94 protein-coding genes, 1 tRNA gene and 2 pseudogenes (1 of these 97 running past the window's edge) are annotated in these 115,343 nt (G+C 55.1%); 41 read left to right on the top strand and 56 right to left on the bottom strand.

The window, feature by feature from the left end:
* Together FCL49_RS21685 and FCL49_RS21680 are read left to right on the top strand one after the other, a co-directional pair.
* Positions 1-367: the end of a sugar porter family MFS transporter gene (locus tag FCL49_RS21685; RefSeq protein WP_174355102.1), read on the top strand. 1,061 nt of this gene lie to the left of the window's left edge; the window shows 367 of its 1,428 coding nt (coding positions 1,062-1,428); its start codon lies off the left edge, out of view; its stop codon occupies positions 365-367.
* Between the two features lie 46 nt (positions 368-413).
* Positions 414-1,250: a TIM barrel protein gene (locus FCL49_RS21680; protein WP_174355101.1), complete on the top strand. Its 837-nt coding sequence runs from the start codon at positions 414-416 to the stop codon at positions 1,248-1,250.
* A 53-nt stretch (positions 1,251-1,303) separates the two neighbouring features.
* Here FCL49_RS21680 and fetB read toward each other — a convergent pair whose 3' ends face one another.
* From fetB to FCL49_RS21655, 5 genes are all read right to left on the bottom strand, one after another.
* Positions 1,304-2,077, bottom strand: a complete 774-nt coding sequence (fetB, locus tag FCL49_RS21675) for an iron efflux ABC transporter permease subunit FetB (protein ID WP_153858400.1) — start codon at positions 2,075-2,077, stop codon at positions 1,304-1,306.
* Positions 2,064-2,741, bottom strand: coding sequence for an iron efflux ABC transporter ATP-binding subunit FetA (gene fetA, locus FCL49_RS21670; protein ID WP_174355100.1), 678 nt, complete (start codon positions 2,739-2,741; stop codon positions 2,064-2,066). The genes fetB and fetA overlap by 14 nt, the downstream gene beginning before the upstream one ends.
* Positions 2,742-2,925: 184 nt before the next feature.
* Entirely contained in the window at positions 2,926-3,207 is a 282-nt protein-coding gene (locus FCL49_RS21665) for a FaeA/PapI family transcriptional regulator (protein ID WP_174355099.1), read from the bottom strand.
* A gap of 15 nt (positions 3,208-3,222) precedes the next feature.
* Entirely contained in the window at positions 3,223-4,383 is a 1,161-nt protein-coding gene (locus FCL49_RS21660; RefSeq protein ID WP_174355098.1) for an FKBP-type peptidyl-prolyl cis-trans isomerase N-terminal domain-containing protein, read from the bottom strand.
* Positions 4,384-4,385: 2 nt separating this feature from the next.
* Entirely contained in the window at positions 4,386-4,799 is a 414-nt protein-coding gene (locus tag FCL49_RS21655; protein ID WP_174355097.1) for a hypothetical protein, read from the bottom strand.
* 762 nt (positions 4,800-5,561) lie between these two features.
* Between FCL49_RS21655 and FCL49_RS21650 the strand changes: the two genes are divergently transcribed.
* The 9 genes from FCL49_RS21650 (at position 5,562) to FCL49_RS21610 (ending at position 14,582) form a co-directional block, all read left to right on the top strand.
* A complete protein-coding gene (locus tag FCL49_RS21650) occupies positions 5,562-6,092 on the top strand; it encodes a fimbrial protein (protein WP_006317526.1) in 531 nt (176 codons plus the stop codon).
* An 87-nt stretch (positions 6,093-6,179) separates the two neighbouring features.
* The gene (locus FCL49_RS21645) at positions 6,180-6,731 is read left to right on the top strand and encodes a fimbrial protein (RefSeq protein ID WP_174355096.1); all 552 of its coding nucleotides are present in this window, start codon (positions 6,180-6,182) and stop codon (positions 6,729-6,731) included.
* A gap of 98 nt (positions 6,732-6,829) precedes the next feature.
* Positions 6,830-9,331 carry a fimbria/pilus outer membrane usher protein gene (locus tag FCL49_RS21640; protein WP_174355095.1) on the top strand — a complete coding sequence of 834 codons (2,502 nt, stop codon included), beginning with the start codon at positions 6,830-6,832 and terminating at the stop codon, positions 9,329-9,331.
* A gap of 22 nt (positions 9,332-9,353) precedes the next feature.
* On the top strand, positions 9,354-10,106 hold the full coding sequence (locus FCL49_RS21635) for a fimbrial biogenesis chaperone (RefSeq protein ID WP_438827236.1): 753 nt from the start codon (positions 9,354-9,356) through the stop codon (positions 10,104-10,106).
* An 11-nt stretch (positions 10,107-10,117) separates the two neighbouring features.
* Complete coding sequence (locus tag FCL49_RS21630; RefSeq protein ID WP_174355094.1) at positions 10,118-10,732, top strand: fimbrial protein; 615 nt, start codon at positions 10,118-10,120, stop codon at positions 10,730-10,732.
* Positions 10,733-10,746: 14 nt separating this feature from the next.
* Entirely contained in the window at positions 10,747-11,751 is a 1,005-nt protein-coding gene (locus FCL49_RS21625) for a fimbrial protein (protein WP_174355093.1), read from the top strand.
* An 18-nt stretch (positions 11,752-11,769) separates the two neighbouring features.
* Positions 11,770-12,309, top strand: coding sequence for a fimbrial protein (locus FCL49_RS21620; protein WP_174355092.1), 540 nt, complete (start codon positions 11,770-11,772; stop codon positions 12,307-12,309).
* A gap of 24 nt (positions 12,310-12,333) precedes the next feature.
* On the top strand, positions 12,334-13,968 hold the full coding sequence (locus FCL49_RS21615; protein ID WP_174355091.1) for a PglL family O-oligosaccharyltransferase: 1,635 nt from the start codon (positions 12,334-12,336) through the stop codon (positions 13,966-13,968).
* A gap of 2 nt (positions 13,969-13,970) precedes the next feature.
* Positions 13,971-14,582 carry a response regulator transcription factor gene (locus FCL49_RS21610; protein ID WP_174355090.1) on the top strand — a complete coding sequence of 204 codons (612 nt, stop codon included), beginning with the start codon at positions 13,971-13,973 and terminating at the stop codon, positions 14,580-14,582.
* Here FCL49_RS21610 and ctlX read toward each other — a convergent pair.
* Complete coding sequence (gene ctlX / locus FCL49_RS21605; RefSeq protein WP_174355089.1) at positions 14,574-15,500, bottom strand: citrulline utilization hydrolase CtlX; 927 nt, start codon at positions 15,498-15,500, stop codon at positions 14,574-14,576. The genes FCL49_RS21610 and ctlX overlap by 9 nt on opposite strands.
* 143 nt (positions 15,501-15,643) lie before the next feature.
* Here ctlX and FCL49_RS21600 point away from each other — a divergent pair, with 143 nt between their 5' ends.
* Complete coding sequence (locus tag FCL49_RS21600; protein ID WP_174355088.1) at positions 15,644-16,066, top strand: Lrp/AsnC family transcriptional regulator; 423 nt, start codon at positions 15,644-15,646, stop codon at positions 16,064-16,066.
* Here FCL49_RS21600 and FCL49_RS21595 read toward each other — a convergent pair.
* Genes FCL49_RS21595 through FCL49_RS21585 form a run of 3 tightly spaced genes read right to left on the bottom strand, consistent with a single transcriptional unit; the run spans position 16,063 to position 17,063 of the window.
* A complete protein-coding gene (locus FCL49_RS21595) occupies positions 16,063-16,398 on the bottom strand; it encodes a DMT family transporter (RefSeq protein ID WP_174355087.1) in 336 nt (111 codons plus the stop codon). The genes FCL49_RS21600 and FCL49_RS21595 overlap by 4 nt on opposite strands.
* Before the next feature lie 27 nt (positions 16,399-16,425).
* Positions 16,426-16,725 (bottom strand): hypothetical protein, encoded by a 300-nt coding sequence (locus tag FCL49_RS21590; protein ID WP_174355086.1) that lies wholly within the window; start codon positions 16,723-16,725, stop codon positions 16,426-16,428.
* 32 nt (positions 16,726-16,757) lie between these two features.
* Positions 16,758-17,063, bottom strand: coding sequence for a DUF406 family protein (locus FCL49_RS21585; protein ID WP_174355085.1), 306 nt, complete (start codon positions 17,061-17,063; stop codon positions 16,758-16,760).
* Between the two features lie 352 nt (positions 17,064-17,415).
* On the opposite strand from FCL49_RS21585, the gene FCL49_RS21580 reads away from it, so the two are divergent.
* Positions 17,416-17,862: a universal stress protein gene (locus tag FCL49_RS21580; RefSeq protein ID WP_174355084.1), complete on the top strand. Its 447-nt coding sequence runs from the start codon at positions 17,416-17,418 to the stop codon at positions 17,860-17,862.
* A gap of 124 nt (positions 17,863-17,986) precedes the next feature.
* On the opposite strand, the gene FCL49_RS21575 is transcribed toward FCL49_RS21580, so the two are convergent.
* The 8 genes from FCL49_RS21575 to FCL49_RS21540 all read right to left on the bottom strand — a co-directional run bounded on the left by FCL49_RS21575 (position 17,987) and on the right by FCL49_RS21540 (position 23,938).
* Positions 17,987-18,196 (bottom strand): hypothetical protein, encoded by a 210-nt coding sequence (locus FCL49_RS21575; RefSeq protein WP_135318421.1) that lies wholly within the window; start codon positions 18,194-18,196, stop codon positions 17,987-17,989.
* A 51-nt stretch (positions 18,197-18,247) separates the two neighbouring features.
* Positions 18,248-18,457, bottom strand: coding sequence for a hypothetical protein (locus FCL49_RS21570; RefSeq protein WP_174355083.1), 210 nt, complete (start codon positions 18,455-18,457; stop codon positions 18,248-18,250).
* Positions 18,458-18,813: 356 nt separating this feature from the next.
* Positions 18,814-19,104 carry a hypothetical protein gene (locus tag FCL49_RS21565; RefSeq protein ID WP_174355082.1) on the bottom strand — a complete coding sequence of 97 codons (291 nt, stop codon included), beginning with the start codon at positions 19,102-19,104 and terminating at the stop codon, positions 18,814-18,816.
* Between the two features lie 551 nt (positions 19,105-19,655).
* A complete protein-coding gene (locus FCL49_RS21560; protein ID WP_174355081.1) occupies positions 19,656-20,252 on the bottom strand; it encodes a PqiC family protein in 597 nt (198 codons plus the stop codon).
* Positions 20,249-21,898 (bottom strand): intermembrane transport protein PqiB, encoded by a 1,650-nt coding sequence (locus FCL49_RS21555; protein ID WP_254611128.1) that lies wholly within the window; start codon positions 21,896-21,898, stop codon positions 20,249-20,251. Before FCL49_RS21555 ends, FCL49_RS21560 begins: the two co-directional genes overlap by 4 nt.
* Positions 21,895-22,500, bottom strand: a complete 606-nt coding sequence (locus FCL49_RS21550; protein WP_174355080.1) for a paraquat-inducible protein A — start codon at positions 22,498-22,500, stop codon at positions 21,895-21,897. Before FCL49_RS21550 ends, FCL49_RS21555 begins: the two co-directional genes overlap by 4 nt.
* Positions 22,493-23,125, bottom strand: coding sequence for a paraquat-inducible protein A (locus FCL49_RS21545; protein WP_174355079.1), 633 nt, complete (start codon positions 23,123-23,125; stop codon positions 22,493-22,495). The genes FCL49_RS21550 and FCL49_RS21545 overlap by 8 nt, the downstream gene beginning before the upstream one ends.
* A 150-nt stretch (positions 23,126-23,275) precedes the next feature.
* The gene (locus FCL49_RS21540) at positions 23,276-23,938 is read right to left on the bottom strand and encodes a DUF3313 domain-containing protein (protein WP_174355078.1); all 663 of its coding nucleotides are present in this window, start codon (positions 23,936-23,938) and stop codon (positions 23,276-23,278) included.
* Between the two features lie 259 nt (positions 23,939-24,197).
* On the opposite strand from FCL49_RS21540, the gene FCL49_RS21535 reads away from it, so the two are divergent.
* A complete protein-coding gene (locus tag FCL49_RS21535; RefSeq protein WP_174355173.1) occupies positions 24,198-24,824 on the top strand; it encodes a TetR/AcrR family transcriptional regulator in 627 nt (208 codons plus the stop codon).
* Between the two features lie 106 nt (positions 24,825-24,930).
* On the opposite strand, the gene FCL49_RS21530 is transcribed toward FCL49_RS21535, so the two are convergent.
* Positions 24,931-25,692, bottom strand: a complete 762-nt coding sequence (locus tag FCL49_RS21530) for an SDR family NAD(P)-dependent oxidoreductase (RefSeq protein WP_174355077.1) — start codon at positions 25,690-25,692, stop codon at positions 24,931-24,933.
* Between the two features lie 138 nt (positions 25,693-25,830).
* Complete coding sequence (locus FCL49_RS21525) at positions 25,831-26,616, bottom strand: hypothetical protein (protein ID WP_174355076.1); 786 nt, start codon at positions 26,614-26,616, stop codon at positions 25,831-25,833.
* A gap of 111 nt (positions 26,617-26,727) precedes the next feature.
* On the opposite strand from FCL49_RS21525, the gene FCL49_RS21520 reads away from it, so the two are divergent.
* On the top strand, positions 26,728-27,648 hold the full coding sequence (locus tag FCL49_RS21520; RefSeq protein ID WP_174355075.1) for a LysR family transcriptional regulator: 921 nt from the start codon (positions 26,728-26,730) through the stop codon (positions 27,646-27,648).
* A gap of 77 nt (positions 27,649-27,725) precedes the next feature.
* On the opposite strand, the gene FCL49_RS21515 is transcribed toward FCL49_RS21520, so the two are convergent.
* Positions 27,726-28,172, bottom strand: a complete 447-nt coding sequence (locus FCL49_RS21515; protein ID WP_174355074.1) for a nuclear transport factor 2 family protein — start codon at positions 28,170-28,172, stop codon at positions 27,726-27,728.
* A 315-nt stretch (positions 28,173-28,487) separates the two neighbouring features.
* Between FCL49_RS21515 and FCL49_RS21510 the strand changes: the two genes are divergently transcribed.
* On the top strand, positions 28,488-29,351 hold the full coding sequence (locus tag FCL49_RS21510) for a helix-turn-helix domain-containing protein (RefSeq protein WP_174355073.1): 864 nt from the start codon (positions 28,488-28,490) through the stop codon (positions 29,349-29,351).
* Between the two features lie 47 nt (positions 29,352-29,398).
* Here the strand turns inward: FCL49_RS21510 and FCL49_RS21505 are convergent, their stop codons facing one another.
* Complete coding sequence (locus FCL49_RS21505) at positions 29,399-30,598, bottom strand: NAD(P)/FAD-dependent oxidoreductase (RefSeq protein WP_174355072.1); 1,200 nt, start codon at positions 30,596-30,598, stop codon at positions 29,399-29,401.
* Positions 30,599-30,897: 299 nt separating this feature from the next.
* Between FCL49_RS21505 and pitA the strand changes: the two genes are divergently transcribed.
* A complete protein-coding gene (pitA, locus tag FCL49_RS21500; protein WP_174355071.1) occupies positions 30,898-32,400 on the top strand; it encodes an inorganic phosphate transporter PitA in 1,503 nt (500 codons plus the stop codon).
* Between the two features lie 74 nt (positions 32,401-32,474).
* Here pitA and uspB read toward each other — a convergent pair whose 3' ends face one another.
* Entirely contained in the window at positions 32,475-32,810 is a 336-nt protein-coding gene (gene uspB, locus FCL49_RS21495) for a universal stress protein UspB (RefSeq protein WP_026142575.1), read from the bottom strand.
* A gap of 611 nt (positions 32,811-33,421) precedes the next feature.
* Between uspB and uspA the strand changes: the two genes are divergently transcribed.
* The 8 genes from uspA (at position 33,422) to FCL49_RS21455 (ending at position 42,649) form a co-directional block, all read left to right on the top strand.
* Positions 33,422-33,868 (top strand): universal stress protein UspA, encoded by a 447-nt coding sequence (uspA, locus tag FCL49_RS21490; protein WP_012147365.1) that lies wholly within the window; start codon positions 33,422-33,424, stop codon positions 33,866-33,868.
* Positions 33,869-34,064: 196 nt separating this feature from the next.
* Complete coding sequence (gene gdhA, locus FCL49_RS21485) at positions 34,065-35,399, top strand: NADP-specific glutamate dehydrogenase (RefSeq protein ID WP_153858417.1); 1,335 nt, start codon at positions 34,065-34,067, stop codon at positions 35,397-35,399.
* Between the two features lie 340 nt (positions 35,400-35,739).
* Entirely contained in the window at positions 35,740-36,726 is a 987-nt protein-coding gene (locus FCL49_RS21480) for an autoinducer 2 ABC transporter substrate-binding protein (protein ID WP_174355070.1), read from the top strand.
* Between the two features lie 239 nt (positions 36,727-36,965).
* Positions 36,966-38,465, top strand: coding sequence for a sugar ABC transporter ATP-binding protein (locus FCL49_RS21475; protein WP_174355069.1), 1,500 nt, complete (start codon positions 36,966-36,968; stop codon positions 38,463-38,465).
* A complete protein-coding gene (locus FCL49_RS21470) occupies positions 38,458-39,447 on the top strand; it encodes an ABC transporter permease (RefSeq protein WP_012147369.1) in 990 nt (329 codons plus the stop codon). Before FCL49_RS21475 ends, FCL49_RS21470 begins: the two co-directional genes overlap by 8 nt.
* 1 nt (position 39,448) lies before the next feature.
* Positions 39,449-40,402, top strand: coding sequence for an ABC transporter permease (locus FCL49_RS21465; RefSeq protein ID WP_174355068.1), 954 nt, complete (start codon positions 39,449-39,451; stop codon positions 40,400-40,402).
* A 10-nt stretch (positions 40,403-40,412) separates the two neighbouring features.
* A complete protein-coding gene (locus FCL49_RS21460) occupies positions 40,413-42,050 on the top strand; it encodes an FGGY-family carbohydrate kinase (RefSeq protein ID WP_061808555.1) in 1,638 nt (545 codons plus the stop codon).
* A complete protein-coding gene (locus FCL49_RS21455; RefSeq protein WP_174355067.1) occupies positions 42,050-42,649 on the top strand; it encodes a KpsF/GutQ family sugar-phosphate isomerase in 600 nt (199 codons plus the stop codon). The genes FCL49_RS21460 and FCL49_RS21455 overlap by 1 nt, the downstream gene beginning before the upstream one ends.
* A gap of 56 nt (positions 42,650-42,705) precedes the next feature.
* Here the strand turns inward: FCL49_RS21455 and FCL49_RS21450 are convergent, their stop codons facing one another.
* From FCL49_RS21450 to FCL49_RS24830, 6 genes and pseudogenes are all read right to left on the bottom strand, one after another.
* Positions 42,706-44,604, bottom strand: coding sequence for a bifunctional metallophosphatase/5'-nucleotidase (locus FCL49_RS21450; protein ID WP_174355066.1), 1,899 nt, complete (start codon positions 44,602-44,604; stop codon positions 42,706-42,708).
* Positions 44,605-44,795: 191 nt separating this feature from the next.
* Positions 44,796-45,548, bottom strand: coding sequence for a 16S rRNA (guanine(1516)-N(2))-methyltransferase RsmJ (rsmJ, locus tag FCL49_RS21445; protein WP_174355065.1), 753 nt, complete (start codon positions 45,546-45,548; stop codon positions 44,796-44,798).
* An 8-nt stretch (positions 45,549-45,556) separates the two neighbouring features.
* On the bottom strand, positions 45,557-47,599 hold the full coding sequence (gene prlC / locus FCL49_RS21440; RefSeq protein WP_174355064.1) for an oligopeptidase A: 2,043 nt from the start codon (positions 47,597-47,599) through the stop codon (positions 45,557-45,559).
* A gap of 187 nt (positions 47,600-47,786) precedes the next feature.
* A complete protein-coding gene (locus tag FCL49_RS21435) occupies positions 47,787-48,356 on the bottom strand; it encodes an OmpH family outer membrane protein (RefSeq protein WP_174355063.1) in 570 nt (189 codons plus the stop codon).
* 105 nt (positions 48,357-48,461) lie between these two features.
* Entirely contained in the window at positions 48,462-61,766 is a 13,305-nt protein-coding gene (locus tag FCL49_RS21430; protein WP_254611129.1) for an autotransporter outer membrane beta-barrel domain-containing protein, read from the bottom strand.
* 9 nt (positions 61,767-61,775) lie between these two features.
* A pseudogene (locus FCL49_RS24830) lies at positions 61,776-61,898 on the bottom strand (ESPR domain-containing protein); the annotation flags it as partial.
* A 726-nt stretch (positions 61,899-62,624) separates the two neighbouring features.
* Here FCL49_RS24830 and FCL49_RS21425 point away from each other — a divergent pair.
* Positions 62,625-63,290: a hypothetical protein gene (locus FCL49_RS21425; RefSeq protein ID WP_174355061.1), complete on the top strand. Its 666-nt coding sequence runs from the start codon at positions 62,625-62,627 to the stop codon at positions 63,288-63,290.
* 148 nt (positions 63,291-63,438) lie between these two features.
* Here FCL49_RS21425 and FCL49_RS21420 read toward each other — a convergent pair whose 3' ends face one another.
* Complete coding sequence (locus tag FCL49_RS21420; protein WP_174355060.1) at positions 63,439-64,047, bottom strand: helix-turn-helix domain-containing protein; 609 nt, start codon at positions 64,045-64,047, stop codon at positions 63,439-63,441.
* Positions 64,048-64,984: 937 nt separating this feature from the next.
* On the opposite strand from FCL49_RS21420, the gene FCL49_RS21415 reads away from it, so the two are divergent.
* Entirely contained in the window at positions 64,985-65,779 is a 795-nt protein-coding gene (locus tag FCL49_RS21415; RefSeq protein ID WP_174355059.1) for a GntR family transcriptional regulator, read from the top strand.
* 35 nt (positions 65,780-65,814) lie between these two features.
* Here FCL49_RS21415 and FCL49_RS21410 read toward each other — a convergent pair whose 3' ends face one another.
* Positions 65,815-67,284 carry an amidase gene (locus FCL49_RS21410; RefSeq protein WP_174355058.1) on the bottom strand — a complete coding sequence of 490 codons (1,470 nt, stop codon included), beginning with the start codon at positions 67,282-67,284 and terminating at the stop codon, positions 65,815-65,817.
* A 93-nt stretch (positions 67,285-67,377) separates the two neighbouring features.
* Between FCL49_RS21410 and FCL49_RS21405 the strand changes: the two genes are divergently transcribed.
* Positions 67,378-68,304 (top strand): LysR family transcriptional regulator, encoded by a 927-nt coding sequence (locus FCL49_RS21405; protein ID WP_174355057.1) that lies wholly within the window; start codon positions 67,378-67,380, stop codon positions 68,302-68,304.
* Here FCL49_RS21405 and FCL49_RS21400 read toward each other — a convergent pair whose 3' ends face one another.
* Positions 68,305-68,709 carry an ASCH domain-containing protein gene (locus FCL49_RS21400; protein WP_135318446.1) on the bottom strand — a complete coding sequence of 135 codons (405 nt, stop codon included), beginning with the start codon at positions 68,707-68,709 and terminating at the stop codon, positions 68,305-68,307.
* Between the two features lie 135 nt (positions 68,710-68,844).
* On the opposite strand from FCL49_RS21400, the gene FCL49_RS21395 reads away from it, so the two are divergent.
* From FCL49_RS21395 to FCL49_RS21380, 4 genes are all read left to right on the top strand, one after another.
* Positions 68,845-69,687: a 23S rRNA (adenine(2030)-N(6))-methyltransferase RlmJ gene (locus FCL49_RS21395; protein WP_135318447.1), complete on the top strand. Its 843-nt coding sequence runs from the start codon at positions 68,845-68,847 to the stop codon at positions 69,685-69,687.
* 129 nt (positions 69,688-69,816) lie between these two features.
* Positions 69,817-71,169: a glutathione-disulfide reductase gene (gene gorA / locus FCL49_RS21390; protein ID WP_174355056.1), complete on the top strand. Its 1,353-nt coding sequence runs from the start codon at positions 69,817-69,819 to the stop codon at positions 71,167-71,169.
* Between the two features lie 158 nt (positions 71,170-71,327).
* A complete protein-coding gene (locus tag FCL49_RS21385; protein ID WP_135318449.1) occupies positions 71,328-71,822 on the top strand; it encodes a molybdopterin-dependent oxidoreductase in 495 nt (164 codons plus the stop codon).
* A complete protein-coding gene (locus FCL49_RS21380) occupies positions 71,819-73,603 on the top strand; it encodes an ATP-binding response regulator (protein WP_174355055.1) in 1,785 nt (594 codons plus the stop codon). Before FCL49_RS21385 ends, FCL49_RS21380 begins: the two co-directional genes overlap by 4 nt.
* On the opposite strand, the gene FCL49_RS21375 is transcribed toward FCL49_RS21380, so the two are convergent.
* The 5 genes and pseudogenes from FCL49_RS21375 to spy all read right to left on the bottom strand — a co-directional run bounded on the left by FCL49_RS21375 (position 73,593) and on the right by spy (position 82,483).
* Positions 73,593-74,444: a helix-turn-helix domain-containing protein gene (locus FCL49_RS21375; RefSeq protein WP_174355054.1), complete on the bottom strand. Its 852-nt coding sequence runs from the start codon at positions 74,442-74,444 to the stop codon at positions 73,593-73,595. The two genes, FCL49_RS21380 and FCL49_RS21375, sit on opposite strands and share 11 nt — an antisense overlap.
* A 464-nt stretch (positions 74,445-74,908) precedes the next feature.
* On the bottom strand, positions 74,909-78,010 hold the full coding sequence (locus FCL49_RS21370) for an autotransporter outer membrane beta-barrel domain-containing protein (protein WP_174355053.1): 3,102 nt from the start codon (positions 78,008-78,010) through the stop codon (positions 74,909-74,911).
* A gap of 70 nt (positions 78,011-78,080) precedes the next feature.
* Positions 78,081-81,095: an autotransporter serine protease gene (locus tag FCL49_RS21365; RefSeq protein ID WP_217434529.1), complete on the bottom strand. Its 3,015-nt coding sequence runs from the start codon at positions 81,093-81,095 to the stop codon at positions 78,081-78,083.
* Positions 81,096-81,588: 493 nt separating this feature from the next.
* Positions 81,589-81,780 (bottom strand): annotated as a pseudogene (locus FCL49_RS21360) (TetR/AcrR family transcriptional regulator); the annotation flags it as partial.
* A gap of 202 nt (positions 81,781-81,982) precedes the next feature.
* Positions 81,983-82,483, bottom strand: a complete 501-nt coding sequence (gene spy / locus FCL49_RS21355; RefSeq protein WP_174355051.1) for an ATP-independent periplasmic protein-refolding chaperone Spy — start codon at positions 82,481-82,483, stop codon at positions 81,983-81,985.
* 560 nt (positions 82,484-83,043) lie between these two features.
* Here spy and pdeR point away from each other — a divergent pair.
* Positions 83,044-85,038, top strand: coding sequence for a cyclic di-GMP phosphodiesterase (pdeR, locus tag FCL49_RS21350; RefSeq protein WP_174355050.1), 1,995 nt, complete (start codon positions 83,044-83,046; stop codon positions 85,036-85,038).
* A 16-nt stretch (positions 85,039-85,054) separates the two neighbouring features.
* On the opposite strand, the gene FCL49_RS21345 is transcribed toward pdeR, so the two are convergent.
* Complete coding sequence (locus FCL49_RS21345; RefSeq protein ID WP_174355049.1) at positions 85,055-85,921, bottom strand: crotonase/enoyl-CoA hydratase family protein; 867 nt, start codon at positions 85,919-85,921, stop codon at positions 85,055-85,057.
* Between the two features lie 340 nt (positions 85,922-86,261).
* Here FCL49_RS21345 and yhjD point away from each other — a divergent pair, with 340 nt between their 5' ends.
* The 3 genes from yhjD (at position 86,262) to FCL49_RS21330 (ending at position 89,805) form a co-directional block, all read left to right on the top strand.
* Positions 86,262-87,281, top strand: a complete 1,020-nt coding sequence (gene yhjD / locus FCL49_RS21340) for an inner membrane protein YhjD (RefSeq protein WP_174355048.1) — start codon at positions 86,262-86,264, stop codon at positions 87,279-87,281.
* Between the two features lie 328 nt (positions 87,282-87,609).
* Complete coding sequence (locus FCL49_RS21335) at positions 87,610-88,932, top strand: MFS transporter (RefSeq protein WP_174355047.1); 1,323 nt, start codon at positions 87,610-87,612, stop codon at positions 88,930-88,932.
* A gap of 75 nt (positions 88,933-89,007) precedes the next feature.
* Positions 89,008-89,805, top strand: a complete 798-nt coding sequence (locus FCL49_RS21330) for a CDP-diacylglycerol diphosphatase (protein ID WP_174355046.1) — start codon at positions 89,008-89,010, stop codon at positions 89,803-89,805.
* Between the two features lie 33 nt (positions 89,806-89,838).
* On the opposite strand, the gene FCL49_RS21325 is transcribed toward FCL49_RS21330, so the two are convergent.
* Together FCL49_RS21325 and pdeH are read right to left on the bottom strand one after the other, a co-directional pair.
* Positions 89,839-91,875, bottom strand: a complete 2,037-nt coding sequence (locus FCL49_RS21325; RefSeq protein WP_174355045.1) for an AsmA family protein — start codon at positions 91,873-91,875, stop codon at positions 89,839-89,841.
* Between the two features lie 92 nt (positions 91,876-91,967).
* The gene (gene pdeH, locus FCL49_RS21320; RefSeq protein ID WP_174355044.1) at positions 91,968-92,753 is read right to left on the bottom strand and encodes a cyclic-guanylate-specific phosphodiesterase; all 786 of its coding nucleotides are present in this window, start codon (positions 92,751-92,753) and stop codon (positions 91,968-91,970) included.
* 145 nt (positions 92,754-92,898) lie between these two features.
* Between pdeH and FCL49_RS21315 the strand changes: the two genes are divergently transcribed.
* Together FCL49_RS21315 and FCL49_RS21310 are read left to right on the top strand one after the other, a co-directional pair.
* On the top strand, positions 92,899-93,102 hold the full coding sequence (locus FCL49_RS21315) for a 2-hydroxymuconate tautomerase family protein (protein ID WP_012147423.1): 204 nt from the start codon (positions 92,899-92,901) through the stop codon (positions 93,100-93,102).
* Positions 93,103-93,267: 165 nt separating this feature from the next.
* The gene (locus tag FCL49_RS21310) at positions 93,268-94,200 is read left to right on the top strand and encodes a sugar kinase (protein ID WP_174355043.1); all 933 of its coding nucleotides are present in this window, start codon (positions 93,268-93,270) and stop codon (positions 94,198-94,200) included.
* A 103-nt stretch (positions 94,201-94,303) separates the two neighbouring features.
* On the opposite strand, the gene ilvC is transcribed toward FCL49_RS21310, so the two are convergent.
* On the bottom strand, positions 94,304-95,779 hold the full coding sequence (gene ilvC / locus FCL49_RS21305; protein WP_017894390.1) for a ketol-acid reductoisomerase: 1,476 nt from the start codon (positions 95,777-95,779) through the stop codon (positions 94,304-94,306).
* Between the two features lie 168 nt (positions 95,780-95,947).
* Between ilvC and ilvY the strand changes: the two genes are divergently transcribed.
* Complete coding sequence (gene ilvY, locus FCL49_RS21300; protein ID WP_115183550.1) at positions 95,948-96,832, top strand: HTH-type transcriptional activator IlvY; 885 nt, start codon at positions 95,948-95,950, stop codon at positions 96,830-96,832.
* On the opposite strand, the gene FCL49_RS21295 is transcribed toward ilvY, so the two are convergent.
* The 10 genes from FCL49_RS21295 to FCL49_RS21250 all read right to left on the bottom strand — a co-directional run bounded on the left by FCL49_RS21295 (position 96,827) and on the right by FCL49_RS21250 (position 107,211).
* Positions 96,827-97,528 (bottom strand): DUF2461 domain-containing protein, encoded by a 702-nt coding sequence (locus tag FCL49_RS21295; protein ID WP_174355042.1) that lies wholly within the window; start codon positions 97,526-97,528, stop codon positions 96,827-96,829. The two genes, ilvY and FCL49_RS21295, sit on opposite strands and share 6 nt — an antisense overlap.
* A gap of 22 nt (positions 97,529-97,550) precedes the next feature.
* The gene (locus FCL49_RS21290) at positions 97,551-98,129 is read right to left on the bottom strand and encodes a hypothetical protein (protein WP_135318467.1); all 579 of its coding nucleotides are present in this window, start codon (positions 98,127-98,129) and stop codon (positions 97,551-97,553) included.
* A complete protein-coding gene (locus tag FCL49_RS21285) occupies positions 98,129-99,124 on the bottom strand; it encodes a hypothetical protein (protein ID WP_135318468.1) in 996 nt (331 codons plus the stop codon). The genes FCL49_RS21290 and FCL49_RS21285 overlap by 1 nt, the downstream gene beginning before the upstream one ends.
* Positions 99,125-99,237: 113 nt before the next feature.
* A complete protein-coding gene (gene ilvA, locus FCL49_RS21280) occupies positions 99,238-100,782 on the bottom strand; it encodes a threonine ammonia-lyase, biosynthetic (RefSeq protein WP_174355041.1) in 1,545 nt (514 codons plus the stop codon).
* Positions 100,783-100,787: 5 nt separating this feature from the next.
* On the bottom strand, positions 100,788-102,638 hold the full coding sequence (ilvD, locus tag FCL49_RS21275) for a dihydroxy-acid dehydratase (RefSeq protein ID WP_012147431.1): 1,851 nt from the start codon (positions 102,636-102,638) through the stop codon (positions 100,788-100,790).
* A 116-nt stretch (positions 102,639-102,754) separates the two neighbouring features.
* Positions 102,755-103,681, bottom strand: coding sequence for a branched-chain amino acid transaminase (locus tag FCL49_RS21270; RefSeq protein ID WP_012147432.1), 927 nt, complete (start codon positions 103,679-103,681; stop codon positions 102,755-102,757).
* 22 nt (positions 103,682-103,703) lie between these two features.
* A complete protein-coding gene (ilvM, locus tag FCL49_RS21265; protein ID WP_012147433.1) occupies positions 103,704-103,961 on the bottom strand; it encodes an acetolactate synthase 2 small subunit in 258 nt (85 codons plus the stop codon).
* Positions 103,958-105,604, bottom strand: a complete 1,647-nt coding sequence (ilvG, locus tag FCL49_RS21260; RefSeq protein ID WP_174355040.1) for an acetolactate synthase 2 catalytic subunit — start codon at positions 105,602-105,604, stop codon at positions 103,958-103,960. Before ilvG ends, ilvM begins: the two co-directional genes overlap by 4 nt.
* A gap of 142 nt (positions 105,605-105,746) precedes the next feature.
* Positions 105,747-105,845 carry an ilv operon leader peptide gene (gene ilvL, locus FCL49_RS21255; protein ID WP_015962288.1) on the bottom strand — a complete coding sequence of 33 codons (99 nt, stop codon included), beginning with the start codon at positions 105,843-105,845 and terminating at the stop codon, positions 105,747-105,749.
* A gap of 133 nt (positions 105,846-105,978) precedes the next feature.
* On the bottom strand, positions 105,979-107,211 hold the full coding sequence (locus FCL49_RS21250; protein ID WP_135318473.1) for an MFS transporter: 1,233 nt from the start codon (positions 107,209-107,211) through the stop codon (positions 105,979-105,981).
* 341 nt (positions 107,212-107,552) lie between these two features.
* Here FCL49_RS21250 and FCL49_RS21245 point away from each other — a divergent pair, with 341 nt between their 5' ends.
* Positions 107,553-109,076, top strand: coding sequence for a YifB family Mg chelatase-like AAA ATPase (locus FCL49_RS21245; protein ID WP_135318474.1), 1,524 nt, complete (start codon positions 107,553-107,555; stop codon positions 109,074-109,076).
* 27 nt (positions 109,077-109,103) lie between these two features.
* On the opposite strand, the gene FCL49_RS21240 is transcribed toward FCL49_RS21245, so the two are convergent.
* Positions 109,104-109,442: a DUF413 domain-containing protein gene (locus FCL49_RS21240; RefSeq protein WP_085119975.1), complete on the bottom strand. Its 339-nt coding sequence runs from the start codon at positions 109,440-109,442 to the stop codon at positions 109,104-109,106.
* Positions 109,443-109,561: 119 nt separating this feature from the next.
* Here FCL49_RS21240 and hdfR point away from each other — a divergent pair, with 119 nt between their 5' ends.
* Positions 109,562-110,389: an HTH-type transcriptional regulator HdfR gene (gene hdfR, locus FCL49_RS21235; protein WP_026142584.1), complete on the top strand. Its 828-nt coding sequence runs from the start codon at positions 109,562-109,564 to the stop codon at positions 110,387-110,389.
* 4 nt (positions 110,390-110,393) lie between these two features.
* Here the strand turns inward: hdfR and yjfF are convergent, their stop codons facing one another.
* The 5 genes from yjfF to FCL49_RS21210 all read right to left on the bottom strand — a co-directional run bounded on the left by yjfF (position 110,394) and on the right by FCL49_RS21210 (position 115,292).
* Complete coding sequence (gene yjfF / locus FCL49_RS21230) at positions 110,394-111,386, bottom strand: galactofuranose ABC transporter, permease protein YjfF (protein WP_012147439.1); 993 nt, start codon at positions 111,384-111,386, stop codon at positions 110,394-110,396.
* Positions 111,383-112,384 carry a galactofuranose ABC transporter, ATP-binding protein YtfT gene (ytfT, locus tag FCL49_RS21225; RefSeq protein WP_174355039.1) on the bottom strand — a complete coding sequence of 334 codons (1,002 nt, stop codon included), beginning with the start codon at positions 112,382-112,384 and terminating at the stop codon, positions 111,383-111,385. The genes yjfF and ytfT overlap by 4 nt, the downstream gene beginning before the upstream one ends.
* Before the next feature lie 17 nt (positions 112,385-112,401).
* Positions 112,402-113,916 carry a galactofuranose ABC transporter, ATP-binding protein YtfR gene (ytfR, locus tag FCL49_RS21220; protein WP_174355038.1) on the bottom strand — a complete coding sequence of 505 codons (1,515 nt, stop codon included), beginning with the start codon at positions 113,914-113,916 and terminating at the stop codon, positions 112,402-112,404.
* A 23-nt stretch (positions 113,917-113,939) separates the two neighbouring features.
* Positions 113,940-114,896, bottom strand: coding sequence for a galactofuranose ABC transporter, galactofuranose-binding protein YtfQ (gene ytfQ / locus FCL49_RS21215; RefSeq protein ID WP_135318477.1), 957 nt, complete (start codon positions 114,894-114,896; stop codon positions 113,940-113,942).
* Positions 114,897-115,216: 320 nt separating this feature from the next.
* Positions 115,217-115,292: transfer RNA gene (locus FCL49_RS21210), tRNA-Trp, on the bottom strand.
* Between the last annotated feature and the right edge of the window lie 51 nt (positions 115,293-115,343).

Raw genomic sequence — 115,343 nt, 5'->3', positions numbered from 1 at the left:
CGGCATGCTGTTCTTTATGGTGTTTTACGCCCTGTCCTGGGGAGTCGGCGCCTGGGTACTGGTGTCAGAAATCTTCCCAAATCGCATGCGAGCGCAAGGCATGAGCATCGCCGTCGGCTGCATGTGGCTGGCCAACTTTGTCGTTTCGCAGAGCTTCCCGATGATCAACGACAACCCTTATCTGTTCTCCAGCTTCCATGGTGCCTTCCCAATGTGGGTCTTTGCCGCCTGCTGCCTGTTTAGCTACTGGTTTATCAGCCGCTATATTCCGGAAACCAAAGGCGTCTCGCTGGAAAAAATGGAAGACGTGGTGATGGCCAAACGCTATCGCCAGCCGCAACCCGAAACACAACGAACGCCGCTGTAAGTCGGCAACTCTCAGGCTTTATCAAACTATCCAGGAGTAATGCATCATGACCATTGCGCCAGACCGTTTTTGTATCAACCGCAAGATCGCACCCAATCTCGATTTGGAGTCGTTTTTCAGCCTGGTAAAAAAGTGCGGGCTCAGCAAAGTTGAGCTGCGCAACGATATGCCGAGCGGCAAGGTGACGGATAACCTGAGCAACGATCAATTAAATGCTTTGGCAGCCAAATACGGAATCGAAATCGTCACCATTAACGCCCTCGGCAAGTTTAACTTGGTTGACGATCAAGCCGGGCTGCTGAAAAACGCCGAGGCGCTGCTGGCGCAGGCTCAGGCGATCCATAGTCAGGCGCTGGTGCTGTGCCCACACTGCAGCGCGGACGATCGGCGCAGTGAGGAGCAGAAAAAAAACGATACACTGGCGGCGTTGAAGCTGCTGGCACCGCTGTTTAAACAATACGGTGTGCAGGGTTACGTCGAGCCGCTGGGGTTCGGCATCAGTTCGCTGCGCTCATCGCTGCTGACGCAATCCCTGATACGCGACTCCGGCGCGCCGTACAAGATCGTGCTCGATACCTTCCACCACTATTTAAGTGATGTGGCGCAGCCTGAGTTTGATGAGCAGATTCAGATTGAGGGTATCGGTCTGGTACACCTGTCTGGGGTGGAAGATGCGCGGAGCAAAAGCACGCTCAGCGACGAAGAGCGCATTATGTTGAGTCAACAGGATCGGCTGGAGAGCAGAAAGCAGGTGCAGAATCTGGAGCGCCTGGGCTACACCGGCATTTACGCCTTCGAGCCGTTCTCTTCACAGTTGGATAGCTGGACAGAGGCGGATATCGAACGTGAAATCCGCCAGAGTATCGCTCTGCTGCAGGGGTAATAGCCGCAGCGTAGGGGCGAGCATGCTCGCCCCTACCCTTATTTTTTATGACGCTATTTCAGCGTGCTCACCACCAGTTGGTGACGGGCGTTGTAGAATTTACGGTAGGCCAGGTAGCAGGCGATAATGGTCGACAGGCTGGCGGTGGAAAGCAGCATAAAGGTCACCATAATCTGGTACTTAATGGCTTTCACCGGGTCAATACCGGCGAAGATCAGACCGGACATCATGCCCGGCAGGCTGACCAGGCCGACGGTTTTGGCCGAGTCTACCGTCGGGATCAACGAAGCGCGGATGCTGTCGCGGATCAGCGCAGCCGAGGCAAACTTCGGCGATGCCCCCAGGCTGAGCATTTCCTGAATCTTCTGCTGATCGCTTTTGAAGCGCTGCCCCAGGTTGTTGTAACACAGCCCGACTGCCACCATTGCATTACCGGCCACCATGCCGGAAATCGGGATCACCTGCATCGGGGTAAATTCTATCGAGCCGGTCAGCACCAGCACCACCAGCGTCAGTACCGCACCCGTGGTGATGGCAATAAACGATGTCATAAACGCATGGCTGATATATTTACTGCGTTTTTGCGCGTTGTAAGCGGCGTTAAAGCAGATAAACAGCACCATCAGTACCGTCAGAATGGCGTTGTTCACATCAAAAATGTACTTCAGCACATAGCCGACGATAATCAGCTGCACCACCGCCCGGCAAATGCTCCAGATAATGTCCTTTTCCAGCGCCAACTTTTCTTTATGGCTGATGAAAATGGCGATCATCACCAATACCATCGACAGCACCAGGGATTCATTGCTGATATTATGCTGGTTCATCGTTCGTCTCCTGTGCGCGTGCACCGTGCGCACTCAGGGTAATCACATCATCCGCGTGTTTGATTTCGTCTTTATCATGCGTGACCCACAGCACCGCCACGCCATGCTGCGCCACCAGTTGGTGAATAATTTCGTTAACGTTGCGCTTATTATCTTCATCCAAGGCGCTGGTGATCTCATCCAATAACAGCACCCTGGGCATAAATTGCAGATTGCGGATCAAGGAAATACGCTGTTTCTCCCCGCCCGATAATTCGTTCACGCTTTTTTTCAGCATATTTTCCGGCAGCCCAAAGCGCACCAGATCGGCCTGCATTTTTTTCTCGTCCGGCTTTTGCTTACGGATCTGGTAGGGCAGCGCAATATTGTCATACACGCTGTCGCCAAACAGTGAGGGGGTTTGAAAACAGTAAGATACCTGCTGGCGATATTCTTCCGGCGGTATTTCGGTGATGGCCTTACCGGCAAAGGTAATTTTTCCCCGGGTCGGGTCGATCAGCGAGGAAACGATTTTAAGCAGGGTACTTTTACCGCAGCCGGACGGCCCGGTAATCAGTTTGAATTCGCCCTGACTCAGGCCGAAAGAGACAGAATCCAGAATAACCTGGTCACCTATTTGATAATGAATATCATCCAACAACAGTATTTCTTTGCTTTCCTTCATTATAAAACCGCATCCCTCATGAAAATATTGGTGCTCAGGCCACCAGTATAGAGCTTAAAAAAATGCACTGACAATGGTTGGTCATCGGTGGTAACAAAGGAAACGGGCTGAGAGGCATCTAGCCCCGTCAGCCCTATAAATCTCTGCTGTGAAAGGTAGTCAAAAACACAAAATGGGAAAGGAATTACGCTTTTTTGGCTGATGTGCAAATATACCAGCGCAACGAATTATTGATGCTGCGATGGGTACAACTCACTTTTCCCTCTTTTTCCAACGCCAATAGCAAGGTACGCGTAGTGTAAATATTCTCACCGCATTTATCCGCCAACTCCCTGGTTTTTGGCCAGTGTTCCGGCGCGGGTGGATGCTGCCCACCTGCCCCGGCCGCACGTTCCATACACAGTTTTCGTAACACGTTTAGCATATGTGACTTCCTGATTTCATATGTTATCGGCACCTTGGCCATCGCGTTCTCCTTGAGTTACTTTTGCCTGCTCCTGTCCTGCGGCAAGGCGTCGGCCACGCGCAGGGTGTAAATCATGGTGGCTCCCGGTGGTATGGCGGGTGGACTTCCCTTATCGCCATAGGCCAGCGCCGCCGGCACCACCAGAGTCATCGACCCGTGTTTTTTCAGTTTGCCGATAGCTGCGCGGAACAGCGGCGGGTACTGCGCCAGGGGTTGGGAGATCACCGTGCCGGCCAATTCCATATCCTTGATTACCTGCCCGTCGGGCAGACTTTCACGCACCACAATATCGACATTGTCGCCTGCCGCTATCTGCCCACTCCCGGCGTAATCCACGCGGTAATAGAAGCCGAGCGCATCTTTTTGCACCCCCGGCTGTTTGGCAAAATCGGTGAGATAGGCTTTACCATCCTGCCGCATGTCCTGTTGTCGTTGCTGCCGGGCCTGCTGCAATGCGGCGTCTGCGGCCTGCAGCGCACTGTCGATAGCCGTGTTGTCCAGCCGCGGCTTGCCCGCCAGCGTATCGCCAATGCCCGCCAACAGACGCGACCGATCGGCCTCAATCCCCAGCCGTCGGTTCTCTTCCTGCAGCCGCAGGATGTCGCGTCCGAGCGAAACCCCGGCGGCGTAGGCCTGTTTATCTGCCTCACTGACCAAACCTGGTGGTTGACGCTGAGCGGCTAGCTGACGTTTGAACTGCTGCAATTGCCGCTCTTGCTCCGCGACCAACCGCTGTTGCCGCGCCAGTGCTGCCGCCATGGCAATCAGGTCCGGCGGTGTAGCAATGGCCCGGCGAACGCCTTTCAACGCCGCCACCAGCGGCCGGATATCCACAGGTGCCGCCTTGGGTTCCGGTACCGGCGCCGCTGTCTTAGCCTGAATCGCCAACTGCTGTTCCAACAGGCGGATAATGTCGGCCTGCTGCTGCATCGCCTGATTCAACGCCGTTAGCCGGGCGCTATCCCCACGCGAAACGGACGCAGGTTTTGGCTTGCTGGCCACCGGTTTGGGCGTCGGTGGCACTTTTTCCATCACCGGCACCATCTGCTGTTGCTCGGCAAATTTCAGCAATGCAGGGATGCCGTCATCCCCGCCAGACGCATTACCTGCCGCTAACGCGGTGCCTCCTGCGATCAACAGCAGTAAAGCCGCGGCTCCTTCCGCGTACTTTTTCATGGCTACAGGCTCTCCACCCGGCTGGACAGACTGGACATCAGCTCGTATTCAACGTCAGCGCAGAACTTCTCGGTCTTGTATTTATAAAGTGCGTCTATAGCCTTACGGGTGCTCTCATCAACATTACTGCGAATGCCGGCATATCCGGAGGCGTTGGATAACAGCCCGTTAAAATAAGCTATCCTTTTCTGGTAGCTTTGCGGATTAATATTTTTAAGTGAATTTACCCGTTGCTGACAAAGCGCAATGCGTTGTTCATCGGTGTTTTCATTAGGATTATTCTGTGAAACTTTTTTCACGGCAACGTTCCCCGTGCTATTTCTTCCAACACAGCCGGACAACAGTAAACAGGTCATTATCAACGCGGCCATAACGGTGGCAGAACGGCGAGTTGAAACATCAGTTATTGTAATCATTCCGTTTATCATCCCTTAATTATCACTTAGGTCATTTTTATGTCGCGAAGCCCTGCCAGATCTCACTTCTTCTGATTAATCCTAACGAGTTAAATAACAAAAGAGCGCGGCAGCAGGCGGATATTGGTAATAATCCGACAGCCAACCACATTGTTATAAACTTGTTAATTTCACGAAGAGGGTTAGCCGCGTCACAATGAATAAAATCGCATTACAAGCCAGTATTTATGGCTAATACGCTTTTTAAAACAACGAGTTAACTTTTAACTTATGATTAACAGCCAGAATTCATCATCTGCTGTCTGAAGGCGATATTATCAAAACAATATTGCCAATTGTAGTGTGAAGACTAATTCTGGCGATCTAATATCTCGCATATTTCTATTTATATAGTCATTTATTCTGGATAATAGTTGTATACGATCTATTGATTTTCAATCATATATATTTCTTTTTCCTTTTGGGTTTATATTCTGTATTTGACTCAACTTAATAAAAGCTATTTCCAATCAAGCGTATTATTTGCAAGAATAATCCCAGCAAAACGCTACGGCGATATACCTATTTTAATTCTATGGATTTCGCCTATTCGACTTACAAAACCTTTCGTTATTCACTCATGAATAACGGACGGTGGCGTATTGCCCAGAGCAAAAGGATCTGGCTCCAACTACCGCGTCGGTGACATGAAGTTGCTGTCGCTGTGGGGGATTTAGATGTGCTGTTCTTTTTATTTAAATACTCTCTACAGGAACTTGAGAAATGAAACTGAATAAATTAATGCTGGCAACCGTGATTGCTTTCGCTTCTGCATCTGTTGCTCATGCCGCATCTAACCAGGGTAGCGGTAAAGTCACTTTTACCGGTGAAATTATTGATGCGCCATGCAGCGTAGCACCGGAATCTGTTGACCAAACTGTACCAATGGGCCAGATCAGCAGCCGTCTGTTGGCAAAAGAAGGTAAATCCAGCTCTGAGCCATTCAGCATTGAACTGAAAGACTGTTCCATCGCCACCATGAAGAACGTCCAGGTGACCTTCACCGGCACTCCGGATCCGGATAACAGCAAACTGCTGGCTCTGAGCGGCACCGCAACCGGCGCTGGCATCATGATCTATGACAACCTGCACTCCAAAGACGTTGAGCTGGGCACTGCGACCGATGGTCAGGGCCTGACCGAAGGCAATAACTCCCTGAAATTCGCCGCTTATCTGCAAGGCAGCAGCGCTTCTGGCGCCGTGGTTCCAGGCGAATTCACCAGCGTTGCAAACTTCACTCTGGCTTACCTGTAATCCCTCGCTGGGGATATCACTGCGGTATCCCCGCTTTACCTGCACGGATATTGGGTAACGGCACCAACGGCAACAGGGAGAGCCAGCATGACCAAGCGGATTTGGGGCGTAGTGCTTATCGCGCTCAGCGTTTGCAGCGCCGAGGCGACGGCAAAAAATCAGGGCCACGGCACGCTCAATCTCGGCGGCGAGATCGTCGAAACCCCCTGTGGGATTGCCGGCGAAAGCCTGGACCAGACCGTTGATTTCGGGCTGATATCCATGACCGATGCCGCGTTGGATACGCAGCCGGTACTGATTGGCAGCCGCCGTAATTTTGAGATCAAGCTGGTGAATTGCGAATTGGCCAGCCAGGTAAAACCCGACTTTATCTACCGCGCAGCAAACGTCACCTTCGACGGCACGGCTGACAGCCGGGATCCCGAATTATTGGCCGTTTACGGCGAAGCACAAGGCGTGGCCATTGAGCTGCTGACCGCTGCCGGTACCCCGATCCCTCTGGGCAGCACCACGGCGGATTACCAGATTGTCGCCGGCGACAATACGCTGCGCTTTAGCGCTCAGCTACGTATTCACCCTGACAGGGCCAGAGCCGGTGGATTCAGCTCTCTGGCGAAATTCACCCTGTCTTATCTGTAGCGCCTCGTTAGGCGGGTGCCTTCACAGGGCACTGAATGACATCACGTATTACGTATTCAGGTCGTACAGGATGACCTGCTATTGGGCGCGGATTTGCCATGAGTGATTATGCTATGACGTCATTACTGACACGGAAAAAAATACCCCTCACCGTCATTCTATCTTTCCTCTGGGTGCCTTCGGCTTTTACCGCCACGGAATTTAATACCGACGTATTAGATATTGGCGATCGCAGCAAAGTGGATTTATCGCGTTTTTCCGACGCCGATTACGTCATGCCGGGTGCCTATCTGCTGGATATCAAGATCAACCAGAAAACTCTGCCGCAGCGCAGCATCCAGTATTACCCGTCGCCGGATCAAAAGGATCGTTCCCGTGTCTGTCTGCCGCCCGATCTGATAGAAAAAATGGCGCTGAAAGATGAAGTGGTCAAAAAAGTCACCCTGTGGCACGACAACAGCTGCGCCGATATCAGTGGCATCAAAGGAGCGACTATTTCCGACCGCATCGGCGGAGGCGTGCTGGCGATCACCATTCCACAGGCCTGGATGAAATATTCCGATCCGGACTGGACGCCACCGGAACAGTGGGATGACGGCATCCCTGGCTTGTTGCTGGACTACAGCATCAGCGGCCAGGTCGGTAAGCAAAGCCACAATAACAACACCGCAGAAAACCTCAGCAGCTACGGGACGGTCGGCGCCAACCTGGGTGCCTGGCGTCTGCGCGCCGACTATCAGGCCAATTACAATCAGCAGGCCGGTCAGCGTGACAGCAACTTCGACTGGAACCAGATTTACGCCTATCGCGCACTGCCGATGCAGGCCGCCAAGCTGACCCTCGGCGAAATCTTCCTCGATTCGGGCGTGTTCGACTCCTACCGCTTCACCGGCCTTAACCTGGCCAGCGACGAGCGTATGCTGCCGCCAAACCTGCAGGGTTATGCGCCGGAAGTACGCGGCATTGCCAAAAGCAACGCCAAGATAACCGTGTCGCAAGAAGGCCGCACGCTGTACGAAACCACCGTGCCTGCCGGTCCCTTTGCCATTCAGGATCTCAACAGTTCGGTACGCGGTCGGCTGGATGTGAAGGTAGAAGAACAGGATGGCAGCGTATCGACCTTCCAGGTCGACACCGCCACTATTCCTTACCTGACGCGCCCCGGTTATGTCCGCTACAACGTCGCCGTGGGCAAGCCCTCGGCTTACGATCACCGTACCCAAGGGCCGCTGTTCTCCGCCAGTGATTTCTCCTGGGGATTAACCAGCGCCTGGTCGCTGTACGGCGGTGCTTTGCTTGGCGGCGATTACAACGCCTGGGCACTCGGTCTGGGTCGTGACCTGAACGTGTTTGGCGCCATGTCGGTGGACGTGACGCAGTCTATCGCTCGCTTGCCCAATGAGCCAACCGCCAGTGGGTTGTCGTTCAAGGTCAACTACGCCAAGCGCTTTGATGAGATGAACAGCCAGATCACCTTTGCCGGCTACCGCTTCTCACAGCGCAAATTCATGAACATGTCGCAGTATCTGCAGGAACGCTACAACGATTACGACGAGCGCTACGACGGACGCCAAAAAGAGCTGTACACCATTACCGCCAGCAAAACCTTTATGGCGGAAGACAGCGCCAAGGCGATCACCGCTTACCTGACCTATTCGCACCAAACCTATTGGGATGCCAGGGCGCAGGATCGTTACGGGTTGTCTGCCAGCAAACTGTTCAACGTCGGCAATGTCAGCAACATCACCGCCTCGCTGTCGGCCTATCGCACCACTTATCACGGCCGCACCGACGACAGCGTGATGGTGAACTTCAGCGTGCCGATTGGCGATCGCCGTCGGGTGGGTTACTCGCTGCAAACCAGCAACAGCGACGTAACGCAGATGGCGTCCTACAACGACTACACCGATCCGAACAACACCTGGCAGGTGAGCGGTGGCTTTAACCAGTCAGGAAAATCACTGGCCCGGGGTTACTACAGCCATAACGCTTCGTTTGGCTCGCTCAACGCCAGCGCCTCTTATCAACAGGACAGCTATTCGTCGATCGGCGGTACCTTCCGCAGTGGCATTACCGCCACCCGACACGGCATAGCCGCACACCAGAACTCCAGCAACGGCGGCAGCCGGATGATGCTCGATACCGACGGCATTGCCGGGGTGCCAATCAACAACGGCCGCGCCTACAGCAACCGCTTCGGCCTGGCGGTGATCTCCGACATCACCAGCTACTACAACACCGACACCCGCATCGACGTCAATACGTTAGCGGACGACGTGGAGGCCACCCGTGCTGTGGTGCAGGGCACGCTGACCGAAGGTGCCATTGGCTACCGCCACTTTGAGGTGGTGAAAGGCAGCAAGCTGCTGGCCACCATCAAACTGGCCGACGGCAGTGAGCCACCATTCGGTGCCACGGTACTGAGCCAGCGTGGCCGTGAAGTGGCCGTAGTGAATGACGGCGGCTCGGTCTACCTGACCGGCGTGCAGCCGCAAGAGCAACTGGACGTCGCCTGGGAAGGCCAGCGCCAGTGCCGCATTGTCATACCGGGCGCCGCCAAGCCGCTGGATCAGCTATTGCTGCCGTGCGCCAAACTGTAATCCGTAACGCAGAGAATTGAAGATGATGAACAACTTCCCGTTAGCAAAAATGGCCGCGCTGGGCCTGGCATTGGCCGCAGCAGCCCCGGTCGCCAACGCGGCGATATCGCTGGATCGCACCCGTGCCGTTTACCTCAGCGACGCGAAATCGATAAGCCTGAATATCGTCAATGAAAACAAGGAACTGCCATTCCTGGCGCAGTCCTGGCTGGAAAACGAGCAGCACCAGAAAGTCACCACACCACTGGTGGTGTTGCCGCCATTGCAACGGGTTGAGGCCAGCGAACGCAGCGTGGTGCGCATCACCAAGACGCCGGAGGCCGATCGCCTGCCGCAGGATCGTGAATCGGTGTTCTATTTCAACCTGCGCGAGATCCCGCCGAAAAGCAGCAAAACCAATGTGATGCAGTTGGCGCTGCAAACCCAGATCAAACTGTTTTATCGCCCGAAGGCCATCGTCGCGCCGAAAGGCGAAGTGTGGCAGGAGAAGCTGGTGTTTCACAAAAGTGCCGGCGGTTTCACCGTTGAAAACCCCACGCCTTTTTATATCACCCTGACCGGTATGACCCGTCAGACGCAGAAACAGGGCGGCGGCGCACTGAGTGGCTTCCAGCCGGTGATGCTCAAGCCAAAATCCAGCGAAACTCTCAAGCTGAGTGACTCTGGCCTCAACGGCTTTGTCATCAGCTATATCAATGATTACGGCGGCCATCCGGAGCTGCGCTTCGCCTGCAACGGCAGCGTCTGCAACGCCGTGCCCGATAGCAAAAAATAAGGAGATAGCGCATGGCTGAATTCACCGGCGGCCGCCTGCGGCCCCTGCTGCTCGGCGCGTTGCTGTTCACCGGCAGCGCCGCGGCGGCGACGCCACTGGGCGTGATCCAAGGCACCACCGGCACCGTCAGCTTTCATGGCGGCCTGCTCAGTTCCCCCTGCAGCCTGACGCCGGACAGCCAGGATCAATCGATTGATCTGGGTGACGTTAACGCGCGTGACTTCCAGAATGCCGGCGATCAGAGCACGCCGGTGCGCTTTCGCCTCTCTTTCCGCAACTGCCTGCTGGGTGCCAAAGCGCTGGCGGATAACCCGGCAGGGCAACGCAACGGTGATGCCGGGCAGCTTTATTTACAGGGTGAACAGGCTGCCACGCTGGTGTTTCTCGGCGACAGCGATATCAACAACCCGGAGCTGCTAAAACTTAACGGCGGCGTACAGGGCATCGGCCTGCGGCTCAAGGATCAGCAAGGCCGTGCGCTGGCACTCAACCAGCAAAGTCGCCCCTACATTCTGCAGCCCGGCAGCAATACGCTGTGGTTCAGCGCCAGCGTGGAATCCACGCAGCGGGCGGTAATGGCAGCCGGTTTTTCCGGTGTGGCACATATTCAGGTGATTTACCTGTGAGGTTCACAAACGCTATGAAAAAAACCTACCTGAGCCACTGCCTGCCGCTGGCGTTAGTGCTGTCAGCCCCTGCCGTCTGGGCCAACGGTTACGTAACGCCGGACGGCGGCCCAAAACAGTTTTATATCGATCTGAATGAAACCAACATTACCAATAAGGTCGGTTTCACCAAAGAGTTTCTCTATGCACTAGGCGGCCAATATACCGGTAAGGCCTATTGTGATACGCCGATAGAACGCAGCCCGCACTTTTATAAATCGGATTCGGCGTTACCCGCTTCCGACTTCGGTAACGGTTTTTTACAACTGAATGATTACCTGGATTTAAAAGCCGAAGTTTGGATCGCGGGTCAAAAAAAGGCCTATGTCACCGTGCCTTTTTACAACGTCTCCAACGAATACACCAATCACTCATGCAAACCGCCCTATGTGCAGATTAATAACTACGAAAGCGGCTCCAAAGGTAGGGTCACCTTTCGGGTGCGCAAAAAAATCATCAACGGCGTACAAATTAATGACCGACAGATCATCGAGATGTATGGCCGCTTAGGGTCGACCGATGGCGGTTTCGGCCCCAACCCTATGGCGCAGGTATTTATTCAGTCCGCCATCCTCTATGTACCCGATAAATGCGTGGTGAACGAAGGGCAGTTGATCAACGTTGAGTTTGGCGAAATCAGCGGCAGTAACCTGAACGGCACCAGTTATCCGCAAAGCATTCCGGTGCGTTTCCAGTGTGAAGGCGGCAGCTTTGAGGACGGCACGCTGAATATCAAACTGGCGGTCTCCGGTACCCCAGCGCCCTTCACCAATAACGCATTTAAAACCGATAAAACCGATCTCGGCATCGAGATCAAACATAACGGCCAACTGGTTATCCCGAATGAGTTTTACCCGGTGCCAAATATCGGTAACGGCGGCAGTTGGAACCTGGTTGCTGCACCCTTGGCCAACGGCGGCAAAGAAATCGCGGAAGGGGAGTTTAACGCCTCGGCCACCATTGTGGCGGCCTTCGAGTAATTCAGGGAGAAACAGACGATGCGTTTACACGCTTTAGCGATGCTCAGTTGCACGCCCTTTTGGTTTACAACATTGCCGGCCCTGGCGGATACCGAGTTGGTCGGTTCTCCGCTGCAGTTCCACGGCACCGTGGTGAGCCGGCCGTGCAATATCGAGCCGCAATCGGCCGATCAGGTGGTGGAAATGGACACGGTGATCGTCAAAACCCTGTACCGCTATGGGCATAGCAACCCGGTGCCGTTCAATATCAAGCTGACCGACTGTAAAACGTCGGTATTCAAATCCGTCAACGTCACCTTCAGCGGCACCGAAGACAGCGAACTGCCGGGCAAGCTGGCGATTAATAACGGCACCAACGGCGCCGCTATCGCCCTGTTTGATCACCAGGGGGCGGATATTGATTTGAACCAGGCCACCAGCGCGGTGGCATTGCAGGACGGCGCCAATATTCTGAACTTTACCGCCTATGTACAGGGCCACCCCAGCGCGATACAGAATAAAACCATTACCGAGGGCGAGTTCAGCTCGGTGGCCAATTTCGTACTGGCCTATCAATAAGCCCGGCGTCAGCAGGAAGAAGTGATGATATCCAAACCCAAAACAGCCTGGTTATTCGGGCTGGCGGCGTTTTATTGCCTGATTGCCATGCATATATACTGGCCCAATCGCGGTGGCAGCGGTTTTTATCTGCCGTGGAATCTGGTCGGTGGGATATTTATCGCCCTGACTATCCTCGGCACCCTGCTATTTTGCCGACCGCCGCTGGCGGTCTCCGGCTTTTTTAACCTACTGGTGCTGGGTGGCCTGATTTTATTTTTGCCGCTGCTGTGGACGCAACAGCCCTGGCTAAGCGAAGCCCTACCGCGCCTGATGGGTCTGGCACTGGGCATCATGGGCTACTTCGCACTGCTGCAGATCCCGCTCAGCCGCCAAGGGCGGCGCAGGCTGCTGACTCTGTTACTGGCGGCAACGGTGATCGAGGCCCTGTTCGGCCTGGTGCAATACAGCCTGCTGCAACCGGGTAACTGGATCGGCTATAACAGCCTGAAAAACCGCCCTTACGGCATCTTCCAACAGTGGAACCTGATGGCCAGCTTTATGGCTACCGGTCTGGCGCTGACGCTGTATTTGCTCAGTAGCCGTCGTCCCTTGTCGCGCGCCCTGCAAGGGTTGAGCACCACCATGTTGGTGCTGGCACCGCTGTTGCTGGTGGTTATTGCCTCCCGCGTCGGGCTGCTGGCTGCTCTGCTGCTGTCACCGCTGCAACTGTGGATGCTGTACCGTCTTAATCGCCGCCGCGCCGCCCTCTCCCTGTTGCTGCTGCTGACCGGGGTAGCCGCCGGATTACTGCTGATACTGATCAACGGTGCGACGCGGGCGGTCACAGTGGCAGAGCCGATTTTCTACCGGTTGGCTTACTGGCAAGAAGCGTTGCGCATGATCGCCGAACGTCCGTGGCTTGGCTGGGGTTACGGTCATTTTCAGCACGCTTTCCTGCACCATTTCTACACCACCCATAGCAGCGGAATGGAAAGCGTCGCCATCAGCCACCCGCACAACGAAATTTTGCTGTGGGGCATCGAAGGCGGCCTGCTGAGCCTGAGCGGCATTGCCATGGTCGGTTGGGGATTATGGCGTTTACTGCAACGTACTCGCGCCCTGCCACTGCGCCCTGCTCCCTGGATGGCGGCGCTGCCGATCCTGTTGCACATGATGGTGGAGTACCCGCTTTATCTTTCCGCCGCCCACGCCGTGCTGCTGCTGGCAATCTTGCGCGCGGGCGACGTACGCCGCCGTTGGCGGTTGCCTCTCCAGGCACAGCAGACACTGCGTCTGCTCACCGGTGCCGCAGCCTTACTGATCCTGCCCTATCTGCTCAACGGCCTGCACAGTGCGCTGATCGTTACCGCAGTAGAGAAGAGCGGCCTGCGGCAGTTTGGCCCCATGAGCCGGGTGATAACGCCGACGCCCTGGCAGGTACGTTATGACTACGACGTTCAATTACAGCGACTGCTGCAATATCCGCAAACCCGCGATGCCGCCACGCTGCTGAATTACCGGCAATGGGCAGAAAACGAAATCCGCGTGCGGCCGGACGCCAATATCTACATCAATCTGGTGGCGGTCAGCCGCCTACTGCAACAGCCCCAGCGGGCCGCCGAACTGCAACATCAGGCTCGTCGACTGTTCCCGCACGATATGCGTTTTGAGGAGTAATCATGCTTAATATTCAGTTCAGCCTACTGGGCAGCGATAACTTTTATCAATTCGGCTTACGGCGACTGCTGGAAGAATATCTGTATGACCTGAATACCAGCAGCCGCAGATATTCGGTCGATCTGCAAAATCTGGAGCCAATCGAAATCGTGTTTCGTACTCTGGAAGAGGCTTGCGGCTGCGCACGTTGCTATCAAAGCCCGCACCAGACACCTCGTCACCGGCAAATGACCGTGCTGATCCTTGATGACCGGGACACCCGTTATTCGCACGCCCATCCGGCGCTGTTCAGCATTAACCGCCGTGACGCCACCGCTACGGTCCGCAACAAATTGCAGATGGCGCTGGAACAGTTTTGCCAACAACCTTGGGTGGCGCTGCATGCCAGCGGTATCTGGAAATGTCGGCAATGTCGCATCGCCGCCCTGAGCAGTTGTGAGAAGAAGGTGCTGAGACTGATGAGCACCGGCATGTCCGCCTGCACCATCGCCGGTATGCTGCACCGCAGCCAGAAGACCATCAGCGCCCATAAGCGCTCGGCGATGCGCAAACTGAACGTGCACAAAAGCACCGAGCTGAACAAAATGCTGTTAAATCAGATGGGGTTAAGCTGACCGCGGTTTCTTTTGCAGGAAGATCTCCGCCAGCATGCAGCGTGCGCCACCACCGCCAAGATCTTCAATAATGTCGATCGATCCTAGCGCCAGCCGGGCATAGCCGCCAATCAACGCCTGCTGTTGCGGGGTGAAACTGGCCCAGGCGCGGGTCGACATGGCATAGACCGGGCTGCCGTCCCCGGCTCGCAGTTCCAATACGTTGCAGGCGAATGCCTGCATCTGAGCAAAACTGACGTCAATAATGGTTTTTCCGCTGCGTTCCAGCGTGGCGATCAACACGCTTTTTTGCGCCTCGTTGCAGATACTTTCAAGGCAAATTATGGCGTATCGCACTCCGACACTCATCATCACATTGGTATGATAGATCGGCTGATTATTAGCATCCGCGGCGTCAAACCAGACAATCTGATAACCCGAATGGCGCTCAAATTCGTCGCCGACCTGCGGCGAACTGCGGGACGACTGGCAACAGTAAGCCAGCCGGTGTTGATGATCCAGGATCAGCGAGCCGGTGCCTTCCAGAAAGCGCCCGGCCAGTTCGTGGGCTGAAAGATCGACACATCGTTCAACCACAAAGTCATTGGCGAGCTGCGCGATAATGTCCTGGCGGCGTTCCCGTCGTCGGTTGACGGCTTCCATCGGAAAGGTGAACAGGGTGCCGTCCGCCAACAGGGCAATCCAGTTATTGGGAAATAATGCGTCCGGCGTTTCCTGCCCTTCAATCTCATCCATCACCCTGACGTCGACACCGGCCTGCCGTAATGCATCGACGTAGCCGTTAAAGGCAATGACGGCCCCAGCCGTGTGATCCTCATGTTTCTCGGTGATTTTCTGGAAAAAATTGCTGTGCCGGGTTTCCGGATTAGCGGTAAAGCCAGACGGCCTGATCATAAAAACGGATTGGGTGGTTTGCATGTTATTTATCACCGGGTTCAGGATTAGCCAGGGGCTGGCGCGACACCATTATGGATAATCAATTTGAAACCAGTCAGTATGAAAAACGATTAAATTGCTCTATATTTTTACAAATCGCCACAACTCAGTGACATATTGCAAACATGAATGATACCGATCGCCAGATCCTCGCGCTGCTGCGCGAAAACGCCCGTGCCTCCATCACCGAGATCGCCAACAAGGTGCGGGTTTCGCGCGCTACGGTGCAAAAAAGAATTGAGGCGCTGGAGGCACAAGGGATCATTACCGGCTATACCATCCGCATCAAACCGGGCGTGGAGCATAACCGCATCCGTGCCTGGATGTGTGTGGCGGTAGAAGGCACCAAGGCACCCAGCGTGTTGCAGCAACTGCGTGGCGAACCTTCGGTCTTCACCCTGCACACCACTAACGGCAAGTGGGACATTCTGGTGGAGATCCGCACCGACAGCCTGGAGAGCTTCGATAAAATTTTGGGCCGCATCCGGCGCATTGCCGGCATCGCCGGCACCGAGACCAGTATCCTGCTGTCGACGCACAAGGCTTAACGGCTCACGGGAGGTTTGACTACCCCAAATTTTAAACAGGCAATACCGCAGATAATGAATAAAAAACCCAATAGCTTGAGGGGCGATACCGACTCATGAAACAGCAGATAACTCAAAGAAACGATCAGCAGAATGCCAATGCCTTCCCATAGCGCATAAGCAATGCCCAGAGGAATGGTCCTGATTGCTTTAGCAAAGAAAAAATAGGAAATGCATATCGCTATTAATGTAATAAGGTGAAGTTTATTGCACTGATAGACCTGCGCGTATTTAATGAAAATGGTTCCCATCACCTCAAATAAGATAGCCAGCAACAGCATAATCCATTGCATTATCCTTCCTGGTATTTTATTTATAATTTAAGGAGGAGTTAACTTTAGATCGGCTGGGCGTGCACGAAATCTGTCTCTATTATGTTCACTCCAGTCTGGATCTATCAGGCTTAGCTTCCCTTCGGTTATTTTAATAATACTTTCACCCGCGACCGCCGTGCCATAGACCGAAGACAACGCATCGGCCATACCTCTGCCGTATTTCTGGATAAAAGCCACCGCCAAACGAGGGGTTTCCGTCCCCTGATTGATGTCACAAATTCGCCCCTGAATAAAACGAGTCAGCTCTCTCTCACAAATGACGATCGCTATTGTCATATCTTTCATGATTTCAGACCTAAAAAATTAAACGGGAGGGGTTAGCCGTGGATACGATGTTGCATCTCCAACTCAAAGATAATCGCCTCTGCCTGGCAGGAGAACGTCATGTCGATCCTGGCAATATACTTTTTATTCAAAATCTTGACGGTATGAGACAAATGGCAAGGGTACCTTTCAGATGCCACATTGTTGGCACTGATCTCCATCTCCTCAAAGTGCGCCATGGCCTGCTCATAAGTATCAAAACGGTTGGTGACGGTCACCGTGCAACTCTCGTTGTCCAGCACCGAGCCGATATCAATGGAGCACCCTTTATCACTGCATTTATCCAGCACATCTTTCATCTTTATTCCTCGTCAGTATGTTGTTGGCATCATGTTAATAATTAACTTTTCACGTTAAAAAAATGAGGGGGCAAAAGCCGGAAATAATCGCCCCCCCAAAACCAGAAAATTGGATTCACAAATTGCATACTTAACGCAGCTACCTAGGATTAACTGATATTCACCTCCTTTGATGTTACGCTTCTCGATGACTTTGCTTTCGACGATTGATAATAAACATTGTTAACCAATAAATTCAACGACCACGTTAATATAAAAAAGTAGTTATCCTAACCGGTTATTCAGGTTTGATTTAAATCCCTTCTGCGTAGACTCTATTATCAAGAAGGTCATAATAGAAAAGGAGAGTCATATGCTTTATAAAAATATACTGGTGGCATTGGATTTAAAAGACAACAACAAGAAACTGCTGGACCGTGCCCTTTCTCTCAGCAGTGCCACCCAGGCAAAATTGTATGTGGTGCATGTTGGCGTTGACGTCGGCGAGCTTTATTCCGGCGTGGTGATCAACCACCTGGATAATTTTCAAACCCGGGTGATTAACGATGACGTTAGCCTGCTAAAGCAATTCCTGAGTGATGGTGGCTATGACACGTCACCGATTGTTGAAGCGCTGGAGGTGGTCGGCGACTTTAACCGGGAAATCGAGAAAATCCTGTTCGACAAGCATATTGAGCTGCTGATCTGCGGACATCGACATAACTTTTTGAGCCGGCTGATGCCGACGTCCAGGCATCTGATTAACAATGCTAAAACCGATGTCTTGTTGGTGTCGTTGCCCGAACCAACCGACAGCTGAATCCCCTGCTGCGGGACATCAAGCCTTGGCCACTCAACTCAGGCTGCGCGGAGGCAAAACATCGCCTCCGGCGTTGAAGGTGGGTAAAAAATTAAAACGAAAACGAAGCGGTAAGTGATGGCTTTTATTTAAACTCTTTATCATTACACCAATAGTATAAAGCGAAGATACTCATCCACAGGGTATAAAACCCGACAAAAGAAAGAACTGCGACGATAACGTCTATCAGCTGCCCACAAGGCTGGACAATCTGCAATGATGATTTATTGATTAACCATAGATTAAAAAAACTGGCAGCCGCAGCTAACGGCCTACAGGACTTTCGGCTTTCCATGCCCCTCTCCTTTTGCGAGTTATATTAAAAAGAAACGGTAATTGATAACTGTTACTTAAACTCTTCCCCCTTATGCCAAAAGTACAAAGCAAATACATTCATCGACAAGGTATAAAACCCAACAAAAGAAAGAATCGCGACAATGATATCAAAGACATCCCCACAAAACTGGGCAATCTGCAATGATGATTGATTGACAATCCACATATTAAAGGAACAAGCGCCTACGGCTGACGGCATCCAGGATTTTCGACTTGCCATACTATCCCCTCTTTGCGGATTTTTATAAAATTTATTGTTAACCCGCAGAACACTCAAAATCAAGCCGATACCAATAAAATAAAAACATGGAGATCACAGATTTTCAACGCCACGTCCAAATACATATAAATTATTAATAATTAAATAATGAGTAATCAGCGCGGTGATAAAACAAGGGATCGACGTTGTTAAAACTGTTCTTCTCTTACCGATTCGTCTTAATCGTAAATAATAAATATTAGGTATATAACGCATGCGGCCACTGCCGGGGAAGGCCGTGACCGCATTAATCTGAAGTCATGTTAACCCTAAAAAATCAGCTTAGACTACCCGGCAGCCTTGGACATGGTTCCGATCTACTGTTGCCGCGTATCTATGTCAAAGTGCAGGAATGCCAATTGAACAACCTGGTCAATCGTATGTGCGCTCTGATTATTGAGATACAGGTAGTGCTGCAAATGCAGTAAATTGGCGATAAACGCGGCAATACCGAGCTCGGTTTCAGCGATGCCGGCTTGCTGCATGAACGGCAGTAACTGTTGTGCGGCCTTGGCCGCTCGAATAAGATTGTCGTCGCTGTTGGCCTGGAACGGCTGCTCAGCAAAGGTGGCGATCAGAGAATTCAACTCAGGAAGCGCAGCGTTCATAATTACGCCCTACGGAAGTTGACTATCAGGTTAATTAATACCGCTCAGGAGCGGCATACCCATCATGATCAATTATCTCCGATAATCCCTCCCTCGGGCACGTTCGTCTTGAGACGTCGTGTTTTTTTCATATTGTGAACTATCATAATGCGAACGACTATGGTGGCTCTGCTTGCCAAGAGAAATGCAGCCGCTTAATAAAAATGCCGAGGCAATACAACATCCCACTACGATCATCTTCTTCATATTATTTCCCCAGGTATCAACGATAAATAAAGTTAAAAGCGGTGGCCCCGCATTCTCGTGGGAATGCTGCCGGCCACCGTCTGATTCAAAGCCCTTACCAACCGATGGATAAACAACCGCTCAGTAAAAATACCGAAGCAATACCGCAGCCCAGCAAAACCAGCTTTTTCATAACCTCTCCAATGACATCTGTTTAGGTGAATGTACCGAACCATAACAGTACCGTACGGTTTAGTTTTGCATTATTTTAATTCAACCGTCAAGAAAATATCAGCGTCGGCCTGACTTGCAGACTTATCCTACCCTCAAGGTATACAGTGGCCCTTGTCATCAACTGACCACTGCCGCGCGGTGGCCGCAATCTGAGTCGCCAGGCTGGCGATAATCTGTTGTTGAGCCTGTAACATGGCGGTGTAGCCTGGGCTGCTTGCCTGCGTCAGACGGGTGCTGCACACCAGTCGCTTGCCCTGTGAGCTCAGGCTCCAACCCCCTTCGAATTCAACCGCGCGCCCAGGCCAGGTATCAAAACGTCGTACCTGAAGCTGTATTCTGATCGTCGGAATTTCCTCGGTTTTGGCCAGCCCGACAACGTCCTGTGTGCCGAGGCGCTGCATCAAGGCGGCGGAAAGCGCCGTACGAATTTCATCCCCGAGTGGACTTAACCAACGTTCATTATCCATTACCCGGGCGCCGCTCTCTCCCTCACGCACTACCAGTTGCGGCACATCAATCTGTGACGGGATGCCGACCGGTAAAACAGCAATCAGAAAGGGTGCCGGTTGTGCCGGCGTTGGCAACTCAGCAACCGGCGCCACCAGCGTGTGATAACGCACTGACGGCGAGGAACAGGCGGACAGTGAAACCATCAGCGTTAGCAAACAAAACCGTGGCAATGAGATCATTTTTTCGTACCTGGCTGTAAAGAATAATGGCTGCCTTCGTTGGGCAAAGGAGGATCCTCTGAGCGCCCTTGCAGCAGCGACTCGGGGTGGCGATCAAGCTGGTCAGCCAGGTTACGTACCGCACGCATGGCGCGCAGCGCTTCCTGCAAGGACTGGCTAAACGTCAGCAACAACGGTGAGTCTTCCGCCAGCAAATCCTGCGCGGTCTGGGCCGTTTGGTTCATCTGCCTGAGGAGTTGGTTCGCCGCAGGTAATGTCTGACCATTGACCTGTTTGAGGGTTTTATCCACCCCGGCCAGCGTGGCGTTCAGGTTCTGCGCTATCGACTCAAGCGGCATTTTATCGACCTTGCTGACGATGCTGGCGATCTGCTCCTGCAACCGATCGAAACCCCCGTTGATCGTCGGCAAAATCAGCGGGCGAGCGTGGATATCAAAGGGGACCTTTGTCGCATTAGGCATAAAGTCCAACGAGATATAGAGCTGTCCTGTGAGCAAATTGCTCGGCGTAGCCTGCGCACGCAAGCCGTGCTCAACCAGATCGCGGGTAAACATCGCCGTCTCCTGCTCCAGCCCCTGGGTCGGCTTGGGCAATTTGCTCAGGACGTTACCCAGCCGGTTGGGATAAACCTCGATGCCGACCACGGAAGGAAAACGGTATCCCTTGGGGCTGTAATCCAGATCGACCGAGACCACCCGACCGATTTTAATACTGGAAAACTCAACCGCCGCCCCCACTTCCAAACCATGCAATGAACGTTCAAAGCGCAGTTTGAACAGGATGGGCGGGCCATCAGGCGCAGCCAGCGCGGATTCTTGATCTTTTGCCAGTAGATACTCGCCCGCCGTAGCGGCGGAGGGAGCCTCTGCGTTGGTTTCAGGTGTCACAAAGGCGATCCCTCCCGCCATAATGGCGGCGACCGTTTGCGTTCTAAGGCGAAAACCGTTGGCACCGACGGAAAGATCCAACCCACTGGCGTTCCAGAAACGTGAATTCGGCGTCACCAGGCGATCGTAAGGGGCATCGATAAAAATCTGCAGGCTGACGCTCTTGCCATTCTCATTCAATTGATAAGAGGCAATCCGCCCTACCTGCACCCGCCGGTAATAGACCGGTGAGCCGATATCCAGTGAGCCCAAATCATCGGTCTGCACCACAAAGCGCGAACCGGGCATGTTGTTGATGATCGCCGGTGGGGATTCCAACCCGGTGAACTCACTGCCGGCGTGGGGTGAACTCCCCTTGTCGACACCGATATAAGCCCCTGATAACAGGGTATCTATGCCGGTAACCCCTTCGATACCGACACGCGGGCGCACCACCCAAAAGCGGGTGTCTGCACGGGCCAGCTCCTCGGCACTTTTGTTAAGGCTTAAAGTAACCAGCACCTGAGAACCGTCGCCTCCCAGCCGGATGTCTTTGACTATGCCCACCGTCACGTCTTTATATTTCACCGCCGTTTTTCCCGGTTCCAGGCCGCTGGCGGTCTGAAAGGTTACGGTGACCTCCGGGCCAGAGGAGAGCCAGGCATGGACCAGCATCGAGATGCCGATCAGCAGCGCAAGCACCGGTACCAGCCAAATCAGCGAAAGCCGGTGCCGACGGGTCATCTCTGGTTCATCGGGTTGTTGATATATCGGGTTCAATTATTGTCACCTTCCCAGATCAGGCGGGGGTCATAAGCCATGGCGGACAACATGGTCAAGATGACCACCAGGCCAAAAAACAAAATACCGCTACGCGGTTCGGCCTCACTCAGCGCCTGGAACTGTACTAATGCCGCTACCACCGCCACCACCACTACGTCCAACATTGACCAGTAACCGATCCCCTCGGTCAGCCGGTACAACTTTGCCCTTTCACGCATCGCCCAGGTGCTTTGGCGGTGTGAGGCGATCAGCAGCAGGCCAAGAGTCAAAAACTTCATACAGGGAATGACCACGCTGGCGACAAAGATCAGCATGGCGATGCCGTATGAACCTCCACGCCAGAAGTCGATCACTCCGGCCATAATGGTGCTTTCGCTGCCGTGGCCGAACAGGCTGGTGTACATCACCGGCAGCAGGTTTGCCGGGATATAAAAGAGGATGGCAGCGATCAGCAAAGCCCATGAGCGCGCCAGAGTATTGGGCAATCGGTAATGCAGCCGGGTGCTGCAACGCGGGCAACGGGGCAGGCTACGGCACACTAGTCCGCAAGTCGGGCAACCCACTACATTCATTTGCCGCGCATAGAGTGGCCTATTCATGATCCGCCGCCCCCGTATCAGGTGCTATCGGCATCAGCCGCCACAAGGGTTGAAGATCCTGGCTGCCGATGATGACAATCAGCAGCATTAGTCCCGCCATTGCCCAGCAACCGGGGCCGGTAGCCACCTGCAAAAAACCGGACAGTTTGATCGCCGCGACCAAAAAACCCAGCATGCCGACCTCCACCATGCTCCAGGGGCGTAGCCCTTTCAGCAACCTGATGGCGCCGATAAAACCCGGAGCACAGCGCCCCATATGAGCAAACATCACCACCCAGCCGAACAGCACAATTTGCAGCAAGGGGGCCACTATCAATAAAAACACCAGGCATACCGCCAACGGCAGCATAGCGCCATGACCCAAAGCGATGGCCGCCTGCCAGACTGTGGCCACATTCTGCACCGCATGGAAACTGACGCCGATCACCGGGCAAACATTCGCTACGACAAAGACCACGGCGGCAGTCAGTGCCAACGCCAACATTCGCTCGGTATTAACCTGCTCAGTTCGGTAAAGCCTACAGCAACAACGCGTGCAGCGAGCCTGTTGCCCCGCAGTCAATGGCCGGTACCGGTATAGGCTGTCGCAGTGCCGACAAATCACCCAATGAGGGAAAGTTTTCATCACGTTAATGGGAATAAAACTCCTGGCAAGATGTTGAAAGCAGACAACCGGCATCTGCCGTCGGTTGTCTGTTTCATTTTTTAATACCAGGCGATATCTACTCGCCTGTTTTCCCTGGTGTTGACTGACTTTTTCTCAACAACGCGATCTTTATTTCAGGATCTCTGCCAGTTCGTCGGCCGCTTTATCGATCCCTACCTCGGCGGCGCTCAATGACCCAATACTCGCGCCGACATTCATGGCGTTCGGGTATTGTTTCGCGATGTAGGCGTTGAGCAGGCGCTGGTTTGAAGCGTCATAAATTTCGACGGCATAATTTACCGAGCCGTTGAGCATCCCTTCCTTGCCACGGATGGACTGCACGATGTTGTAAGGCCCGCCCGCCAGGTCAAACTTGGTGAAGGTACCGACAACTGGCGTGGTGGTCTCTGCCCCGGTCAGCGTCAGTTTCAAGCGGATGGCGTCAGGGGCCGGGGCACTCACTTCACGAAAACGGGGACGCAATGCTTCACTGAACTTGCTGTGCATGTAGTCCGCCAGCGCTTTGCGGTCTTCCGGCGACATCTCGCCAAACTGGTTGTCCGCGCCCTGATAAACGGCCACCGGTTCAATGATGATGCTGGAGTATTTTTTCCAATCCACCGGGCTGGAGTAACGGTAAGGAATACGGTCCGATTGATCGTCAGTGTTAGGCTTTAATTGAGCTGACGAGTCAATACTGGCGTAGCGTGCCGGTGGGGTCCCGGCGCACCCCACCAATGCAATGGCCAGTGTCAGCATTGCCGGGCGAGAAACCTTGAGGTATGAGAACATTTAGGTGATCCTGTAGAAGATAACGCCATCAATATCGGTCAGAACGTGCTGTTTCAGCGACGGTATTTGCCCGCTGCGTACGCCCGAATATGCGACCAAAAGGGTCTGTACAGAGTTGCAGCTGGCGCATTCCACCGATGGGTGCGTACATATAACCGCCAAAACAAAACTGTACAGTTGAGTTTTGCATTGATATTCTTCGCTTGTCAAGAAGATGTCTTTTCTTGCGCGATTTCTCGGTTTTCTGACAGGAGAGATGATGAAAGTACGGACCAACCAGCGCCGCGATGCCATTGTGGAAGAGGCAGCAAAGTTATTTCAGGAAATGGGTTATGAACGGGCGTCGATGAACGAACTGGCGAAGCGCGTCGGCGGCTCAAAAGCGACACTTTATGGCTATTTTCCCGCCAAGGAAGAGTTATTTACCGCCGTGGTTCGCCAACACGCCACCCAGCATTTGTCAGAAGCCGCCGCCGCGTTGAACAATGAAAAACAGGCCAAGGAAACGCTGGAACAAACGCTGACGCGTTTCGGCGAACAGATGCTGTTGATATTAACCAACGATAACAGCGCGATGGCGGTGTATCGCATGGTGGTTGCCGAGTCCGGGCATTCAGACATTGGTACGCTGTTCTATGAGGCAGGGCCACGCGAAAGCGTAGAAAAACTGTCGGTGTTGATGTCTGCCGCCATGGATCGTCAGGAACTACGGCTGGCCGACCCTCATCTCAAGGCGACACAGTTCCTCTCATTGCTCACGGCGGAGATTGATATGCGGGTGTTCCAGCGCGAATTGCAGCCGGTCAGTCTGTCGCGCATCAGGGAAATGGTCAGCAATGCGGTGACTATGTTTTTATCCGGTGCGGCTTTCAAGAAAAACGGTTGAAACAGCAGCAAGAACTATCGGCCGAGCCGCCTGGCCCACGCCGATATGGCCATTGTCAGTGTAGACATGGCCATATCGTTATTTGCCTTCTGAAAACTCAGCGTACTCAAATCACATGATTACCTGCGGTGATGCCACCGTCGATAAACAGGGTTTGCCCGGTCACAAAGCGACTGCCTTCGCCGGCCAGCATATCCGCCCAGGCGACAATGTCGGATATTTTGCCCAATTTGCGCAGTGGATGCAGATTAGCCAGCGTGCGGAACGCCTCTTTATCCATCAGGTCATCGTACAGCGGGGTTTCGATCACGCCCGGTGCGATGGTGTTAACCCGGATATTGTCTTTGGCAAATTCGATTGCCAGATGACGGGTCAGGGTATGCATGCCCCCTTTTGCCACCTGAGAAGCAGAGCTTGGCGTCGCTTCCAGCGGGTGTTCTACCCACATTGAGCCGATATTGATAATCGAACCACCGCCCTGCTTGATCATGGTCGGGATCACCGCCTGCGACGCGAAGAAAGTACCTTTTACGCCACTGGCGTAATAGCGATCCAAATTCTCTTCGGTTTCATCGAGGAAAGGCTTGGGCACAAAGATACCGGCGTTATTGATCAGCACATCCATGCTGCCGAATCTCTCCATGGCCGCCCGTGCCATATTTTCACTGGTGGCTTTCAGGCCGATATCGCCGGCAACCATTGCAATGCGATCTTTATCGGCAAGGTGCTCTGCGAGAAATTTATCTAATTTAGACGCCGTCAGGCCGTTAATAACAATATTGGCGCCCTTGGCCAAAAAGTGCTCGGCCATCGCTTTCCCCAACCCTGAGGATGCACCGGTGATCAATACGGTTTTTTTAGTGAACATATTATTTCCTTACTTATTAAACAGAACCAAATCAGGGTTACCTTGCTGGGGGTAAACAGGATCTCTTAAAGTTGAAAACTGTATTCATCAGCCGCCCACAACAAAGCGGCTGATATATTCCATTGATAGAAAAGCCTCTCACACCCGTTGCGGTGCAACCTGCGGTTGGCAGAAAGGAGGTGACATTGGGTAAGCCGAAGGCTCGCCATGCAAATGCCGCGACAGCGGTAACCACATCGTCAGAATTGGCGTGGTGCGATCAAAAACTTTCTGTACGTTAAGATCTACTGGCAGTAGCGGCTCGGCCGATGGCATTAGCGCCAGACGATCGATTGAACGGGTTGCAACATCACTCGGTTGGTCACCATCCACCTTGCAGGTGACGCTCAGGATGGCGATTTGTTTCTCATCCGGCTGGTACATTAACCACACCGCCGCCAGCCCATTCTTTTCGGCCTGTTTACGCAAAGTTGGCCAGATGCGGGTCAGCAACTGCTCTGGGTTATCGCCATTGAATGTCCAGCGCTCAAAGCGGTTCACATGGTGAGTGGTCGCCAGCGGGGTAAAGTCGTGGGCGCCGATCACCTTCCAAATGTGGCGATCCACCGGGCCAAAAATTTCGCGATCCCAGAATTTAACCCCTGGCTCAAACTCTAGCTCTTCGCCGGTAAAATGTGAGTAATCGCTAACATTTTCCCAGGTATCAAATAAATAGCGACCACCATTAATTTGCGTGCCCGTAGCCGCATGAAAACCCAGCGGTGAATATTTACGGTTCATGCCAGGACGAATATCCATGCTGCGTCGTTCTATTTCCATTTGATCGACCAGCACCTGATTCGGAATATCACCAACTAATTCAAAATCGGACGTCATTGCTGCTTTGGCAAGGATCTCGCCAGTTTCATAACCCAAAATAGTCATCAGTTATCTCCTTATATATCCAGTGCTGCTCGTGAGAAAGCTACTGTACTTCCCCCTTGCACAATGATAAATAAGGTGACGAACACAGGGCTTATTACATGGAGGAACAAATTGCAGAGAAAATTTGACGATCTTCAATTGGGCACGCTGGAGCTATTTTGTCTGGTCGCCGAGGTGGGCAGTTTTTCAGCCGCGGCGGTGTCGTCGGGCATTACGCCGGCCGCAGTTAGCCGTTCGATAGCCCGGCTGGAAGATCGTTTGGGTGTCAGGCTATTTGTCCGTTCCACTCGCCATATTCACCTGACGGATGCGGGTAAGAGCTATGCCGAGCAATGCCGTGAGGCGATAGCCTTAATCGACAATGCAGAGCGGCAAATACAGGGGCAGCAGTTGGAGCCCGCTGGGCTGCTGCGCATCAGCATTCCTACCCCCTACGCCCACTTTCGCCTGTTGCCGGTGTTGGCCGCCTTCAGCCAACTCTATCCTAAAATCCAATTGGCTCTGAACCTCAACAACTATAATGTCGACCTCACCGATGGCGGCTATGACCTGGCGATCCGCGGTTATCACCCTGCCGACTCGAACCTGATAGCCCGCAAGCTGGAAGATGCCGAACTGGTGGTGGTCGCCTCGCCCGCTTATCTGGCACGAGCCGGTGAACCCGCGCAGCCGGAAGATCTGGCGCAACATAACTGCATTCAGTTTGAGTTGCCCAGCACCGGCAAAAGCGCCCCCTGGACGCTTAAGCACAATAACAAATCGATAGATGTCACCACGCGCGGCAACGTGAGCTGCAATGGGGATTTTTTGGGTGGGTTAACGCTGGCAAAACATGGCATGGGCGTCTTTCAGACTTACCGCTTTACCGTGGCGGACCTACTGGCGAGCGGCGAACTGGTGGAGGTCCTGACCGAATATGGCGGTACTACGCGGCCCTTTATTATGGTCTACCCGCATCAACGCCATAAGTCATTGGCACTGCGCAGCCTGATGGATTTTTTAGTGGCCACGTTACAACCGGCTTCAGCATAATAATGTTATTGAGCTGCCGGTGTTTAAATTGCGCGCTATTTTATTTCATAGCGCACAAAAATTATCTTATGGAATGCTCAGGCCGACTTAACTGTTATGGCGCCAAATACCATCAATGCATAAAATGCATCCCAATACTCACGGAAGAGAGTGATTTTCCCGTGTGATACCTCAACAAATGCATGTATATCCTGATGATAAGGTTTATTCGCCGGTACGGTGAATGCATCCCCTGTATATTCAAAAAGATACATTTTTGAATGGCTCAATGAGTAACGGCCCCACTCATTCAGAGGATTGATTTTGTAGTCACGCAGCGACAACTTCAAGCTTTGCGCATACTTAAGAATAGCCGCTTTACCGACAACTTTTTTAGGGAACCCGTAGGCTTCACCCGGAGCGAAAGGAAACTCGACCACGGCATCGTCAGCAAACAGATCGATGATTTTTTCTGGATCATTGGCGAAGTTATCCAACATCTTTTTCATTAATTCGCCGGCATGCTTTAAATCGTCATGATGCATAATTCATTTCCTCTATCATTGAGAACTGAGTTCGGTCAAGTCCCCTGGGCATTATCCTGCGCCACAAGAAAACTCCGACAAATAGGACCACTTCCACAGCAGCAAAGCTATAGTTTAAAAAAACGCTGTAAACATACTGCTGGTTAAAGATGAAATTACATAATGTAATTCACACAAACAAATAAAACAGTCATTATGAAAAGCAAGAAATGAAAACTAACAGTTTTTTTATTGATGAATATCATCTCAACAGGAATCATTAGTTAATAAAATAAATAACATGGAATTTACTTTCATTAAGAAAGAAGGTTAACAATGGAATCTGACGGATTAGTCTATACCGATGAAAAAGAATTACAGCGTTCTTCACGTTGCTGGGATTATGGCCGGGTCGATCGCGTACGCGTCACTGGTCCTCATGAGGCCCGTCTGGTTCGTCCAGCCCATACTCTGATCATCTATGATGGTTATCATTCTGAGGATGGCAGTGCCACCATCAACGGTGATGTCTGGTTTGACCAAAAACGTACGTCGGCAAACCGGGTTATCGGCCAGGTCGCCGATATCATTCCGTCAGGATGCGATTTTGACGCCATGAGTTATGCCGAAGGCACATTAAGCTATACCGCCATTTCAATTTCGCCGCAGTTGATTGAGTCAATGCCAGGAGGTAAGGCGGGGTTGGTGATTGAACCCGGGGCAAATCTGCGCAACCCGCTGCTCAAACAACTCTGTCTTGGCCTGCAGCAAAGCGATAGCGAATTACATGCCACTTCATTGATGATAGCGATGTTGGCAGAGACGGCGCGTTATCAGCAAGCAGCAATTCCAGCCGAGTTACACCGTGAAACTCTTTCCCGGCCGCTATGCGAACGACTGGCCAGTTATATAGAAGACAATTTGGGTGAGAATATTACCTTACAGGCGCTGGCGAATATTGCCGACCTGAGCATTTATCATTTCTCGCGCGCCTTTCGCCAACATTTTGGCCTGCCGCCGTACCAATACGTGCTCTCGCGCCGCCTGGAACGCGCCCGCCAGCAAGTGACCCAAACACCGCTTACGCTGACCGCCATTGCCCTGCAGTGCGGCTTTAGTTCACCAGGGCAATTCAGCACCCAATTTCGCCGTTATTTTGGCCTGACGCCTTCGGCCATGCGGGTTAGTGTTGGGCGGTAATTCTATCGAGTCGCACAAGCGCAATCTATATTGCCACTCGCCAGGCTTTACTGCCCCTGAACAGCCAAAGCCTGAGCACAGGCCCAGGCCGAGCTCCAGGCCCACTGGAAGTTATAGCCCCCCAGCCACCCTGTCACATCCACCACTTCGCCGATAAAGTACAGGCCCGGCACCCTGGCGGCCTCCATGGTCTTGGAAGACAGCTCTTTGGTGTCTACACCACCAAGCGTCACTTCCGCCGTGCGGTAGCCTTCGGTGCCGTTGGGTTGCACGCGCCAATTCTGCAAGGTTTCTACCAGCGCAGCCTGCTGCGTCGGGTTCAGTTGCTTCAGCGTGACTTCCGGTAATTGCCCTAAGGTCTGCAGGCACTCCACCAGGCGTTTCGGCAGGTGCAATGCCAGGGTGTTTTTCAGGCTTTGATTCGGGTGCGCCTGACGTTGTTCGTTGAGGAAGCCCGCCAGGTCAAGCGCAGGAAGTAAGTTAACGCTTACAAACTCCCCAGGTTGCCAGTAGCTGGAAAGCTGCAATACCGCCGGGCCGGACAGGCCACGGTGGGTGAAAAGCAGGCTTTCGCGGAAGCTGACGCCGTTTTCGGCAGTGATCACCGCCGGCACAGAGACGCCAGACAGGGTTTGCAGGTGTTCCAGCAGCGGTTTATGCAGCGTGAAGGGCACCAGCGCGGCGCGCGTCGGCAATACTTTCAGGCCAAACTGCTCCGCCAGCTTATAGCCGAACGGCGTCGCGCCCAAACCCGGCATCGACAGCCCTCCACTGGCCACCACAAGTGAGCGAGCGCTTACTTTCTCGCCATTCAGCGCCAGCTCAAACCCTTCTTCCGTTTTTTCCACCGCCAGCACTTCGCTACGCAGGCGTGTCGTCACCTGACCCAGCTCACACTCTTTAACCAGCAGTTCGACCACCTGCTGCGCCGAGTCGTCGCAGAACAGCTGCCCGAGCGTTTTCTCGTGGTAGGCAATGCCGTGGCGGTTAATCAGATCGATAAAATCCCACTGGGTGTAGCGCGCCAGTGCCGATTTACAAAAATGCGGGTTATTCGACAGGTAAGCCGCCGGTTCGGTGTACATATTGGTAAAGTTACAGCGTCCGCCGCCAGACATCAGGATTTTTCGGCCCGGTTTTTTGCCGTTGTCGAGCAGCAGTACCCGGCGACCGAGTTGCCCTGCCTGCGCCGCGCAAAACATGCCCGCTGCGCCCGCACCTATCACCACGACATCAAACTGTTCCACCTGCGCCTCTCTATAAAAACCACAATCGCGACAAAAGGCCGCCATATTACGCCGAATCGCCGCCGGTAACCGGCAACTTTACGGCGGCAGATTGTAAAGCCATGGCGCCGACAACGCCATAGTAAGAAAATATTACAGCGGGCCATACAGCATAACACGCTGATATTTCATATCTTTGTCATAGCAACGCCATCATTTCGTCATATCCAAATCAAAAAAACGTCATATTTTCCTTTTCCCCGGCCCCGGTTGTCACTGATAATGCGCGGCGTTCATGTCCACAAACTGGCGTAACGCTTATGCTGCATTTGTTCGCTGGCCTGGATTTCCATACCGGCCTGATGTTAATTCTCGCATTGTTGTTCGTGTTGTTTTATGAAGCCATTAACGGTTTTCATGATACGGCCAATGCGGTTGCTACAGTAATTTATACCCGTGCCATGCGCTCGCAACTTGCGGTCGTGATGGCTGGTTTGTTCAACTTTCTTGGCGTGATGCTCGGTGGTTTGAGTGTTGCTTACGCCATTGTTCACCTGTTGCCAACAGATCTGTTGTTGAACGTCAGTTCAGCACACGGATTAGCCATGGTCTTTTCCATGCTGCTGGCGGCTATCATCTGGAACCTCGGCACCTGGTATTTCGGTCTGCCGGCCTCCAGTTCTCATACGCTGATTGGCGCAATTATTGGTGTGGGTTTGACCAACGCACTGATGACCCACACTTCGGTGGTGGATGCGCTTAACGTCCCGAAAATGATTGGTATTTTCCTGTCATTGCTCATCTCGCCGCTGGTTGGCATGATGGTCGCCGGGTTGATGGTGTTTGCCTTGCGCCGCTATTGGAGTGGCACCAAGAAACGCCAGCGTATCCACATGACCCCTGCGGAACGTGAAAAGGTCGACGGCAAACGCAAGCCGCCGTTCTGGACCCGTATCGCTCTGATCCTGTCGGCTATCGGCGTTAGCTTCTCGCACGGCGCCAACGACGGCCAGAAAGGTATCGGCTTGATTATGCTGGTACTGATCGGCGTTGCGCCGGCCGGCTTCGTGCTCAATATGAATGCAACCGGTTATGACATCACCCGTACGCGTGATGCCGTGGCCCACCTGCAGCAATATTATGAGCAGCACAGCGATGCCCTGTCGCACGTGGTCGCTCTCACTCCGCTGGTGCCAAGCCCGGATGAGGACATATCGCCGGATAAACCCGTCGAGTTCCACTGTGACAGTGCCCGCGCCATGCCGGCCATTCAGCTTGCCTCCGGGTTGCTGAACAATCTGCAAAGTTACGATCAACTCTCGGTAGAGCAGCGCAGCCACCTGCGTCGCCTGCTGATGTGCGTAACAGATACCGCAGACAAGATTGCCAAGCTGCCGGAAACCTCTAGCCAGGACCAACGTTTCCTGAAAAACCTGCGTCAGGATCTGCTGCAAACCGTTGAGTATGCACCGATCTGGATTATCGTCGCGGTTGCTCTGGCGTTGTCACTCGGTACCATGGTCGGCTGGCAGCGCGTTGCCACCACCATTGGCGAGAAAATCGGTAAGAAGGGCATGACCTACGCTCAGGGCGTGTCGGCTCAGATGACCGCAGCCTTGTCGATTGGTGTCGCCAGCTATACCGGTATGCCGGTTTCCACCACCCACGTGCTTTCTTCGGCAGTCGCCGGGACCATGATCGTGGACGGCGGCGGCGTACAAAGCAAAACCGTGAAGAATATCCTGTTGGCCTGGTTGTTGACCCTGCCAATTTCGATTCTGCTTTCCGGTTCGCTGTACTGGTTGGCGCTTAAGGTAATCTAAGCAGTTTGCTAAATGTTTAAGGCGGCCCAGGTGGCCGCCTTTTCTTTATCTGTTGCAGGGCAAACAGGCCGGGATTAATACCAGATCATCAACGCCAGCAGGCTGATAACCACCAGCCCGCACAGGGCGGAAGTCAGCATAAACTGCCCGCGCACCCGTTCACAGCGGCGGATAAACTCCGGATCGTGATGCTCGATATAGCGCTGCGAGAAGATATAACGCACCAGCCGTATCTGCTTGCTCGGCTGGCCGTGGGCGGTAAAAAAGCCACCTCCGTCAACATACTGGTACAGCAGCGGGTCACAGCCGCGCAAAACCACCAACAGCGCGCGCAGAGAAGAGTAATACCGCACCATGTTTAACACACACACCACACACAGAGCCCAAAACAGCGCGACGGTACTGATCATGATTGCCTCCTCAAGGCGTTGTAATCCACGGCGCTCCGCCGGGTCCAACTGCCCTACCTCTATACCCATTACTGCTGGAGCCTACCGCTCCGATCCCCTTGGCACCGCACAGGCCGCGCATAACCCACCGCCACTGAAAGCAAACCCTTGCCACGCAAAAACTCAACGCAGGGTTTCACTCAGTGGAGTAATGATAAGGCCCATATTCATTATTGTAGGTTAATGAAACGCAAACTGGCCTGAGCAGTAGATAAAATTTACCGCACCCCACCGATTTGTCAGCTACTCAATAGTTATAACTGATTACCGTGCTGAATAGCCCACCGGGCCTTTTCTCCTGCCCGATGGGGCATTTGGGACTATACTCTGTTTAAGAATGCTTATATTTCAAGCGGTCAACACGCCAATAGCACCACGAGCGATAGGATTTTCCGGCTGGCGGGTGTAAAACTGACCGGGTTGAAATAAAGAGATTTTTTGATGCGATGCAGTGTGATCGCCTCAACATATCATTGCGTTAACTGAATGATAAAATGAAACCTAAAGCGCCAGGCTGGTACGCTGAATGCCTGCTAACCTTTTAATCGGCATTATATGGAAGGAGTATTCTCATGGCTTACAAACACATTCTGATCGCGGTAGACCTGTCCCCGGAAAGTAAAATCCTGGTGGAAAAAGCCGTATCTATGGCGCGTCCGTACAACGCCAAAGTTTCCCTGATCCACGTAGATGTTAACTATTCCGACCTGTATACCGGCCTGATCGACGTTAATCTCGGCGATATGCAAAAACGTATCTCGGAAGAAACCCACCATGCACTGACCGAGCTGTCACAAAATGCCGGCTATCCGATTACCGAAACCCTGAGTGGCAGCGGCGATTTGGCGCAGGTGCTGGTCGACGCGATCAAGAAATACGATATGGACCTGGTTCTGTGTGGCCACCATCAGGATTTCTGGAGCAAGTTGATGTCCTCCGCGCGTCAGCTGATCAACACCGTGCACATCGACATGCTGATTGTGCCACTGCGTGACGAAGATGAAAAAGCCGAAGACTAAGTAAGCGCCTACCAACTAAATACCCCAACGCCCGCTGCTGCGGGCGTTTTTCATTCTGCCGCCCTCATTAATCGCTTGATAATCAACCGCCCTCCGGTGATATAGTCGCTAAAGACACAACATCATTCCCCACGCTTTACCTAAACCTATAGCTATAAAAATGGTGGGGGAAATTCAATGCTAAAAGGAGTTATCCATGGAGTCGGTAGAATCATTTTTGTCCTCACTACAACAGCAAAATCCTCATCAACCTGAATTCTTGCAGGCGGTAAGAGAAGTTTTCTCCTCGCTGTGGCCGTTTATCGAACGTAATCCGCGCTACCGCGAATACGCCCTGCTGGAACGTCTGGTAGAACCGGAACGCACCATCCAATTCCGCGTCAGTTGGGTGGACGATCGCGGCCAGGTGCAGGTCAACCGCGCCTGGCGCGTGCAGTTCAACTCCGCGATTGGGCCTTATAAAGGCGGCATGCGTTTTCATCCTTCGGTCAATTTGTCGATTCTTAAATTCCTCGGCTTCGAGCAGACCTTCAAAAATGCGCTGACTACGTTGCCAATGGGCGGCGGCAAAGGCGGTTCGGACTTTGATCCGAAAGGCAAAAGCCAGGCGGAGATCATGCGTTTCTGCCAGTCGCTGATGACCGAGCTGTACCGCCATCTGGGGCCAGACACTGACGTGCCCGCCGGGGATATTGGCGTCGGCGGCCGTGAGGTCGGCTTTATGAGCGGCATGATGAAGAAGCTGTCCAACAACACCGCCTGCGTGTTTACCGGCAAGGGCCTGTCATTCGGCGGCAGTCTGATCCGCCCCGAGGCCACCGGCTATGGTCTGGTGTACTTCACCGATGCCATGCTGCAACGTCACGGGTTGGGTTTTGAAGGCATGCGGGTGGCGGTTTCCGGGTCCGGCAACGTGGCGCAGTACACCATTGAGAAGGCGCTGGAACTGGATGCGCGAGTGATCACCGTCTCTGACTCCGGCGGTACGCTGGTCGATGAGGCCGGGTTCACCACCGAAAAACTGGCCCATTTGGCTGAGATCAAGAACCAGCGTTATGGCCGGGTAGAAGACTATGCCCGTGAACGCGGCCTGACCTATCTGGCCGGCCAGCAGCCCTGGAACGTCCCGGTAGATATCGCTCTGCCGTGCGCCACCCAAAACGAGCTGGATCTGGAGGCGGCGCAAACGCTAATCCGCAACGGGGTCAAAGCCGTGGCCGAGGGCGCCAATATGCCGACCACCATTCAGGCGACCGATGCGTTCCTGGATGCCGGCGTGCTGTTCGCGCCGGGCAAAGCCGCCAACGCCGGTGGGGTGGCCACCTCCGGGCTGGAGATGGCGCAGAATGCCGCGCGCATCGGCTGGCGAGCAGAAAAAGTGGATGTACGTTTACAACATATCATGGCGGATATTCATCAAGCCTGCGTGGAATACGGCGGTGAGGGCAAGCAAACTCACTATGTACAGGGGGCCAACATCGCCGGATTCGTCAAGGTTGCCGACGCCATGCTGGCACAGGGCGTGCTGTAACCGCCGCATAAGGTGATCTCGTTCACACATCGTTCAAATGCTTCCATGCCGGTGCTTAAGCCGGCATTTTTTACCCTCAAAGATCTCTGTACCCACAATCAAATTGTTTAAATTATGTAAATTAATATAATTTATATTGTTAATTTATTGGTATTTTTAGGTGGTAAAATTACCACCACTAAATTATTAAACATTTAATTAACATTAAAACCGTCATAATTTTACCTCAATGTGCACAGCTCACAGTTTGCCACTTCGGGTTACGTCCCCTCTTCCTTTCCTTTGTAATCTGCTCAGGTGGAAAAACAACCACCCCTACAGATAAAAAAGGTACAGCGAAATGAAATTTAACCTCGCATTATTAAATGCATGTGTGGTTTCTGCGTGCATGTTATCGACAACACCTGTTCTGGCTGCTGAAAAGTACGAGATTGCCGTGGTTGCCAAAGTGACCGGCATTCCCTGGTTCAACCGTATGGAAGTCGGCGTCAACGACGCGGCGAAAAAGCTCGACGTTAATGCCTATCAGACCGGGCCTGCAACCCCAGACCCGGCAGCACAGGTCAAAGTGATTGAAGATCTGATCGCCAAGAACGTTAACGCCATCATCGTGGTGCCGAACGACGCCAAGGTGCTGGAGCCGGTACTGAAGAAGGCGCGTGAGAAAGGCATCGTGGTGCTGACCCATGAGTCGCCGGACCAGCAGATTGGCCAGTGGGATATTGAAACCATCGACAGCGAGAAGTATGCGCAGGCCAACGTCGATGAACTGGCAAAAGACATGGGCGGCAAAGGCGGCTATGCCATTTACGTCGGCTCGCTGACCGTACCGTTGCATAACGCCTGGGCGGATTCCGCTATCAAGTACCAGAAAGCCAAATACCCGGACATGTTCGAAGTGACGTCACGTCTGCCGGTAGCGGAAAGCATCGATAAATCCTACGCCACCACGCTGGATTTGATGAAAACTTACCCACAGATGAAAGGCATTATCGGTTTTGGCTCCCTCGGCCCGATTGGTGCCGGTCAGGCGGTCGCCAAGAAACGCGCCAAGGACAAAATTGCCGTGGTCGGCATCGCCATGCCAGCGCAGGCCGCCCCTTACCTGATGCGCGGCGACATCAAGAAAGCGCTGCTGTGGGATCCAAAAGACGCCGGTTATGCACTGGTGACGGTGGCCGATCAACTGCTGCAGGGTAAGGAAGTGACCAAAGACTTGTCGATTGAAGGTTTGGGTAAAGCCGACGTCGATATGGATAAGAAAGTGATTCGGTTTAATAAAATTCTTGAAGTGACCAAAGATAATGCCAAATCACTGGGCTTCTAGCCTTCAGTAATATTGCGCCACACCGGAAAAATAATTAAATAACGTCGGTGCGCAGCCTATCGCGCCCCGAGTTTCAATCACTATTATAACAATACCCTATAGCTTTCAAATTGCAGCTAGGCGGCCAGCTTGCTCATCCCCAGGCGCTTACTTTAGTAAGTAACTGGGGTGAGCAAGTGCAGATAACAACGCTGCAACTTGAAAGATGACGGGTATAAGAACCTGCACAGGTTACCGCTATGACCACATCCACCGCATTTATCAGCCTGGAAAATATCAGTAAAAAGTTTCCGGGCGTGCTGGCACTGGACCAGATCAACCTGACGCTGAATATTGGCGAAGTGCACTGCCTGGCCGGACAAAATGGCTGTGGCAAAAGCACCATCATTAAAATTATTTCCGGCGTTTATCAGCCGGAGAAAGGCGCCAATATTTCGCTGGAAGGCAAACTCTTTCATTCACTGACGCCGCAGCTATCGGGTTATTACGGCATTCAGGTGATTTATCAGGATCTGTCGTTATTCCCCAATCTGACGGTGGCGGAAAATATTGCCATTCACCGCTACCTGCCCGGCGGTCATTTCTGGGTACGCAAACGGGTGATGCGCCAGACCGCGCTGGCTGCCATGGCGCGCGTCGGCGTGCATATCGATCCCGACAAGAAAGTTGAAAAGCTGTCGATTGCCGATCGCCAACTGGTGGCGATTTGCCGCGCCATCGCTGCCGAAGCGCGGCTGGTGATTATGGATGAACCTACCGCCTCGCTGACGCGTCAGGAGGTCGACGGCCTGCTGCGGGTAGTCAACGAGCTGAAAGCCGCGGGCATCTGCGTGGTGTTTGTCAGCCACCGGCTGGACGAAGTGATGGAAGTCGCCGACCGAATCAGCGTGATGCGCGATGGCAAGCTGGTCGGTACTTACCCGGCTAGTGAACTCGACAGCCATGAGCTGGCGTTCCTGATGACCGGCCAACGCTTCCACTACAGCCAGTTACCCCCACGGCCAGCCGCCGAGAGTGCGCCACTGCTCGAAGTGCGCAATCTCAACCGACGCGGGAAATATCAGAATATCAATCTGTCGCTGCACGGCGGCGAGATCGTCTCGATCGTTGGTTTGCTGGGCGCAGGCCGCACCGAGCTGTGCCTCAGCCTGTTCGGCATGACCCGTCCGGACAGCGGTGAAATCAGGATCGACGGCCAGCCGGTACGGTTGCATAACAACCGTGAAGCGGTGCGCCAGGGCATCGGCTATGTATCGGAGGATCGTCTGACGCAGGGGCTGATCATGGAGCAGTCGATCTACGACAACACCATTGTCACGGTGTTTGATCAACTGCATACCCCGCTCGGGCTGTTGGATCATGCCAAAGCCGGCGAACTGGTGAATCGCCTGATCCGCGATCTGAACATTAAGGTTTCCGACAGCGCGCTCCCGGTCAAAACCCTGTCCGGTGGCAACGCCCAGCGCATCGCGATCGCCAAGTGGGTCGCCACGCAGCCGAAGATCCTGATCCTCGACTCGCCGACCGTCGGGGTAGATATCGCCAACAAAGAGGGGATCTACCAGATCGCCAAAGATCTGGCGGCGCTCGGCATGGCGGTGTTGATGATCTGCGACGAGATCCCGGAAGCCTATTACAACAGCCATCGGGTGTTGGTGATGCGCAAGGGCGAGCTGATCGCCGAATTTTCACCGCACCAGAGTACCGAACAACAGATCGCCGAGGTGGTGAATGGATAAGTCATTACTGGCCCGCCTGGCCGGGCGGCACGAATTTTACCTTGGCCTGCTGGTGTTGCTGCTGGCCATCGGCCTGAGCGTTAGCACCAGCGAGTTTCTGACGCTGGGCAACCTGACCGACGTGGCCACCAGCTATGCCATTCTCGGCATTCTCGCCTGCGGCCTGTTCGTGGTGCTGATTGCCGGTGGCATCGACATTTCGTTCCCGGCGATCACCGCTATCGCCCAGTACGTGATGGCCAGTTGGGTGATCCAGCACGGCGGCGGTTTCCCGCTGGCGTTCGCTCTGGCGATAGGCGTCGGCCTGCTGCTCGGGCTGGTGAACGGTTTTCTGGTCTACTGGCTGAAAGTACCGGCCATCATCATCACCATCGCCACGCTGAACCTGTTCTACGGCCTGCTGGTGTACGCCACCAACGGCACCTGGCTGTACGGTTTCCCCGACTGGTTTATGGACGGCATCAGCTGGTTCTCGTTCCAGGGTGCCGACGGCTATGACTACGGCCTGACGCTGCCGCTTTTGTGCCTGCTGGCGGTGATTATCGTCACCGGCGTGCTGATGAACTTCACCCGTCTTGGCCGCCAGATTTTCGCCATGGGCGGCAACCGCGATGCAGCGTCGCGCCTGGGATTGAACCTGCTGCGACTGCACTTCTACGTTTACGGTTACATGGGCATTCTGGCGGGCATAGCCGCCGTGGTGCAGGCGCAGATCACCCAGTCGGTGGCGCCCAACTCCCTGCTCGGCTTCGAACTGACGGTGCTGGCGGCGGTGGTACTGGGTGGCACCAGCATGACCGGCGGGCGCGGCTCGCTGACCGGGACGCTGCTGGGCGTGGTGCTGCTGGCCTTCCTGCAGAACGGTCTGACGCTGCTTAGCGTATCGGCCTATTGGCACCAGGTGTTCAGCGGCGCGATCATTTTGATCAGCATCAGCAGCACCGCCTGGAATGAAAAACGCAAGCTGGCCAAGGAGCTATGACATGACCCAGTTAACCCGCCTGATCCCAAACGATCGGATCATCCGTCTGCAAAGCGCGATCATTATCGTCGTGGCGCTGCTGTTCGCCGGGCTGCTTGGATCGCGCTTCTTCAGCCTGGGCAATTTCCAGTCGATCGCCTCACAGTTACCGATCCTCGGCATGCTGGCGCTCGGCATGGGCATTACCATGCTCACCGGCGGCATCAACCTGTCGATTATCGCCGGTGCCAACGCCTGCTCGCTGGTGATGGCGGCCATTATCGTCAGCCACCCGGATCAACCGCTGTTTCTGGTGCTGGCGCTACTGGCCGGGTTGCTGGTCGCCGTCGCCATTGGCGCGCTTAACGGCGTGCTGGTCGCCTGGGTCGGTGTTTCGCCCATTCTCGCCTCGCTCGGCACCATGACGCTGATCACCGGCCTGAACATTCTGTTGTCCAACGGCGCGGTGATCTCAGGTTTCCCGGCAGCGATTCAGTATCTCGGCAACGGCAACCTGCTCGGTATTCCAGTGGCACTGCTGCTGTTCCTGCTGGTCGCCGTGGGCCTGTGGCTGTTGCTGGAGCACACTACGCTGGGGCGCAGCCTGTATTTAATCGGCTCCAACGAGCAGGCCACCCGTTTCAGTGGGGTGAATACCGCCCGGGTGCAAATCGCGGTGTATGTGCTGTCCGCCCTGCTCGGCTGGGGTGCGGCGTTGCTGATGATGGCCAAGTTCAACTCGGCCAAGGCCGGTTACGGCGAATCCTATTTGCTGGTGACCATTCTGGCCTCGGTGCTGGGTGGGATTAACCCGGACGGCGGGTTTGGCCGGGTGCTTGGCCTGGTGCTGGCACTGATTGTGCTGCAAATGCTGGAAAGCGGCCTCAACCTGCTGGGCGTCAGCAGCTATCTGACCATGGCCCTGTGGGGCGCGGTGTTGATCTTGTTTATCGCGTTACAGAATCGAAAAGCCTAGGAGAAAAATAATGGCGAGCTATTTTATTGGCGTAGATGTCGGCACCGGAAGTGCGCGCGCTGGGGTATTCGATCTCAACGGCCATATGGTCGGGCAGGCCAGCCGGTCTATCGACCTGTATCGGCCGAAGGCCGACTTTGTTGAACAGTCCTCGGACAATATCTGGCAGGCGGTGTGCAACGCGGTGCGCGATGCGGTCAATCAGGCCGACATCAACCCGATTCAGGTCAAAGGGCTGGGCTTCGACGCTACCTGTTCGCTGGTGGTGCTGGACAAAGAGGGGAAGCCGCTGACCATCAGCCCTTCCGGCCGTACCGAACAGAACATTATCGTGTGGATGGATCACCGGGCCATCACCCAGGCCGAGCGCATTAACGCCACCAAACACCGGGTGCTGGATTTCGTCGGTGGCATCATCTCACCGGAAATGCAGACCCCCAAAATGCTGTGGCTGAAGCAGCATATGCCGACCACCTGGGCCAACGCCGGTTACCTGTTTGATCTGCCGGACTTCCTCACCTGGCGCGCCACTCAGGACGCCACCCGTTCGCTGTGTTCGACGGTGTGCAAATGGACTTATCTCGGCCATGAACAGCGCTGGGACAAAAGCTATTTCAAACAGATTGGGCTGGAAGACGTATTGGAACACGATGCCGCCAAGATTGGCAGCGACGTCAAAATGATGGGTGAACCGCTCGGTCACGGCCTGACCCAGCGCGCCGCCAGTGAGATGGGGTTGATTGCCGGCACCGCGGTCAGCGTGTCGATCATTGATGCCCACGCCGGTACTCTCGGCACGCTGGGGGCTACCGGGGCTTCCGGTGAAGTGGCCGACTTTAACCGCCGCGTCGCACTGATCGGCGGCACCTCGACCGGTCATATGGCGATGTCGCGCACCGCACGCTTTATCCCCGGCGTGTGGGGGCCGTATTACTCGGCCATTCTGCCGGAATACTGGCTGAACGAAGGCGGCCAGTCCGCCACCGGCGCGCTGATTGACCACATCATCCAGTCACATCCTTGTTATCAGGAGCTGCTGGCGCAGGCTAAAACCCAGGGGCAGACCATCTATGAGGTGCTGAATGCCCTGCTGCGCCGTATGGCGGGCGAGCCGGAGGATATTGCCTACCTGACCAAAGACATTCATATGCTGCCGTATTTCCACGGCAACCGCTCGCCGCGCGCCAATCCGACGCTGACCGGTACCCTGACCGGGCTGAAGCTGTCACGCACCCCGGAAGACATGGCGTTGCACTATCTGGCGACCATCCAGGCCATCGCGCTCGGTACCCGCCATATTATCGAAACCATGAACCAAAGCGGTTACAGCATCGATACCATCATGGCCAGCGGCGGTGGTACCAAGAACCCGATTTTCGTGCAGGAACATGCCAATGCCACCGGCTGTGCCATGCTGCTGCCGGAAGAGAGCGAGGCGATGCTGTTGGGCGGCGCGATGATGGGCACCGTGGCGGCCGGGGTGTTCGACAGCCTGCCGGAAGCGATGAGTGCCATGAGCCGTATCGGTAAAACCGTGACGCCGCAGACCAACAAGATCAAACGCTATTACGATCGTAAATACCGCGTGTTCCATGAGCTGTATAACGACCATATGAAATACCGCCAACTGATGCAGGAGGACGCCTGATGCAGCAGGAATGGCAACGGGCAACGCAGGCCTGGGAAATCTACAGCCGGGAGTTGGCCCAATTGGGGCAACGCATCGACCCACAGACCTGGCAACGGCTGCTGACCCTGCTGGCGGAGTGCCGGGGTAAAATTGTGGTCACCGGCGTTGGCACCTCCGGCATCGCCGCACGCAAGGTTGCCCATATGCTGGCCTGCGTGGAGCGACCGGCTATTTACCTGAATGCCACCGACGCGGCGCACGGCGACCTGGGTTTTCTGCGCGGCGATGATCTGATGATTTTGATTTCGCGCGGCGGCAATTCCGACGAGTTGACCCGACTGCTGCCGACGTTGCAGGCCAAGGGCGTGCCGCTGATTGGCGTGACGGAGAATCCGGACTCGGCGATCGCTCAGGCATCACAGCTTGTGATCCGCACTGGGGTGGAAAATGAGATAGATCCGCTGAATATGCTGGCAACTACCTCTATCGTGCTGGTGTTGGCGATTTTCGACGCGGCCTGTGCCTGCCTGATGGAGCGCAGTGGCTACAACAAGGAAACGCTGCTGGCGGTTCACCCGGGCGGTGATGTCGGCAAGCGTTTACTGCAGGGGCATTAAGGTAACAGGGCTCAGCATGCTGAGCCCCTACACACATGCCGAGCCCGTAATCATTATCAAGCCTTGTTAATCGCCTCGATAATCACCAACTGATCGCTCAAACGCTTTTTCACCAGCGGATCGCTGGCGGCACTCAACTGCGCCTGTAGCGCGGCCTGTTGCTGCTGACGTGCCTTCGGCTCGCTGAACAGCAAGCCTTTCACGTTGAATGACGCCACGTTGCCGTAACGCCCATCTTCACTAGTGGGTACGCTGATTTTGCCGTCGTTAAGCAGCTTTTCGACGATCTTGCGCTCACGATCATAACCTTCCAGCCCGACCAACTGCCAGCGCTGCACCGCCTGCCCCTGATACTGGCCTTTTTTCACCTCGGTCAGATAACGGATGGTCAGATTGCGGATGGTACCGGCCTCTTCACCGTATTCCACCTTGCTGTCAGACAGCACCGGGAACTGCATGCCTTCCAGCGCGCCGCCTTTTTGCGTCAAGTGCCCCATACGGTAGCTGTTCATCCCCAGACGGATTGGCGTGCTGTCGGTCACCGGCGTGCCGTCGGCCATCCGCAGGTCCAGGATGCGCTGCCCGGCCGGCTGGCGCAGGTCGATTTTGTAGGTCACGCCATCGAAGAAGTCATTGGTCGAGTATTTCGATGCGCGGCGCTGCGGGTTAAAGCTGTAGGTCACGTCGCCATCATGCAGCTGATTGAAATAGCCTGCCGACCATTCCATGTACTTCTTCAGTTCTTTGCCGCTGAGCTGATAAACGGTGATTTCACCACCGGCATATTGGTAGTTGAAGGCAATGTCCTTGGCGGTGATGGTACCGACGTTCAGCTTCGGCCGGTCGTTATCAATCTGCAACGCGATCACCTGCGCCTGCGGCGCATAGTAATGCCCGGTTTCCTGATACAGCTTGCTGATGCCGGTATCCTGAACATGCACCTGCGGAATGCCCTTCACCGCATCCGGCGGCACCAGATCCTGGCCGCTGAGCTGGGCAATCGGCCGATTGGCATTGGCCCGCAGGATCTTGTGGTACGGCTGATAAATCTCTTCGAGTTTTTTATCCGAGGCGATGCCTTTGATCGGGTAGGTGTAACTGTCTTTGTTGATCAGCACGTACTTGCCGTTGTGCTGCTCAAACTGCAGATCGATGCGTGACAACGCGCGACCATATTTGTCCGGTTCGGTGACGATCACACCGTTAATCACTTCTTTATCGACTTTTACGTGCATATGTCCGGCGACGATCGCCGCCAGCTCCGGGTTAGCCCGGGCAATATCGCCCACGCCGGTGCCCGGCCGCTGGTTCTCGTTGTCGATCCCCATGTGTGCCACCAGCACGATGGCGTCCACCTGTCCCTGGATCTGCTGGATCACCTGCTTCACCGCCTGAACCGGATCGGTAAAGTTCAGCCCTTTCACCCGGTCGGTGCCTTTGGCGAATTCAGCGGTCATCGGCGTATCCATGCCGATAATGCCGATTTTCACCCCCTGGCGCTCAATGATTTTATACGCCGGCAGGTAGGGTTTACCGCTGTCCCATAGAATGTTGCCAGCCAGTGCCGTGCCCTTGAACTGGTTAAGTGAAGTGGAAAGCGGTTTGAGGCCGAAGTCGAATTCGTGATTGCCCATCACCCAGACGTCATAGTCCAGCGCGTTAAAGCCGAGGATCATCGGGCTGGTTTTGTCGTTCTTAAAGGTCTCGACAAAGTTGCCCTGAATGGTGTCACCGGCATCGACCAGGATCACGTTCGGTTGTTGGGCGCGTACCTGATGCACCTGAGTGGCGATCTGGCTCAGGCTACCGGCCAGATTGGCGGTGTCGGTAGAATAATCCCAGGGCACAAAGGTGCCGTGCAGATCAGAGGTGCCGAGAATGGTGATATTGACAGGTTCAGAGGCCATCGCAGAGGTACCCAGGCAAAGCAAAACAGCAAGGAGTGTCTTTTTCATTTATTTAATTATAGGAAGGGAAACGAAAAGGAATCATGCGATCTGGAACACAAGCTTGCCAGTATCTTTGCAAGGTAAAAAATAAAATTGGGAGGTGGATCAATGAATACCTCCCTATTTAACCCTCTATGCCCTAAATAATTGGCGTTGTATCAAGGCCGCTTGTAGGGGCGCTGCATGCCGCGCCCGAATTAACGGGGATAGGGCATGTAGATATCGAAACGGTGACTTTTTGTTGTCGACGCCGCATGTGCCTGTACGTTAGCCAACGGCGGGGCATAATCCGGGCGTTTCACCACCACGCGCTTGGTTGCCAGGCGGCGTGCCGGTTCCAGCAGGCCATCGGCGTCATCGTCGCTGCCCACCAGCGACTGGAACACCCGCATCTCCTTTTTCACCAGCGCACTTTTCTGCTTGTGCGGGTACATCGGATCGAGATACACCACCTCCGGCCGGGGATCAATATCACCCAACGCCGTCAGGCTGGAGGCATGCAACAGCGTCATGCGTTCGCGCAACCATGGGCCGATCTCTGCGTCCTGATAGCCGCGCTGCAGGCCGTCATCCAGCAATGCCGCCACCACCGGATTCCGCTCCAGCATCCGCACCCGGCAGCCCAGAGACGCCAGTACAAAGGCATCGCGCCCCAGACCGGCAGTGGCATCCACCACGTCAGGCCGGTAACTGCCCTTGATGCCGACTGCCTTCGCCACCGCTTCACCGCGCCCGCCGCCAAATTTGCGCCGATGGGCCATAGTGCCGGAGACGAAATCGACGTAGATCGCCCCGAGTTTGGGTTCGTCACGCTTGCGCAGCTCCAGCCGTTCGGGCGTCAACACCAGCGCCATCAGCGCCTCGTCGTCCGAAGTTAACTGCCAGCGCTGCGCCAGAATAGACAAGGCGCCGGGGTCGGCGCCTTCTTCACACAATAAACACACGCTCACCGGTGGGGTTATCCTTTAATGCCGTAATGGCGCAGCATAGCATCCAGCTGCGGCTCACGGCCACGGAAGCGTTTGAACAGTTCCATCGGCTCTTCCGAACCGCCGCGCGACAGGATGTTGTCGAGGAAGGATTTACCGGTTTCAGCGTTGAAAATCCCCTCTTCCTCAAAGCGCGAATAGGCATCGGCCGACAGCACTTCCGCCCACAGGTAGCTGTAGTAGCCCGCCGCGTAACCACCAGCGAAGATATGGCTGAAAGCATGTGGGAAACGGCCCCAGCTTGGTGAAGGTACCACCGCCACCATTTTCTTCACTTCCGCCAAGGTTGGCAGGATCTGCGCGCCTTTTTCCGGGCTGTATTCGGCGTGCATGCGGAAGTCGAACAGACCGAATTCCAACTGACGCAGAATAAACAGCGCCGCCTGGTAGTTTTTGGCGGCCAGCAGCTTGTCGAGCATCTCTTTCGGCAACGGCTCGCCGCTTTGATAGTGGCCGGAGATAAACGCCAGTGCTTCCGGCTCCCAGCACCAGTTTTCCATAAACTGGCTTGGCAGTTCGACCGCATCCCATGGCACACCGCTGATGCCGGAAACGCCGGCGGTGTCGATCTGGGTCAGCATATGGTGCAGACCGTGGCCGAACTCGTGGAACAGCGTGGTCACTTCGTTATGGGTGAACAGCGCCGGTTTGTCGCCCAGCGGACGGTTGAAGTTACAGGTCAGGTAAGCGACCGGCTTTTGCAGCTCGCCGTTGGCCTTGCGCAGGCTGCCGACGCAGTCGTCCATCCATGCCCCGCCGCGCTTGTTTTCACGCGCATACAGGTCAAGGTAGAAGCTGCCGCGCAGTTCGCCGTTGGCGTCGAACAGGTCAAAGAAGCGCACCTCTGGATGCCAGGTATCAACATCCTTGCGCTCTTTGGCGGTGATGCCATAAATGCGTTTGACCACTTCGAACAAGCCTTCCACCACCCGCTGTTCCGGGAAGTACGGGCGCAGTTGCTCGTCGCTGATTGAGAACAGGTGTTGCTTTTGTTTTTCGCCGTAATAGGTGATGTCCCAGGCTTCCAGCTCATCCACACCGTAATGCTGTTTGGCGAAGGCGCGCAGCTGTGCCAGCTCCTGCTCGGCCTGCGGACGGGCACGCTTGGCCAGATCGCTGAGGAAACCGAGCACCTGCTCCGGGTTTTCCGCCATTTTGGTCGCCAGCGATTTGTCGGCGTAGCTGTCAAAGCCCAGCAGTTGGGCCAATTCGTGGCGCAACGCCAGCGTTTCTGCCATCACGTCGCTGTTGTCCCACTTACCGGCATTCGGCCCCTGATCGGAGGCGCGGGTAGCGAAGGCGCGATACATCTCTTCACGCAGGGCGCGGTTGTCGCCGTAGGTCAGTACCGGCAAATAGCTCGGCATATCCAGCGTCAGTAGCCAGCCGTCCTGCTCTTTGGCCTGTGCCATCGCCTGAGCCTGGGCCAGCGCGCTTTCCGGCAGGCCGCTCAGCTCGGCTTGATCGGTGATCAACTTGCTCCAGCCCATGGTGGCATCGAGCACGTTGTTGCTGTAGGTAGAACCCAGCTCGGACAGACGTGCGACGATTTCGCCGTAGCGACGCTGTTTTTCCGGCGACAGGCCGATGCCTGACAGCTCAAAATCACGCAGCGCATTTTCTACCGACTTGCGCTGTGGCGCGGTCAGCTTTTCGAACCCGGCCCCTTCTTTCAGGCTGCGGTAAGCCTGGTACAAGCCTTCGTGTTGCCCTACCCAGGTACCGTATTCAGACAGCAACGGCAGCGCCTGCTCATAGGCAGCCCGCAGCTCCGGGCTGTTTTTTACCGAGTTCAAATGCCCCACCGGCGACCAGATGCGAGACAGGCGATCGTCAGACTCCGCCAGCGGCTGACACAGGTTATCCCAGGTAAACGGCCCCGGCTGCGCGACAACGCGCTCTACCGCAGCGCGGCAATCGGCCAACGCGGATTGCACCGCAGGCACGATATCTTCTGGGCGAATGGCGGAAAACGGTGGCAGGGAAAACGGGGTCAGCAACGGATTTGTCATAGGGCAGTCCTGATTAGCGTTGGGGCCCGCCGCAGCGGGCAGGCCTTAAAATGCGTATGAATATCTAACATGGAGCCAAGCAGCAGGAAAATCAATGGCCGGGCGTTGATAGATAGTGCCTTGCACCGCATTCAGCAGGATCTGCACCGCCAGCGCAGCCCGATGATCGTCGTCTATGACTTAACAATCATTTCCCGCTATCGAGTTTGCTACCCGGCGCGCCAATATCTGTACTCGTTTTGGGTGATGAGTCTTTTATCGTCACTTTAGGCAACTCACCATATTTCACCTGTGTGTCTTTAAGCAGGACAATAATCTCATTGGTGATGTCATCTTTTTTATCTGCAGCAAGAACGGTCGCCTTATCCATCACCATATCCAATTTGTGATTCACCCGATAATCTTCGATTACCGCAGTGATCGCCTTGATACTCTGCTCACGGGCATTGTTCTGTTCACCCTGCCATAGTTGATTCAGCGCCAAACTATCGGCAGCACGACTCTGCTGCTGTTGGGCCTCCGGCATCGTTTTATATTTGGCCTGAGCTTCATTATTAGCCTGGATTAAAACATTCCTGACCTGTTGGTTATGCTCAAACTCCTGTTTCCCCACTGGCGAGTCACTCAATGTTTTGGCTACGTCAACGTAGGCCATTTTGGGGGAAGTCAAAGCCATCTGATCGCATCCGCTCAAGAGGGCCGCCACTACGCCCAGAAGTAAGAGTTTTTTAACCTGTGAGCCATTCGTTCTTTTCATAACCTTAACCTCAATAATTTCTCTTCACAGAATGTGAAATTAAATACAAAAAAATAAGCAATCAGCCGCCCTGACGTGACTGATTGCTTAGTGTGTGAATACCTGTCAGAAGTTGTATTTCACTCCGACCATTGCGGAAGCATCGCTATACCCTTTGTCCCCGACCTGAACCCCAACGTCTCCCCACAGGTTAAGACGTGGGCTGATCTGGCCTTCAACACCGGTTTTCACTTCCCCGATATTGCGGGTACCAGACTGATACTCACTCATGCCGTCCATTCGGGTACCGAAACTTTGCGTATTGTGGATCCAGTTCACTTCAACAAAAGGCTGGAAGGTTCTGTCTTTACCGTCATCGACTTTGCTGTGTCCTTTCAGGTAAGTACGCACACCCAGACGAGTCTGGAGATTGCCGTCACCCTCACCACTGACACGGGTACCATTGCTTTCGCGGTGGTCATCGGCCCGCACGCCCATCCAGATAGCCTGCGCCTGAGGCTGAATAAACCATTCATTCAGTGAACCCTGGCTACCGGCAAACTCGCCGAGTTTGTGCGTGTAACCCATCTCAAGCGACGCGGTTATCCCACTCGATTTGTAGGACTCACCCTGAATATCCTGACCGTCCACCGAGTTGTTAAACCAGCTGTACTGCGCCCAACTGTCCAGATAAGCACCTTGTTTGCTCTCATTATTCTGATACCAGGTCGCGTAAAGCCCCGCACTGTAGCCGTCGACAGAACCTTTTGAATGGTATCCGGTGCTGTTCGAATCGGTATTGCTGCTGTTATTGCCGTAACCGGCCATCACACCGAGATGCCAGCGCTGCAGGCCATCCGGGCTCCACTGGGCAATATCTCCGCCCAGTTGCGTGACGTAACGGTTACTTTGGGTATCAAGCTGACCACTGGAGTCAGTCCAGCCGTTATGCCCACCGACCTGACGCAACCACATGCTGGTGACCTTCTGCTCGCCGGTCAGCGCATCGGTGTACTGCGTTTCACCCAGGCGGTCGTGCAGTCGGGTGATAAACATGCTGTTCGCCGCAGCCAGGTTGGCGGTATAGCTCGCCGATTCCGGACGAATGTTGGCTTTTTTCTGCGGATCTTCTGCCGGTACGGTGGTATCCAGGCTGGTCAGGAACCAGTCAGCGCCTTTCTTCGTCAGGCTGTAGTCATAGACTCCGGCAACAATACGGCCCGATTTGGTGAAGGTCCCATCGGACTGGCCTTTGACTTCCACCACACGGATACCTTCTACCGTTTGCGCACCGCCGCCCCCGACATTATTCACCTTAACAAAGGTGTTCCCGCTGGTATTGCCGTTGACCAGAAGCTTGTCGGTAACGGATGAGTCATTACCCAGTACGGTGTTCAGTACCAGCGTCCCGCCCTGACCGTTCCAGTTATTGGCCGTGAGCGTGCGTCCGGCCGTCATCGGTGAAGCAGGCGCGACATAGTTGAGGGTACCGGCGAGGTTAACGTCGTCGACCAGCGAGTCCGCCGTCATGTTCCAGCGGCTGGCTGCATCGATGTTGACATCCGTTGGATCAATCCAGCCGGTCAGGCTCGCGCCATTGCGCAGAGACAAAGCTGTATCGTCTTTGGCAATGATATTACTGACCAGTTGTGCGCCACCTTTGCTGCCATCGAGCACCAGTTCACCGCCGTCGATATAGGTGTTGCCCGTCCAGTCGGTTTTACCCGTCAGTACGGTCTCGCTGTCACCCTGTTTGACCACCTCACCTTTGCCATTGATGTTGTTATTCATCGTGCCGGCAGCATCATCGAGTACCAGCTTGCCGTCGGTGGTGATCGCGCTGCTGCCCAGACCCTCGACATCATTGAGGCTGACCGTCGCGCCGGTGGCGATATTGGTGTCGGCCATCAGCCCGGTGTTTGCGCCCTGCACGTCCAGCGTGCCGCCATTGACTTTCAGCTTGCCTGCGCCGGTCAGCGATCCGGCCGAGGTACCGCCGTTGCTCACATTCAGCGTGCCACCGTTGATATTCAGCGTCGAACCCGCCGCGCCGTTAAGGGCGCCAATAGTCTGCAACTTGCCGTTCAGGTCAAACCCGCCTGAAGCCGCCAGATTCAGTTTGCTGGTCTGGCCCAGCGCATTGTCGGCTTCGGAACGTAGCGTACCGGCTTTCACACTCGTTTCACCGCGGTAGTCGTTAGTGGTGTTAGACAGTGACACCACCCCCGTACCGGCATCAATTGCCAGGCTGCCGTTGCCGGTAATTTTGGCCGACATATCCGCCGCCGCCCCGCTCGTCCCGCTATCTTGGGCCAATGTCAGCGTCTGATCCGCCTGCAGATCAAGCTCGGTCAGGCCGTAGTTCACATACAGGCCATCCGCCGCCGTACCTGAGGTCAGGCGGTAATCATAAGTGCCACGGGCCACAATCTGGCCATTCTGGCTGATGTCAGACTGTCGTGCCTCGGTAATGGCATTACCGTCCTGATCGACCAGTTTGATGGCCCCCCCGCTGCCTTTGGTCACCTTCGAGCCGACCAGTTTTACACTCACGTTGGCGTCATCCTGCATCAGCAGATTGACCGAGTTGTCGGTATCCCTGCCGCCAGGAACGTAAGGCTTGGGAAGATTAATACGTACCGTACCGGCGTGGCTGACATCCAGCGTATTGGCCGTGATCAGACTGGTTGCCACGCTTTGTTCCGGTGCCGACGCATTGAACAGCAGGGTGCCGCCGTTAATGGTCAGCCCCCCGATATGCTGATCGCCATCACCGACGGTGGTCACGTTGCCATTGCCCGCTTCAAGCGTCGCTCCGGTCAGTGCCGTGGTGTTGTCATCGGCCAGCGTGAAGGTGTTGTCCGTCAGCACCACTGTACCGGCAAAGTTGGCTCCCACGCCGCTACCAAACGAGAACGCCTGGTTGGCATTGGAGGCATTCAACGTACCGCTGCCGGTCAGCGCATTATCGAAGCTGAAGGCCCCTGTGGTGAGGGTATTCACCACGCCACCCGCCGCAATAGCCACCGTACCGCTGCCCAGGTTATCGGTGCTGCTGGTCGCGCTATCCGCCACCGCCAGCGTGCCCGTATCGGTCACCTGCCAGTCGCCGGTGTAGGCGCTATTATCCGCGGTGATGGTGGCCTGCGCCCCACTGACCCGGGTGCTGCCCGCGCCTGCCAGTTGATTATCGAAGACGCTCGCCGAAGCCAGCGCCAGATCCAGCGTCGCCCCACCAGCGATATTGACCGTGCCGCTGCCTGCGCCGTCGGTATCCGTCAGTTGCAATACGCCACCCGAAACGGTGGTGCCACCACTGTAGCTGTTGGCCTGATCGACAGTCAGCGTGCCGCTGCCGTTTTTGGTCAGCACACCCACGCCGTTGAGCGCATTGGCCAGCGTCCAGTCGGTGGTGGTGTCCACATTAAAGGTGCCGCTGTTATTGATCGCCGCCGTGCCCAGGTTGCTGGCCTGCGTCGCCGTCAGGCGCGTGCCTGCCGCCAGGTTCCAACTGCCGGACAGCGCGTTATTACCGGCCAAAGTCACGTCGGCGGCGTTGTTCAACTCAACCACACCGGTTCCGGCGATGGTGTTATCCAGCGTGCCGCTGGTGCCGTTTAACGTCAGTGTGCCGTCGGTGGTGATCGCGCTGCTGCCCAGACCATCAACATTATTGAGGCTGACCGTCGCGCCGGTAGCGATATCCGTGCCTGCGGTCAGCCCGCTGTTCGCGCCCTGCACGTCCAGCGTACCGCCCGTGACATTCAACTGACCTGCGCCAGTCAGCGCACCCAGCGAGGTACCGCCATTGCTCAGGTTCAGCGTGCCACCGTTGATATTCAGCGTCGAGCCCGCCGCGCCGTTCAGCGCCCCCAGAGTCTGCGTCTTGCCATTGAGGTCGAATCCTGTGGTGTCGGCCAGATTCAGTTGGCTGGTCTGCCCCAGTGCGTTGTCCGATTCAGAGCGCAATGTGCCCGAGTTCACACTCGTTTCACCGGTGTAATCACTGAGCGCGTTAGACAGTGACAACGCCCCCGTACCGGCATCAATCGCCAGGTTGCCACTGCCGGTAACTTTGGCCGACATATCCGCCGCCGCCCCGCTCGCCCCGCTATCTTCGGCCAGTGTCAGGGTCTGGCCTGCCTGCAGGTCCAGCTCTTTCAGACCGTAGTTCACATACAGACCGTCCATTGCCGGGCCTGAGGTCAGACGGTAGTCGTAGGTCGCACGCGCCACGATGTTGCCGTTCTGGCTGATATCAAGCTGGCGTGGTGCCGTAATGACCTTGCGATTTTGGTCGGTCAGGGTAATGGCACCACCGCTGCCGCTCACCGAGCTCGCCTTAACCAGTTGAACGCCGACGTTGGCCTCATCCTGCATCAGCAGATTGACCGTGTTTGGCGTATCCGGCGGGCTTGGGGTAAACGGCATCGGCAGATTCAGACGCACCGTACCGGCATGGCTGACATCTTCCTTCACCGCCGTGATCAGGCTGGTTGCCACGATCTGTTCCGGTGCCGACGCATTAAACTGCAGGGTACCGCCGTTAATGGTCAGCCCGCCGATATGCTGATCGCCATCACCGACGGTGGTCACGTTGCCATTGCCTGCTTCAAGCGTCGCTCCGGTCAGTGCCGTGGTGTTGTTATCGGCCAGCGTAAAGGTGTTGTCCGTCAGCACCACTGTACCGGCAAAGTTGGCTCCCACGCCGCTGCCAAACGAGAACGCCTGGTTGGCATTGGAGGCATTCAACGTACCGCTGCCGGTCAGCGCATTATCGAAGCTGAAGGCCCCTGTGGTGAGGGTATTCACCACGCCACCCGCCGCAATAGCCACCGTACCGCTGCCCAGGTTATCGGTACTGCTGGTCGCGCTATCCGCCACCGCCAGCGTGCCCGTATCGGTCACCTGCCAGTCGCCGGTGTAGGCGCTATTATCCGCGGTGATGGTGGCCTGCGCCCCACTGACCCGGGTGCTGCCCACACCGGCCAGTTGATTATCGAAGACGCTCGCCGAAGTCAGCGCCAGATCCAGCGTCGCCCCACCAGCGATATTGACCGTGCCGCTGCCTGCGCCGTCGGTATCCGTCAGTTGCAATACGCCACCCGAAACGGTGGTGCCACCACTGTAGCTGTTGGCCTGATCGACAGTCAGCGTGCCGCTGCCGTTTTTGGTCAGCACACCCACGCCGTTGAGCGCATTGGCCAGCGTCCAGTCGGTGGTGGTGTCCACATTAAAGGTGCCGCTGTTATTGATCGCCGCCGTGCCCAGATTGCCGGCCTGCGTTGCCGTCAGGCGCGTGCCTGCCGCCAGGTCCCAACTACCGGACAGCGCGTTATTGCCTGCCAAAGTCACGTCGGCGGCGTTGTTCAGCTCAACCACACCGGTACCGGCGATGGTGTTGTCCAGCGTACCGCTGGTGCCGTTTAACGCCAGTGTGCCGTCGGTGGTGATCGCGCCGCTGCCCAGACCATCAACATCATTGAGGCTGACCGTTGCGCCGGTGGCGATGTGGGTGCCTGCGGTCAGGCCGCTGTTCGCGCCCTGCACGTCCAGCGTACCGCCCGTGACATTCAACTGACCTGCGCCAGTCAGCGCACCCAGCGAAGTGCCGCCATTGCTCACATTCAGCGTGCCGCCGTTGATATTCAGCGTCGAGCCCGCCGCGCCGTTCAGCGCACCCAGGGTCTGCGTCTTGCCATTGAGGTCAAATCCGGTGGTATTGGCCAGATTCAGCTTGCTGGTCTGCCCCAGCGCGTTATCGGTACCTGCCCGCAACGTGCCCGCTTTCACGCTGGTCTCGCCGGTATAATCGTTGGTGGCATTGCTCAGTGTCAGAGTGTCAGTCGCATCGATAGCCAGATTCCCGGCACCGGTCAATTTGGCATGCAGCTCATCGGCCCCCGAAGAAGCTGAAGTATCCCCCGATAGCGTGGTCGTCTGGTTGGCTTGCAGCGCCAACTGGGTCAGACGGTAAGAGGCGTACAACCCATCAACGGTGCTGCTGCCTGCCGCACGAGTATCGAGGCCGTATGAATAGGTGCCGATGGCGACCGTATTACCGCCCTGAACGACGTTCGACGTGCCCGATGTCAGGACATTGCCAGCCAGATCCTTAAGCACCAGGTTGTCCGCCGAACCACTCACCGTGTTAGCAGAGACCAGGCGCCGGGTGGTGCCTTCGTCCTGCGCCAACAAATTGCCCGAACTGCCCGCATCTTGCGGATCCAATTCGACACTGCCCGTGGTCAGTGCCAGAGTATTAGCCGTCACGGTGCCAGTCGGCAGATTTCGCAGATTCAGCGTGCCACCGTTAAAGGTCAGGTTACCGATAGTCTGGTTGCCCACACCTGCCGTGGTCAGGTTACCCGCCCCCATTTCCAACGTCGCATGGGTCAGGGCCGCGGTATTATCGCCGGACAAATCAAAGGTGTTGTTGGTCAGCACCATGGTGCCGGTAAAGCCGGTGCCCACGCCGCTGCCGAAGGAGAATGCCTGCCCACCGCTGGCCGCATTCAGCAGGCCGCCGCCGGTCAGTAGGTTGTTAAAGCTGAATATCCCCGTCGTGTTGATATTCACCACCCCCCCCGCCGCGATATCGACCCCACCGCCTCCCAGGTTGGTATTACTGTTTGTGGCGCTATTGGCCACGGCCAGCGAACCGCCGGAAGTAATACGCCAGTCACCGGTGTAGGCCGAGTTGGCACCGGTGATGGTGGCCTGTGCTCCGCTTACGGTGGTAATACCCGCGCCGGTCAGCAGATTGTCGAAGATACCGGCCGAGGTGAACGCCAACTCCAGACCTGCCGTCGTGGCCACATTCACCGCACCGGAACCCGCGCTGTCGGCGTCGGTCAGTGTCAGCAGCCCATCCGCGATAGTGGTGCCACCGCTGTAGGTCTTGGCTCCGGCCAATACCAGTGTGCCGGCATCGGACTTGGTCAGTGCGCCTGCGCCATCAACCGTACCGGTTAACGTCAGCGTAGTGCCGCCGTTCACAGCCAGCGTTGCGCCACCCGCATTGAACGTGGTGCTGCGTGAGGAGGTCAGCGTCGCTGTGGTTGCCAGCGTGCCGCCATTAAGACTCAGAGTGCCCGTGTCGGCGCCGAGGTTGGCGTCGCTTGAGATCTGCAGGATCCCGCCATTAATGGCCGTGCCACCACTGTAAGTATTGCTGCCGGTCAGCACCAGCGTACCGGCGTCGGTTTTGGTTAACTTCCCGCTGCCATCGACAATCCCCTCGAGCGTCAATGTGCTGCCGTTGTCGATATCCAGCGTACCGCCACCCGCAGCCAGCGTTGTGGCACGCGCCGAGGCATAGGTATGGGTTACTTCCAGCGTACCGCCATCCAGACTCAATGCGCCCGTGGTCGCACCGAGACCCGCATCGCTGGAGACACTCACCGTACCACCATTAATCGCCGTGCCACCGCTGTAAGTATTGGTGCCGCCAAGCACCAGCTTACCGGCGTCGGTTTTGGTTAACTTACCCGCACCGTCGACAACACCGCTCATCGTCAGCGTCTGGTTGGCATCAATATCGAACGTTCCCCCTTTGGCATTGAGGGTGGTCGCGCGCGTCGTCGTGAAGGAGCCTGTGGTTTCCAACGTACCGCCATCCAGGCTTAGCGCGCCGGCATTGCTACCGAGGTTGCTGTCGCTTGCCACGCTCAGCGTACCGCCGTTAATAGCCGTCCCGCCGCTCCAGGTATTGGCGCCGGTCAGTATCAATTTGCCCGGGTCCATCTTCGTCAGGCGGGTGTTCCCCTGCAGCACAGAGCCGATGGTCGCGCTGTAACCTGCCCCCGCATCACTGCCGTCGCCAACGCGGACGGTGGTACTGCCGGTGCCGGAAGCCGTTTCAAGCAGCGTTATCGCGCCGCCGTTAACCGAGTAGCCATTGACCGCAAACTGGATGCCGCTGGTCGAAATAGGCCCCTGGCTGGTATCCACCGTGACCGGTGCGCCCGCGCCCTGGAAGATAACGAATGAGGTAGGGGTATAGGTCGAGTTAATCGAACTGCTGGCATCGCCCCACGACTGGTTAGCCAGGTTTCGGCTCCACACCCCCGCGCCGCCATCCGCGACACCGTTGTTGTAGTCCGCCGGGTTGCTGCCATCCCAGACCGCCGTCAAAATACCGGTGGTGTTAATCAGGTTGATTTGCCCCGGAACGCCGGTCTGCAATGCGACGGTGGTTGACGGAGGCATATTGCCCAGTGCCAGACCGTTATTGGTCAGGGTGCCGTCATAGTTGAAGATACGGTAGATGCCCGGGTCAAATGAGCCCCCGGTCGGTATATTGACATCAAGGCGACCATCGAGAGTCAGATTGCCTTTAACATTGGTCAGGCTGTTTTGCGGGGCGCCGTTGAGCGTACCGAAGGTATAACGCAAGATTGAGGTGCCGTTGAGCGCCAGATTGCCTTTGATCGTCAAGGTCCCGCCAGTACCATTGGTGCTGCCCGGCGTCAGAATGCCATCATTGGCAATGGACACATTGCCGCCAATAATGCCGGTACCGCCGAGACTGGCCCCCCCAGAGACCATCGTGTCCCCCGTCGCCGCCGACTGATCGCCATTGATGGTCAGCCGACCGGCGGACACTCTGGTGGTGCCTTTATAGGTATTGTTGCCCGTCAGGATCAGGTTACCCGGCCCCATTTGCAGCAAGCCACCGGTGCCCGACACAAAATCGTTAAACGCCATGGCATCGCTGCGGTTGAAGGCCAGAGTGCCATTGTTGAGGATATCGCCGACCAGCGAACCGGTGGTGCCACCATTGCCCAACTGCAGCGTGCCTGCATTGATGGTGGTGAGACCGCTATAGGTATTGGCCCCCGTCAGGACGGTGGTGCCAGTGCCGTTTTGTTGTAGATTGCCAGAGCCGGAGATCACACCGCCAAAGGTGTAACTATCGCTGCGTTTGAAAGCAAGATTACTGTTGTTAGTGATGTCACCGGCTATCGAACCCGACGCGCCGCCATTACCTATCTGCAACGTACCCGCGCTGATCGTTGTGCCACCGGTCTGGGCCAGGTTGCTGGTAATGGCGGTAGTACCGGTGCCGTTCTGCTGCACCGAACCCGCCCCCGAAACTGGTGCACCATAGCTGAAAAGATCGCTGCGGTTAAAAGACAGCACGGCTCCTGCGCCAACGTTGACAGCGCCACCAAGGTTGCCAACCGTCCCCCCATCGCCTAACTGTACCGTCCCGGCGTATATCACCAAACTACCGCCAAAACCGTTATCGGCAGCAATCACCAGGGTACCCGCCCCGTTTTTTCTGAATGTCGAACTCCCTGACTGGTAGCCGGTCATAGTGACGGTTTCGTCCGGCTGCACAATAATTGTTCCGCCACCCAATCCCGGCTGCCAATAAATGCCCTGCGAGAGAGTAAAGCTGCCAATGGTCTGTATGACAGGAAAGTCATGAAGAGTGATCGTACCGGTACCAAAGCTATTCGTGGAGTTAACCTGGACTGTCGCCCCAGCCACATCTGTACCACCGCTGTAAGTATTGTTACCAAACAGCGCTATATTCGCGCCAGAACCGATAAGTAACCGGCCAGGTCCGGAGACATTTCCATCGACCGTCAAGATGCCACTTAAACCGCCATTACCGCGAAGAGTGATATCACGGCTCATGCGGAAACCCGACGTCGCCACTAGCCAACCGTTATTGAACGTCAGATTACCCGATGCATCCCCGAGATTACTGTCACTGGCAACCCGCAATTGACCACCATTAATTGCAGTGCCACCGCGGTAGGTATTCGTTCCACTCAGAGTGAGGGTTCCACTGCCCTGCGTGACTGCACCGCTGCCGGAAATGACCCCGGCATAGGTGTACCCAGCATTGCGGTTAAAAGCCAGGGTGCCATTGTTGGTAACATCACCCACGAGTGAGCCGTTACCATTTGCGCTACCATCACCTAATTGCAGAGTCCCGCGGTTGATAGTGGTGGTGCCGGTATAGGTATTGTTAGCCGTCAATACCGTGGTGCCATTACCATTTTGCGCCAGCGTACCGGTGCCGGAAATTACCCCGCCATAAGTGACCGCATCGCTTCGGTTGAAGACCAGGCTGCTGTTATTAAGCATCGCGCCGATGCCCAACGACCCCGTTGTCCCACCATCGCCGATCTGTAAAACGCCTGATGAGATGGTCGTTGTGCCGCTGTAACTATTGTTGCCAGTCAGTACCGTGGTACCTGACCCCATCTGCTGGACGGCTCCGTTGCCGGAGATCACACCGTTAAAACTGGCGATATCACTACGATTAAAGGCCAGGGTGCCGTTGTTAAGGATATTGCCGACCACCGAACCCGAAGTGCCACCATTACCGAGTTGCAGATTACCTGCACTGATGGTGGTTCCACCGGTATAAGTATTGGCACCCGTGAGTACCAGTTTGCCCATATCGGTTTTGGTCAAACCCACGCTGCCCTGTAATACCGCGCCAATAGTCGCGACATAGCCATTTCCGGCTGTCGTGCCATCGCCGACTCGAACCGTGGCACTCCCCGCGCCCGTGGTGGTTTCGGCCAGGTTAATGGCGTCGCCGTTGACGCTATAACCGTGGGTCGCAAATTGCATCCCTGTGGACGTCACCCCACCCAGGCTATCGTCAACCGTCACCGTACCAGGAGTGCCCTGGAACACCGCGAAACCAGGACTGTAGACCCCGTTGGTGGCCCCGGAAATATTGGTCCAATTGCTGTTGGCGCCCGCGCCGCTGTTCCAGATGCCGGAGCCCCCGTTCACCGCACCATTGTTCGCATTGCCCGCCGTAGCCCCATCCCAGAAGCGCATATTCGCCAGCGTGTTAATCAGGTTGATCTGGCCTGGTTCCGAGGTCTGTAACGCCGTGTTGGCACCGGCAGGCATGGTACCCAGATTCAGCCCCTGGTCGTGTAACGCGCCCGAATAGCTGATGATGCGGTAAACCCCGGCGCCAAATGCCCCCCCTTCGGTGGTACTGACATTCAGCGTACCGTCCAGCGTGAGGTCTCCCCCCACGGTCGTCAGGTCGTTATACCGCCCCCCAACCACATCGGGCTGGCCGAGGTTATAGTTGAGGATTGAGCCACCAGACAGCAGCAAACTGCGACGAATAGCCAGAGTCCCCGCCGCACCGTCCGAGCTGCCCGGAGCCAGAATGCCGCCGTCCAGCACCCTGACATCACCACCAAGGGTGCCCGAACCGCCCAGCGTGGCACCGGATTCCACGGTGGTCATGCCACTAGCCGCAGTCTGGTCGCCATTGATGTAAAGCGAACCTGCCGCCACCCGCGTCGCACCGGTATAAGTATTGTTACCACTAAGTGTGGTGGTCCCCGTCCCCATCTGGGTAAAGGTGCCGGTACCAGAAATCAGACTACCGAACCCATAAGCATCAGAGCGATTAAAAGCCAGTGCGCCGTTGTTGGTGATATTCCCGCTGCCCAATGCGCCTGAGGTGCCGCCATTGCCGACCTGCAAGGTACCGCCATCAATGAAAACGGCACTGCTCGAGGTATTGGCACCGGCCAACACCAGCGTACCGGTGTTGGTTTTTCGTAATGTAGAGGAGCTGCCGTAGACATCGTTATTGACCGTCAGCGTGGTGGTCGGTGCCACATCGATAGTGGCGCCTCCGGCACCGTTATCGAGACCAATCCGGTTGATGGTCATGCTCTTGGTCGTGGCCAAGGTGCCGTTATTGAGATTCACATTTTTACTGCTGCCAAGACTGGCGGCATTCGACACATAAGCCTTGATCCCCCCCAGCAAAAAAGTGGTGCCGGTATAGGTATTGTTATTGGTTAGTGTCACCGTGCCACCAGGTGTACCTGCACCGTTCAGTGCAAGGTAGCCCCCACCCGAAATCACCCCGTTCAGCGTCACATTGGCGCCATTGAAGGCTTCTATCCAACCGTTACTGTTAAGCGCGATATTGCGAGAGGTGCTGAAATCGGTGGTAGCACGCAGGGTGCCGGCATTGACGAAGCGTATAACGCCGGACGCGTCACCGAGGTTGGCATCGCTTGATACCGACAGCGTCCCGCCCCAGATGTTGGTGCCGCCGGTATAGGTATTTGCACCGGTCAGAATGACGTTCCCGCTATCAACCCCCAAGGCACCCGCCCCAGACACCACACCACTGAGAGTCAATGGAAGCGCGGCGTTGTTACTGCCCACATAAGCGTTAACACCGCTGTCGATAACCACATTACGTGCGGTAGTCAAGGTGGCGCTGGTATGGAAGTTACCGCTACCGGTGAAGTGTAACTGGCCTGACGATGCACCGAGGTTAGCATCATCGGCCACCTGTAATACCCCACTGCGTATCAGGGTGTCGCCGGTGTAGGTGTTAGCACCGCTCAATACTGTGGTGCCGCCATTTTGCTGTACCGCACCGCGACCCGAAATTACGCCAGCGTAAGTGTAGGTATTATTGTGACTGAAGCTCAGCACACCGTTGTTCGTAACGTTACCGGTGATTGAACCCGTCGCGCCACCATTACCGATCTGCAAGGTGCCCGCGTTAATAATGGTGCCACCGGTGTAGGTATTGGTGCCTGCAAGCAGGGTGGTGCCACTACCGTTTTGCTGGAGTTGACCGGAGCCGGAAATCGCTGCGGCAGTGGTATAACTGTTGCTGAGATTAAAGGCGAGGATGCCGTTATTGGTCACCGCACCGCTGCCCAATGCCCCTGAGGTTCCGCCATTGCCAATCTGCAGGGTACCGCCGTTAATCGTGGTTGTGCCGCTATAGGTATTCGCACCCGACAGGATCAGCTTACCGGCACCATCAAAAGTGAAGGCACCGCTTCCGCCGAGGGCTCCGCCCATAATGGCCTGGCCACCCGAGGCAACGTTAACTGTTGCGCCGCCCTGACCCAGGGTGACGCTGCGGGTGGTATTGAACAGACTCCCGGTGACGGCCAGCGTACCGCGAGTTGAGGCATCGCCCAGCGAGAGTGTACCGGTCGACGCGCCAAGATTGGCGTCGGTCGACACCTGCAAGGTACTGTTACCGGAGACGGTGGTGTTCCCCGTGTAGGTATTGACCCCACCCAACACGATAGTGCCGCCGCCCTTAATATCACGGCGGCCACTACCGGCAATGACCGAGTTGATGGTGGCTGTACTGCCACTGCCCGCGCTAATCACCATGGTACCCGAAGCGGAGTTGATGGTGCCGCCGTTCAGGGTATAGCCATTGGTCGCAAACAACAGATCCTGAACGGTAAACGCACTCCCCAGGGTGACGGTTCCCGCCGTCCCGCCGAACTGAGCGCTGTCCCCTGCCAGGTTATTCCAGGGCAAGGTGACCGTACCGTTGAACCATTCACCGCTGGCGAGATCCCAGGTGCCGGATCCGCCCGAGTTCTGCCCCGAAGGCGACCACGAGACCGTCGAAGCTTGCACCGTTCCACACATCATAAACGACGCTAGTATCACTGCGCCGCGGCACACTTTGCTCCTGCCGCTTTTACCACGCCCCCTGGCTAATTCAGAAACCGCCATCCAACATTGTTTTGCTATATTCCAGACAATACGATAAACGCTATTCATAATGTGTTTCACTTTTTAGATGTCGTCCGCTGGCTGGGAACAGACAATGTTGGTGGTGTAGTTGGAAAAATATGTAAATCTGGTCTCAATGGACTCTGTCCTTCAATCACCAGAGAAAACAGACAAATTGATATATTCATCACCCCATGCAGGGGCAGAAGAGGAAACGCGCGCTGAATTAACCATGTAGATACGATCCTGGATAACAACTCCACTTGATTACTTTACTTATTTAATTAATACTAAATAGGTAGACTTAAAATCCAGTCATAATTTAATTTATTAATTTCAACAGGTTATTTAGATGGCAATCTTATTATCTGCTTGCACCCAGTCATAATGGCACTCGTGGCAAATGATTAAACCAGCCTGCGCCGTGCGACTTAAAACCATCGTTAAAAATAGTCAATGAACTCGCGAGAACAAGCTTTCCCTGCTGCTAATGGTGCCTTATCTCACCCTGCATTTAAACCGTGTAATTTGTGTAAATATGAACATGTTTTAATTTTGATTGTATATTTTAGTCGCTTGAAGTAGCACCCCTTCCGTGTATTATTGTTTTTTTCTTTGGATTACCATTGCTATGTCTAAGATAAAAAACACAGGATGCCTGTGGGTGCTTATTATTTGCAGTTTTTTTTGGGCAATTCTTATTGGCGTTGCAGTCCTACTGTTCAGTTAGATTTTAGTTCAGTAAAAGTTATAGGTATGGATAGGTAAAGACAGATGAACAATAATGGGTACGTTATTATACTTGATAGGCTTGATCTCACAGGAAAAGCGATAAAAAACATCGTAAGCCAGTGTGTGAAAACAAAAAAAATACTCCATGTAAACTCTATCTCACAGGTCAGACCTATACTCATTGCAGCATTAAAAGAAGAATCAGAAGTTTTCATAATAATGGAGTTGGCAACTGACGAAGATACACTTAAGAACAGCTATCAGTTTCTTAACGAAATTTCAGCACTGAGATGTACAACGGGCCGCTATGGCGTAATGGTTTATACCGCACTTCAAGACCCCGTTATACTTAATGCAATTTTCAAATTACGCCCTGACTCTGTCATGCTACGCAAAGAATCCCTGTCCGTGTTCAGGGAGTTTATGACGAACTTATCTCTGTCAAAAACCAAAATGAGACTCAGCCCTGAGGTTGCAGCGATAAAATCCTCCATTTATAAAATAAACCTGAAAGAGTTAGACGGCATCCTGGCCCAGGCCAGCGGCGACACATTAACGTCAGCAGCCAAAAAATCTCAATGTGAATACAAAAACTTATCTCATCATCGTCAGATTTTCGCCAAGAGAATAGGGATCAAGAACACGCTTGAAATCAACCGCTGGCTAGGAAAGGTTCAATGCTCACTGGGAAACTACACTGGCCGTTAGCTGCTCATTATTTCATCAGTCGAATCGTTTTCGTAAATACACTAGCCTGGGGCTGATATAGTCAATTCTCAGCCTTAAAAGATAAGTCGCCAGGGAAGGTAGCGGAAGGTAAAGCGTGAATTGCTGCTGTAGAAGCATAAGCTAATGATTAAAAACCCTTAGGTATTGAGTTTAGTTCAATTAACCTCCCACGCTCTGTGACTATAAACCCCCCTTTATTTAGTTCTTTTATTATTTTATGTATTGAACTTCTGGAGATTGGAGCCCTTTGCATAATGAAGCTGAAGATTGACATCTCCAACCTCTCTTTGGCCGGCAGTGTCCAGATATACTCCAGATGTGAACGAACAATGCCATAGACATCACTGTGAGATACCAGCAGCTCCCTGCTGCAAAAGGACTCGATGAGATTCGCGAAGTTTGAAGACACGTGATACCATAAATTTTCTTTATTTATCACGTCCAGTGCAGAATCAACGGATGAAATGAAAATCACACAGTCTGTTTCACATCTGAAGTAGTTGCACACTTGATAATTCAATTTGAACACATCTATCAATCCATAAATGGCCGGGGCCTTTCCTTTGCTCATCAGGATATCATCTTTGGTGCGCCTAACCGAAATCTCCCCGCTAATCAACATAACAATGTTATTTTTTGATTCAACCTTGCATCCTTTTTTAAAGGTTTTCAACTCCGAATCCGTTTGATTAATTATTCTATTTTGCAGTATTTTTACTGCTTTATAATCATTCATTATGCATATCCACTCAAATTAAACATCCTGAAATCACAATCGCTTTATTCCTCTACAGAATGTTTATTAGAATACAATGATGATGAACACCATTAAGAATCAACTCAACTATTTTTACCATGTAAAATTACGCATTTATCTATTGAAGGTGTTTAAAAGTATATGATGTTATCGTAAAACCATATCTAAATGTAACCTCTCTAAATGAAAACACTTCCTATTCATAACCGAATGCTTTCGATATTAAATCAATTTCAAACAGGAGCACACTGGTTTCCCCCAACTTGCCGTCTATTTTTCAGCTCACAATTAATGCAAATTAATCAACTAATTCATCGTCAATTTCTTCCCGAGTAAAGCAGGCGTCAAACCGGGTGAAAATATTTAATTCCGGCCAATTAAGAAAGTAAAAAAATATTGTATTTTCTGATTTGTTAATATCTTCCACGTATAATTTCCGCCATAGGCGTTATCCCAGAAAACGTTGTTGCAAGGTGGACAGGCTGACACACCGGGTGAAATTGAGGGATAGCTGCTGGCAAAACAACGGGCGGTACTTCCCCCACGCTCCGTTAAACACCTCGCCATCAGTCTGCCACCTCTGCGTTTTGGTTTTCATCATTCACCTCTGGCTGCACCATCCAAAGCCCTCATCGATTTTACTGCAGCCACCCCGCTCATTTTCTCCTCCTGGATGACCAACAACCTACCTTTTGTCGCATTCAACATGGCGAGACCTTGATATTGTTGCACTTGATATTATAAGCATTCTTTGGGCCACCTTACGCAGCATACAAATCCAATTAAAGTCCAATTGATGAAAAATGTGATGCCAATCTAAATCCATTGAAAATCTGGGTACGCTATCATTACTGTCGTAGCGAATATGATAAAAGCAAGGCTACGGAAGTCATACGGAACACAGGGAGCGAGCTGAATGAGTGATTTAATAGCCTGGCTGCGCCAGCAACTGGCTCAGGGAGCCACGGCGCCACGTTATATGCAATTGGCAACGGCGATCGAAACGGCCATTAAACAGCGGATACTGGCAGCGGAAGATTACTTGCCGTCGGAACGACTGATGGCGGAAGAACTGGCCTTGTCCAGAGTGACTATCAGCAAAGCCATGAAGCTGTTGGAGGAAAAAGCCCTCATCTCTCGCCAACAAGGGATCGGCACGCAGGTAGTGAAGCATGCCGGCTATTCACTCAGTCAGGAGCGTGGCTTTACCGCCCAACTTTTACGCAGCGGCAACCATGTCAGCAACCAGTGGCTATTACGTGCTTGCCTGCCGGCACCGGCTCACGTAACAAAGTTCCTGGCACTGGAAAGCAACGCCATCGTGGCGACACTGCGCCTGCTACGGCTAATTGACGAAAATCCGGTATCTCTGGAAACCACCTATATTCCCCTGCGCTTCCTACCGGACCCGGAAAAACTGGAAAACTCTCTGTATGCGTTATGGCAATCGCGAAATATCGTGCCGGAAGGTAAACATTTCCAACTGAAGGCAGTGGCCTGCAATGAGGAAATAGCCGGTCTGCTCAACGTGCATAGCGGTACACCACTGCTGCAAATTGTACAGACCAGCCGAAATGCGCTTGGGGAAGTGTTGGCCTTCAGTGAAACCCTGTGCCGCAGCGATGTTTACGAATTTGCAGTGAGCAACGGGGGCTTAATGGCTTTACCTATTACCCCTGATAATGTCGTAGCCGAATGCTGCTGCCTGTAAGTTTTTAAAGACACTGTTGATATCGCCGTATCTGGTCATTGTCCTGCTCCTGGAACGAGGGTCTGGGGTAACGTATTTCCCGCCCAAATCGCGGGACGTCGCTGCTGCCAGGGTGCCGCACGTTCCAGTTGGCCGGCCAGTTTCAGCAGCAAATCTTCACGGCCAAAACCGGCGACAAATTGCATGCCTATCGGCAGGTTATGCTGCGGATCCTGCGCCAAGGGTACCGACATCGCCGGTACGCCCGCCACGTTAAATACCGGCGTAAACGGCGAGTGATCGAATAAATGCGCCGTCCACTCCAGGCCGCTCATGCCCGCAGTCCCTGTGCCATAGCGGCCAATCCGCCAGGGCAGGTCGGGCAGAGTCGGGGTCAGCAGCAGGTCGTACTGTTGAAAATAGGCCGCGACGCCGCGAGTCACCCGGTTACGCATCTCAAGGGCTGCGACCATATCCACCGCCCTGGCAGCCAAACCGTAGCGGTAACAAGCCAGCGTCTCCGGCTCCAGCGTTTCATTTGATACCGGCCGCCCGGTCGCCTGACTCAACCCATCGACCCAACCGACCAGATTTGCGCACCAGATTTGCGCATTGGCGAACACCAGCTCCTGCCAACTGACGCCGATCGCCATATCCACCTCGCTAACCTGATGGCCCAATCCACTCAGCAGCACGGCAGTCTCGGCCGTGGCCTGAGCGATTTGCGGATCGGTTTTGCCGCCGTTCCATGCCTGAGTCATCATGCCGATGCGCAGTCGGCCAGGTTCAGACGTCACCTGTGACAGCCAGCTCTGTGCCGGAGGCGCGGTGTAATAGGGTTCACCGGGATGTGGATGCTGCAGGGCATCCAGCAAGGCCGCGCTGTCGCGCACCGTACGGCTTAGCCCCAGTTGGACGCCAAAACCGTTGAACACTTCATCCATCGCCGGGCCATGTGAAACCCGGCCACGCGTCGGTTTAAGGCCGAACAAGCCATTCGACGAAGCGGGTACGCGGATCGATCCTGCGGCGTCAGTGGCATGAGCGATAGGCACGATCCCGGCAGCAACCGCCGCACCGGCTCCGCCGCTGGAGCCGCCCGCGCTGAAATCAGGATTCCAGGGGTTACGCGTTGCGCCATAAAGCACCGCTTCAGTGGTGGTGCTGAACGCCATTTCCGGCGTGGTGGTGCGACCAAAGGTGACCAGCCTTGCTCGACGAATATTGCTCATCAGATAACTGTCTGCCGCCGCGATATTCCCCTGCGCCAATCGACTCCCCAGTTCCAGACGCTTACCGGCCATGCTGATGGCGATATCCTTAATCAGGAAAGGCACGCCAGACAGTGGGCCTTCGCCCTCAGCTAGCGGCTGCGTCCAATGTTCCACCACTGCGTTAATCGCCGGGTTCACTGCCTCAACCGCGGCCTGCGCCGCCTGTTGCAGCTCCTGCGCACTGACTTCGCCGCTCTTTACCAGTTCGGCCAACCCCAGTGCGTCGTAGCCAACGTACTCGCTCAGTTTCATCTTTTCGTCCTTATCCGTTAGGGCATCGTCGGCTTTTCCGACGTCCGTTCCACGGTAAGAGGATTAACGCTATAGTTGAAATTGATAGATTTAATGCGAGGAATAGTTATCAACAATTTAAAGCGGGTCGATCTCAATTTGTTGGTTACGCTGGAAGTGCTGCTCACTGAGCGCAGCGTAACCCGGGCGGCCGCACGCCTTAACCTGAGCCAACCCTCAGTGAGTATTCAGCTCGCCAAACTGCGCGAGATTTACCATGACCCTCTGTTGCTGCCCGGCTCACGCGCTATGTTGCCCACGCCACGCGCACTCGGCCTGCTGACGCCACTGCGCCAGACGCTGGCCGATCTCGGCCGTTTGGTGGCGCCGGAACAGCCGTTTGATCCGCTACGGGCCGAAATGACCTGGCAACTGGCCGCCGCCGACGCGGCCGAATATGCCATTTTGCTGCCGATGCTGCCCAAACTGCGGCTGGCAGCACCACAATCCCGTCTGGCGATCCGTGAAGCTTCACCCAAAAACATGAGTCGCGATCTGGCCGACGGCGTGATCGACCTGGGTTTTCTGGCCCGTGAAGAGGCCCCCGCCGAGCTGCGACATCGCCAGTTGTTCCACGAGAATTACCTGCTGGTGGGTCGTCATGACCATCCGTTATTGCAGACCCCGCCCTCGCTGGAGCAGTTCTGCCAGCTTGAATTTGTCATGGTCTCACAGGACGGCGGCGGTTTTCGTACTCAGATCGATACGCTATTGGAAGCTCAGGGATTAACACGGCGGGTCGTGATGTCATTGCCGCATTTCCTGTTCATTCCCACGCTGCTGGCGAGATCCGATATGGTGGCGATGCTGCCTTCGCGCATGCTGGGGGAACTGCTGGGCAGTCTGCGCACCTGTCCGGTGCCGCTGGAACTACCAGGTTATGACATGGTGATGGTCTGGCATGAACGATCGCACCTGGATCCGGCCCATAGCTGGCTGCGCGAGCAGGTGGTTGCTGCGCTAGAGCAACCGGCCGCGTAACTAGAGGACCTCAACCAGGTCAAACTCTTCAAATACTAACCACATTTGCGGCGAAAAGGTCCCTTCGCGAGTAAAAAATGCCTGATGTCCCTCGCGCCAGAAGGCCAGGCTCTTATCCCCCTCGCCTTCCAGCGCGGCCATCTCGGCGGTGACGTCACAGTAACGAACCAGCTTCAGTGACAGCGTTCTGATCACACAGGCGGGCTTACCCCGACCATTAAGGATCACGTTATAATCCCCAACCAGCGGTGATTTCTCTTGTTGATAGGCGACATAGGAACCACAGGTTGCGGTTTTGTCGCCGTCGAGCACCCGTTGCAGCAGCTCATCCGCCAGCGCCGGGCTGTCGCCGAATTGCCAGCGCGACGCGCCGGGATAGTTAGCCAGAATAGCCGACTCGGTCATTGTCCTGCTCCTTGATAGAGGGTCTGTGGTAACGCATTCCGGTTTTTCCCGCCCAGACAGTTTATACTGTGCAGAATATAAGCCTTTATTCTGTTCAGCACGCTCCGTCGGGAGCACAAGGAATTACCACAAGCCATGTTAAGTTACCGCCACAGTTTCCACGCCGGCAACCACGCCGACGTGCTCAAGCACACCGTTCAGAGCCTGATCATTGAATCGCTGAAAGAAAAAGACAAACCTTTCCTGTATCTGGATACCCACTCCGGCGCAGGGCGCTATCAGCTGAGCGGTGAGCACGCTGAACGCACCGGGGAATACCTGGAAGGTATTGGTCTGCTGTGGCAACGTGACGATCTGCCGGAAGAACTGGCGGCCTACATGAGTGTAGTGCACCACTTTAACCGTACCGAAAAGCTGCGCTACTACCCTGGCTCACCGCTGATTGCCCGCCAGCTGCTGCGCCCGCAGGATAAAATCCACCTGACCGAACTGCACCCGAGCGACTTCCCGCTGCTGCGCAGCGAGTTCCAGAAGGACGAACGCGCCAAGGTACAACGCGCCGATGGCTACCAGCAGTTGAAATCCCAACTGCCGCCGCTGTCGCGCCGCGGGCTGATCCTGATGGACCCGCCGTACGAGATGAAGACCGATTACCAGGACGTGATCAAAGGCCTGCAAGAAGGCCACAAGCGCTTTGCCACCGGCACTTACGCGTTGTGGTATCCAGTGGTGATGCGCCAGCAGATCAAACGTATGCTCAAAGAGCTGGAAGCCACCGGCATCCGCAATATTCTGCAGATCGAACTGGCGGTAAAACCCGACAGTGACCAACGCGGCATGACTGCCTCCGGCATGATCGTGATTAACCCGCCTTGGAAGCTGGAACAGCAAATGAAAAACGTGCTGCCATGGCTGCACAAAATATTGGTGCCGTCGGGCCATGGTCACCATTTGGTGAACTGGGTGGTGCCGGAATAAGCATCCGGGGCGCGGCCTGCCGCGCCTTTACCCCACCTATCACAGCCATCGACGCAATCTTTGCGACAAACCTGCATCAGGCGTTAAACTCTTACGCTCTTCGATTCACACAATTCATGGAAATCCCAGATGACCAAACATTACGATTATCTAGCAATTGGCGGCGGCAGCGGCGGCATAGCATCAATCAACCGGGCAGCCATGTACGGCCAGAAATGCGCGCTGATTGAAGCCAAAGAACTGGGCGGCACCTGCGTCAACGTGGGTTGTGTACCGAAAAAGGTTATGTGGCATGCGGCGCAAATCGCCGAGGCCATTCATCTGTACGGCCCGGACTACGGTTTCGATACCACCGTCAACGCCTTTGACTGGAAAAAGCTGGTGGCTAACCGCACCGCTTATATCGACCGCATCCATAATTCCTACGACAACGTGCTGGGCAAAAACAAAGTCGACGTGATCAAAGGCTTTGCGCGCTTTATCGACGCCCACACGGTTGAAGTCAACGGTGAGAAAATCACCGCCGACCATATTCTGATCGCCACCGGCGGGCGCCCAAGCCATCCGGACATTCCGGGCGCAGAATATGGCATCGACTCAGACGGTTTCTTCGATTTGGACGCCATGCCAAAACGCGTTGCCATTGTGGGCGCGGGCTATATCGCGGTGGAAATCGCCGGTGTGCTGAATGCACTGGGTGCCGAAACGCACCTGTTCGTGCGTAAACACGCGCCGCTGCGCAGCTTCGATCCGATGATTGTCGAAACCCTGGTGGAAGTGATGAACACCGAAGGGCCAAGCCTGCACACCGAGTCGGTGCCGAAGGCCATCGTCAAAAACGCCGACGGTAGCCTGACGCTGCAGTTGGAAAACGGCAAGGAATTCACCGTCGACAGCCTGGTGTGGGCGATCGGCCGTGAACCGGCGACCGATAATCTGAACCTGGCCGTTACCGGGGTGAAAACCAACGAAAATGGCTACATCGACGTCGATAAATACCAGAACACCAACGTAGCGGGCATTTATGCCGTAGGTGACAACACCGGCGCCGTTGAACTGACCCCGGTTGCCGTGGCCGCCGGTCGCCGCCTGTCCGAACGCCTGTTCAACAACAAGCCGGAAGAACACCTGGATTACAGCAACATCGCTACCGTGGTGTTCAGCCACCCACCAATCGGCACTATCGGCCTGACCGAGCCGGAAGCCATCGAGAAATTCGGTGCGGACAGCGTGAAAGTGTATAAATCTTCCTTCACCGCCATGTACAGCGCCGTGACGCAGCACCGTCAACCGTGCCGCATGAAGCTGGTATGCGTGGGTAAAGAAGAGAAGATTGTTGGCCTGCACGGCATTGGCTTCGGCATGGACGAGATCCTGCAGGGCTTCGCCGTGGCGATTAAAATGGGCGCCACCAAGAAAGACTTCGACAACACCGTGGCGATCCACCCGACCGCCGCCGAAGAATTTGTGACTATGCGCTAAGCGCAAAAATCAGCACAAACCGAGGCCAGGGTAATCCCTGGCCTTTTCTTTTCGTGCTCTTTACCATTCCCTTCAACACAAACTGTTATTTTCTGCCATTATTTTGCCTGATCAATGGGCGGAGCTCATGTAAGCATCCGCGACACTGGAGAACACCGATGCTGTTCAAACTATTTAAAAACATCACGTTGGCATTTTTTGCATTGATGGTCGTCCAATCCAGCGCGCTGAGTTTTACTCTGGAAGTCTCGGGCAACATCCAAAACACCACCGACCCGGTAAAGAAAAGCTATCTGTTTACCGATAAACAACTGTTGGCGATGCCGGTGAGCAGCATCACCACCTCAACCTCCTGGACGCCGCAAAGAAAGTTCGAAGGGGTTGCCGTAGCGGACATTCTGGCACGTGTCGGGGCCAAAGGCAGCACGCTGACGTTTTATGCGTTGAATGATTACTACATCGACGTGCCGCTGTCCGACGTCGAGAAATACAATATGATTTTGGCCTACAAGATGGATGGCGAAATGCTGAAGATCCGAAACTTCGGCCCGCTGTTTTTGGTTTATCCCAGGGATGCCGCAGGGCCTGAGTTGAATTCCCCGCTGTATAACTCACGCTTTATCTGGCAAGTGGACAGGATAGTGATCAAATGAAGCTCACAGGGTTTAAAAGCAACAGCAGGCTGGCGATCCCGGCTATTTTTGCCGCACTGTTTTTGGTGGCCTCTACGGTGACGCTGTATTACTACAGCGCAACCCTGTCAAAGAAGGGGCTGTATGCTATCGCCGGCACCCAGGAGAACTACTCCTGGTCGATCGCCAAATTCTCCATCAAGCTGGCTGAGTTTGAGACGCTGGTCGAACAGCAGAAAAACGCACCGAAGGTGGATAGCGAAGATCTGCGGCTTAAATTTGAAATCCTTTATTCTCGCTTTTACGTACTGGAAACGGTGTCCGAATCCACCCAGCCACTGTACGCCGAACCGGGTTATCCCGAAGTGATCGCACACATGCGCGAGAAAATGGATCAGATTGATAATTTGCTCAACAGCCCGAAGATTGATTTCTCGCTTATTTCGCAGGCCATGAGGCAAATCAAGCCCTATGCGATTGAGATGGCCAATCTGACCGATCACGCCGAAGTGAAGCAGCGCACCGCCGCCTACGAAGACTATATCGAAAAACGACACATCATTTTTTATGGTCTGGTGATTGTGATGTTCTCGGTGATCGCGCTGATCGCCATCACCCTGATTGTGCTGCGCCAGCAGCGCCTGACCATCCGGCAGCAGGCCAAAGCGATTGAGGCGGAGAAAGCCACTCGCACCAAAAATGCCTTCCTGGGAGCCATTGGTCACGAGCTGCGCACCTCGCTGCAGAGCATTATGTCTGCCATTGATGTGCTGGTGAATACCAAGGTGTCGGCCGAACATGCGGATACTTTCCAACGACTGGAAACCGCCGCGCAGCAAATTGAAAGCCAGATGAAAGATCTGACTGATTACGCTCATCTGGACAGCGGGATGATGGAACTACGTATCGCTCCCTTCGACGTGCAGCGGCTGGTCGAAGAAACGGCGAATGAAATTAATACGCTGAGTCAGAAAGAACAGGTGACGCTACTGTGTGAAGTGGAGTGCGGCCATCTGCAGATACATTCCGACCCACTGCGCATCAGGCAGATTATCGTCAACCTGCTGACCAACGCATTCAAATATACCGAGAGCGGCACCATCACGCTGTATAGCAGCCTGCGGCGGCAACCCAGCGGCAATTCACTGATTATTGAAGTTACTGATACCGGCATCGGCATCGAAAAAGAGATGCTCGACCAGATATTCCAGCCCTTCACTCAGCTTGATCAGTCACATACCCGGCAGTATGGCGGCGTCGGCATGGGGCTGGCGATTGTCCACGGGCTGGTCACGCTGCTCGACGGCAGTATTACCGTCTACAGTGAGCCCAAAAAAGGCAGTACCTTTATCGTCAGTATTCCGGTTGAAATCAGCAATGAAGAACAGCGGGACGAAATACCTCACCACCACCAGGGCCTGGGGCAAAAACAGCAACATATCCTGGTGGTTGATGACAACAAATCGGTGAGTGACGCCTTCGCGGCGCTGCTGGACAAGCTCGGCTATCAACATGAACTGTGCAATTCGTCGGAACGGGCGCTGCAAAAGCTGCTCAGGCGCCCCTACGACGCGTTACTGCTGGATCTGCAAATGCCCGGCATTGACGGTGCCGCGCTGGCTAAACAATTACGCAACCAACGTGGCCCCAATCGCGGTATTCCTATCGTGGGCATCAGCGCTTATACCCCGGAACAACTGTCTGCCGAACAGCGGGCGCTGTTCGACAATTACTTGATGAAGCCGGTCAGGCTGGACGCGTTGTCTTCCGCTCTGGCTTCACTACTGGCCACTAAAGATTAAAACAGCGCAACAGTGCGGCTTCAATCACATGGAGCCGTACTGGCTTTTCATAAGGGCCCAGTACGTCATAGTCACGCATCGCCCTGGCGATTTCAGACTCACGCTGATCGGTCCCTAACTGGCCGGTGAGGACCAATACCGGCGCATCCGGGTTATCCGAGGTGCGGATGGCTGCAATACATTGGTCTGCCGTTTCCTGACCAATCAACCAGTCGACCACATAACCATCGAACAGGCTCTGCTGCAACGCCAGGTTAAAACTGCTGACATCATAAAATGCCACCGCATGAAAACCACGGCTGTTCAGGTATTTTGTCAGCTCATCGGCCGCCTGGTGTGAATCATCAAGTACCGCAATGCTCAGGCGCTCATCTTCAACGGCGGCTGAGCGAAGCTCTATCAGCTCCACGCAAAAACGCTGCCCCAGCGGCGCATCATCCGCGCGATAAAGACACCATTGCCCTGCCTGCTGCAACGCGACATATTCCGACGAACGTCCGCCAACCAGCTCATGACCGATATAACCTACACAGGCCAGTTCCACGCCACCCACGTAAAAGATGGCATCTCGCACCATAGTTTGCGCAGAGATGTCATTTTCAGTGCCGGTGTCCACGATCGCGGCAGGCGTTTCCCCTAATGCCGCAGCGACGTTGTTAATTTGCTCCAGAGTCCAGGGACTTTGCCCCTTTAGCTTACGATGCGCATGCGAAAAACTCAGGTCCAGAATGCGGCTGAGCTCTTTGGCATGCTGACGCTTACCAATCCCATAATGTACAAACAGTTCCCTGACCCGGTTTGCTATCGACTGTGAATCGAATTTCTGGTGATTGTTATCCATTTTTTCCTTCGATTTTTTTTGCTGTTTTTTCAGTCGTTTTCATACTTGCCGTGCAAAAAAGCGATCCAAAACTGGTATATGGTACAATGTATAACCTAAACATTGCTTGACATACCACATTATATAGTCAAACATGGTATCAGAAGAGACACACAGCAACACCACAATAAAAATATAACAATAGTAAGATCGCATCACCAATAATCATAATGACACCAGGGAAAGCTCGTTTCAGTTACGACGTAGAGAATGTATGCAATAGATCCTCGTCGTAATTTGGGCCGTAGCGCTAAAATATGTTTTACCCCACTTTGAACCGGGATCCGCAAGGGTCCCGGTTTTTTTATTGCCGCTTTAACCCCCACCGCGTGCTGCAGCATAGGTGATCCCTGCCGTTAAAATGCAAAAAAATAGGGCCAGCAAGCTGGCCCCAGTGTTAGGTAACAAAAATTAAGATAAGTAGATCAGAATTTCCAGGTGAAACCAGCGTTGACGCTGTTGTCCTGGTAGTTTTGCGACAGCAACCCGCCGTAACCCAGTGACAGCGTGGCGTTTTTGTTCACCGCCACTTCCGCACTGGCTTTCAGCACCGCACCGTCGCGAGAGGCCGACACGCTGTTCACCACGAAGGGAGAAGTGCCGCCGTTGAAACGCAACCCGGTGCCGCGATCCAAATCGCCGTACTGATGCTGCCAGCCCAGTTCACTGCGCAGTGCCACGCTGGTGGTTTTGCTCGCCTGCCACTCGGTATCCGCACGCAGTCCCAGCGTCGATACCGTGGCATCCGTGTGCTGTTTGTCGCCGTGCAGCGCCGCTGCCCCGCCGTCTTCCGAGATACCGTTGTTCTGGAAGTTGATGTACGCCAGGTTGGCGAACGGCTCCAGATTCACCCAGTCAGCCTTCACGCTGTAACCCGCTTCGGCAAACACCTGCTCGGTACGCGCGCTGTATTTCGCGGTTTCGCGATCTGACTGCATGCCGTAATTGACCGAGCGTGAGGTATCAAAGCGGTGCCAGGTGTAGCCACCGCCGGCACGCAGCGCCAGCTCACCGAACTGTTTGCCGCCGTACACCGCCAGGTGGTAGTTGTCGCTGTCGGCATTCGAGCCGTAGCCGCCGTCCAGCGAGGTCCGCGTGTAACCGGTCGCCACACCCATGCGCCAGTCGTCCGCCAATGCCGAGTCCAGCCCCACCAGCACGCCGTAGGTCGAGGCCTGATAGCCCGTCGCATTGGCGTCGCCCGATGCATGGTCCCAGGCCCCCAGCAACTGCGCCCAGGCACCGCCGTCGTCGTCCGCCTTGATGTCCGGCGAGGTCGCCAGCCCTTCCGCCTGCCGCAGACGGCCGTTCAACGCATCACGCAGGTAACGGCTGTCGTTGAGCTGTGCCGAGGCGATATCCGCGTGGATCTGCCCGGACAGCTGACGGAACGCCTGACGCGCTTCCCCAGCCGAACCGGCGTTGAGGATGCTCTCGTACACCGGGTTTCCCGCCGCCAGGGCATCCGCCGCTGCCGCCACCGCACGTTCGTTCTGGGTGGCTGCCACGCTGGCAAAACTGGTGTCGTTACGGCCGACGTTCAGCGTTACCTGATTGGGTTGATAGGTCAGCCCGGTGCCGAGGAACAGGTAGTTCGGTGCCACCGAATCAAACCGTCCGCTGATGCCCTGCTGGGCGGTCAGAATGTTGTATTGCTGGCCGAGCAGGCTGCGAACTTCGCTTTGCGACAGCAGATTGGTGCTGTTCTCCAGCGAGACAGCCACTTCACCGCCACCGATCGTTGCCGATCCGCTGCTTTGGATCCGATCGCTCTGGCCATTGGGCGCCACTTCCACCGCGTAGCGAGAACCCGGCTCGAAGCTGACGTTACGAGTGACATTCAGCGTGCCGATCGAGTTACCCGGTGCCACGGTACCGCCGCTGCGGGCGGTCAGTGACCCTACCGTACCGGAGCCACCCAGCACGCCAGCGTTTTGCACCGTAACATCCGAAGTCACTGAGCCGTTAACCGCCAGCAGGCCGGTATTCACCCAGGTCGGGCCGGAATAGGTATTGGTACCGGTCAGTACCAGCGCCCCCTGGCCCTCCTTGGTCAGGCCACCATGGCCGTAGATGTCATTGGAATAGACCTCCACCGCACAGTGGTAGTCATCACAAGTGCGAGCTTGCAAAGTGCCTTGATCGATTTGCGCCCCGAAGCCGGGAATGTTGGCAACAAACTGTGACGAGCCGTAAGCCACGCCTGTCGGATCCGGAATGCGGAACTCTTCAGGAATATCTTCGACGGTATAGAACATGCCCGGACCGTTAATCGCCTTGCCCAGATTGATCATCCCCCAGCCGTAAAGTGCATCAATGCCCGGTGCGCCCATATCGGTGGCGGTGGTCTTCAACACGTCGGCAATTTGCGCCGACGTCATGTACGGGAAACGCTGCAACAACACGGCAACCGCACCGGTCACGTGTGGCGTCGCCATGGAGGTACCATTTTTATTGCCATAGTCCGAGACCAATTGATGCGGATCGGAACCGTTGGCCACGGTGCTGTAGATTTTACTGCCCGGTGACGAAACGCAGAAACTGGCGGTGTAACCACAGCGTGAAGAGAAGCTGCTGATGGTATAAGGCACGCTGTTGGTAGAGGCCTCATCCTGCGCAACGCTGGCAACCGACAACCAGTTAGGCGCAATATCCGGCACAAAATAGGCCAGGCCGCTGATCACGTCCGGTTGGTTGTAGTTGCCGTCGTTACCTGCAGCGAACAGCACCAAAATGTTTTTACGTGCCGCATCGATAGCGCCTTGATAACCCGCACCCGCCAGGCTGCCCAGCAGCGGTTTCACCTGATCAAACTGTTCCTGTGCGTCTTTCAGTTCGAAATGCAGCGCGTCTGGCTTTTTGCCATTATCCGACAGGAAATCGGGAATACTGACGCCCCAACTGTTATTGATGACCCGCACGCCATTGTTGATCATCGCCTGCCAACCGGCGTTGGTTACGCTGCCATCCAGCCCGAGGAATTCACCATAGGCCGGGCCATCGTTGTCGTTATCAACGCTGATTATCTGTGAATCAAAGGCCACGCCATGCATGCCGGTGCCGTCGCGGTTGGCCCCGCTGATGCCGGCCACGTGTACGCCGTGGTTACTCAACATGCCCTGTGAACCACTGTAGAAATGGAAGGTGCCGTCGAAGTAAAAACGATCGCCGGCCTTAATCCCCTCGCGATGCGGATCGGTATAGGCGCGATTACCCTGAGTCACCACGTTCACCAGTTTGCCGTCACCGGCGAATTCAGGGTGCTGGTTCACCGGGGTATCGAAGATGCCCACCTTTTGCCCTTTACCGGTATAACCCGCGGCATAGGCCTCGTCAGCGTGAATGGCCCCCAGCCCCCAGTTGGCATTGAACTCATTACTGCGCCAGCTTGCCGGATCGCCTATCTTGCCGCCTTCCGTATAGGGTGCAGCCTGTACGCCACCGGCCGCCAACAGTGCGCATAACAAAGCGTTCAGTTTCCATGTCGGCGTCAATGCCGGTTTATTCTTTCCTGTAGCTTGCTTCATTCCCTTATCCTTTTTTGTTTTAGCCAAACCGCCTCCCGACGAGGCGGTTTGTCCCTCTGTTTTTTTAAAATCAGAATTTCCAGGTGAAGCCAGCGTTGACGCTGTTGTCCTGGTAGTTTTGCGACAGCAGCCCGCCGTAGCCCAATGACAGTGTGGCGTTGTTGTTCACCGCCACTTCCGCACTGGCTTTCAGCACCGCACCGTCACGCGAGGCCGACACGCTGTTCACCACGAACGGGGAAGTGCCGCCGTTGAAGCGCAGCCCGGTGCCGCGATCCAAATCGCCGTACTGATGCTGCCAGCCCAGTTCGCTGCGCAGCGCCACGCTGGTGGTTTTGCTCGCCTGCCACTCGGTATCCGCACGCAGCCCCAGCGTCGATACCGTGGCATCGGTGTGCTGTTTGTCGCCGTGCAGCGCCGCAGCCCCGCCATCTTCCGAAATACCGTTGTTTTGGAAGTTGATGTACGCCAGGTTGGCGAACGGCTCCAGATTCACCCAGTCGGCCTTCACGCTGTAACCCGCTTCGGCAAACACCTGCTCGGTGCGCGCACTGTATTTCGCGGTTTCGCGATCTGACTGCATGCCGTAATTGACCGAACGTGAAGTATCGAAACGGTGCCAGGTGTAGCCCCCGCCGGCACGCAGCGCCAGTTCACCGAACTGTTTGCCGCCGTACACCGCCAGGTGGTAGTTGTCGCTGTCGGCATTCGAGCCGTAGCCGCCGTCCAGCGAGGTCCGCGTGTAACCGGTCGCCACGCCCAGGCGCCAGTCATCCGCCAGCGCCGAGTCCAGCCCCACCAGCACGCCGTAGGTCGAGGCCTGATAGCCCGTCGCATTGGCGTCGCCCGATGCATGGTCCCAGGCCCCCAGCAACTGTGCCCAAGCGCCGCCGTCATCGTCCGCCTTGATGTCCGGCGAGGTCGCCAGCCCTTCCGCCTGCCGCAGACGACCGTTCAGCGCATCACGCAGGTAACGGCTGTCGTTGACCTGTGCCGAGGCGATATCCGCATGGATCTGCCCGGACAGCTGACGGAACGCCTGACGCGCTTCCCCTGCCGAACCGGCGTTGAGGATGCTCTCGTACACCGGGTTACCCGCCGCCAGAGCATCCGCCGCGGCTGCTACCGCACGCTCGTTTTGAGTGGCTGCCACGCTGGCAAAGGAGGTGTCGTTACGGCCCACGTTCAACGTCACCTGATTGGATTGATAGGTCAGCCCGGTACCGAGGAACAGGTAGTTCGGTGCCACCGAATCAAACCGCCCGCTGATGCCCTGCTGGGCGGTCAGGATGTTGTACTGCTGGCCGAGCAGGCTGCGGACTTCGCTTTGCGACAGCAGATTGGTGCTGTTCTCCAGCGAGACGGCCACTTCACCGCCACCGATCGTTGCCGATCCGCTGCTTTGGATCCGATCGCTCTGGCCATTGGGCGCCACTTCCACCGCGTAGCGAGAACCCGGCTCGAAGCTGACGTTACGAGTGACATTCAGCGTGCCGATCGAGTTACCCGGTGCCACGGTACCGCCGCTGCGGGCGGTCAGTGACCCCACAGTGCCGGAACCGCCCAGCACGCCAGCGTTTTGCACCGTGACGTCCGAGGTCACCGAGCCGTTAACCGCCAGCAGGCCCTGATTGATCAGCGTCGGCCCCGCGTAGCTGTTGTTGCCGGTCAGCACCAGGGTGCCAATACCCTGTTTGGTCAGGCCACCGTGACCGGAAATGTTGTTGCTCCAGACATCCAACCCGCAATGTGTATCGTCACACACGCGTTCGGTCGGTTTGCCCTTGTCCAGCACCCCACCGACGCCCGGCAGATTCACCACGAACTGTTCCGGGCCGTAAGCGCCGCTAACCCGAAACTCTTCAGGAATATCCTGCTCGGTAACAAACATGCCCGGACCGTTAATCGCCTTGCCCAGATTGATCATCCCCCAGCCGTACAGTGCATCGATACCCGGCGCGCCCATATCGGTAGTGGTAGTCTTCAGCACCGAAGCAACCTGTGCGCCGGTCATGTACGGGAAGCGCTCCATCAGCACCGCAACGCTACCGGCCACGTGTGGCGCCGCCATTGAGGTCCCGCTGTATTTGGCGTAACCGGTGGTCAGGTTATCTACGCTGTTGCCTTCGATGATTGAGCTGTACACCTTGCTGCCCGGCGCGGCAACGCAGAAGCTGGCGGTATAGCCACAGCGTGATGAGAAGGTACTGATGCTGTAATCGCCGGTGTTGTTCGGATCCTGCAGACTGGCGACCGACAGCCAGTTGGGGGCTATCTCCGGCACAAAATAGGCCAGACCCGCCATGGCGTCCGGATTGTTGAGGTTGTAATCGTTACCGGCGGCAAAAATGGTGACGATACCGCTGCGTGCCGCATCGATCGCGCCCTGATAAGCGCCACCGGCTTTGGTGCCGAGGATCTGTTTGATTTGATCGAATTGCTTTTGCGCGTCGGCGAGCGTGAAGTGGGGATAGGCCGGATCCTTGCCACCCTGATCAAACTTCTCAGTGATGCCAATACCCCAGCTGTTGTTGATAATGCGCGCGCCGCTGGCGATCAACGCATCCCAACCGGCCTGGTACACCGCTCCATCGTTACCAAGAATGATGCCGTCTTCCGGGCCGGGGTCGCCGTTTTCCGCGCTGATGATTTGTGCGTTAAACGCCACGCCGTGCATCTCACCGCCATCGCGATTGCCGGCAGCTATGCCGCCCACATGGGTGCCGTGTGAACCCAGGGTGCCGTCGGAATCCACGCTCGGCGTGCCGTCATAGCGGAATACGTCGCCTTTTTTCACCGGAATGTAGGGATCGGTGTATTCGCGGATACCGGTAGTGACCAGATTGATCACCTTGTTCTGACTGGCAAACTCCGGATGCTTGGCATATACCGGCTGATCGAAAATGCCGAGCTTTACGCCTTTCCCGCTATAACCGGCGGCGTAGGCCTGATCGGCGTGGATCGCCCCCAGGCCCCATTCTGCGTTGAATTCATTACTGCGCCAACTGGCAGGATCGCCCGGCTTACCGCTCTCAACATAAGGCGCAGCCTGCACCCCACCGATCGCCGCCAGGCAAAAAAGCATCGCACTCCACTGTGCACGATTAACACCAATTTCAGGCCAGCCGAAGGCCGCCTGAACAGGCTTGACTCCTCTACGTCTATTTTCCATCCCAGATACCGTCCATTGTTGTTTGCAAATGTTTTATTGATTTTTTTGTGTAACAGTTTCGTAACACCAAATAAATAAAGCACAACAATCTCAAGCGCGCCTAATGGGTCAAGGCGCTGGATGACCTAAACGGCAAACCTGAGGATCGATAAAACAGGGGGAAAGACATAAGGATCTTCGATGGCTATCACCAGCGAGAAGAGTGAATTTATGGTGCTGAGGATAAAATATAATTCAATGAAAAATAGGGATAATAGAAACAAAACAGGCCGCAGAAACATCTTCTGGCGGCCGGTTAAAAAATGCTTATGACGCTCTTTTTATCAGTTTTAATTATAACTATTGCCAATACTCACTCAGTGAAATGTGCTGGTTTTCGCCGAGAACGACCGTAAAAATTGGACTATCATGCTAGCGGTTTTCTGCTGTTCATCGCATCTTCTTCGGCCTGGCGAATGATGGCTTTCGCCATCCATTGCGTCACATCCTGAATGCCACCGAGATCCAGACCCCAAATATCTTTCAGTACCAGGAACACTTCGGAACCATAGATCAGCGAGAAAGAATGAATCACCCGCTGTAATGCCTCAGGCGGCAGGCCATTTCGCCTTTTTCGACCTGTTCGATGACGGCTAATTTAAAGGATAGAAAGTAATCGCGTTGCGTGCATTTAACATATTGGTTCATCACATTTTCCCTCAGTGCGTGAGTAAAATGTGTCAACGCGATTTAGTACGGGTTAAGTAAAAGCAAAAGGGCCAGAGATTACTCTGGCCCTTTTTAATTACCACATGAAACTATTACTGTGCTGTCGTCATTTTCGACTTCATGTTTTTCATGTGTTCCATCATTTTCTGTTCGCGTTTCTGATAATTCTCATTGTATTGTTTTTTCTGCTCAGGGGTCAGCAGGTTATACATTTTATTTTCAGCTTTGGCGCGCTCCAGCATATGTTCGGACTGTGCTTTGCTGATGGCATCAATTTGGGTTTTCGCCTTGGCTTCATCGAAACTGTCGGAAGCGACCATACTATGCAAGGCCTGGCGTTCTTCTTTAGTCCCTTCGCCGCGTTTCTGGTGCGATTCTTTCATGATATCGCGCATTTGCTGGCGCTGCTGCTCGGTCAGGTTCAGGCCGGCAAACGGCCCACCTTTGCCTTCACCTTTGTGATGCATCATTTTCATGTTCATCGGGGTGGCTTCAGTCGTGGTCGGTGCTGCCGTGGTATCTGCAGCAAAAGCCATGGAAGCAGAACCCAGTGCCAGAGTAGAGGCGACAAATAAAGCGGTCAGTTTACGCATAATCATTTCCTTAAAATTATTCTTCATCAGGAGCGCTGTACGTGAACAGGCTCATCTTTCGTCGGAGATAATAATAGGCCGATAAATATATAGTAATGCGATGGAGTGTAAATTTATTAAAGCCCGAAACAGTTTTATTCATCAATAATGAATGAATTATGAAGATGGTGCGTATTATTTGGAAAGTTTGGTTTCCCAGCGCATAAAATGCACCACAACATGGTGTCTGTTTCTATAGGATTATTCCTGCCGTAGGCCCACTTTATTATAATGTAGGTCTCTCTGCTACAACCGCTCTGCAACAAAATGATCGCAGCGCTGGTACGCTAAAATCGTACCCACCTCTCGAAATCTCAGGTTCTCACTTACACTTTAAAACGTGGGGCAATCTGACGATTACAGGGCAAAACTAATTATTGCTTATATAATAGTTTCATCCCCCGCCGGTGAAAAACGTGTTATATGATGGAGATACGTGCACTACGGTCACTCCCGGGCCAGAAACCTGCGGCTGTGCTCATCGCACAGACCTGGCTGTCGTGCCCTTTTGAGGAATCATCATGTTCGCAGACCAAGGCCCTATGCTTCTTAACGCCCACTTCGGCACCAACAGCCCTTATTGGCGGTTGGCGTTTGACAGCAATGCGTTGGCGTTGTCGGCAGTCAAAGGCAAAACCCATATGGCCGTGGCGCTCAGCGCCATGCAGGCGGCTAAAATACGTCGCCTGAGCGGGATTACCGCCAGCCTTGATATCACCATTACGCTCGGCGGTGAACTGATTCATCTGCATCTGGTCGGAAGGCGAGTCAACAATCTGGAATGGGCAGGTACCGCCTCCGCCTTCAGCGACACCCAATCGGTCGCCCGTGATTTGGTGCACGGCCTTTCCTTTGCCGAGCAGGTGGTGTCCGAAGCCAACTCCGTGATTGTGATTGTCGATCAACACGGCCGCATTCAGCGCTTCAACCGCCTGAGCGAAGAGTACACCGGCCTGCACGAACATGATGTTATTGGTAAAAACGTCTTTCAGTTATTTATGAGCCCGGAGGAAGCCTCCGCCTCACGCCGCAACATCGCCGGTTTTTTCCGTAATGGCTCATCCTATGAGGTGGAACGCTGGATTAAAACGGTGAAAGGCGAGCGGCTGTTTTTGTTCCGCAACAAGTTCGTCCACAGTGGCAGCGGTAAGAATGAAGTTTTTCTGATTTGCTCCGGTACCGATATCACCGAAGAACGCCGCGCCCAGGAACGTTTGCGGGTACTGGCCAATACCGACATCATTACCGGCCTGCCCAATCGCAATGCCATTCAGGACAAAATCACCCAGTCGATCGCCACCCGCGATGGCCATAGTGTTGGCTTGGTGTATCTCGATCTCGACAATTTTAAAAAGGTTAACGACGCCTACGGCCATATGTTCGGCGACCGTTTACTGGTAGAGGTGTCGCTGGCGGTGCTCGGCTGTCTGGGTGAAGACCAAACTCTGGCACGCCTGGGCGGCGATGAATTTCTGGTACTGGCCCAGCAGGCCGACCGAGAAATGCTGCAACGCCTGGCCCAGCATATTATCGACCGGCTGAAAACGCCGTTCCGCATAGGGCTTATCGAAGTTTATACCGGCTGTTCTATTGGTATCGCACTGTGTCCCGAACACGGCAACGACCTCGACAGCCTGATCCGCAGTGCCGATACCGCCATGTATGTCGCCAAAGAGCACGGCAAACGGACCTATACCGTGTTCTCGCCGGAAATGAATAAACGCGTCGCGGAATATATGTGGCTGGACACCAACCTGCGCAAGGGATTGGAACAAAATCAACTGGTGGTGTATTACCAGCCCAAAATCGAGGCGGCCAGCGGCAGAGTATGTAGCGTGGAAGCGCTGGTGCGCTGGGATTCACCCGAGCGTGGCCTGATCCCGCCGCTGCAGTTTATCTCCTACGCGGAAGAGTCGGGTCTGATCGGCCCGCTTGGCCGTTGGGTGCTGCAAACCGCCGCCAAACAGGCCGCTGAGTGGCAACGGCAGGGATTACCACTGCGGGTCGCGGTCAATCTTTCCGCCCGCCAGTTGGTGGATGACTCTATCGTTGAAGATCTGGTGCAGGTGTTGCAGCACAATCAGTTGACCCCCTGCCTGCTGGATTTCGAGCTCACGGAAAGTAGCCTGATAGAGGATGAGAAACGCGCTCGCGAAGTGATCACCCGGCTACGCCAACTGGGTGCACAGGTCCATCTTGATGATTTTGGCACCGGCTACTCTTCGCTGGCACAGCTGGCACGTATTCCGCTCGATGCAATCAAACTGGATAAAAGCTTTGTGCGTGGGGTGAATGATAATCCGGTTTCACAATCGCTGGTGCGTGCCATCGTCGCGGCGGCCGAAGCGCTTAAATTCCGGGTGATCGCCGAAGGCGTGGAGACAGAAAGCGAAAATCGGTTCCTTGACGAAATCGGCGTGGATGAAAAACAGGGGTTCCTGTTTGCGCGGCCAATGCTCCCGGAACAGCTGGAGCATTGGTTGCAGTCTTATCGCCCGCCATCCTCCTCAGCGTAAGGCGGGCAGGGCATCATTAGCCGGCACGACGCAGGTTCAGGGTGTGACGGTCCTGCAGCATCACCAGACGTTCAATATAGGCGCGATCTTTCTCCTCGATGGTGAAGGCCGAATGCACCCAGTCTTCGGTAATGTCCATCAGTTCCGAACGCGTCAACTGCAACACCCGCTGACGGGCGCGCAACATGGCTCGCATGCCGTTCAGTTTGGGCCGAATGGTATCGATAAAGGTACGGGTAGCTATATAAGCGTCGCCGGGCTGGAATAACTGATCGACCAGGCCACGGCTTTCAAACCACTCCGCGGTATGCGACTCACCGCCCCAAATCAGCTCTTCCGCCAGGCGCATGTTTGCTTTACGCGCCACCAGCGAATAACCGCCCATGCCGGGGAACAGATTAAACGCAATTTCCGGGAAGCCCATGCGGGCATTGTTCTGCGCCAGCACGAAGTGATGCGCCAGCGCCGCCTCAAAGCCACCGCCCAGCGCACTGCCCTCCACCATCGCAATGCTGACCGCTCCGGTATCAAATCCGCGTGCCGCCGCATGCACGCAATCAATGCAGGCCCGTGCGTAAGCCATCATCGCTTCACGCTTGCGATTTTTAATCGCCTCGGCGAAGAACTGCAAATCGCCACCCACGTTGAACATATTGGGTACCAGCGAACCCGTAACCCAAAAATCAAACTGCAATGATGACTCTTTGGCGGCCTGTGCCAGCGTCATGATGTCTTCGATTAACGCCTGATTAAAACAAGGGCGCGGCTCAGCGCGCAGCAGCATCCACATGATCTGCCGCTCCTCCTCATAGTAGGCGGAAATCTGTGTCAAATTGCCCGCTTCGGTAAACGGACGACAGGTGGGGTGATTAAGTAATTTCATATGACCTTCCATTTTATCCAGTGATAACAGGTGAAACCGTTCCAGCCCCTACGGCTGCAGTTACGCTGCGGCTGGTAAACCGCAGCGCCACATCATGAGTAAACGCTTTCTTGGTGATGAAACAGATAAAAATTGGAGGTCGATGAACGAAAAAAACCGCGCTGGCACGGGGCCGGCATAAGAATTTTACCTATCGGCCGGCAGTAACATTTCGCCCGGTGAACGAACGCGTTAAGCTCACAAATTAGCCGGTTGCCCTACCCGGCGGCCAAATCAACGCGCCTTTTGGCTATAATCAAGGCTGAGAGAGCCTATTTATCGTTAAGGAAATCGTGACGTAATGCCTACAGGATCAGATAAAGACCCCCGACAGCCCAACAGTGAAGCGCCGCAAAAGCCGCTGATCGCCATCAAAACCGGCCACCAGACTATTGACCGGCGCATCTCCGGTTTTTCACGCCTGGTCGAACGCATCAAGGCCTGGCCAAGCATCGCTCACCTGCTGCGCGCCACCGAGCGCTTTAACGATCGTCTGGGCAGCCAGTTTGGCGCCGCCATCACCTATTTCTCGTTTCTTTCGCTGATCCCGATTTTGATGGTGTCATTTGCCGCCGTCGGTTTTGTGCTGGCATCCAACCCCGACCTGTTGACCGGGATAATTAATAAGATTGTTGGCAGCATCAGTGACCCTACGCTGGCCAGCACGCTGAAAAATACCGTCAATACGGCGATTCAGCAGCGCACCACCGTGGGGCTAACCGGTCTGGCGCTGGCGCTGTATTCAGGCATCAGTTGGATGGGTAACCTGCGTGAGGCGATCCGTGCGCAGTCGCGTGACGTATGGGAACGTAACCCGCAGGATCAGGAAAAAATCTACTTCAAATACACCCGCGACTTTATTTCGCTGAGTGGGCTGGTGGTAGCGCTGATTATCACCCTGACGCTGACCTCCATCGCCGGTTCGGCACAGGCGGCAATTGTCCGTGCGCTGGGCCTGGAAGGTATAGAGTGGCTACGGCCGGCGATGACGCTGATTGCACTGTCGATCTCCATCTTCGCCAACTATCTGCTGTTCCTGTGGATCTTCTGGATGCTGCCGCGGCATAAGCCAAAGAAAAAGGCGCTGCTGCGCGGCACGCTGCTTGCCGCCATCGGTTTCGAAGTGATTAAGTTTGTGATGACCATGACGCTGCCACAGGTGGCTAAATCGCCTTCCGGGGCCGCCTTTGGTTCGGTCATCGGGCTGATGGCGTTTTTCTATTTCTTTGCCCGATTGACGCTTTTCTGCGCCGCCTGGATCGCCACTGCGCAGTATAAAGAAGACAAAACCCTGCCAGCCTCCGAGCAATCCGCCCCCTAAAGCAATGCAATCATACCGGCCACCCTCTGGTGGCTGGTGTTTTACTCCAGAATTAAGCCGACAACCCAGCATATTAAACTAAAACAAAGCCACCTCACCGGCCAAATCCAGCATAACAAACTACCTGATAACTTTTCTTTGCGGCTTTTACAGATGTTAAGTCTGCAAATCATTCATTTGGCAACGTTAAAAACCACGCAGAAACACAGCAATGAAACATTAAGCTTTTTAACCGGTTAATTACGGCATTGTACAAAGTTTCACCATTGAAAAGGCATTTTGCTATGACTAAGATGGATTTTTACCAATCCAAAATATAAGAAAAATTATGCAAGCCTCCATCGCACCAACTCTGGACGCCGACGACGCGCCAACACCAGTCAACTCACGCGGAAAAGTGATTGTCGCCTCGCTGGTCGGGACCGCCATCGAATTTTTCGATTTCTATATTTATGCCACTGCGGCGGTGATCGTATTCCCGCATATCTTCTTCCCGCAGGGCGATCCCACCACCGCGACGCTACAGTCGTTGGCCACCTTTGCCGTCGCCTTTGTGGCGCGTCCGATTGGCTCGGCACTGTTCGGCCACTTTGGCGATCGCGTGGGGCGCAAGGTGACGCTGGTCGCCTCGCTGCTGACCATGGGGATTTCCACCGTGTTGATCGGCCTGTTGCCAAGCTACGAAACCATCGGCATCTTCGCCCCAATCCTGCTGGCACTGGCGCGGTTCGGTCAGGGCCTGGGGCTGGGGGGTGAATGGGGCGGAGCGGCCTTGCTGGCGACCGAAAACGCCCCAGCCAAAAAGCGGGCGCTGTACGGTTCGTTCCCGCAACTGGGCGCGCCTATCGGTTTCTTCTTCGCTAACGGGACCTTCCTGCTGCTCTCCTGGCTGCTGACTGACCAACAGTTTATGGAATGGGGCTGGCGCGTGCCGTTTATCCTGTCCGCTGCGCTGGTGCTGATCGGCCTGTACGTACGCGTATCGCTGCATGAAACCCCGGTGTTCGCCAAGGTGGCCAAAGCCGGAAAACAGGTGAAAATTCCGCTCGGTACCCTGCTGAGCAAGCATTTGAAGGCGACCATCCTCGGCACCTTTATCATGCTGGCGACCTATACCCTGTTCTACCTGATGACGGTTTACTCAATGACCTACGGCACCACGGCGCAACCGCTGGGGCTGGGCTACTCACGCAACAGTTTCCTGTGGATGCTGATGGTGGCGGTGATTGGTTTTGGCGTGATGGTGCCGATTGCCGGTCTGCTGGCCGACGCCTTTGGCCGCCGCAAGACCATGATCGCCATCACCCTGCTGATGATCGCTTTCGCCTTCCTGTTCCCAAGCATGCTGGGTTCCGGTAACCAGGCGCTGGTGATGGGCTTCCTGCTGTGTGGTCTGAGCATCATGGGCCTGACCTTCGGCCCGATGGGGGCGCTGCTGCCAGAGTTGTTCCCGACCGAGGTGCGTTATACCGGGGCTTCGTTCTCGTACAACGTGGCGTCAATCCTCGGGGCGGCGGTGGCACCTTATATCGCTACCTGGCTGGCAACCCACTACGGCCTGTTCTACGTCGGGCTGTATCTGGCATCTATGGCCTGTCTCACACTGATCGCCCTGCTGCTGATGAAAGAAACCCGCGACCAGTCGCTGTAACCCTGTTTATGCGGCCCCTGCCTGCGGGGCCGCACTTCCCGCGCTGTCTCCTGTCATAAAATCAGACTATGCTGAATGCTTCTCCTTTTACGGAAATGGAAATCAATCATGTCTTTGCGCCGCAGGCTGTTTTTGTACGTTGCGCCGTTGCTAATGGCCGCCATTGTCATTGCTGGTGCGCTCTGGATATGGGTGAAGCCACCCCAATCAAGCGCGCTGTGGCGTATCGTCAGCCAACAGTGTCTGCCCAACCAGCAGGCGCATAACAATCCGGCTCCCTGCGCGCAGGTGGACCCACAGGCCGGTTTTGTGGTGTTCAAAGACCGTAACGGCCCGTTGCAATATCTGTTGATGCCAAGCGCTAAAATCACCGGCATTGAAAGCCCTGCGGTGCTGGCAGCCTCCACTCCGAACTTCTTTGAGCAGGCCTGGCAGGCACGGCACTTTATGGCCGATAAGTATGGCAAGGCGATCGACGACGCCGATGTTTCGCTGGCGATTAATTCAGCCTATGGCCGCACTCAGAACCAGCTGCACATTCATATCTCCTGCCTGCTGCCTTCGGTAAAAACGCAGCTGGCGCAGTATGCGGCAGATTACAGCGAGCGGTGGGAGCCGATGCCTGGCGGCCTGCTGGGCCATGATTATCTGGTGCGCCGGGTGACGCCTGAAGAGTTGCACAAACAGGGCGCTTTCCGCCTGCTGGCAGATGAGGTAGCACGCTCAAAGGGCCGCATGGGGAGCTTTGGCCTGGCGATGACGGCATTGCCGGGCGGCGATTTTCTGTTGCTGGCCACCGAGCGTAGCCTGTTGCCGTTTACTCTGGCTTCGTCAGAAGAGATCCAGGATCATGACTGCCGGGTATTGAAGTAAAACAGCCCGCGGGGTATCCGCGGGCCCTTGCGATTATTTCTTCTGTTTCATCTGCTGAAGGATGGTCCCGCACTGGTTTTCTTCACCCCCTTCGCTGGGGGAAACCAGTGCCAGCAGGGCCGCTGCCGGCGTCAGCACCACGCCCAGTGCCACCGCCGCCGCACCGCGTGCAATCAGCGGACCGGCCTTCACACCGGCATCCGGATGCGCAAAAGTGCCTTTCACGTACAGCGGCGAACGCAACGTCAGCACCCGCATGCCTTTGCTTTCCGGATCGATGGACAGGTCCAGCCGCTCGGTGGCAAAGTTGGTATTGCCGCTGATATTGATAATCGCATTCTCGGTGTCGAGCACAAACAGCCGTGGTGTCGCCAGGCCGTCACGGATACCGACGTCTGCCGCCGCGCAGTTTATCCCCACGACGTCATCGCCAAATAGCTGTGCCACCAGATAGTTGCCGACGTTCAACCCGAGAATTTCCATCAGGCCACGGCTAATCACCCCGTTATTAATCACCATGCGCAAATCGCCGCTGCTGGTCGCCAGCAGATCGGCCACCGAATTGCCGCTGCCGGTCAGTTTGGCATCGCCGTTCAATTGCCCCAGGCTGCGTTTCATCGACCCGACATCCGGCAGCAACTGCTTGAGCTGGAATTTACGCGCATGCAAATCAGCCCGCCCCTGCATCGGATTTTTGCTGCCATCGAGACGAACGGTCGAATTGAGGTTACCGCCCGCCACGCCGAAACGCAGCGGATCCATCACAATGACGCCGTTATCCAATTTCAGATGGGTATAGAGATCGCTCAACGGCAACGAACTGCCGTGTTCAATACGTTTGGCAGTGAATTTGACGTCCGCATTCATCACCTTCCAGCTTTTGGTATCAAATTTCTCTACCGGCAGCACTTTGCCCGCAGGCTGGCGACTCTTCTCACCGCGACCGGCTTTTTCCGTATTGGAGTCGGCACCAATCAGCGGCGCCAGATCGGCAAAACGCAGCTGTTTCGACAACACTTCGCCGCTTAGCGTAGGCCGGGGTTTGCCGGCGACATATTTCAAATCGCCGTGGATATCGCTGTCGCCAATTTTGCCGTCGAATTTCTGGTACTGGAACACCGCGCCGCCTTTCTCGTGCAACCGGGCAGTCAGGTGACCATCGGTGGAGTATGGCGGGGTATTGGGCAGCAACACGCCGGTGAGGGCATACAGGTTACCCAGGCTGTCGCCGGAGAATTTAAGCCGCAAATCCAACCCGCCAAGGTTCATCGGGTCGGACAACGTCCCCGCCACCACTACCCGTGTGGAACCGGAGCGAACATCGGCCTGCAGCGGGAAGGGCACCTCGGCATTCTGCAACGACAGCATGCCGCCAATCTTGCCACTGCCCGATAACGGCTCGCCGTTGTATTTGCCTTTCACCTTCCAGCCGAAGATATAGTCTTGCGGGATCGCCGTACCGGCGTCTTTTTTGCCGGTCACTTCACTGAATGGCAAAGGCTTGCCGAGTGGATCAATCTCTGCGCGAAAATCGGCCTTCAGCGTAGCGTCCTTGAAAGCAATCTGGCCGCGGTCAAAGACGATGTCATGAATGTTCACCGACCAGGCAGACGGCGGCTGGTTAGGGTCAGCGGCCAGGTTGAAGGTCCAGTTATTGTCACCGTTGGCCAGCCGCTGCAAGCTGGCGTTCGGCTGCTTCAGCCAGATGCGCGGGATCAACAGTTGCTTGCCCAACAGTGCCAGCGGCGAGATGCTGGCTTCGACGCGCTGCAACTGCACCATGCTGTCGCCAGGGATATTTTTCGGGTTGCCCAGTACCACATCCTCAGCATGAATTCGCGGCCAGGGTACCCAGGCGCGCCAGCCACCTTCATCTTTATCACCGCGTGACCAGTCCACCCCCAAGTCGCCACGGATGGCGAACGGACGATGCAACTCGGCCGACACCTTGTCATTGATGGTCGGTTTGAGGCGGTTCCAGTCGAAGGTCAGCACAAAGACCACCAACGCGGCGATGATCAGCAGCACAATGCCGCCAACCCAAGTAAACGCTTTTCCTGTTCTTGTCATAACGGCTCCCTGAACGCGATAACTTGCCCATATGGCTTTACCAAGCCTAGCCGAGGATAGGCAAGAGTTCACGCTTTAGAGGGAGATGGGGTTCAGGCGGCAGGCAAGGAAAATCGCGTAGGCAGAGTTTGCAGAGTGTCGAAATGGGCCGGGCGAGAAAGAAAGTAACCCTGGGCAGCCAGCGCGCCAGAGCGCTGTACCAGTACCCATTCCTGCTCGGTTTCCACCCCTTCGACGATCACCCCTTCGCTATGCTGGTTCATCATTTTAATCAGGGTGACCAGTAACTGGACGCCATCTTCCGTTTGCTTGAGCAAGGTGAATAACTCTCGCGCAACCTTGATATATTGATATCGCCAGGTACTGACGGCAGAGAAATTCGCCAGACCGCTACCGAAGTCATCCAGCCACAGCCGCTCTGCACCGGCAATCTGCTGCAACGGACTGTTTAATGCCATCCCGGCGTGCTCCACCAGCTCAAAACGCAGATAGGGCATGGCTGCAATCTGACGTTGCAACGCGCCATGCTGCTGTAACGCCTGCAGGGCAATACCGTCGATATTGACCGATACCATCAACCCGTGGCGGGTCAGCAGCGGTTGCCAGTGCTGCAGCAGTTCAAGCTGTTCCTGAATGATCTGTAGACGTTTGCGGACATCGATAGCAGCGAAATAATGCTCCGGCGACAGAGGTTTTTCCGGTGCGGCCGGGTGATACACCGCCGTCAGCAGTTCGAGCGCCATTAAAGTGCCACAGGTGCGATAGATCGGCTGGAAGGTGTATTGCCGTCGGCATTGCCGCCAATAATGCTGTGCCTTGATCTGCGTGCATACGGCGAGGAGTGGCGCCAGCAGGCCCGTGCTCATCTTGGTTATCATTGGTACTGTCGCCATTGAAGGGGATTGAAAACGCTCTGGCTGCGCTATTGGCTCCCTGGGTTTATCGGCAACAGACAATAAAACTTTAAGCAGCGGCGAAAGCCTTCTACATTGAATACTGGTATCAAAATCGAAGGAAAAAAACATGCCCTACGTAAATATCAAAATTACTCGTGAAGGCGCGACGCCGGAGCAAAAGAAACAGCTGATCGCCGGGGTGACCCAGCTGCTGGTGGATACGCTGGGCAAGAACCCGGCCACTACCGTGGTGGTCATTGACGAAGTAGAAACCGACAACTGGGGGATCGGTGGCCAAAGCGTCACCGACCTGCGCGCCGCCGCCAAATAACGGCCGGATGTTGGCTACGCATCGGGAAACTTTTTAGTTTCCCGATCGCGGTCATAAATAAATTAAAACGTTGTTTTATTTTCATTGACTCCCCCGCCCCTTGCATTGAGACTGGCTGTATTTCGCATCAATTCATCTTCTTCTTTCAGCCAGGGCTCGTTGACTATGACCACCCAAAATCTTGCCGTGATCGGCGAATGCATGATTGAACTGTCGCAGAAAGGCGCGGATCTGAGCCGCGGTTTTGGCGGCGATACGTTAAACACCGCCGTCTACATTGCCCGCCAGGTGGCGGAAAGCGCGCTGCAGGTGCATTACGTGACCGCACTCGGCACCGACAGTTTCAGCCAGGAAATGCTGCAGGCGTGGCAGCAGGAAAAGGTCAACACCAGCCTGATACAACGGCTGGAGAACAAGCTGCCTGGGCTGTACGTGATTGAAACCGATGCCACCGGCGAACGCACCTTCTATTACTGGCGCAACGACGCTGCCGCCCGCTACTGGCTGGCTGGCCCGCAGGCGGAAAGCCTGTGCGAACAACTGGCCCAATTCGATTATCTGTACCTCAGCGGCATCAGCGTGGCGATCCTCGATACGGCCAGCCGCAGCAAGCTGCTGGCATTGCTAAGGCAGTGTCGCGCCAACGGCGGCAAGGTGATTTTCGATAACAACTATCGGCCGCGCCTGTGGCAAAGCAAGGAAGAAACGCAGCAGGTTTACCGCGAAGTGCTGGCCTGCACCGACATTGCCTTCCTGACCCTGGATGACGAAGACCTGCTATGGGGCAAACTGCCGCTGGAACAGGTGGTGCAGCGCACTCAGCAGCTCGGCGTGACGGAGATAGTGATTAAACGCGGCGCAGATAGCTGCCTGGTGTTCAGCGCCGAAGGCAGCGAATTTGAGATCCCGGCAGTGCGTCTGCCTAAAGAAAAGGTGGTGGATACTACCGCGGCGGGCGACTCCTTCAGCGCCGGTTATTTGGCAGTGCGTTTAACCGGCGGTGATGCCGTGCAGGCGGCGCTGCGCGGTCATCTGACCGCCAGTACGGTGATCCAACACCGCGGAGCCATTATTCCGCTGGCGGCAATGCCGCAATAAAATGCGAAAGGCCAGCAACGAGGCTGGCCTTTTTAATTGATCCGATAAATCGAGCCGATCTGAACGGGCGCAGTATGCCGCGCCCTTGAAAGACTCCGGGTTTTTAACCCGCCACCGCGATACGTTTCATATCGGTCATATACCCGCGCAGCTTGCGGCCAACGGATTCGATCGGGTGATTACGTACCGCTTCGTTCACGTCACGCAGTTGCGCGTTGTCTACCGAGGTACCGGCTACAGATTTGCCCAGGTCACCCGCCTGCAGGGTGGTCATGAACTCTTTCAGCAGCGGCACTGCCGCGTTGGCAAACAGGTAGTTGCCGTATTCTGCGGTATCAGAGATAACCACGTTCATTTCGTACAGACGCTTACGTGCAATGGTGTTGGCGATCAGCGGCAACTCGTGCAGTGATTCGTAGTAAGCGGATTCTTCGATGATGCCCGCATCAACCATGGTTTCGAATGCCAGCTCAACACCGGCTTTCACCATCGCAACCATCAACACGCCATGGTCAAAGTATTCCTGCTCGCTGATTTTACCTTCGAACTGTGGCGCATTTTCGAACGCCGATTTACCGGTCTCTTCACGCCAGTTCAGCAGTTTCACGTCGTCTTCTGCCCAGTCAGCCATCATGCCGCCGGAGAAAGCGCCGGAGATGATGTCATCCATGTGTTTCTGGAACAGCGGTGCCATGATCTCTTTCAACTGCTCAGACAGCGCATAAGCACGCAGCTTGGCCGGGTTGGACAGGCGATCCATCATCAGGGTGATGCCGCCCTGCTTCAGCGCTTCGGTGATGGTTTCCCAGCCGAACTGGATCAGTTTTTCTGCATAAGCCGGGTCAGTGCCTTCAGCAACCAGCTTGTCGAAGCACAGCAGCGAACCCGCCTGCAGCATGCCACACAGAATGGTCTGCTCACCCATCAGGTCAGATTTCACTTCGGCAACGAAGGAAGATTCCAGTACGCCCGCACGGTGGCCGCCGGTCGCTGCTGCCCAGGCCTTGGCAATCGCCATGCCTTCGCCTTTCGGATCGTTTTCCGGGTGAACCGCAATCAGAGTCGGTACGCCGAAACCACGTTTGTATTCTTCACGCACTTCGGTGCCCGGACATTTTGGCGCAACCATCACTACGGTGATGTCTTTACGTACCTGCTCGCCCACTTCTACGATGTTGAAACCGTGGGAGTAGCCCAGCGCCGCGCCGTCTTTCATCAGCGGCTGTACGGCACGAACGACCGAGGTATGCTGCTTATCCGGCGTCAGGTTAACCACCAGATCTGCCTGTGGGATCAAATCTTCGTAAGTCCCTACTTTGAAGCCGTTCTCTGTCGCTTTACGCCATGAAGGGCGTTTTTCGTCGATGGCTTCCTTACGCAGGGCATAGGCTACGTCCAGACCGGAGTCACGCATGTTCAGACCCTGGTTCAGCCCCTGCGCACCACAGCCGACAATCACCACTTTTTTGCCTTTCAGGTAGCCGGCTTCATCAGCAAATTCTTCACGTGCCATAAAGCGACACTTGCCCAATTGCGCCAACTGCTGACGCAGGTTCAAGGTGTTGAAATAGTTAGCCATGGTGGTACTCCAGTTAGATGTTGTGTCTTGCTGTTATTTTCATTCCCCGCCCTGTCTGTGCGGAGATTCGTTAAACTCAATGTATAACAGGAAACGCGTTGCTTAAATTGATATATTACGAATGTGATATTGCAATTTATGCAACACTCTTGCTGCGAGCGTACTGATATGGATTTGCGTGATTTAAAGCTGTTCCTCCATCTGGCTGAAAGCCATCACTTTGGCCGCACCGCCAAGGCGATGCACGTCAGTCCTTCGACGCTGTCCCGCCAGATCCAACGGCTGGAAGAGATCCTCGGGCAGCCGCTGTTTTTGCGCGATAACCGCACCGTGCAGCTCACCGATGCCGGTGAACAGTTAAAAGATTTTGCCCAGCAGACACTGCTGCAATACCAACAACTGAAACATTCGCTGGGTCAACACGGTCCTTCGCTGAGTGGCGAATTACGGCTGTTTTGCTCTGTTACCGCCGCCTACAGCCACCTGCCGCCGATCCTCGATCGCTTCCGCGCGCAGCATCCACTGGTAGAAATAAAACTGACCACCGGTGACGCCGCCGATGCGGTCGATAAAGTGCAGTCCAACGAAGCCGATCTCGGCATTGCCGGTCGGCCCGAAACCCTGCCCACCAGCGTGGCGTTCACTAAAATCGGTGAGATCCCGCTGGTGCTGATTGCTCCGGCGCTGCCTTGCGCGGTACGCAGCCAGGCGTTTGCCGAACAGCCCGACTGGGCCAATATTCCGTTTATCCTGCCGGAGCACGGCCCGTCGCGAAAACGCATCGAACTGTGGTTCCGTCGCCAGCGCATCGCCAATCCGCTGATTTACGCCACCGTTGGCGGCCATGAGGCCATCGTTTCGATGGTGGCGCTGGGCTGCGGTATCGCGCTGATCCCCGGCGTGGTGGTAGAAAACAGCCCGGAACCGGTGCGTAATCGTATTTCGCAACTGGAGAATATCTCCATGGTCGAGCCGTTCGAGCTGGGGGTCTGCGTGCAGAAAAAACGCCTCAGCGATCCGCTGATCGACGCTTTCTGGCGCCTGCTTTCATAAGTCAGAAGGATCGACCTGCTTCATCGCCTCTACCTGCATCAGCCAGTGGTAGAGCGGCTCCAGTTGCAGGAAGCCTTGCGCCAGTGTCTGTACCAAACCGGCATTGAACAGCTTTTCCACCTGACTGTCGGTCGCCATCACTGCAAAGGATTTGCGGTTGTACCAGGTGGCAATTTCTGCCGCCTGCTCTTTCACTAACGGCCGCTTGTAGCTTTCACCCACCAGCTCGAACGGCGGTCGGCAGCAGGCCGCGACCTCTAAAAAGGGCTGCGGTCGGCGTTGCAGCGTGTGGCGAAACAGATCCATGGTCTGTTTGTTGGCGCTGTAATAACCCAGCCCGTAGCGCAACATGTCCGGCCCCAGTTCGAAGAAGTAGACCGGCGCATCCTTCCAGTCTTTGCTCGGTCGTTTGAACGTCAGCCACATCCGGCTGCGGTAGCGCGATTTGTCGTGGGAAAAACGTGTGTCGCGATGAATGCGCGACAGTGTTTTACCGATCGCCGGCCGGATCTCGAACAAGGGATCGATCGCCAACATCGCCGGGCTCAGTTCGGTAACCAACGTACGAAACGGCGTCAGCAGCTCACGATCGTAAACGTCACGGTTGGTCTCAAACCATTCCTTGTCGTTCTCGATGCGTACCTGCTGAAGAAAATTCAGGCCCTGCTGGCTAAAGCCGTTAAATTGCTGCGTCATATTGCTTCCCGTAACAAGCTTTCTATCGGGGATTATGCATGGCTTCCATCTGCCAACGGCGCTTTAGAAAAACGCGCCGGCGCGTCCTGAAATAGGCAACATACAGATAAAACACCGTCCGGTTACTGAAAATAATTCCACCAATACAGGCACACAGCAACATCAGGCCATTGGCAATACCGGTGATGTTTGCTGTCCAGGCCACGACTGCGCCAACCAAAAACGCGACCAGCATGCCAAGATAATATTTCAGCAATACCACCCCTGTGTTTTTACCCTGAACCAGGTGAAACAGGATCAGCGTCATCCACAGGGCCATAATGGCACCACTGCCTAATAATGTGACAGCAGAGGCACTGCCGGTTATGGCAAGGGCCATATCGGCCAATAACCCCATGGTTCCCGCCAACCCCAGCGTAAGACAAATCAGCAGCAACATGACATTGCCCACGCCCGGCGGCGACAAACGCTGCCCCGGCGTCAAAAAATGTTGCTCAAGTTGCGCATCCACGCCGGCATAGACCGTCGGATCCCGCTGCAGGATTTGCTGTTCCATTTCTCGCCCTTGAGATATCAGGCGGTTAATCATCCAGTCCGACATTACCTCACCATCTGCGGTAATTTTTGCATGATCCCAACAAAATATTGCCCCGTTTCCTTCACATTCGCGGGCGAGGACAAAGTGCCGCTGATACCGCTGCCCACAAAGGCCATAGAGTTATTCAGTGCCGACCGCAATTGCTGTCGAAGTCCGTTCTGAAGGGCCTGTGTTGGATAGCGCTTCGGGTATAAGCCGGCATTAACCATCTGTTTTAACACTTGATTGGAAATACCCGGATTCTCCGCCCTTATGATACTCTCAGTGAGTCTTTTCCTTTCACTTCGGGGCATGCTTTTTAGCCACTCCGTCGCCTTACGCGATGAAACTCTTCGCATGGCACGATAAGTCATGGCCGCTTCTTTCAATGCTGCCCCAGCGCTAGCCAAAGAGATCACATCCAGAATGGTGCTGGTGGCGACATACCATTGCTCTGAATCTAACTGCGCAAGCTCATCACCTTTTCCATCATAAAGCTTATTCACGCGATACAAGCCATTACCACACTGTAAGGCACTGGCAGCCATGCCGGCATAACCTAAATAGGCGATGGCCGAACTGGTGCCACCGGTAAAGGGTACCGCAACACTCCCCGATGCCAGTAAAAAAACGGAGACCAACAGTGTGCCGCAAGATAGCGCTGCCGAAGCCAGTTCTTTGCCGACGCTCGGTTTTGTCAAAGCCTCAGATAAAGTATTGGTCGCCGCGGTACGTGAAGTATGCGCAACGGTTTTGGTGATCACCACATGGGTGACCTGTGAGGACGTTGAGTAACCGGTATGTTTGGTCGGCCTGACCAAATACGAATTTTGGCCGTCTGAAAAAATAATCCCCACCCCATGAAAAGCGATACTGCAATCCAGGGAGTCTTGCAGGGCTTGTAAATCAATATCCCGATACATTGCCTGCACATTGCCGTTACCGAGCATTCGGGCGAACTCGGCGCTGGTTAATTGATCTTCGGGAGAACCAAATGGCGAAGAAAAAGCCGTTGTCATTGTCGCGCATCCCTATACGTCAAAAGTCTTGGCAGTATAAAAATGCACAACAAAATCACAACCACGCAACCTATAAACTGGCTTATAGGTCACGATTACTTATGTATTTCTTATCAACCCTGCAAAAAGAAGCGGAACGCCGGGTTGTCGGTTTCATCGTGGCAGTCATAGCCCAGCGCCTGCAGGTGCTGCTCAAACTCGGGTTCGGTCTGCGACAGCTCAAAACCTGCCAGCACGCGGCCAAAATCGGTGCCGTGGCTGCGGTAGTGGAACAGTGAAATATTCCAGTGGGTACCCAACGTCTGCAAGAACTTCAGCAGCGCGCCCGGCGACTCCGGGAATTCAAAGCTGTACAGACGCTCGCGCAACGGCTTCGAAGGACGCCCCCCCACCATATAACGCACGTGCAGCTTGGCCATTTCATCGTCGGACAGATCCACCACCTGATAACCATCGGCCTGCAGTTCATCGATGATTTCCAGGCGTTCGGCATGGCCGCGCGTCAGGCGGACACCGACGAAAATACAGGCGTTATCGGCATCGGCGTAACGGTAGTTGAACTCGGTAACCGAGCGCCCGCCCAGCAGTTGGCAAAACTTCAGGAAGCTGCCTTTCTGCTCTGGAATGGTGACTGCCAACAGGGCTTCGCGTTGTTCACCCAGTTCGCAGCGTTCCGACACGTAACGCAAACCGTGGAAGTTCAGGTTGGCGCCGGACAACACGTGCGCCAGACGCTCACCCTGGATGTTGTGCTGCTGCACATACTTTTTCAGCCCGGCCAGCGCCAGTGCACCGGACGGCTCGGCAATAGCGCGCACGTCTTCAAACAGATCCTTGACCGCTGCGCAGATGGCGTCGCTGTCGACGGTGATCACATCGTCCAGGTATTCCCGACACAGGCGGAAGGTTTCGTCACCGATGCGCTTTACCGCCACGCCTTCAGCAAACAGCCCAACACGGGCCAGATCCACCGGATGTCCGGCATCCAGCGCCGCGCGCAGGCAGGCGGAGTCTTCCGCCTCCACGCCGATCACCTTAATCTGCGGCATCAATTGCTTGATCAATACCGCCACGCCCGCCGCCAGACCGCCACCGCCAACCGGTACAAACACCCGATCGAGATGCGCGTCCTGCTGCAGCAGTTCCATCGCCAGCGTGCCCTGCCCGGCGATCACCGTTGGGTGGTCGAACGGCGGCACAAAGGTCATGCCCTGCTTGAGTGAAAGCTCTATCGCTCTGGCCTTGGCTTCATCAAAGTTGGCGCCATGCAACAGCACTTCGCCACCAAAGCTGCGTACCGCATCCACTTTGATGTCTGCGGTGGTCAACGGCATCACGATCAGCGTTTTGATCCCCAGCCGTTTGCCGGAATAGGCCACGCCTTGCGCATGGTTGCCGGCCGAAGCCGTCACCACGCCGCGCGCCTTTTGCTCTTCGTTCAGGCTGGCGATCATCGCGTAGGCCCCACGCAGCTTGAAGCTGTGCACGGGCTGACGATCTTCGCGCTTCACCAAAATAGTATTGCCGAGGCGCGAAGAGATTTTGCTCATGGTCTGCAACGGGGTGACCTGAGCCACCTCGTAAACCGGCGAGCGAAGCACCGCTCGCAAATACTCCGCGCCACAGGGGGCGTCGGGTAGGGGTTGCGATACCGCCATGGTGTTTAGCCTCCCAGCTTGCTCTTGTCGCGTACTGCGCCTTTATCCGCGCTGGTCGCCAGTGTGGCGTAGGCGCGCAGAGCGAAGGAAACCTGGCGCTCACGATTTTTCGGTGTCCAGGCCCGATCGCCACGCGCCAGTTCAACTTCGCGGCGTGCCGCCAGTTCGCTGTCGCTGACATCCAGCACCATGCTGCGTTTTGGAATATCGATGTCGATCATGTCGCCGTCTTCGATCAGCGCAATCAGGCCGCCGCTGCCCGCTTCCGGAGAAACGTGGCCGATAGACAGACCAGAAGTCCCGCCGGAGAAACGACCGTCGGTGATCAGCGCGCAGGCTTTACCCAGGCCCATGGATTTCAGGTAGGTGGTTGGATAGAGCATTTCCTGCATGCCCGGTCCGCCCTTCGGCCCTTCATAGCGGATCACTACCACGTCACCGGCAACCACTTTGCCGCCGAGGATCGCTTCCACCGCGGTGTCCTGGCTTTCGTACACTTTGGCCGGGCCGCGGAAGGTCAGGTTGTCTTTGTCGACACCGGCGGTTTTCACAATGCTGCCGTCCAGTGCCATGTTGCCGTACAGCACGGCCAGGCCACCTTCCAGGCTGAAGGCATTTTCCAGCGAACGGATACAGCCTTCTGCGCGATCATCGTCCAGCGTGTCCCAACGGCAATCCTGCGAGAACGCCTGGGTGGTACGGATGCCCGCCGGGCCGGCGCGGAACATTTTCTTCACCGCTTCGTCCTGGGTCAGCATGATGTCGTACTGGTTCAGCGTTTCCGTCAGCTTCAGGCCCAGGATGTTGTCGACGTCGCGATTCATCAGACCCGCACGATCCAGCTCGCCCAGAATCGCCAGTACACCACCGGCACGGTGTACGTCTTCCATATGGTATTTCTGGGTGCTCGGTGCCACTTTGCACAGGTGCGGTACCTTGCGTGACAGACGATCGATATCTTCCATAGTGAAATCAATTTCACCTTCCTGAGCCGCTGCCAGCAGGTGCAATACGGTGTTGGTCGAGCCGCCCATGGCGATGTCCAGCGTCATGGCGTTTTCGAACGCGGCCTTGTTGGCGATGCTGCGTGGCAGTGCGCTTTCGTCGTCCTGCTCGTAGTAGCGCTTGGTCAGCGCAACAATGCGTTTGCCGGCGTTGAGGAACAGATCCTTACGGTCAGCGTGGGTCGCCAGCAGCGAGCCGTTGCCCGGTTGGGACAGGCCCAGGGCTTCGGTCAGGCAGTTCATCGAGTTGGCGGTGAACATACCGGAACAGGAGCCGCAGGTTGGACAGGCGGAACGTTCAATCTGTGCGCTGTCGGCATCGCTGACGTTCGGGTTGGCGCCCTGGATCATGGCGTCGATCAGATCCAGTTTGATTATCTTGTCGGACAGCTTGGTCTTGCCGGCTTCCATCGGGCCACCGGAAACGAAAATCACCGGAATATTCAGGCGCAGTGACGCCATCAGCATCCCTGGGGTGATCTTGTCGCAGTTGGAGATACACACCATCGCATCCGCGCAGTGGGCATTCACCATGTATTCAACCGAGTCGGCGATCAATTCGCGCGACGGCAGGGAATAGAGCATGCCGCCGTGGCCCATGGCGATACCGTCATCCACCGCAATGGTGTTGAACTCTTTGGCAACGCCGCCTGAGGCCTCGATCTGTTCTGCAACCAGTTTGCCCAAATCACGCAGATGCACATGGCCCGGAACGAACTGGGTAAATGAGTTGACCACCGCGATAATGGGTTTGCCAAAATCGTCGTCGGTCATTCCGGTCGCGCGCCATAATGCGCGGGCACCCGCCATGTTACGGCCGTGGGTGGTGGTGGCGGAACGGTACTTAGGCATGCTCTTCACTCCAAATGTATTTATTACAGGCGGCGAACGAACCGCCTGGATATTCTTATCTGTCTGTCAATTTACCCTATGAATTTCAAGCTTCAGCTTGAAAGGCGATGGGTAAATTATGGATTTACCGGATCCAGCCAACCGTACTTGTCTTCGGTCTTGCCAGTGAACAGGCCAAAGAACGCCTGTTGGATCTGTTTGGTCACCGGGCCGCATTTACCAATGCCGACCTTGATGCCGTCAACGCTGCGTACCGGGGTAATTTCTGCAGCGGTACCTGACATGAACACTTCATCGGCCAGATACAGCGACTCGCGTGACAACACTTGCTCACGCACTTCAAAGCCCATGTCTTTCGCCAGCTTGATGATGGCGTCGCGGGTGATGCCCGGCAGCGCGGAAGAGGTAAACGGCGGGGTGAACAACACGCCGTCTTTCACTTCAAACAGATTCTCACCTGCGCCTTCGGAAATATAGCCGTGCACATCCAGCGCGATCCCTTCCTGATAACCGTGGCGGCGTGCTTCACTGCCCACCAGCAGGGAGGAAAGATAGTTACCGCCGGCCTTGGCCGCGGTTGGGATGGTGTTTGGTGCTACACGGTGCCAGGACGAAACCATCGCATCGATGCCTTGATCCAGCGCCTCTTCACCCAGGTACGCGCCCCAAGGAAACGCCGCGATAATCACGTCTGTTTTGTAACCTTCCGGTGGGTTAACCCCCATGCCGACGTCACCGACAAACACCAACGGACGAATATAAGCGCTGCCCAGATTATTTTTACGCAGCGTGGCGCGACAGGCTTCCATCAGCTCGTCAACGCTTTGCGATACTGGCATCCGGTAGATTTTTGCCGAGTCATGCAGGCGTTGCATATGCTCACGGTGACGGAACACCACCGGGCCTTTATGGGAGTCGTAGCAACGGACCCCTTCAAACACCGAAGTGCCGTAATGCAACGCATGCGACATCACGTGCACTTTGGCGTCAGCCCAAGGAACCATCTCACCATTGAACCAAATGTAATCGGCTTTCTTCGTCATTGTTATTTATCCTTCTCGCGCGTCAGGCGCGTATTTGTTGTGATGTTTGTTGCTGGATCTCAACGCAGGAGACATCCATCAGTTTGCTCAACTGAGATGACAGTAGATCCACCGGGCGCTGGCTGGCAACGGTCAATTCAATATTAATCTTGTCGGTGTTTGCAGCCGTTGCCATATTCATAGCACAAACCTGAAAGCCACGGTGACGCACGACGCGCAATACGCGCTCTAACATTTCAGGGCGAAAACGGGCCTGGATCGAGAGTTGATGCTGCATCATGATATTTTCTCCAACATGGTTTCGTTACCGGCACCCGGCGGCACCAGCGGCCAGACGTTTTCAAGTTCATCAATCGACACGTGCAACATATAAGGCCCTTCGCTGTTGAATAAGGCGTCGAGCGCGTCTGCTACCTGGTCTTTACGGGTGATACGCTGGCCGGGGATGCCAAAGGCATTGGCCAACATCAGGAAATCGGGGTTATCGGAGAGATTGGTTTCGCTGTAGCGTCCGTCAAAGAACAGTTGCTGCCACTGACGAACCATTCCCAAACGCTGGTTATCCAGCAAAACGATTTTCAGCGGTAACTGCTTGCGTTTGATGGTGCCCAGTTCCTGCACGTTCATCATGAACGAACCGTCACCCGATACGCAGACCACCGTGTCCTCCGGGCGGGCCATCTGGGCGCCCACCGCGGCCGGAACGCCAAAGCCCATGGTGCCCAAACCGCTGGAGGTGATGAAATTCTCCGGACGTTCAAAGGTCATGTGCTGCGCGGTCCACATCTGGTGTTGGCCCACGTCGGTGGTGATCACGCTGTTGGCCGGCTTGCGCTCGGACAGCTGCTTCAACAGCAGCGGCGCGTAGATCGGCTGGCCCGGATGGTCATAACGCCAGCTATGGGTTTCTTTCAGTTCAACCACTCGCTGCTGCCAGGCGGCGATACTCAGCGGCTGCTGCAACGCCGGTAACAGGGTTTTCAAATCGCCCTGCAGCGCTACGTGCGCCTGGCGCAATTTGCTCATTTCTGCCGGGTCGATATCCATGTGGATCACCTTGGCATGCGGGGCGAAAGCATTCAGTTTACCGGTTACGCGATCGTCAAAACGGGCGCCAACGGCAATCAGCAAATCACACTCCTGCACCGCCAGGTTGGCGGCTTTGGTGCCGTGCATCCCCAGCATACCGAGGTAGTACGGCTGCTCAGCGTCCGGTGCGCCCAGCCCTTTCAACGTGGCTACGTTGGGCATCTGGGTCACCGCGATGAATTCACGCAGCGCCGGTACCGCCTGCGCCATGCCAACACCGCCGCCGACGTACAACATCGGCTTGTGCGCCTGCGCCAGCAATTCGACGGCCTGCGCCAGCTCCGCTGCCGGGTAGTGCAGTTCTTCCTCTACCGGCATCAGGTGCGGGTGTAATTCGCCGTGCGCCAGTTGGATGTCTTTCGGGATATCGATCAGCACCGGGCCAGGACGACCGCTGCTGGCGATAGCGAAGGCTTCCGCCATGATGCCCGGCAGCGCATCCAGTGATTCCACCAGGAAGCTGTGTTTGGTGCAGGCCAGAGACAGGCCGAGGACATCGATCTCCTGAAAGGCATCGGTGCCGATCAGTGCTGAACCTACCTGACCGGTGATCGCCACCAGCGGAACAGAATCCAGCAGCGCATCGGCCAGGCCGGTGATCAGGTTGGTGGCGCCGGGGCCGGAAGTGGCGATACAAACGCCCACCTTGCCGGTGGAACGGGCATAGCCAATGGCCGCCATCGCGGCGCCTTGCTCGTGGCGGCACAGCAGGTGTTCTACCCCACCGTCATACAATGCATCGTAGACCGGCATGATTGCGCCGCCCGGGTAGCCGAATACCGTATCAACTCCCTGTGCACGCAATGCTTGTACTACCCACTGAGCCCCGTTCATAGTTATTTCCCCGCCTTACTTCGACAACTGCAGGATTTTGTTCTGTTATTCATATTGTTATCCTCGTCTCACTTTTCTCTTGCCAATAAAAAACCCCCGGACCTTTCGGTGCGGGGGTTCTCTTGCGATTCCGGCTTGTTTTCTAAGCCATTCTTCGTCCAAGTGCAGCCCCGCACGGTGGGATAATAATCACCACCACGCTAATCACGACTAGGCTAATCACTTGGGCAAAGGCTTTCATAATAGGTTTGTTCACTGTGCTCGTTTCGAACTAATGCCTACAGAGGTACCATAGTCCCGCGCGGCATGACAACACTTTTTTTGCGTTATTATTCGGCGCAATCTGGTCATACCTCGTGCAAAATGCCCGGATTTCAAACGTTAGCCTGCACGCCCGGAGATTTCGCCTCGCCCGAAATCGCCTTGCCGCGCGTGTCCTTGCCCAGGAACACCAGTAGCGCAATGACAATAGCCACCGTGCCGGCGATAATCGCCATCGCCAGGCCATAATTTTGGCCATGATGTTCGGCTATGGTCGCCTGCAGCGTGGCGTTGACCGAGGCAATCAGGTTACCCAACTGGTAAACAAACCCTGGCAGCACCGCACGGGTATTGGCCGGCACCAGTTCGGTGAGATAAGTCGGTATCACGCCCCAGGCCCCCTGCACCATGAACTGCATCAGGAAGGCGCCAATCCCCAACATCAGCGAACCGCTGGAAAATGCCCACAGTGGGATCACCGGCAAGGCCAATAACGCGGCAATGATAATGGCCTTGCGGCGACCAATTTTTTCCGACAGCGAACCAAAGAAAACGCCGCCGATGATTGAAGCGATATTGTAGCTAATGGCGATGATACTGACGGTTTTAGGATCGAAACCATGCTGAACTTTCAAAAATACCGGATACATATCCTGGGTACCGTGCGAGAAGAAATTGAATGCCGCCATCAGTAACACCAGATAGCCGCACAGCTTCCAGTGACTTTTCAATACCGGCAGCAGGGCACTGCTTTCCTTGCGTTCACGCGCCGCCAACCACACCGGCGATTCCTGCACGCAGTAGTAAATAAACGGCAACAGTAAAATCGGTGCTGCGCCGATCACGAACATCCCACGCCAGCCAATCACCTCAAACAGCAGGCCATACACCACCGCCGCCAACAGATATCCAAAGGGGTAACCGGCCTGGAAAATACCCGACATCAGGCCACGCGAGCGGTCCGGAATGGTTTCCAGCGCCAGCGACGAGGCTACGCCCCAGATCCCCCCCATCGCCACGCCGTACAACACCCGCAGTATCAGGAATACCGTCAACGACGGTGCCGCTGCGGACAACAGTTCAAAGATTGAGAAGAACACGATATTCAGCATCAAAATCGGTTTGCGGCCGTATTTTTCCGCCGCCCGGCCGAAGATCAGTGCGCCAATCGGGCGTACTGCCAACGTCAGCAGGATCGCCAACGTCACTTCTTCCATGCCGACATGGAAAGATTGCGCAATATCGCTGAGCAGAAAGACCAGCACGAAAAAATCGAAAGCATCAAGCGTCCAGCTTGAAAAGCTGGCGATGGCTGCATTGCGTTGCAGCGGAGTCCAACCAAACATAGTGTTATCCCTACTCTGGAATACGAGGTCATGAGGTTTAGCGGCTGCCGCAGCGGAAGGCGACGGCGGTCGGAGTTTGTTAACGAAGTGATTTTTATTTTGCTCAATTGTTAAATACACCCATTACCCCTCCCACTGCAACTTGGTTAGCTTGCTAATTTGTTGCAGCATTCACGTAATTGTTAAGGGGTATTGCCGTCACTTGCGCAGTGCTGCACAAAAAATCGTTATCCTTATGAAATTAATTATTTTAATTACGACTTTCCACGCAAATACTCCAAGGTTACCGCGCCCCGGCAGGGCCTTTGCCGCATCATGTTGCCTACAGCAAGGAGAGCAATATGTCACTGGCGGTTATCTATACCCGAGCCACGCTGGGCGTTCAGGCCCCTTCGGTTACGGTGGAAGTGCATATCAGCAACGGGCTACCCGGTCTGACCATGGTCGGTCTGCCGGAAACCACTGTGAAAGAAGCCCGCGATCGGGTACGCAGCGCATTGATTAATAATGGCTTCACCTTTCCTGCACGGCGCATCACCGTCAATCTGGCACCGGCCGATTTGCCCAAGGAAGGTGGGCGTTACGACCTGCCAATCGCTTTGGCGATCCTGGCCGCCTCCGAACAGTTACCGGCCGATAAGCTGGCCCGTTATGAATTCCTTGGGGAGTTGGCGTTATCCGGCGCACTACGGGGGGTCAGTGGCGCGATACCCGCCGCGCTGGCCGCAATGGATGCGGGCAGGCAGTTGATTCTGGCAGCCACCAATAGCCGGGAGGTGGGGTTGATTACCCAGAGCGAAACCCTCGTGGCAGAACACTTGCTGGAGGTGTGCGCCTTTTTACTGGGCAAAGGTGACTTGCCGATAGCCAGCGCGCCGCCGGCAACGGAGAGCACACAAGAACCTGCCGACCTGCAAGATATCCTGGGCCAGGAACAGGCGAAGCGGGCGCTGGAGATCGCCGCCGCCGGGGGCCACAACCTGCTGCTGGTCGGCCCACCGGGAACCGGGAAAACCATGCTGGCCAGCCGTTTGACTGGCCTGCTGCCCCCGCTGACCGAAAGGGAGGCACTGGAAAGCATCAGCGTCGCCAGCCTGCTGCATCACCCTGCCCAAGCGCTGCCATGGCGACAGCGACCGTTTCGCGCACCGCATCACAGTGCCTCGATGGCCGCGCTGGTTGGCGGCGGCTCGCTGCCGCGGCCGGGTGAAATTTCCATGGCGCACAATGGCGTGCTGTTTCTTGATGAGTTGCCTGAATTTGGAAGGCGAGTGCTGGATGCTCTGCGTGAACCGCTGGAGTCCGGCGAAATAGTCATTTCTCGCGCTACGGCCAAAGTCTGCTTTCCGGCCAGAGTGCAGCTGATCGCCGCCATGAACCCCAGCCCCACCGGGCATTATCAGGGCATGCATAACCGCGCGTCCCCACAACAGGTTCTGCGCTACCTCGGGCGGCTTTCAGGGCCGTTTCTCGATCGCTTCGATTTATCGATTGAGGTACCCCTGCTGCCACCGGGCGTGCTGAGCAAACGGCGTATCACCAGTGAAAGTAGTATCCAGGTAAGGGAGCGTGTGCTGCTGGCACGCGAAAGGCAGCTCAACCGTTCAGGGAAGATCAACGCCCTGCTGAATAACCACGAGGTAGAGCGTGATTGCGCATTGAGCGAGGCGGATGCAGATTTTCTTGAGACGACGTTAAATCGATTGGGATTATCGGTTCGCGCCTGGCAGCGGATTTTAAAAGTGGCCCGCACACTGGCGGATTTGGCGGGAGATCGGGATATTGATAAGCGCCATTTGAGCGAAGCGCTTGGCTATCGCAGTATGGATCGCCTGTTGCTACAGCTGCACCGCAGCCTGGAATAAAAATGGGGCCCAAAGGCCCCATCGTTATCAATCGTCGCTATCGGTGTAATCTTCCACCGCGTCAGCCTGCGGCTTGCCGCCGGACAGGGTATGGAATTTTTTCGGGCGGCGTGTGCGCACCAGATATTTAGCCCATACTTTTTCCTGCTCGGTAACCGGCTCACGCTCACCGTGGCACACTGCGACGAACAACTGTTCTTCTTCAGTGACCGGCTGACGTTTGCCCGCGTCCAGCTCATTGAACGCATACCCGAAACGCTCTAGCAATTGCGCTTCTTTAATGGTGAAATCGCCGTGACGGGAGAACCCGCGAGGATAATGTTTATTATCAAAAAAACGATTGGTCGTGGTGAAGCTATCCGCCATCTGACACGCTCCTAATTCTCTCATGGCCGTGCTGTTTATGGCGCGGAGTATTAGATAGGCTTGACATTGTGTAAAACAAAACATTTAAATCTTAACGATAAAAATTTCTGGAGATGGGTGTGGATACCGAATTACTGAAAACCTTTTTGGAGGTCAGTAGAACGCGTCACTTTGGCCGAGCCGCAGAATCCCTGTACTTAACGCAGTCTGCCGTTAGTTTCCGTATCCGCCAGTTAGAAACCCAATTGGGCGCGAATTTATTCACCCGTCATCGTAACAATATCCGTCTGACGCCAGCAGGGGAGCGGCTTCTGCCCTATGCTGAGAGCCTGATGACGACCTGGCAATTGGCGAAAAAAGAGGTGGTGCGTTCGCTGCAACATACTGAACTGTCCATCGGCGCCACCGCGTCATTGTGGGAAGCTTATCTGACCCCGTGGCTGCAATCCTTGTATCAACAACGAGAGGCATTACAGCTGGAAGCCAGGGTGGCGTTACGGCACTCTTTGGTAAAACAGCTGCATGAAAGACAGCTCGATTTGCTCATCACCACCGAACCGCCAAAGATGGATGAACTGGCCAGTCAGCTATTGGGCAATTTCTCGTTGCGGCTGTTCTCCTCCACCCTGCGTGATAAACATGCGCCGATGCCGTATATCAAGCTGGAATGGGGTGCGGATTTTCATCAGCAGGAGAGCCGTATGCTGGAGGGGGATAACCTGCCGGTGCTCACCACCACCTCAGCACACCTGACCCGACAACTGTTGGAAACCACGGGCGGTTGCGCCTTCCTGCCCAGCCAATGGGAGAAGGACTACCCGCAGTTGGCCGCCATTGCCGACATCCCGCCAATAATCCGTCCGCTGTATGCCGTTTGGCTGCAAAATAGCGACCAACAGCCGCTGATCCGGCAACTGTTGAAAATACCTTTAAATACTACGGCATAAGGCCTTATAACGGCGTCAAGCGAGGATGCCGGGGTTTGGTTCGTCTACCGAGCCAAAACGCGCTCATCGCCTTCTGAAGGCCGATAAAGCCGAACAAAAGAATGCCGATGACAATTTTGGTCCACCAGGAGCTGAGCGTGCCGTCGAAAGTGATGTAACTCTGTATCAGCCCCTGGATCAGCACGCCGAACAGCGTGCCCAATACGGTGCCAACCCCACCGGTCAACAAGGTGCCACCAATCACTACCGCAGCAATGGCATCCAGCTCTACCCCGCTGGCCGCCAACGCGTAGCCCGCAGAGGTATACAGCGAGAAAATAATCCCGGACAACGCAGCCAGCGTGCCTGAGAGCATATAAATCAGCACCGTGGTCCGTTGCACGGGTACGCCCATCAGCGCCGCAGACACCCGATTACCGCCGATGGCGTAGACGTTGTGACCAAATCGGGTGCGGTGCGCCAACACTATGCCGACCGCCACCACCATTAGCATCACCAACGCCAACAGCGTGAAACGGCCGCCGCCCGGCAGTTTCCAGGCGTAGTTCGCCAGCGTCGCGTACAAAGGGTGATCGATGGGAATCGACTCTTCCGAGACGATAAAACTCATGCCCCGCACGAAGAACATTCCGGCCAGCGTGATGATAAACGCCGGCAGCTTCAATACATCGATGATCCAGCCCATCAGTGCGCCAAACGACGCCCCCATCAGCAGCGCAATAACAAACGCATAACCCGGAGCAATACCGTAGGTGCCGATCAATTTTGCCAACAGCACCCCGGTGAAGGCGATCACCGAGCCGACCGACAGATCAATACCGCCGGAAAGGATCACAAACGTCATGCCTACCGCGACGATGCCAAGAAAGGCGTTGTCGGTCAGCAAGTCACACCACACCCGCGTTGAGGCAAAGCTGGGAAACTGAGTAAGGCAAAAACCATAGCCCAGGAGGAACACCAGGACCGTCATCAACAGAGGCAGATTGCGCTTGATCATGGCCTTTTTCTCCTAAGCAGTTGACGCAACGAAACGCTGGGTGATTGAACCATCAGCACCGCCAGCACCACGATCGCTTTCAGTACCAGATTAAACTCCGGCCGATAGCCGGAGAGCAGAATACCGGTATTCATCCCCTGAATAATTAATGCCCCCACCACCGACAACAGCAGGTTAAAACGCCCGCCCAGCAATGAGCCACCACCAATCACCACCGCCAGGATCGCATCCAACTCCAGCCACAGCCCGGCATTGTTGGCGTCTGCACCCCGGATATCCGCCGTGACGATAATCCCGGCCACCGCAGCACAGAGCCCGCAGATCACATATACCGCCATCACCACCCAGCGCGTACTGACCCCCGCATTACGGGCCGAGCGCAGATTGATGCCCACAGCTTCGATAAACAGCCCCAGCGCCGTTTTACGCGTCAGCAGCCAGATCAACAGCAGCATCACTGCGGCAATGATCGCCGGCAGCGGTAAATACATCAACGCACCGCTACCGAGCCACGCCAGCCCTTCCCGCTCAAAGGTGACGATTTGTCCCTCGGTGATCAGTTGTGCAATGCCACGACCGGCCACCATCAGCATCAGCGTGGCGACAATCGGTTGTATCTGCAGTACCGCCACCAGAAAGCCATTCCACAGGCCACACAGCGCTCCGGCCGCCAAAGCAGCCGCCAGCACGTAACCCAGCGGATAACCGGCACTGGTCAAGGTTGCGGCCGTGGCACCGGCTATCGCCATCACCGCCCCCACGGAAAGGTCGATCCCCCCGGTGGCAATCACTAACGTCATGCCCAATGCCAATAACGCTACCGGCGCGCCACGGTTAACGATGTCGATCACACTGCCAAACAGTCGGCCGTCCTGAATGTGGATGGAAAAGAAATTCGGGGCGACCAGGCTGTCGATCAACAAAATCACCGCCAGCGCCCCCAGTTGCGTTGCCCCAGCGGGCAACACCCATCTGACTTTGCGTGGCCCATTGGACATGGAAAAACTCCTGAGGTTCATTCAACCCCCTGTTGCGCGGCAATCGCCTGCATGATTGCAGGCACCGTAATGGCGTCATGTTCAAGCTGCGCCACGTGCTTTCTGTCGCGTAGCACCAAGATACGATCGGCATAGCCCGCCAGTTCTTCCAGTTCGGAAGAAATCACCAGCAGCGCCAGCCCTTCGTCACAGAGTTTTTCAATTAAACGAATGATTTCAGCATGTGCGCCAACGTCTATTCCGCGCGTCGGTTCATCCAGGATCAAAAAACGCGGTTTGGTCGCTAACCAGCGGGACAGCAACACTTTCTGCTGATTGCCACCGGACAGATATTGGATCTGCTGTTCCGGCCCCGGAGTACGGATGCCCATCAGCTGGATATAACTCTCGGCAATGCGGGTTTGTTCCCGCAACGATAACGGTTTTAACCAACCGCGTTGCGCCTGCAGAGCCAGAATGATGTTTTCCCGCACAGTTGCAGCGCCGACAATCCCGTCGGTTTTTCGGTCCTCAGGGCAATAGCCGAAACCGAGACTGGCAGCTTTACGAGGCGTACGGATGTTCACCGTACGTCCCTCAACTTTCGCACTGCCGCTATCACGCGGCTTGATGCCGAATATCAGCTGAGCCGTTTCCGTGCGCCCCGATCCCAGCAGGCCGGCCAGGCCAACTATCTCGCCCGGACGTATTTGCAGATCGAAGGGTTCAACCATGCCGCGCCGCCCGTAGCCACTGAATTCAACCAGATATGGCGCCTCAGTTAGTCCGTGCTCACCACGTTTGAGGAGCGACTCGTCAAACGCGTGGCCAAGCATCATCTGTACCAATTCCAGACGCGGTAAATCAGCGGTTATCTTGGTCCCCACTAACTTACCGTTGCGCAGTACGGTGATGCGATCGCAAATGCGATAAACTTGATCGAGGAAGTGGGTGACAAAGATCATCCCCATACCCTGAGTACGGAGCTGGCTGAGAATACCCAGCAACATGCTGACTTCTTTAGCATCCAGACTGGCGGTTGGCTCATCCAGGATCAGGACTTTGGCTGACAGGTCGACCGCCCGCGCGATAGCGATAATCTGCTGGATCGCAATCGAGTAATTCCCCAACGGTTGGCTGACATCCAACTCTAATCCATACCCCAATAAAAGCTGTTGGGCCTGGCTCAGCAGCTTTTTTTGATCAACCAGACCAAACCGCGTGGGCTCTCGACCAATGAAAAGATTGGCCGCCACCGAGATGTTCGGCAGCAGGTTAACCTCCTGATAAACCGTGCCAATCCCCAGCACCTGGGCCTGTGCGGTGCTTTGTGGGGCAATGGCGCGCCCCTCCAGCAGTATTTCACCGGCGGAACGCTGATAGACCCCGGTTAATGCTTTGATTAACGTGGACTTTCCCGCGCCATTCTCACCCAGCAACGCCATGATCTCTCCGCGCTGTAACGTGATATCAACCTGCTCCAGCGCTTTGACGCCGGGAAACTCAACGGATAATCCCTTAATCGCCAATAACGTGGTCTGAGATGTGGCCATCTTCTGTCCCGCCGGTAAGTGGATTAATAACCCATGCTTTTCTTCAGCTCGAATTCCTGTTTCGCGGTATCTGGCTGCAACAGTTTCGATTCGGTCTGGATAAACTTCGGCGGTTGGGTACCCTCCTTCTTCATCGCCAGCAGCGCATCAAACGCCGGGCCGGCCATATTCGGCGTCAATTCGACCGAGGCATTGGCTTCACCATTCATCATTGCTTTGAATATGTCAGGCACACCGTCGATAGAGACGATTTTGATTTGTGAACCCGGTTTTAAACCTGCCTCTTTGATTGCCTGAATAGCGCCGATTGCCATATCGTCGTTATGCGCATACACGGCACAGATATTTTTACCGTTCTGCTCAGCCTTGATAAAACTCTCCATCACCTCTTTGCCCTTGCTGCGGGTAAAATCGCCAGATTGCGAGCGGATGATTTTAACGTTAGCAGCATTGGCTATACCGTCGGCAAAGCCTTTCTTGCGGTTGATAGCGACGCTGGCCCCCACGGTTCCCTGCAGTTCCACCACGTTACAGGGTTTGCCGGCGACCTCTTTCACCAGCCACTCTCCTGCGACTTTACCTTCGTGCACACTGTCGGACGCCACGGCCGCGGTATAGAGCGAGGGATCGTTCACTTCAATCATCCGGTCGAGCAGGAATACCGGGATCTTGGCCTCTTTGGCCTCTTGCAGTACCGGAGTCCATCCGGTGGCGACTACCGGCGCAATGAAAATGGCATCAACACCCTGGGCGATGAAGGATCTGACCGCTTTGATCTGGTTTTCCTGTTTTTGCTGCGCATCGGCGATTTTTAACGTAATACCGCGTTTTTCCGCTTCCTGTTTCGACACCTTGGTTTCGGCAGAACGCCAGCCCGATTCCGAACCAATCTGAGAAAAACCGACGACCAGCGGTGCCGCCTGTACCGTACTTATCAATGCGCCAGTGATGGCAGCCGCTAACAGCAGACGTTTAATCATGTTTGTGTTCTCCCCGCACTGCCCAGGCATCAGGCGGCCTCAGGCAGTGGTAACTGTTGTTGTGTATGCTGCATATTTTTCTGGTGAAGTGGGTATCCAAAGACCCGGACACCCATTAGGTGTAGTCGAAAATCAGGCAGGAATAATGAGCGGCATCACATCACGGGAGAACAACCATTTTGTACATGGATCCAGCTAAAAATGTCTAAATTGGAAGCAGTTTTGGTAGGGTTTTTAAGCAATTTATCAGAGGAATAGCGAGGATTTTGGAAAAGCAGAAAGCAAAAAAAACCCTTCGCTTTCGCAAAGGGTTTCTAATATGGCAGGGGCGGAGAGACTCGAACTCGCGACACCCGGTTTTGGAGACCGGTGCTCTACCAACTGAGCTACGCCCCTAAATCATGCTTAACATTATGCCTGCTAAAGTTAGCAGGCATAATTTAAATA

This window comes from Serratia proteamaculans, assembly GCF_013337185.1.
GTDB classification, from domain to species: domain Bacteria; phylum Pseudomonadota; class Gammaproteobacteria; order Enterobacterales; family Enterobacteriaceae; genus Serratia; species Serratia proteamaculans_D.
This window is presented reverse-complemented; position numbering and strand designations above follow the sequence as displayed.

Excerpts from the sequence above, each read along its gene's own strand:
- FCL49_RS21545 (WP_174355079.1), bottom strand. The coding sequence starts at position 23,125 with ATGAAAACTTTCCCTCATTGGGTGATTTGTCGGCACTGCGACAGCCTA.
- FCL49_RS21610 (WP_174355090.1), top strand. The coding sequence starts at position 13,971 with ATGCTTAATATTCAGTTCAGCCTACTGGGCAGCGATAACTTTTATCAA.
- FCL49_RS21585 (WP_174355085.1), bottom strand. The coding sequence starts at position 17,063 with ATGAAAGATGTGCTGGATAAATGCAGTGATAAAGGGTGCTCCATTGAT.
- FCL49_RS21245 (WP_135318474.1), top strand. The coding sequence starts at position 107,553 with ATGTCACTGGCGGTTATCTATACCCGAGCCACGCTGGGCGTTCAGGCC.
- FCL49_RS21335 (WP_174355047.1), top strand. The coding sequence starts at position 87,610 with ATGCAAGCCTCCATCGCACCAACTCTGGACGCCGACGACGCGCCAACA.
- FCL49_RS21510 (WP_174355073.1), top strand. The coding sequence starts at position 28,488 with ATGGAATCTGACGGATTAGTCTATACCGATGAAAAAGAATTACAGCGT.
- FCL49_RS21615 (WP_174355091.1), top strand. The coding sequence starts at position 12,334 with ATGATATCCAAACCCAAAACAGCCTGGTTATTCGGGCTGGCGGCGTTT.
- ilvY (WP_115183550.1), top strand. The coding sequence starts at position 95,948 with ATGGATTTGCGTGATTTAAAGCTGTTCCTCCATCTGGCTGAAAGCCAT.
- FCL49_RS21330 (WP_174355046.1), top strand. The coding sequence starts at position 89,008 with ATGCTTCTCCTTTTACGGAAATGGAAATCAATCATGTCTTTGCGCCGC.
- pitA (WP_174355071.1), top strand. The coding sequence starts at position 30,898 with ATGCTGCATTTGTTCGCTGGCCTGGATTTCCATACCGGCCTGATGTTA.
- yjfF (WP_012147439.1), bottom strand. The coding sequence starts at position 111,386 with ATGATCAAGCGCAATCTGCCTCTGTTGATGACGGTCCTGGTGTTCCTC.
- FCL49_RS21680 (WP_174355101.1), top strand. The coding sequence starts at position 414 with ATGACCATTGCGCCAGACCGTTTTTGTATCAACCGCAAGATCGCACCC.
- FCL49_RS21480 (WP_174355070.1), top strand. The coding sequence starts at position 35,740 with ATGAAATTTAACCTCGCATTATTAAATGCATGTGTGGTTTCTGCGTGC.
- FCL49_RS21345 (WP_174355049.1), bottom strand. The coding sequence starts at position 85,921 with ATGAAATTACTTAATCACCCCACCTGTCGTCCGTTTACCGAAGCGGGC.
- FCL49_RS21365 (WP_217434529.1), bottom strand. The coding sequence starts at position 81,095 with ATGCTTTTTTGCCTGGCGGCGATCGGTGGGGTGCAGGCTGCGCCTTAT.
- FCL49_RS21290 (WP_135318467.1), bottom strand. The coding sequence starts at position 98,129 with ATGTCGGACTGGATGATTAACCGCCTGATATCTCAAGGGCGAGAAATG.
- FCL49_RS21530 (WP_174355077.1), bottom strand. The coding sequence starts at position 25,692 with ATGTTCACTAAAAAAACCGTATTGATCACCGGTGCATCCTCAGGGTTG.
- FCL49_RS21575 (WP_135318421.1), bottom strand. The coding sequence starts at position 18,196 with ATGGAAAGCCGAAAGTCCTGTAGGCCGTTAGCTGCGGCTGCCAGTTTT.
- FCL49_RS21405 (WP_174355057.1), top strand. The coding sequence starts at position 67,378 with ATGCGAGGAATAGTTATCAACAATTTAAAGCGGGTCGATCTCAATTTG.
- yhjD (WP_174355048.1), top strand. The coding sequence starts at position 86,262 with ATGCCTACAGGATCAGATAAAGACCCCCGACAGCCCAACAGTGAAGCG.
- FCL49_RS21325 (WP_174355045.1), bottom strand. The coding sequence starts at position 91,875 with ATGACAAGAACAGGAAAAGCGTTTACTTGGGTTGGCGGCATTGTGCTG.
- FCL49_RS21240 (WP_085119975.1), bottom strand. The coding sequence starts at position 109,442 with ATGGCGGATAGCTTCACCACGACCAATCGTTTTTTTGATAATAAACAT.
- FCL49_RS21380 (WP_174355055.1), top strand. The coding sequence starts at position 71,819 with ATGAAGCTCACAGGGTTTAAAAGCAACAGCAGGCTGGCGATCCCGGCT.
- ytfT (WP_174355039.1), bottom strand. The coding sequence starts at position 112,384 with ATGTCCAATGGGCCACGCAAAGTCAGATGGGTGTTGCCCGCTGGGGCA.
- FCL49_RS21525 (WP_174355076.1), bottom strand. The coding sequence starts at position 26,616 with ATGACTATTTTGGGTTATGAAACTGGCGAGATCCTTGCCAAAGCAGCA.
- ilvA (WP_174355041.1), bottom strand. The coding sequence starts at position 100,782 with ATGGCGGTATCGCAACCCCTACCCGACGCCCCCTGTGGCGCGGAGTAT.
- pdeH (WP_174355044.1), bottom strand. The coding sequence starts at position 92,753 with ATGATAACCAAGATGAGCACGGGCCTGCTGGCGCCACTCCTCGCCGTA.
- FCL49_RS21625 (WP_174355093.1), top strand. The coding sequence starts at position 10,747 with ATGAAAAAAACCTACCTGAGCCACTGCCTGCCGCTGGCGTTAGTGCTG.
- gorA (WP_174355056.1), top strand. The coding sequence starts at position 69,817 with ATGACCAAACATTACGATTATCTAGCAATTGGCGGCGGCAGCGGCGGC.
- FCL49_RS21565 (WP_174355082.1), bottom strand. The coding sequence starts at position 19,104 with ATGAACGCTGCGCTTCCTGAGTTGAATTCTCTGATCGCCACCTTTGCT.
- FCL49_RS21435 (WP_174355063.1), bottom strand. The coding sequence starts at position 48,356 with ATGAAAAGAACGAATGGCTCACAGGTTAAAAAACTCTTACTTCTGGGC.
- FCL49_RS21560 (WP_174355081.1), bottom strand. The coding sequence starts at position 20,252 with ATGATCTCATTGCCACGGTTTTGTTTGCTAACGCTGATGGTTTCACTG.
- FCL49_RS21385 (WP_135318449.1), top strand. The coding sequence starts at position 71,328 with ATGCTGTTCAAACTATTTAAAAACATCACGTTGGCATTTTTTGCATTG.
- FCL49_RS21425 (WP_174355061.1), top strand. The coding sequence starts at position 62,625 with ATGAACAATAATGGGTACGTTATTATACTTGATAGGCTTGATCTCACA.
- FCL49_RS21550 (WP_174355080.1), bottom strand. The coding sequence starts at position 22,500 with ATGAATAGGCCACTCTATGCGCGGCAAATGAATGTAGTGGGTTGCCCG.
- FCL49_RS21535 (WP_174355173.1), top strand. The coding sequence starts at position 24,198 with ATGAAAGTACGGACCAACCAGCGCCGCGATGCCATTGTGGAAGAGGCA.
- FCL49_RS21600 (WP_174355088.1), top strand. The coding sequence starts at position 15,644 with ATGAATGATACCGATCGCCAGATCCTCGCGCTGCTGCGCGAAAACGCC.
- FCL49_RS21660 (WP_174355098.1), bottom strand. The coding sequence starts at position 4,383 with ATGAAAAAGTACGCGGAAGGAGCCGCGGCTTTACTGCTGTTGATCGCA.
- FCL49_RS21580 (WP_174355084.1), top strand. The coding sequence starts at position 17,416 with ATGCTTTATAAAAATATACTGGTGGCATTGGATTTAAAAGACAACAAC.
- ilvM (WP_012147433.1), bottom strand. The coding sequence starts at position 103,961 with ATGATGCAGCATCAACTCTCGATCCAGGCCCGTTTTCGCCCTGAAATG.
- FCL49_RS21375 (WP_174355054.1), bottom strand. The coding sequence starts at position 74,444 with ATGGATAACAATCACCAGAAATTCGATTCACAGTCGATAGCAAACCGG.
- FCL49_RS21370 (WP_174355053.1), bottom strand. The coding sequence starts at position 78,010 with ATGAAGCAAGCTACAGGAAAGAATAAACCGGCATTGACGCCGACATGG.
- fetA (WP_174355100.1), bottom strand. The coding sequence starts at position 2,741 with ATGAAGGAAAGCAAAGAAATACTGTTGTTGGATGATATTCATTATCAA.
- ilvC (WP_017894390.1), bottom strand. The coding sequence starts at position 95,779 with ATGGCTAACTATTTCAACACCTTGAACCTGCGTCAGCAGTTGGCGCAA.
- FCL49_RS21590 (WP_174355086.1), bottom strand. The coding sequence starts at position 16,725 with ATGAAAGATATGACAATAGCGATCGTCATTTGTGAGAGAGAGCTGACT.
- FCL49_RS21655 (WP_174355097.1), bottom strand. The coding sequence starts at position 4,799 with ATGATTACAATAACTGATGTTTCAACTCGCCGTTCTGCCACCGTTATG.
- fetB (WP_153858400.1), bottom strand. The coding sequence starts at position 2,077 with ATGAACCAGCATAATATCAGCAATGAATCCCTGGTGCTGTCGATGGTA.
- spy (WP_174355051.1), bottom strand. The coding sequence starts at position 82,483 with ATGCGTAAACTGACCGCTTTATTTGTCGCCTCTACTCTGGCACTGGGT.
- FCL49_RS21250 (WP_135318473.1), bottom strand. The coding sequence starts at position 107,211 with ATGTTTGGTTGGACTCCGCTGCAACGCAATGCAGCCATCGCCAGCTTT.
- FCL49_RS21595 (WP_174355087.1), bottom strand. The coding sequence starts at position 16,398 with ATGCAATGGATTATGCTGTTGCTGGCTATCTTATTTGAGGTGATGGGA.
- FCL49_RS21645 (WP_174355096.1), top strand. The coding sequence starts at position 6,180 with ATGACCAAGCGGATTTGGGGCGTAGTGCTTATCGCGCTCAGCGTTTGC.
- FCL49_RS21295 (WP_174355042.1), bottom strand. The coding sequence starts at position 97,528 with ATGACGCAGCAATTTAACGGCTTTAGCCAGCAGGGCCTGAATTTTCTT.
- ytfR (WP_174355038.1), bottom strand. The coding sequence starts at position 113,916 with ATGGCCACATCTCAGACCACGTTATTGGCGATTAAGGGATTATCCGTT.
- FCL49_RS21640 (WP_174355095.1), top strand. The coding sequence starts at position 6,830 with ATGAGTGATTATGCTATGACGTCATTACTGACACGGAAAAAAATACCC.
- FCL49_RS21430 (WP_254611129.1), bottom strand. The coding sequence starts at position 61,766 with ATGATGTGTGGAACGGTGCAAGCTTCGACGGTCTCGTGGTCGCCTTCG.
- FCL49_RS21650 (WP_006317526.1), top strand. The coding sequence starts at position 5,562 with ATGAAACTGAATAAATTAATGCTGGCAACCGTGATTGCTTTCGCTTCT.
- FCL49_RS21470 (WP_012147369.1), top strand. The coding sequence starts at position 38,458 with ATGGATAAGTCATTACTGGCCCGCCTGGCCGGGCGGCACGAATTTTAC.
- FCL49_RS21515 (WP_174355074.1), bottom strand. The coding sequence starts at position 28,172 with ATGCATCATGACGATTTAAAGCATGCCGGCGAATTAATGAAAAAGATG.
- ctlX (WP_174355089.1), bottom strand. The coding sequence starts at position 15,500 with ATGCAAACCACCCAATCCGTTTTTATGATCAGGCCGTCTGGCTTTACC.
- FCL49_RS21540 (WP_174355078.1), bottom strand. The coding sequence starts at position 23,938 with ATGTTCTCATACCTCAAGGTTTCTCGCCCGGCAATGCTGACACTGGCC.
- FCL49_RS21570 (WP_174355083.1), bottom strand. The coding sequence starts at position 18,457 with ATGGCAAGTCGAAAATCCTGGATGCCGTCAGCCGTAGGCGCTTGTTCC.
- gdhA (WP_153858417.1), top strand. The coding sequence starts at position 34,065 with ATGGAGTCGGTAGAATCATTTTTGTCCTCACTACAACAGCAAAATCCT.
- FCL49_RS21630 (WP_174355094.1), top strand. The coding sequence starts at position 10,118 with ATGGCTGAATTCACCGGCGGCCGCCTGCGGCCCCTGCTGCTCGGCGCG.
- ytfQ (WP_135318477.1), bottom strand. The coding sequence starts at position 114,896 with ATGATTAAACGTCTGCTGTTAGCGGCTGCCATCACTGGCGCATTGATA.
- prlC (WP_174355064.1), bottom strand. The coding sequence starts at position 47,599 with ATGACAAATCCGTTGCTGACCCCGTTTTCCCTGCCACCGTTTTCCGCC.
- FCL49_RS21475 (WP_174355069.1), top strand. The coding sequence starts at position 36,966 with ATGACCACATCCACCGCATTTATCAGCCTGGAAAATATCAGTAAAAAG.
- ilvL (WP_015962288.1), bottom strand. The coding sequence starts at position 105,845 with ATGAAAGCCTTTGCCCAAGTGATTAGCCTAGTCGTGATTAGCGTGGTG.
- FCL49_RS21285 (WP_135318468.1), bottom strand. The coding sequence starts at position 99,124 with ATGACAACGGCTTTTTCTTCGCCATTTGGTTCTCCCGAAGATCAATTA.
- FCL49_RS21395 (WP_135318447.1), top strand. The coding sequence starts at position 68,845 with ATGTTAAGTTACCGCCACAGTTTCCACGCCGGCAACCACGCCGACGTG.
- FCL49_RS21455 (WP_174355067.1), top strand. The coding sequence starts at position 42,050 with ATGCAGCAGGAATGGCAACGGGCAACGCAGGCCTGGGAAATCTACAGC.
- ilvD (WP_012147431.1), bottom strand. The coding sequence starts at position 102,638 with ATGCCTAAGTACCGTTCCGCCACCACCACCCACGGCCGTAACATGGCG.
- FCL49_RS21310 (WP_174355043.1), top strand. The coding sequence starts at position 93,268 with ATGACCACCCAAAATCTTGCCGTGATCGGCGAATGCATGATTGAACTG.
- FCL49_RS21270 (WP_012147432.1), bottom strand. The coding sequence starts at position 103,681 with ATGACGAAGAAAGCCGATTACATTTGGTTCAATGGTGAGATGGTTCCT.
- FCL49_RS21410 (WP_174355058.1), bottom strand. The coding sequence starts at position 67,284 with ATGAAACTGAGCGAGTACGTTGGCTACGACGCACTGGGGTTGGCCGAA.
- FCL49_RS21635 (WP_438827236.1), top strand. The coding sequence starts at position 9,354 with ATGATGAACAACTTCCCGTTAGCAAAAATGGCCGCGCTGGGCCTGGCA.
- uspA (WP_012147365.1), top strand. The coding sequence starts at position 33,422 with ATGGCTTACAAACACATTCTGATCGCGGTAGACCTGTCCCCGGAAAGT.
- FCL49_RS21450 (WP_174355066.1), bottom strand. The coding sequence starts at position 44,604 with ATGAAAAAGACACTCCTTGCTGTTTTGCTTTGCCTGGGTACCTCTGCG.
- FCL49_RS21465 (WP_174355068.1), top strand. The coding sequence starts at position 39,449 with ATGACCCAGTTAACCCGCCTGATCCCAAACGATCGGATCATCCGTCTG.
- ilvG (WP_174355040.1), bottom strand. The coding sequence starts at position 105,604 with ATGAACGGGGCTCAGTGGGTAGTACAAGCATTGCGTGCACAGGGAGTT.
- FCL49_RS21460 (WP_061808555.1), top strand. The coding sequence starts at position 40,413 with ATGGCGAGCTATTTTATTGGCGTAGATGTCGGCACCGGAAGTGCGCGC.
- pdeR (WP_174355050.1), top strand. The coding sequence starts at position 83,044 with ATGTTCGCAGACCAAGGCCCTATGCTTCTTAACGCCCACTTCGGCACC.
- FCL49_RS21415 (WP_174355059.1), top strand. The coding sequence starts at position 64,985 with ATGAGTGATTTAATAGCCTGGCTGCGCCAGCAACTGGCTCAGGGAGCC.
- FCL49_RS21665 (WP_174355099.1), bottom strand. The coding sequence starts at position 3,207 with ATGGCCAAGGTGCCGATAACATATGAAATCAGGAAGTCACATATGCTA.
- FCL49_RS21420 (WP_174355060.1), bottom strand. The coding sequence starts at position 64,047 with ATGAATGATTATAAAGCAGTAAAAATACTGCAAAATAGAATAATTAAT.
- uspB (WP_026142575.1), bottom strand. The coding sequence starts at position 32,810 with ATGATCAGTACCGTCGCGCTGTTTTGGGCTCTGTGTGTGGTGTGTGTG.
- FCL49_RS21400 (WP_135318446.1), bottom strand. The coding sequence starts at position 68,709 with ATGACCGAGTCGGCTATTCTGGCTAACTATCCCGGCGCGTCGCGCTGG.
- FCL49_RS21315 (WP_012147423.1), top strand. The coding sequence starts at position 92,899 with ATGCCCTACGTAAATATCAAAATTACTCGTGAAGGCGCGACGCCGGAG.
- FCL49_RS21620 (WP_174355092.1), top strand. The coding sequence starts at position 11,770 with ATGCGTTTACACGCTTTAGCGATGCTCAGTTGCACGCCCTTTTGGTTT.